77 protein-coding genes (1 of these 77 cut by a window edge) are annotated in these 88,373 nt (G+C 71.1%); 44 read left to right on the top strand and 33 right to left on the bottom strand.

The genetic code is table 11. The features are described 5' to 3' along the window. From G4D86_RS40705 to G4D86_RS40630, 16 genes are all read left to right on the top strand, one after another. Positions 1-1,283: Tox-REase-5 domain-containing protein (locus tag G4D86_RS40705; RefSeq protein ID WP_163999689.1), on the top strand; the 1,283-nt coding region annotated here is incomplete at its 5' end. 17 nt (positions 1,284-1,300) lie between these two features. Beyond that, the gene (locus G4D86_RS40700) at positions 1,301-2,026 is read left to right on the top strand and encodes an immunity 52 family protein (RefSeq protein WP_163999688.1); all 726 of its coding nucleotides are present in this window, start codon (positions 1,301-1,303) and stop codon (positions 2,024-2,026) included. A gap of 377 nt (positions 2,027-2,403) precedes the next feature. Next, complete coding sequence (locus tag G4D86_RS54005; protein WP_163999745.1) at positions 2,404-3,738, top strand: Tox-REase-5 domain-containing protein; 1,335 nt, start codon at positions 2,404-2,406, stop codon at positions 3,736-3,738. Positions 3,739-3,750: 12 nt separating this feature from the next. Then, on the top strand, positions 3,751-4,467 hold the full coding sequence (locus G4D86_RS40690; RefSeq protein WP_163999687.1) for an Imm52 family immunity protein: 717 nt from the start codon (positions 3,751-3,753) through the stop codon (positions 4,465-4,467). 178 nt (positions 4,468-4,645) lie between these two features. Next, positions 4,646-5,308 carry a carboxypeptidase-like regulatory domain-containing protein gene (locus G4D86_RS40685; protein ID WP_240360755.1) on the top strand — a complete coding sequence of 221 codons (663 nt, stop codon included), beginning with the start codon at positions 4,646-4,648 and terminating at the stop codon, positions 5,306-5,308. A 1-nt stretch (position 5,309) separates the two neighbouring features. Further along, positions 5,310-6,488, top strand: coding sequence for a phage tail sheath family protein (locus tag G4D86_RS40680; protein WP_163999686.1), 1,179 nt, complete (start codon positions 5,310-5,312; stop codon positions 6,486-6,488). Continuing rightward, positions 6,481-6,969, top strand: coding sequence for a phage tail protein (locus tag G4D86_RS40675; RefSeq protein ID WP_163999685.1), 489 nt, complete (start codon positions 6,481-6,483; stop codon positions 6,967-6,969). The genes G4D86_RS40680 and G4D86_RS40675 overlap by 8 nt, the downstream gene beginning before the upstream one ends. Further along, the gene (locus G4D86_RS40670) at positions 6,962-8,203 is read left to right on the top strand and encodes a hypothetical protein (protein ID WP_163999684.1); all 1,242 of its coding nucleotides are present in this window, start codon (positions 6,962-6,964) and stop codon (positions 8,201-8,203) included. Before G4D86_RS40675 ends, G4D86_RS40670 begins: the two co-directional genes overlap by 8 nt. Further along, positions 8,203-8,946, top strand: coding sequence for a CIS tube protein (locus G4D86_RS40665; protein WP_163999683.1), 744 nt, complete (start codon positions 8,203-8,205; stop codon positions 8,944-8,946). Before G4D86_RS40670 ends, G4D86_RS40665 begins: the two co-directional genes overlap by 1 nt. Before the next feature lie 5 nt (positions 8,947-8,951). Further along, on the top strand, positions 8,952-10,460 hold the full coding sequence (locus tag G4D86_RS40660; protein WP_163999682.1) for a phage baseplate assembly protein V: 1,509 nt from the start codon (positions 8,952-8,954) through the stop codon (positions 10,458-10,460). Beyond that, the gene (locus G4D86_RS40655; RefSeq protein ID WP_163999681.1) at positions 10,460-10,801 is read left to right on the top strand and encodes a hypothetical protein; all 342 of its coding nucleotides are present in this window, start codon (positions 10,460-10,462) and stop codon (positions 10,799-10,801) included. Before G4D86_RS40660 ends, G4D86_RS40655 begins: the two co-directional genes overlap by 1 nt. Continuing rightward, positions 10,798-11,226 (top strand): GPW/gp25 family protein, encoded by a 429-nt coding sequence (locus G4D86_RS40650; RefSeq protein WP_163999680.1) that lies wholly within the window; start codon positions 10,798-10,800, stop codon positions 11,224-11,226. Before G4D86_RS40655 ends, G4D86_RS40650 begins: the two co-directional genes overlap by 4 nt. Next, complete coding sequence (locus G4D86_RS40645) at positions 11,223-13,814, top strand: putative baseplate assembly protein (RefSeq protein WP_163999679.1); 2,592 nt, start codon at positions 11,223-11,225, stop codon at positions 13,812-13,814. Before G4D86_RS40650 ends, G4D86_RS40645 begins: the two co-directional genes overlap by 4 nt. Next, a complete protein-coding gene (locus G4D86_RS40640; protein ID WP_163999678.1) occupies positions 13,801-14,316 on the top strand; it encodes a phage tail protein in 516 nt (171 codons plus the stop codon). The genes G4D86_RS40645 and G4D86_RS40640 overlap by 14 nt, the downstream gene beginning before the upstream one ends. Next, a complete protein-coding gene (locus tag G4D86_RS40635) occupies positions 14,316-15,416 on the top strand; it encodes a hypothetical protein (RefSeq protein ID WP_163999677.1) in 1,101 nt (366 codons plus the stop codon). Before G4D86_RS40640 ends, G4D86_RS40635 begins: the two co-directional genes overlap by 1 nt. 9 nt (positions 15,417-15,425) lie before the next feature. Continuing rightward, on the top strand, positions 15,426-15,941 hold the full coding sequence (locus tag G4D86_RS40630) for a hypothetical protein (RefSeq protein ID WP_163999676.1): 516 nt from the start codon (positions 15,426-15,428) through the stop codon (positions 15,939-15,941). 21 nt (positions 15,942-15,962) lie between these two features. Here G4D86_RS40630 and G4D86_RS40625 read toward each other — a convergent pair whose 3' ends face one another. The 4 genes from G4D86_RS40625 to G4D86_RS40610 all read right to left on the bottom strand — a co-directional run bounded on the left by G4D86_RS40625 (position 15,963) and on the right by G4D86_RS40610 (position 19,523). Next, positions 15,963-16,442 (bottom strand): SpoIIAA family protein, encoded by a 480-nt coding sequence (locus G4D86_RS40625; RefSeq protein ID WP_163999675.1) that lies wholly within the window; start codon positions 16,440-16,442, stop codon positions 15,963-15,965. 101 nt (positions 16,443-16,543) lie between these two features. Next, a complete protein-coding gene (locus G4D86_RS40620) occupies positions 16,544-16,723 on the bottom strand; it encodes a hypothetical protein (protein WP_163999674.1) in 180 nt (59 codons plus the stop codon). A 227-nt stretch (positions 16,724-16,950) separates the two neighbouring features. Next, positions 16,951-18,582: a cell wall anchor protein gene (locus tag G4D86_RS40615; protein WP_163999673.1), complete on the bottom strand. Its 1,632-nt coding sequence runs from the start codon at positions 18,580-18,582 to the stop codon at positions 16,951-16,953. A gap of 110 nt (positions 18,583-18,692) precedes the next feature. Then, a complete protein-coding gene (locus G4D86_RS40610; protein WP_163999672.1) occupies positions 18,693-19,523 on the bottom strand; it encodes a hypothetical protein in 831 nt (276 codons plus the stop codon). Positions 19,524-19,673: 150 nt separating this feature from the next. Here G4D86_RS40610 and G4D86_RS40605 point away from each other — a divergent pair, with 150 nt between their 5' ends. Together G4D86_RS40605 and G4D86_RS40600 are read left to right on the top strand one after the other, a co-directional pair. Beyond that, the gene (locus tag G4D86_RS40605) at positions 19,674-21,020 is read left to right on the top strand and encodes a hypothetical protein (protein ID WP_163999671.1); all 1,347 of its coding nucleotides are present in this window, start codon (positions 19,674-19,676) and stop codon (positions 21,018-21,020) included. Positions 21,021-21,035: 15 nt separating this feature from the next. Further along, positions 21,036-22,352, top strand: coding sequence for a hypothetical protein (locus G4D86_RS40600; protein WP_163999670.1), 1,317 nt, complete (start codon positions 21,036-21,038; stop codon positions 22,350-22,352). Here the strand turns inward: G4D86_RS40600 and G4D86_RS40595 are convergent. Next, positions 22,349-24,145, bottom strand: coding sequence for a hypothetical protein (locus G4D86_RS40595; protein ID WP_163999669.1), 1,797 nt, complete (start codon positions 24,143-24,145; stop codon positions 22,349-22,351). The genes G4D86_RS40600 and G4D86_RS40595 overlap by 4 nt on opposite strands. A gap of 44 nt (positions 24,146-24,189) precedes the next feature. Beyond that, complete coding sequence (locus G4D86_RS40590; RefSeq protein WP_163999668.1) at positions 24,190-24,546, bottom strand: hypothetical protein; 357 nt, start codon at positions 24,544-24,546, stop codon at positions 24,190-24,192. Positions 24,547-24,726: 180 nt separating this feature from the next. Here G4D86_RS40590 and G4D86_RS40585 point away from each other — a divergent pair, with 180 nt between their 5' ends. Further along, positions 24,727-26,133 carry an FAD-binding oxidoreductase gene (locus G4D86_RS40585; RefSeq protein WP_163999667.1) on the top strand — a complete coding sequence of 469 codons (1,407 nt, stop codon included), beginning with the start codon at positions 24,727-24,729 and terminating at the stop codon, positions 26,131-26,133. Between the two features lie 13 nt (positions 26,134-26,146). On the opposite strand, the gene serA is transcribed toward G4D86_RS40585, so the two are convergent. Next, on the bottom strand, positions 26,147-27,397 hold the full coding sequence (serA, locus tag G4D86_RS40580) for a phosphoglycerate dehydrogenase (RefSeq protein ID WP_163999666.1): 1,251 nt from the start codon (positions 27,395-27,397) through the stop codon (positions 26,147-26,149). An 11-nt stretch (positions 27,398-27,408) separates the two neighbouring features. Further along, positions 27,409-29,070: a sensor histidine kinase gene (locus tag G4D86_RS40575; protein ID WP_163999665.1), complete on the bottom strand. Its 1,662-nt coding sequence runs from the start codon at positions 29,068-29,070 to the stop codon at positions 27,409-27,411. A gap of 30 nt (positions 29,071-29,100) precedes the next feature. On the opposite strand from G4D86_RS40575, the gene G4D86_RS40570 reads away from it, so the two are divergent. Continuing rightward, a complete protein-coding gene (locus G4D86_RS40570) occupies positions 29,101-31,377 on the top strand; it encodes a hybrid sensor histidine kinase/response regulator (protein WP_338050640.1) in 2,277 nt (758 codons plus the stop codon). Positions 31,378-31,506: 129 nt separating this feature from the next. On the opposite strand, the gene G4D86_RS40565 is transcribed toward G4D86_RS40570, so the two are convergent. From G4D86_RS40565 to G4D86_RS40550, 4 genes are all read right to left on the bottom strand, one after another. Then, entirely contained in the window at positions 31,507-32,502 is a 996-nt protein-coding gene (locus G4D86_RS40565) for a hypothetical protein (protein ID WP_163999663.1), read from the bottom strand. 582 nt (positions 32,503-33,084) lie between these two features. Next, entirely contained in the window at positions 33,085-34,311 is a 1,227-nt protein-coding gene (locus G4D86_RS40560) for a sensor histidine kinase (RefSeq protein ID WP_163999662.1), read from the bottom strand. A 342-nt stretch (positions 34,312-34,653) separates the two neighbouring features. Continuing rightward, entirely contained in the window at positions 34,654-36,291 is a 1,638-nt protein-coding gene (locus G4D86_RS40555) for a trypsin-like serine peptidase (RefSeq protein WP_163999661.1), read from the bottom strand. 98 nt (positions 36,292-36,389) lie between these two features. Next, positions 36,390-36,767: a SpoIIAA family protein gene (locus G4D86_RS40550; RefSeq protein ID WP_163999660.1), complete on the bottom strand. Its 378-nt coding sequence runs from the start codon at positions 36,765-36,767 to the stop codon at positions 36,390-36,392. 215 nt (positions 36,768-36,982) lie between these two features. Here G4D86_RS40550 and G4D86_RS40545 point away from each other — a divergent pair, with 215 nt between their 5' ends. Next, positions 36,983-37,285: a hypothetical protein gene (locus G4D86_RS40545; RefSeq protein ID WP_163999659.1), complete on the top strand. Its 303-nt coding sequence runs from the start codon at positions 36,983-36,985 to the stop codon at positions 37,283-37,285. 202 nt (positions 37,286-37,487) lie between these two features. Continuing rightward, a complete protein-coding gene (locus tag G4D86_RS40540) occupies positions 37,488-39,377 on the top strand; it encodes a TonB family protein (protein ID WP_163999658.1) in 1,890 nt (629 codons plus the stop codon). 14 nt (positions 39,378-39,391) lie between these two features. Here the strand turns inward: G4D86_RS40540 and G4D86_RS40535 are convergent, their stop codons facing one another. After that, positions 39,392-41,344 (bottom strand): S9 family peptidase, encoded by a 1,953-nt coding sequence (locus G4D86_RS40535; protein WP_163999657.1) that lies wholly within the window; start codon positions 41,342-41,344, stop codon positions 39,392-39,394. A 31-nt stretch (positions 41,345-41,375) separates the two neighbouring features. Continuing rightward, on the bottom strand, positions 41,376-43,295 hold the full coding sequence (locus G4D86_RS40530) for a S9 family peptidase (RefSeq protein ID WP_163999656.1): 1,920 nt from the start codon (positions 43,293-43,295) through the stop codon (positions 41,376-41,378). 250 nt (positions 43,296-43,545) lie between these two features. Here G4D86_RS40530 and G4D86_RS40525 point away from each other — a divergent pair, with 250 nt between their 5' ends. Continuing rightward, on the top strand, positions 43,546-44,058 hold the full coding sequence (locus G4D86_RS40525) for a GspE/PulE/PilB domain-containing protein (protein ID WP_163999655.1): 513 nt from the start codon (positions 43,546-43,548) through the stop codon (positions 44,056-44,058). 127 nt (positions 44,059-44,185) lie between these two features. Continuing rightward, entirely contained in the window at positions 44,186-45,211 is a 1,026-nt protein-coding gene (locus tag G4D86_RS40520) for a class I SAM-dependent methyltransferase (RefSeq protein WP_240360753.1), read from the top strand. A gap of 21 nt (positions 45,212-45,232) precedes the next feature. On the opposite strand, the gene G4D86_RS40515 is transcribed toward G4D86_RS40520, so the two are convergent. Beyond that, positions 45,233-50,197 carry a GAF domain-containing sensor histidine kinase gene (locus G4D86_RS40515; RefSeq protein ID WP_163999654.1) on the bottom strand — a complete coding sequence of 1,655 codons (4,965 nt, stop codon included), beginning with the start codon at positions 50,195-50,197 and terminating at the stop codon, positions 45,233-45,235. A gap of 220 nt (positions 50,198-50,417) precedes the next feature. After that, a complete protein-coding gene (locus G4D86_RS40510) occupies positions 50,418-51,329 on the bottom strand; it encodes a LysR family transcriptional regulator (RefSeq protein ID WP_275899206.1) in 912 nt (303 codons plus the stop codon). 139 nt (positions 51,330-51,468) lie between these two features. Here G4D86_RS40510 and G4D86_RS40505 point away from each other — a divergent pair, with 139 nt between their 5' ends. From G4D86_RS40505 to chrA, 7 genes are all read left to right on the top strand, one after another. Beyond that, a complete protein-coding gene (locus tag G4D86_RS40505) occupies positions 51,469-51,987 on the top strand; it encodes a hypothetical protein (protein WP_163999653.1) in 519 nt (172 codons plus the stop codon). Position 51,988: 1 nt separating this feature from the next. Then, positions 51,989-53,086 carry a saccharopine dehydrogenase family protein gene (locus G4D86_RS40500; RefSeq protein WP_163999652.1) on the top strand — a complete coding sequence of 366 codons (1,098 nt, stop codon included), beginning with the start codon at positions 51,989-51,991 and terminating at the stop codon, positions 53,084-53,086. A gap of 172 nt (positions 53,087-53,258) precedes the next feature. Next, entirely contained in the window at positions 53,259-53,843 is a 585-nt protein-coding gene (locus tag G4D86_RS40495) for a hypothetical protein (protein ID WP_163999651.1), read from the top strand. 144 nt (positions 53,844-53,987) lie between these two features. Beyond that, positions 53,988-54,968, top strand: a complete 981-nt coding sequence (locus tag G4D86_RS40490) for a fumarylacetoacetate hydrolase family protein (protein WP_163999650.1) — start codon at positions 53,988-53,990, stop codon at positions 54,966-54,968. After that, positions 54,965-55,624 (top strand): maleylacetoacetate isomerase, encoded by a 660-nt coding sequence (gene maiA / locus G4D86_RS40485; protein ID WP_163999649.1) that lies wholly within the window; start codon positions 54,965-54,967, stop codon positions 55,622-55,624. The genes G4D86_RS40490 and maiA overlap by 4 nt, the downstream gene beginning before the upstream one ends. Before the next feature lie 29 nt (positions 55,625-55,653). Continuing rightward, positions 55,654-56,817, top strand: a complete 1,164-nt coding sequence (hppD, locus tag G4D86_RS40480) for a 4-hydroxyphenylpyruvate dioxygenase (protein WP_163999648.1) — start codon at positions 55,654-55,656, stop codon at positions 56,815-56,817. Positions 56,818-56,870: 53 nt separating this feature from the next. Continuing rightward, positions 56,871-58,118 (top strand): chromate efflux transporter, encoded by a 1,248-nt coding sequence (gene chrA, locus G4D86_RS40475; protein ID WP_163999647.1) that lies wholly within the window; start codon positions 56,871-56,873, stop codon positions 58,116-58,118. Position 58,119: 1 nt separating this feature from the next. Here the strand turns inward: chrA and G4D86_RS40470 are convergent, their stop codons facing one another. Continuing rightward, positions 58,120-58,932: a hypothetical protein gene (locus tag G4D86_RS40470; RefSeq protein WP_163999646.1), complete on the bottom strand. Its 813-nt coding sequence runs from the start codon at positions 58,930-58,932 to the stop codon at positions 58,120-58,122. A 76-nt stretch (positions 58,933-59,008) separates the two neighbouring features. Continuing rightward, positions 59,009-60,082, bottom strand: a complete 1,074-nt coding sequence (gene ygfZ / locus G4D86_RS40465; protein ID WP_163999645.1) for a CAF17-like 4Fe-4S cluster assembly/insertion protein YgfZ — start codon at positions 60,080-60,082, stop codon at positions 59,009-59,011. A 38-nt stretch (positions 60,083-60,120) separates the two neighbouring features. On the opposite strand from ygfZ, the gene G4D86_RS40460 reads away from it, so the two are divergent. Genes G4D86_RS40460 through G4D86_RS40450 form a run of 3 tightly spaced genes read left to right on the top strand, consistent with a single transcriptional unit; the run spans position 60,121 to position 62,248 of the window. Beyond that, a complete protein-coding gene (locus tag G4D86_RS40460; protein WP_163999644.1) occupies positions 60,121-60,447 on the top strand; it encodes a cupin domain-containing protein in 327 nt (108 codons plus the stop codon). Beyond that, entirely contained in the window at positions 60,444-61,838 is a 1,395-nt protein-coding gene (locus G4D86_RS40455) for a vitamin K epoxide reductase/DsbA family protein (protein WP_163999643.1), read from the top strand. The genes G4D86_RS40460 and G4D86_RS40455 overlap by 4 nt, the downstream gene beginning before the upstream one ends. Positions 61,839-61,858: 20 nt before the next feature. Then, a complete protein-coding gene (locus tag G4D86_RS40450; RefSeq protein WP_163999642.1) occupies positions 61,859-62,248 on the top strand; it encodes a translation initiation factor in 390 nt (129 codons plus the stop codon). A 64-nt stretch (positions 62,249-62,312) separates the two neighbouring features. Here G4D86_RS40450 and G4D86_RS40445 read toward each other — a convergent pair whose 3' ends face one another. Both G4D86_RS40445 and G4D86_RS40440 read right to left on the bottom strand, forming a co-directional pair. Next, entirely contained in the window at positions 62,313-63,317 is a 1,005-nt protein-coding gene (locus tag G4D86_RS40445; protein WP_163999641.1) for an isocitrate dehydrogenase (NAD(+)), read from the bottom strand. A gap of 152 nt (positions 63,318-63,469) precedes the next feature. After that, positions 63,470-64,252 (bottom strand): DUF2270 domain-containing protein, encoded by a 783-nt coding sequence (locus tag G4D86_RS40440; RefSeq protein WP_163999640.1) that lies wholly within the window; start codon positions 64,250-64,252, stop codon positions 63,470-63,472. 119 nt (positions 64,253-64,371) lie between these two features. Here G4D86_RS40440 and G4D86_RS40435 point away from each other — a divergent pair, with 119 nt between their 5' ends. Together G4D86_RS40435 and G4D86_RS40430 are read left to right on the top strand one after the other, a co-directional pair. Then, on the top strand, positions 64,372-66,444 hold the full coding sequence (locus tag G4D86_RS40435; protein WP_420821885.1) for a response regulator: 2,073 nt from the start codon (positions 64,372-64,374) through the stop codon (positions 66,442-66,444). Positions 66,445-66,471: 27 nt separating this feature from the next. Continuing rightward, complete coding sequence (locus tag G4D86_RS40430) at positions 66,472-68,292, top strand: GNAT family N-acetyltransferase (RefSeq protein ID WP_163999638.1); 1,821 nt, start codon at positions 66,472-66,474, stop codon at positions 68,290-68,292. 107 nt (positions 68,293-68,399) lie between these two features. On the opposite strand, the gene G4D86_RS40425 is transcribed toward G4D86_RS40430, so the two are convergent. Further along, the gene (locus G4D86_RS40425) at positions 68,400-69,227 is read right to left on the bottom strand and encodes an NIPSNAP family protein (RefSeq protein ID WP_240360752.1); all 828 of its coding nucleotides are present in this window, start codon (positions 69,225-69,227) and stop codon (positions 68,400-68,402) included. Between the two features lie 78 nt (positions 69,228-69,305). Between G4D86_RS40425 and pdxR the strand changes: the two genes are divergently transcribed. Continuing rightward, positions 69,306-70,784, top strand: coding sequence for a MocR-like pyridoxine biosynthesis transcription factor PdxR (gene pdxR, locus G4D86_RS40420; RefSeq protein ID WP_163999637.1), 1,479 nt, complete (start codon positions 69,306-69,308; stop codon positions 70,782-70,784). A gap of 53 nt (positions 70,785-70,837) precedes the next feature. Further along, positions 70,838-72,097: a tetratricopeptide repeat protein gene (locus G4D86_RS40415; RefSeq protein ID WP_205520209.1), complete on the top strand. Its 1,260-nt coding sequence runs from the start codon at positions 70,838-70,840 to the stop codon at positions 72,095-72,097. A 9-nt stretch (positions 72,098-72,106) separates the two neighbouring features. Here G4D86_RS40415 and G4D86_RS40410 read toward each other — a convergent pair whose 3' ends face one another. Further along, positions 72,107-72,721 carry a DUF4230 domain-containing protein gene (locus G4D86_RS40410; protein WP_163999636.1) on the bottom strand — a complete coding sequence of 205 codons (615 nt, stop codon included), beginning with the start codon at positions 72,719-72,721 and terminating at the stop codon, positions 72,107-72,109. A gap of 54 nt (positions 72,722-72,775) precedes the next feature. Here G4D86_RS40410 and G4D86_RS40405 point away from each other — a divergent pair, with 54 nt between their 5' ends. Beyond that, positions 72,776-73,408, top strand: coding sequence for a 2OG-Fe(II) oxygenase (locus tag G4D86_RS40405; protein ID WP_240360751.1), 633 nt, complete (start codon positions 72,776-72,778; stop codon positions 73,406-73,408). Here the strand turns inward: G4D86_RS40405 and G4D86_RS40400 are convergent, their stop codons facing one another. Continuing rightward, positions 73,409-73,966 carry a helix-turn-helix domain-containing protein gene (locus G4D86_RS40400; RefSeq protein ID WP_163999635.1) on the bottom strand — a complete coding sequence of 186 codons (558 nt, stop codon included), beginning with the start codon at positions 73,964-73,966 and terminating at the stop codon, positions 73,409-73,411. A gap of 85 nt (positions 73,967-74,051) precedes the next feature. On the opposite strand from G4D86_RS40400, the gene G4D86_RS40395 reads away from it, so the two are divergent. Continuing rightward, positions 74,052-74,780, top strand: coding sequence for an SDR family NAD(P)-dependent oxidoreductase (locus tag G4D86_RS40395; protein ID WP_163999634.1), 729 nt, complete (start codon positions 74,052-74,054; stop codon positions 74,778-74,780). Next, on the top strand, positions 74,777-75,802 hold the full coding sequence (locus G4D86_RS40390) for an S-adenosylmethionine:tRNA ribosyltransferase-isomerase (protein ID WP_163999633.1): 1,026 nt from the start codon (positions 74,777-74,779) through the stop codon (positions 75,800-75,802). Before G4D86_RS40395 ends, G4D86_RS40390 begins: the two co-directional genes overlap by 4 nt. Positions 75,803-75,840: 38 nt before the next feature. On the opposite strand, the gene G4D86_RS40385 is transcribed toward G4D86_RS40390, so the two are convergent. The 6 genes from G4D86_RS40385 to G4D86_RS40360 form a co-directional block, all read right to left on the bottom strand. Further along, positions 75,841-77,061 carry a zinc-dependent alcohol dehydrogenase gene (locus G4D86_RS40385; RefSeq protein WP_163999632.1) on the bottom strand — a complete coding sequence of 407 codons (1,221 nt, stop codon included), beginning with the start codon at positions 77,059-77,061 and terminating at the stop codon, positions 75,841-75,843. A 154-nt stretch (positions 77,062-77,215) separates the two neighbouring features. Next, positions 77,216-78,730 carry a Ppx/GppA phosphatase family protein gene (locus G4D86_RS40380; RefSeq protein ID WP_163999631.1) on the bottom strand — a complete coding sequence of 505 codons (1,515 nt, stop codon included), beginning with the start codon at positions 78,728-78,730 and terminating at the stop codon, positions 77,216-77,218. A 91-nt stretch (positions 78,731-78,821) separates the two neighbouring features. Then, the gene (locus G4D86_RS40375) at positions 78,822-79,733 is read right to left on the bottom strand and encodes a DUF3396 domain-containing protein (protein WP_163999630.1); all 912 of its coding nucleotides are present in this window, start codon (positions 79,731-79,733) and stop codon (positions 78,822-78,824) included. After that, positions 79,730-80,368: a hypothetical protein gene (locus G4D86_RS40370; protein ID WP_240360750.1), complete on the bottom strand. Its 639-nt coding sequence runs from the start codon at positions 80,366-80,368 to the stop codon at positions 79,730-79,732. The genes G4D86_RS40375 and G4D86_RS40370 overlap by 4 nt, the downstream gene beginning before the upstream one ends. Before the next feature lie 246 nt (positions 80,369-80,614). After that, positions 80,615-81,745: a phospholipase D-like domain-containing protein gene (locus G4D86_RS40365; protein ID WP_163999628.1), complete on the bottom strand. Its 1,131-nt coding sequence runs from the start codon at positions 81,743-81,745 to the stop codon at positions 80,615-80,617. 81 nt (positions 81,746-81,826) lie between these two features. Beyond that, positions 81,827-82,039, bottom strand: coding sequence for a hypothetical protein (locus tag G4D86_RS40360; RefSeq protein ID WP_163999627.1), 213 nt, complete (start codon positions 82,037-82,039; stop codon positions 81,827-81,829). A 196-nt stretch (positions 82,040-82,235) separates the two neighbouring features. Here G4D86_RS40360 and G4D86_RS40355 point away from each other — a divergent pair, with 196 nt between their 5' ends. Both G4D86_RS40355 and G4D86_RS40350 read left to right on the top strand, forming a co-directional pair. Then, positions 82,236-83,249: a serine/threonine-protein kinase gene (locus G4D86_RS40355; RefSeq protein ID WP_240360765.1), complete on the top strand. Its 1,014-nt coding sequence runs from the start codon at positions 82,236-82,238 to the stop codon at positions 83,247-83,249. Positions 83,250-83,269: 20 nt separating this feature from the next. Continuing rightward, entirely contained in the window at positions 83,270-83,473 is a 204-nt protein-coding gene (locus tag G4D86_RS40350; protein WP_163999625.1) for a hypothetical protein, read from the top strand. Positions 83,474-83,489: 16 nt separating this feature from the next. Here the strand turns inward: G4D86_RS40350 and queF are convergent, their stop codons facing one another. Beyond that, positions 83,490-83,852: a preQ(1) synthase gene (gene queF, locus G4D86_RS40345; protein ID WP_163999736.1), complete on the bottom strand. Its 363-nt coding sequence runs from the start codon at positions 83,850-83,852 to the stop codon at positions 83,490-83,492. 195 nt (positions 83,853-84,047) lie between these two features. Between queF and G4D86_RS40340 the strand changes: the two genes are divergently transcribed. Continuing rightward, positions 84,048-85,958 (top strand): ATP-binding response regulator, encoded by a 1,911-nt coding sequence (locus G4D86_RS40340; RefSeq protein WP_163999624.1) that lies wholly within the window; start codon positions 84,048-84,050, stop codon positions 85,956-85,958. Here G4D86_RS40340 and G4D86_RS40335 read toward each other — a convergent pair. The 3 genes from G4D86_RS40335 to G4D86_RS40325 form a co-directional block, all read right to left on the bottom strand. Next, the gene (locus G4D86_RS40335; protein WP_163999623.1) at positions 85,942-86,691 is read right to left on the bottom strand and encodes a carbohydrate deacetylase; all 750 of its coding nucleotides are present in this window, start codon (positions 86,689-86,691) and stop codon (positions 85,942-85,944) included. The two genes, G4D86_RS40340 and G4D86_RS40335, sit on opposite strands and share 17 nt — an antisense overlap. After that, entirely contained in the window at positions 86,688-87,698 is a 1,011-nt protein-coding gene (locus tag G4D86_RS40330; protein ID WP_163999622.1) for an extracellular catalytic domain type 1 short-chain-length polyhydroxyalkanoate depolymerase, read from the bottom strand. Before G4D86_RS40330 ends, G4D86_RS40335 begins: the two co-directional genes overlap by 4 nt. Before the next feature lie 505 nt (positions 87,699-88,203). Beyond that, positions 88,204-88,373, bottom strand: partial view of a DUF6339 family protein gene (locus G4D86_RS40325; RefSeq protein WP_163999621.1) — the end only. Its footprint extends 613 nt past the window's final position; 170 of the gene's 783 nt are visible here — the last part of the coding sequence; its start codon lies beyond the right edge, outside the window; the stop codon is at positions 88,204-88,206.

Below are 88,373 nucleotides of genomic sequence, written 5' to 3'. Positions count from 1 at the left end.
TGGATGCCTTCGAGCAGTTGCTGGTGGCTGCCGGGCTGGACTCCGCGAATGCGCTGCCTCCTCGCGGTGAGGGCCTGACTCCGGACGGGGCGGCGCGACTGCTGGCGGTACTGCTAACGCGGCCTGTGACGCTGGACGCCTTTCCGCCAAGGCTTGCCGCGAGCCACCTGCTGCGTGAGGTGCTGGCGAGCGGAGAGGTGTCCCGGGAGGAGCTGCTGCGAAGGGTGGAGCGGTTCGCCAACGTGGCCGTGCTGCGGCCGGATGGCTGCCTGGCCTGGGTTCGCAGTGGCCGTACCCAGCAGCGCGTGGAGCCGGTGCAGTGGAATGACGGTTGCTTCCGCGCGGGCCCGTTCGAGCTGGGCCGCTTCTACTCTGGGAAGGGTGGGGCGTTCCGCGTTCTCGACGACCGGTTGAAGGACGCGGGCGGAGGTGCGCTGGCCGAGGTGTATGACGACGCCGACTACCTGGGGCGCTCGCTGGATGGCGCGGAGGAGGCATTCGTCGAGCTGGTTGCCACGTTGGGACAGTTGCTGACGTATCCGACGGACAGTGTCGTGGGGCTACGGAGCCTGCCGGCGGGGCTCGCGGCCCTGGTGGCTTCGTCACCGGAGTACCTGGAGCGCTTCCGACACATGACGCGGGGCGAGCAGGTGAAGGCGCTGTCCAAGCTGACCACCAACCTCATCGCGACGTGGGGCGCGGCTTCCGGAGCGACACGCATGGTGACAGGCGCACTGCGCGGCGCGGAGGCCACCGTGCCGGTGCTGTCGCTGTCCGCCGAGGGCGCGCTGGTGATGGAGCGGGTCTCTTTGCCGGTGGGCCAGGCGGCCACGGTCCTGGGCGGTGGGCCCGGCGCGGCCATCATCCTTCAGCGGGCGCGTACTGGGAGCCGAGCGTCGCCTCCTGCCGAGGGGCCAGGGCGGTGGGAGACCGCGAACGAGAGCATGAGCCAGGCCTCGCGCGAGTATCAGGCCCAGGTCACCGGAGCCCCCGAAGGGCTGGCCTACAATGTCCGGGGCGTGAAGTTCGATGGTTATGCGAATGGCGTGCTGTTGGAGACCAAGGGGCCGGGTTACGCAAAGTTCCTCAAGAATGGGAGCTTCAGGTCATGGTTCCGAGGTGCGGACGGAATGCTTCAGCAGGCGGAACGCCAGTTCAAGGCAGCCATGGGCGCGTCCATCGAGTGGCACTTCGCGGAGCGTGAGGTCGCTGACGCGGTCAGAGCGATGCTTCGCGAGAGCGAGCTCGGCGACATCAAGGTGGTTTTCACGCCAGTCCGATGACAGGGGTCATCCGAAGCATGATTGAGACGTACTACGCAGGCACGTACTGGCCCGGCCGGGTCGAAACACTCGAGTCTTATGCTCAGCGCGCCGCGCACTTCTTTCGCTCGCTTGCCGCCGCTGACGAGACCTTTACCCGGTGGCTCGAAAAGGCGGACTCCCGTTCGGCGGCGCTCAAGCTGGGTTTCACTCCCGACGCCGAAACGTTGCTGGGCCTGTTCAAGAAGAAGATGTACCGGCGCGATGAGGCCGGCATCGCCTTCTCCGCCTGGAATGGCGCGCCGGATGGTTCCAGCAGTGGGGTCAGGCTCGCTTGTGGCTCTGCCTCCCCGCTCCTGGGAGACCTCTGCACCCTGAGCCTTCCCACGGAGGGCGCTTCCCGGGAGCGTGTTCTGTCGGCCGCCATGCTCACGCAGGTCCTGCGAGCCATGGCCCTGGCCTGGGAGCCGGCGTGGGGCATTGCCACGTCCCAGGTTCACAGGGACGAAGTCTTGAAGCGCTCCAAGGCGGGGACCTTTGTCGGCTGGGTCATGTACTTCGCACACAGCCGGGGGACGTTGCCGCCGTTGCCCGACCCTGTTCGCATGGAGCCCGTGGGCGACAAGGGCACACTGGTCATCCTCACTCCCGAGCGCTTCACTGCCAGCAACCCGAAGCATGTCGAGCTGGCGGCGCATGTTCAGGACCTGCTGGAGCAGGCGGGATTGCTCGGGCCGCTGAGTCCGTTAGCGGCACCTGTGTGAAGGCCCCACCTCAGCGCGGCGGTGCGGAGTCAATATCAACACGCTCTACGAGACGCAGGACCCATGCGAGGAGTCGCTCACCCAGGGCAGGTCGGGACGTGCGACGACACTCCGGTTGAATGCCTGCTTCGACAGCGAGGCGATGAAGCCAGGGGGCTTCATCTTCCGGAACGGCGCATTCACGAAGCAGCGCCGAGGCCGCCACCGGGCCTGCTACGTTCGCCAGGACGAAGCACGGAGGCTTCATGATGCGGTGTGGATGGAGCCTGTTGGTGGCGTGCGCTGTCGCGGGCTGTGCCTCGGTCCCCACGACGCCTGATGCCGATGGGGTTCTTCGGTATGGGGCCGGTACGCGCCAGCGAGGCAGTTTGGTGGCGATGGCGAACTCGGTGGGCCCGGCCAGGCTCGCTGCCGTGAATCTGGATGCCTTCGAGCAGTTGCTGGTGGCTGCCGGGCTGGACTCCGCGAATGCGCTGCCTCCTCGCGGTGAGGGCCTGACTCCGGACGGGGCGGCGCGACTGCTGGCGGTACTGCTAACGCGGCCTGTGACGCTGGACGCCTTTCCGCCAAGGCTTGCCGCGAGCCACCTGCTGCGTGAGGTGCTGGCGAGCGGAGAGGTGTCCCGGGAGGAGCTGCTGCGAAGGGTGGAGCGGTTCGCCAACGTGGCCGTGCTGCGGCCGGATGGCTGCCTGGCCTGGGTTCGCAGTGGCCGTACCCAGCAGCGCGTGGAGCCGGTGCAGTGGAATGACGGTTGCTTCCGCGCGGGCCCGTTCGAGCTGGGCCGCTTCTACTCTGGGAAGGGTGGGGCGTTCCGCGTTCTCGACGACCGGTTGAAGGACGCGGGCGGAGGTGCGCTGGCCGAGGTGTATGACGACGCCGACTACCTGGGGCGCTCGCTGGATGGCGCGGAGGAGGCATTCGTCGAGCTGGTTGCCGCGTTGGGACAGTTGCTGACGTATCCGACGGACAGTGTCGTGGGGCTACGGAGCCTGCCGGCGGGGCTCGCGGCCCTGGTGGCTTCGTCACCGGAGTACCTGGCGCGCTTCCGGCACATGACGCGGGGCGAGCAGGTGAAGGCGCTGTCCAAGCTGACCACCAACCTCATCGCGACGTGGGGCGCTGCTTCCGGAGTGACACGCACCCTGACGGGAGCACTGCGCGGCGCGGAGGCCACCGTGCCGGTGCTGTCGCTGTCCGCCGAGGGCGCGCTGGTGATGGAGCGAATCTCTTTGCCGGTGGGACAGGCGGCCACGGTGCTGGGAGGCGGGCCCGGCGCGGCCATCATCCTTCAGCAGACCAACATGGGGGGCGGAGGCGGGACTGCATCTTCTGGGGGCCCCGGAGAATGGAAGGCCGCCAAGGAATACATGAAGGAGCCGGCACGTGAGTACCAGGCTCAAGTTTCACAGGCGCCCAAGGGGCAGGTCTATGTCATCGACGACGTGGATTTCGATGGGTTCAAGAATGGCGTCTTGCTGGAGGCCAAAGGGCCCGGTTACTCAGAGTTCATCCCCAATGCCGCGGAAAATGGAGGGTGGTTTCAGGGGTTCCGGGAGATTGTGAATCAAGCCAGAAGGCAGAGCCGAGCTGCACGCGGTACACCCCTGCAGTGGCATTTCGCCGAGAGAGAGGTCGCGGATTTCGTGCGAGCGCTCTTCAGGAAAGAGGGCCTGGGCGCAATCAAGGTCGTGCACACCCCGCCGGCTCCGTAGGGACTGAGTGAGATGGTCGAGAACTATTATGTTGGAGCGTATTGGCCCGGGCGCCCTGAACCATTGGAGGAGTACGCTCGGCGCGCCTCCGTCTTCATGAGGCACCTGGCTGCGCTGGACCCAACCCTTGTCCGATGGTTCGAGCAGGCAAACTCCAGGGATGCGGCGCTCCGGAGTCAATTCACGACGGACACGGAGACGCTGCTGGGGCTCTTCAACAAGCAAAAGTACCGAAGAGGTGGGGGGGACGTGTCCTTTGCTGCCTGGAACGGCGAGTCCGAGTCCAGCAGCGTTGTCAGCGTCTCTTGCGGCTCTCCTTCACCTTATGTCGTCGATTGCTGCATCCTGACGCCTCCCATGCGGGGGCCGATTGCAGAACGACTCCTTTCCGCATCGATGGTTGCCCAGGTATTGCGTGCCATGGCCCTTGCGTGGGAGCCCGAGTGGAGCGTTGCCACATCCGAGGTTCATCGCGACATGGTGTCGGAAGACGCGGCGGTAGGCACATTCGTGGGATGGGGCATGTACTTCTCGAGAGAGCGGGGGAGCGTGCCTCCATTGCCCGCTCCTGTTCGTATCGAGCCTGTTGAGGATCTGGGCACACTGGTCATCCTCACCCCCGAGCGCTTCACAGCCAGCAACCCGGCGCATGTCGCACTCGCGGCACATGTTCAGGGCCTGCTGGCGCAATCGGGACTGCTGGAGCCGCTTCAGCCCTTGCCTGGGTGAACCCACCCACGCCTCCCTGTTGAAGTCCCGACGTCCCTCGACCCCGCGGGTCACTACCTGCGCCCTGGTGGCGGGTGACACCTTGCCCTCCCGGAAATCACGGGCGGCGAGGCGCTGCCCGTGAGCTCCGGCCCAGGACCCTGGGGGGGACCGGATGATCGACGAAGTCGATCAACGCATGAAAGCGTGGGTGGGCCGCATCGCCGGTGACGTCCCCGTGTTCCTCGGGGTGCCGGACCGTGAGTCCCTCGAGCGCGGCGTGTGCCTGTACCTGCTCGAGCTGGGCCCCGCCCCGCCCGCGCGCGGCGGCGGCCGTCCGCCCCTGCAAATCTCCGTCTGCTACCTCGTCACCGCCGGCGGCGAGTCCCCCGAGAGCGCCCATCGCCTCCTCGGCGAGCTCGTCTTCGCCGCCATGGAGGAGTCCGACTTCGACGTGGAGCTCACCCCCGTCCCCACCACCGTGTGGGCCGGCCTCCGCGCCGCGCCGCGCCCTGGCTTCCGCCTGCGCGTCCCCGTGCGCCGCGAGCGCCCGCAGCCTGTCGTGCACCGCGTGCGCTTCCCCGTCGTCACCACGGCCGTCCCGGCCGAGGCGCTGCTCGGCTGCGTGGTGGGCCCCGGCGACATACCCATTCCGGGCGCGCTGGTGGAGCTGCCGTCGCTGAAGCTCACCACGCGCACCGACGCGAAGGGCTGCTTTCGTTTTCCCCGCGTGCCGCCAGTGGCCACGCTGGGGCGGCTGGAGGTGCGGGCGAAGGGGGAGGTGCTCGCGCTGGGACCGGAGGCGCTCGCCGCCGAGCCACAGCCGCTGCTCATCCGCCTGCCGCTGCTGAAGGAGGAGTGACGTGCCGAACTACCTGACACCCGGCGTCTACGTGGAGGAGGTCCCCAGCGGGTCCCGCTCCATCCAGGGCGTGGGGACCACCACCGCCGCCTTCATCGGCCGCGCACCCGCCGCGGACGCCCGCTTCCAGCAGGCCGTCGCCGTGAATGGCTGGGCCCAGTTCGTGAAGGAGTTCGCCCCACCCGGCACACCGAGCACGCCGCTCGCGCGCGCCGTGTACGGCTACTTCGCCAACGGCGGCCGGCGCTGCTTCATCGTCAACATCGGCGATAGCGAGAGCCTGGTGGGCGACGCGCGCCGTCGCCAGGGCGTGGCCTTGCTGGAGGAAATCAGCGAGGTGTCCATGGTCGCCGCCCCAGGCTTCGCCACCGCCCCCGCCTGGGACGCGCTGCTCACCCACTGCGAGAAGATGCGAGACCGCTTCGCCATCCTCGACGCACCCGAGGATGTGGACGACGTGGGACGCCTCACCAAGGTGGCCACCGGCGACGCGGGCGGCGGTCTCCGCCCCCGCACGTCAGACCAGGGCTACGGCGCCTTCTACTACCCGTGGTTCTCCACGCCCGACCCGCTGGGCGACGGCAAGACGCTCGTGAATGTGCCGCCGTCCGGCCACATGGCGGGCATCTACGCGCGCACGGACATCACCCGCGGCGTTCACAAGGCTCCGGCCAACGAAGTCGTACGTGGGGCCCTGCGGCTGGTGCGCGACGTGACGCCGGAGGAGCAGGGCGAGCTCAACCAGGTGGGCGTCAACTGCATCCGCTACTTCCCGCGCGGCGGCATCCGCGTGTGGGGCGCGCGCACGGTGGCGGGTGACGACAGCGAGTGGCGCTACATCAACGTGCGCCGGCTCTTCAACTTCGTGGAGGAGTCCATCGCCCTGGGCACCAACTGGTCGGTGTTCGAGCCGAACGACTCCAAGCTGTGGAAGTCCCTCGCGCGCGACGCGCACGCCTTCCTGCTGCGGCTGTGGCGGGACGGGGCGCTGATGGGGCGCACCCCGGAGGAGGCCTTCTTCGTGCAGTGCGACGAGCAGACGAACACGAAGGAGACCATCGACGCCGGGCAGCTCTTCGCGGTCATCGGCCTGGCGCCGGTGAAGCCCGCGGAGTTCATCGTCTTCCGAATCGGCCAGCACGCGGGCGGCGCGGAAGTGGAGGAGGTGACCCATGGCTGAGGCCAAGGCTCCCGAGGAGGCGCCGCCGGAGCAACCCGCGGGCGCACAGCCCGGTGGGCAGCTGGAGATGTTCCGGGGTTACAACTTCAACCTGCTCATCGACGGCATCAACGCGGGGCACTTCCTGTTCTGCTCCGAGCTGCAGGTGAAGGTGGCCGCGCTGCGCTACCGCGAGGCCGGCGCCGGGCCGGTGGTGCGGCGGCTGCCGGGCCCCGTCTCCCACGCGGACGTGACGCTGCGCTGCGGCTTCACCCAGTCGCCGGAGCTGTGGACCTGGTTCCTCGCGTCGATGAGCGGCCTGCCACAACGCAAGAACGTCTCCATCCTCATGCTCGACGTCGACGGGGTGACCGAGCGGCTGCGCTGGAACCTCAACGAGTGCTGGCCGTCGGAGTGGAAGGTGCACCCGCTGGATGCGCTCGGCCAGGAGATTGCCATCGCGTCGCTCACGATGGTCTACGAGTCGCTCACCCGTGGCTGAGATGCCCCAGACACCCTGGCGCGCCGCCTGGGTGCGCGCCGTGGCCCGGCGGATGAAGGCGTGGGCGGAGGCCGTGCTCGCCGAGGAGCCGGCTCCCGCCGCGACGGCTCCGCGTCCGGAGTCTCCGGAGCCTCGGGAGTCCGCCGTGGCGGGCCCGCGAGGCACGGACGGCGCCGCGCCTCCCGCGCCCTCGGCGATGGCGCCGGAGCCCACGTTCGAGGACCTGGAGGCGCGCTGGCTCCGCGACCTCGAGGCGCGCCGGAGCGTCCCGCTCGGGGACTGGGTGGCTCGCGTGCGCCGGGGCGCGCCGCGGTTTCTGGACGACGTGCAGCGCGACGGGCTCGTGCCTGCTCCGCCTCGTGGAGCCATCCGGCCAACTGTCACGGCGCACGGGCCACCGCCTCCCGCGTGGACGGCGCCGAATGCGCTTCCTCCCGCTCCGCCGCCCGCGCCTCCGCCCGACTTCCAGGCGGAGGCCGGAGAGGCGCACGCACGCCGCGAGTCCCCTCCAGCCATCCACGCCTCCAGCGCTTCGAGGCCGTCACCCCCGCCCGCGGTTCCGTTCTGGACGGCGGCGCCACCGCCCCGGCCGGAAGCCGAAGTCGCCCGGAGCGCGCCGGCCACTCCCCCGCGCCCCGAGCCGCGCGCCGCCTTCCGCGCGCCGTCGCCTCCAGAGCACCCTCCCGTCGGCGCCGAGCCCTGGCCCGTCCCCGCGCCCCGCGCGCCTCCTTCGCCCGAGGCCGCCGCTCCGGTCCGGCGCTCTCCCTGGGATGACCTCCCGCCCTTCGCGAGCGAGGGGCGCGCCATGCGGAAGCCCACGCGCGTGCCGCCTCCCATGTCTCCACCCGCCGAGGAGGAACCGCTCGCGCCCACGGGACACGTGAAGGTGCTGCCGAGGCCGGCCCCTCCCCGGGTGCACGCTCCCTGGGCGGAAGAGGACTCCGCTCCCCGCTTCGCGCCTCGCGAGCCTGCGCGCAATCAGGTGTCCTCCCCGGTGGACGAAGGCGCCTGGGACGGTGGCCATTCCCCCCTCACGTGGAGACCCCGCCTGGTGGAGGCGCCTCCGCCCACGGAAGCAGCGCTCTCCGCCATGCACGACGAGCCCGCAGCGGGCCCCGCGAGTCCCTGGCCCGAGCTGCCTCCCGCCCCGGTTCCGGAGAGCACGGAGACGGTGGTGGAGCTGCGGCAGTGGGAGCGGCGCCGTCGGCTGGACCGTGAACAGCGAGGCGAGTGATGGAGCGCGTGGCCTTCCTCATCGAGCCCGGCGGCGAGCGCATCGGGTGTCTCCTCAACCCGGAGACGCTCGTCATCCGTCGCGTGGCCGGCCTGCAGCCGAGGCGCGCGCTGGGCGGCTCGCTGCCGTGGGGCGGACCCGGGGACGACCCGCTCCTCTTCACCGGCGGAGGAAGCACGGAGCTGACGCTGGACCTGCTCTTCGATGTCTCGCTCTCCGACTCCACGCTCCAGACGGAGGACGTGCGCGAGCTGACCGAGCCGCTGTGGCGACTGGCGGAGAACGGCTTGCGAGAGGACGGCAGCATGCGGCCGTCGCTGGCGCGGCTCGTCTGGGGCAAGTGGCTCAACTACCTCGGCGTGGTGGCCGCGGTGGCCGAGCGCCTGGAGCAGTTCACCTCCACGGGCGCGCCCCGCCGCTCGTGGCTGCGCATGCGCCTGTTGCGCGTGGAGGACGAGACGGGCCCGCAGGAGCCCGTGCTCGCGAGCGAGCCGCCCGACGCGGACGCGGTGGCGGCGGCGCTGGGGCCGGAGGACTACGAGGCGCACACGGTGCTCGGCGCGAGCGAGGAGGAGGGCGCGCCCGGCGGGCAGCGCCTGGATGAAATCGCCTACCAGCGCTACGGCGACCCGTCACTGTGGCGGCTCGTCGCCGGGCTCAACGGCGTGGCGGACCCCAACAACCTTCCGGCGGGCCAGGTGCTGCGACTGCCCACCGCCGAGGCGCTCCGGAGGGTGATGTGAGCCGCATGCGCGGACTGCCAGAGCTGCGCATCGAGGCCGGAGGCTCGCCCCTCACGGTGGCGGACCTGCGCAGCCTCTCCTCCGTGCGCGTGCAGCAGCGACTGGCGGCGCCCGCGCAGTGCGAGCTGACCTTCACGGACCCGCGCGGCACCCTGGCCTCGTCGGGACTTCCTCCGGGGACTTCCTTGCGCGTGGCGGCCGGCGCGGGCACGGAAGCCCTCTTCATCGGCGAGGTGACGGCCGTCGAATTCGTCCACGCCACGGGCGGCGCGCGTGAGGTGCGGGTGCGCGGCTATGACGTGCTCCACCGCTTGCGCAAGCGCCAGCCGGTGCGCGCGCACGTGCAGGTGACGCTGGAGGACCTGGCGCGCGAGCTGGCGTCGGGGCTGGGGCTCTCCGTCGACGCGGCGGCGCCTGGGCCGCTGTGGCGTCACCTCATCCAGCACGGCCAGTCCGACCTGGACTTCCTCGTGGAGCGCGCGGACCGCTGCGGCCTCTACCCCGTGCTGCATGGGGACACGCTGAAGCTGGTGACGCTGGAGGGCGAGGGCACGCCGGTGCCGCTGCTCCTGGGCGAGACGCTGCTGGAGGCCACCGTCGAGATGAACGGTGACGGCTCCTGCCGCGAGGTGTCCGCGGAGGGCTGGGACGCCCTGCGCGCGGAGTCACACGCCGGCCACGCGGAGTCGCCGCGCGTGGGGCGCCGCGTGGACGCGGAGGTGTCCCCCGGCAGCGTGGGCGGCGAGGACCGGCGCTCGCTGGTGGACGAGGCGGCGGAGGGCATCCCCCATGTCGACGCCGCGGCCCAGGCGGAGTTGGACCACCGCGCCGCCCGCGAGGTGGTGCTCACCGCCGCTGCGGAGGGCGATGCGCGGCTGCGGCCGGGCGCGCGGGTGGAGGTGAGCGGGGTGGCCGCCGCCGTGGCGGGCCGCTACGTGCTCACCGCCGTCACCCACCGCGTGGACGCGCGCCACGGCTTCATCTCCGAGCTGTCCTCCATGCCTCCGCCCCGGCGCGCGCGGGCCCGGGCCTCGGCGGTGACGCTGGGCGTGGTCAGCCGCGTGGACGACCCGGACGGCAAGGGCCGCGTGCGCGCCACGCTGCCGGCCTATGGCGGCGTGGAGACGGACTGGATGCAGGTGCTCGCGGCGGGCGGCGGCTCCGGCAAGGGGCTGATGCTGCTGCCGGACGTGGGCGACACGGTGCTGCTCGCGCTGGGCGGCGAGGACCCGGCGCGGGGCGTGGTGGTGGGCGGCCTGTACGGCGGCGGCGGGTATCCGGACGCGGGCGTGGAGGGCGGCGCGGTGCGGCGCTACACGCTGCTGACGGCGGGCGGGCACAAGCTGCGGCTGGACGACGAGGGCCGCACGCTGCGCCTGGAGGACACCACGGGCAGCTACCTGGAGCTGACGCCGAAGGGTGTGCGCCTGCACTCGGAGGTGTCGCTCGACATCGAAGCGCCCGGCCAGGACGTGGTCATCCGTGGGCGCTCCATCGACTTCCGGAGAGGGTAATGCGGGTCCTGACGGTGGATGCGCTGGTGGTGTGTGCCCATGAGCTGGGACGGGTGGGGCTCGTCCACTCGCAGTCCTTCGTGACGGTGGAGGGCCGGCCCGTGCTCGTGCGCGCGGACCCGGAGGGACGTCCCATTGGCGGGTGTCCCAACATCGGCCCCACCATCAAGCCCTGCACCTCCACGCTCGCGGTGCAGAAGGGCTACTCCCCGTTCGTGACGATTGACGGGAAGCCCGTGTGCCTGGACTCGCTGACGGGGCTGACGGACGGCACCCCGCCCGGCATGGTGAAGTACAAGGTCAACGCCCCCGGGCAGACGCTGGTGACGGAGGCCGGATGAGCGCACCCCGCTACCGCACCTGGCGCTTCGCGCATCCCGACTTCGAGATGGCGGAGCTGTCCGGCCTGCGCATTTCCCCCACCGGAAGGGCGGAGATGGTGGAGGAGCACGCCTCCATCCGCCAGGCCGTGCTGCTGCTGCTCACCACCACGCCCGGCGAGCGCGTCATGCGCCCGGACTACGGCTGCGAGCTGCACCGGTTGCTGTTCGCCAGCAATGACGACACCACCGCCGGACTCGCCATCCACTACGTGCGCCGCGCGCTGGAGCGCTGGGAGCCGCGAATCGTGGTGCTCCACCTGGACGCCACGCGCAGCCCGGACGAGCCGCACCGGCTGGACATCTCCCTGGAGTACCGCGTGCGCGCCACCGGACGCACCGAGCGGCTCGCCTATCCCTTCTCACTCACGGGAGGCCCGACATGACCTCGCTCCCGTCGCCGCGCCTGGATGACCGGAGCTTCGCCCAGCTCGTGGAGCAGGCGCGCGCCCGCGTCCAGGCGTCGTGCCCGGACTGGACGGACCTCTCCCCGCATGACCCGGGCATGGTGCTGGTGGAGGTGTTCGCGCACCTCACGGAGACCATGCTCTACCGTTTCAACCGGCTGCCGGAGAAGGCGTACGTGGAGTTCCTGCGCCTGCTGGGCGTGCGCCTCCAGCCGCCCGCCGCCGCGTCGGTGCGCCTGCGCTTCTCGCTGGCGCGCCCGGCCGAGCGGCCCGTGGAAGTCCCGCGCAACACCCCCGTCACCCTGGCCCGGGCGGGCGCGGGCGCGGAGCCCGTCGTCTTCCACACCGCGGACTCGGTGACGATTCCGGTGGGGAGCACGGAGGTGGAGGTGCTCGCCTACCACTGCGAGCAGGTGGACGCAGAGGTGGCGGGGCAGGGCACCGGCCAGCCGGGCCTCACCGTGCAGGCGAAGCGGCCGCCGATTGTCGCGCCCACCGGTGACTCCCTGGACCTGGTGGTGGGCGTGGAGGCGTCACCCGGAGAGCTGGACTCACGCGCCCCGGCCCGCCGCCATGACGGCCGCACCTACCGCATCTGGCGCGAGGCGGAGAACTTCGCCGCGCTGGCGCCGGACGAGCCCGCCTACGTCGTGGACCGGATGACGGGCACGATTACCTTCGCCCCGTCCGCGCGGCTGGCGAACGAGGCCGGCGAGCTGGGCGCGCCGCGCGCGCTGGCCGGGACTCCGCGCGATGGGAGCAAAATCCTCCTCTGGTATCGGCGCGGCGGAGGCGACCGGGGCAACGTGCCTGCTGGCACGCTGGAGCTGCTCAAGGTGCCCATTCCGGGCGTGAAGGTGACGAACCCCAGCCCGGCAACCGGCGGCAGGCCCGCGGAGACGCTGGACAACGCGCTGCTGCGCGGACCGCAGGAGCTGCACTCGCTGCGGCGGGCCGTGACGGCGGGCGACTTCGAGCTGCTGGCGCTGCGCAGCTCCGGCGCGGTGGCGCGCGCGAAGGCCGTCACCCTGGCGCAGTTGTGGGCCCATGCGCCCGCGGGCACGGTGGAGGTGCTGCTGGTGCCCCACCTGCCGCCGGACGTGCAGGGCACGGCGGGCGAAGGCATCACCGAGGCCACCCTGCGCGTGCACGAGACGGAGGAGGCGCGCGCCCGCATCCTCGCGGAGCTGGACGTGCGCCGGCCGCTGGGCACCGCGTGCCACGTGGAGTGGGCGCGCTACAAGATGGTGCGCGTGCAGGCGCGCGTGGTGGCGCACCGCGAGGAGGACGCCGCGGCGCTGCGCACGCGCCTCATCGAGCGGCTGCACCGCACCCTCACTCCGCTGCCCTCGCCGCTGCAGCCGGAGGGCTGGCGCTTCGGTCAGGCGCTGCGGGCCTCGCACGTGTACGACGCGTTGCTGGCCGAGCCGGGCGTCAGCTACCTGGACAAGGTCCGCCTCATGGTGGACGAGGTGCCGCGCGAGGTGCGCACCCTCGCCGCGGATACCTTCCAGCCGGGCACCTTCTACGCGGGCGGCGGCGAGACGCTGTTCCGCACCGTGAATGACGCGGACGGCTGGGAGAAGGCGGGCCTGTTCCCCGGCGAGGACGTGGACGCGGTGGAGGCGCACCCGCAGCGCGCGGGCTACGTGGCCGTGTCCGCGCGGCTGGCGAGCGACGCGAAGCGCTCGCGCATCCACGTCTCCTTCGACTGCGGCGAGACGTGGGAGTCCGCCACGCACACGCTGGACGCGGTGGAGGACATGGCGTGGGCGGAGCGGGACGGGGTGCCCGTGCTGCTGCTCGCCACGCGCGTGGGCCTCTTCGAGCTGATGGTCCGCCCGGGCGCCACGCCGATTCAGGTGCTGGTGGACCCGGCGAGTCAGGACCTGGGCTTCTTCGCGGTGGCGGCCACCACGGACGCGCGCGGCGCCGTCAACGTGGCGGTGGCGGCCATGGGCACGCGCGGCGTCTTCCTCTCCGCCGGAGGCGGGCGCAGCGGCACCTTCCGCCCCATTGGCCCGCGCGGCGCGGACGTGCGCGTGCTGGAGGTGCAGAAGGACGGGCCGCGCTCCTTCCTCTGGGCGGGGCTTGCCGCCGCCAGCGGCGCGGACCCGGGCAAGGGCTGCCTGTGCTGGGAGCTCATGGGCTCCGCGGACCCGCCGGACGGGTGGCGGCCCTTCGACAAGGGGTGGGACGGCGGCAGCTGTCTCGCGCTCGCCTTCAGCGGCTCCACCGTGTACGCGGGCAGCCACCGTGTGGGCGTGCTGTGGCTGGACGCCAGCCGCCCGGGCGCGACGTGGAAGCGGCCCGAGGTGGGCAGCGGCCTCCCGCTGCGTGAGGCCGAGCGCCTCTTCCAGCCCGTGTACGCGCTGGCCACGTCACCGAAGGGCGCGCCGCTGTTGGCCGGAGGCCCGGACGGCGTCTTCCGCAGGCCCTCGGGCAGCGAGCGCTACGAGCCCGTCTCCACGCGCGAGTTCACCGAGAAGGTGACGCTGCCGCCCACCTGGCTCCTCTGCTCCGGCGCCCACGTGCTGGAGGTGGTGACGGACAATGCGGAGCCCTGAGATTGAGCGCCTGCTGCCGGGCGTCTTCCAGCGCACCGTGCAGCCCGAGTCCCCCCTGGCCGCGCTGCTGGAGGTGATGGAGGCGCTGCACGCGCCCAGCGAGGAGGTGCTGTCCCACCTGGAGGCACACTTCGACCCGCGCCGGGCGCCGGACCGCTTCGTGCCCTTCCTGGCCCGCTGGGTGGGCATGGATTTGCCGGTGACGACGGGCCTGGGCCGGCTGCGCGAATTGGTGGCCGCGGCGGTGGAGATTTCACGGTGGCGCGGCACGGCGCGCGGCCTGCTCCTGTTCCTGACCACCGCCACCGGGCGCACGGACTTCGCGGTGGACGAGCAGGTGCCCGGGCCGGACGGCCGGCCGCGTCCCTTCCACGTGCGGGTGCGGGCGCCCGCGGAAGTCGCGGCCCACCGGCTGCTGCTGGAGCGAATCATCGAGCGGGAGAAGCCCGCCTACGTCACCTACGAGCTGCACTTCGAGCAGCCGCCCAAAGGAGCAGGTTGATGCCACGCGCCTTCGACATCACCGCCGTGACGGACTCCATCCGTCTGAACGCGGCGGGACAGGGGGAGGTGGCCTTCACGGTCTCCAACGCGCTGCGCGCCGCCGTGCGTGCCCGGGCCTCCGTGGTGCCCGGCCCCGGCGCGAAGGCCGAGTGGTTCACCATCGACGGCGAAGCGGAGCGGGACTTCCCTCCGGATGGCACGCAGCAGCTCACCGTGAAGGTCCGCGTGCCGCCGGGCACGCCGCCGGGCCGGCTCACCTTCCACGTGCTGGTGGTGGACGTCCTCAACCCGGACGAGAGCTACGCGGAGGGGCCCTCCACCGGCTTCGAGGTGGTGGCCGCGCCGGTGCCGAAGAAGCCCTTCCCGTGGATATGGGTGGCCCTGGCGGCGGGCATCGTCCTCATCCTCGGGACGGTGATTGGCATCATCGCCTCGAGCGGGGGCGCGCCGGAGCTGAAGGAGCCGTGCCCGGAAGGGGAGTGTGACAAGGGCCTGGCCTGCACGGGCCAGGACGGCGGCGTATGCCTGCTGGCGGCGGGGCAGCCGTGCGACGGCGGCGCCATCTGCTACACCGGCTTCTGCAACCGCGGCAGCGTGTGCGAGCTGCCGCTGGGTGAGGCGTGCACGAGCGAGGCGAGCTGCAAGGGTCCATTGAATTGCACCCAGGTGCTCGGCAACCGCATCTGCCTGCTCAAGCCGGACGCGCCCTGCGAGCGGGACAGCGACTGCTCCAGCTTCTTCTGCCGGCCGGACAACAAGTGCAACCGGGACGACGGGCGCTGCGACAGCAACGCGGAGTGCCGGACGCCGTCCACGTGCAGCCCCACCAAGCTCTGCCAGCTCCCCGACGGGCAGCAGTGCACGCGCAACGAGACGTGCCTGTCTGGCTTCTGCTCGGGCACCTGCCAGCCCGCGCCCGCTGGCTCTCTGTGTCCCGCCGGCTGCCCGCCCTTCTCCGCGTGCAGCTTCGGAAGGTGCGTCCCGGTGGCGGGGCAGACCATCAACCAGGATGTCCTGATGGGCGCGCCGAAGACGCGCGAGAGCATCCAACTGCAGCAACGGCAACAGCAGCAGCTTCAGCAGAACTTCCCTCAGTAGCCACGTGCCATGCCCGAGCTGAAGCCCATCCATGCCGTGCTCATCCTCGCCATCATCGCGATTGTCGCGCTGTACGTGCTCGGCGTGGGGTTGGGCGCGACGAGCGACTCGCCGCGCGCGGTGGACCCGTCGGAAGTGGCGGGGCGGATGAAGGAGCGCTTCCTGAAGCCCCGCCCGGTGACGGCGGAGGACCTGGCCACCGCGTGCCCCTTCGAGGACGGCGCGCTGGCCGTGACTCGCGCGGCGACGTGCACCGTGGACGTGAAGGAGTCGGACACACGCTCCCGCTCGATAGAGCTGGTGCCCCGCTTGCCGTCCATCCTCAAGGTGGAGTGGGTGCCGCGCGGCAAGCCGTCGGTGCCGGCGACCTTCGACACGCTCGACGAGGCGAAGGAGCTGGATGTGACGAAGGAGGGCGCGGACCTGAAGGTGACGTGTCTCTTCCCCGCGCCACCGCTTCCCTTCTGCGAGCTGCGCCTGCTTCCTTCGGCAGCCTCGCGCGCGGATGCAGGGCGCCCGCAGTGAGCCCCGAGGGGCCCGCGACGCTCAGGGCAGCAGCGCCTGGGCGATGTCCATCAGGCGCCGTACCTGCTCGTCGGTCATCTTCAGGTGCCAGGCCGCGGCCTGCAGGTCTTCCGGAGGAAAGGCGCGCATCGCCCGCGGGGTGAACCAGTTGAAGAGGGTGACGATGCCGCGCACCATGGCGGAGCGGGTGAGGACGGCCGTGGGCGGAATGACGGCGCCCAGCGCTCCCCGATTGAGCGCCTGCTGGCGCTGGGTGGCGTTCGGACCGGGCCCATCCGCCAGCACGAACTGCGCCCTCAGGGTGGGCAGGTACCGGGAGATGAGGTCGCAGTAGCGCACCCACTCCTCCTGCGCCGGAGGCTGCGCGTCGTGCGCAATCACCAGCACGTCGTCCACCATGGCCACGCCCAGGGTGCGGCCCTTGAACACGTCCCGCACGTCCGGTGAGTCGAGCTTCCCCTGCGCCGCCGCGAGACCCGCCTGTCCAGAAACTCCGCTCATACCGGGATGCTCGCCCGCGAGCGGCGCGCGCCGCAACCCTCCGAGCCCCCGAGGCACCCCCGCGCGAGGTCGGGAGTGCCCCACGTCACGGGCAGTGACTTTCAATACATCGACTGGCAGAGCGACCTGGTGGCGGGGCTGGTGTCCCATTCACTCACGGTGCAGCTCTGGCCATGGTTGACGCCCCGGACAGAGCCGCCGTCGGACAGCCGGACGAAGTCTCCCGGGGCGAGCCGGTAGCAGAGGGACTTCTGGTTGGCGCGAGCCACCTGGACGGGCATCAGGGTACGTGCCCGGCTTGCAGGTCGCGTCTTCGACGACGAACGCGAGCTGCCCGACGAGCGGCGCCTCGCTCCAGGCCGTCGTCTCCTCCGCGGGTGGCGGAAGGGGGAACGTGCCAGCCCTGGCACGCGCGCGGAGTCCCTCGGCGGACGGGCCTGTCAGGACCCCTGGAAGAGTTGTCGGGCGTCCCCGTCATGAGACTCGGGGGCGCCACTCCTCGGGACGGCTACTGCCGGACGACGCGCTTGAGCTTGAAGGGCGAGGGGCTCTCGCTCATCGTGAAATAGCTCGCGCCGTTGGCCTCGTACTCGATGGCCTCGCCCTGGCCCTCCACGGTGTCCGTCAGCGTCACCGGCGCGGCGGCGAAGGCCGCCTCGAAGCCGCTGCCCGCGGGCGCGCGGAACTCATAGACGACGCGGTACGTGCGCAGCAGGAAGCGGTCGGCGCAGGGGTGGATGGCGCCCGCCGTCGCGTAGGAGAAGTTCGGGTCCGTCGTGGTGGGCAGCTGGAGGTTGGACACGAAGACGAGCGTGGACATGGTGCCCGGCGCGGGCAGCGGCTGGGGGAACTTGTAGACCTTGCTCGCTCCCGTGCTCGACTTGGTGATGACGTAGATGTCGCCGGTGGTGGGATGGACCATGATGGTCTCTGCGTCCTTCGGCGTGTCCGGGTACTGGAAGGGGAACTTCTCCGCCGTCAGGCTGCCGCTCGTCTGGCCGGCGCCGATGTTGGGCTCGGGAATCCGGTACACGGCGAAGGTGGACGGAGGCGTGGGGAAGTTCGCGCTCGCCCGGCCGATGTCTCCCATGTAGATGCACTGGCCGGCGGGGCAGGGGCCGGTGGCAACGTCCTCCCAGTCGGCCGGCGTCACGTCGGCGACGCTGAAGGTGCCCAGCGTGCTCGCGTTGGCGGTGCTGATGGCGACCACGGCGGTGGTGTCCTCGTTGTGCACGTAGAGCACGCCCGGCGTGAGGCGGCTGGCGGCGAGGCCCGACGGCTCGACGATGGCGGTGGCCGCCACGGTGCCCACCGTCGTGTACGTGCTGGCGTACGTGTCACCCACGGTGCACGTGGGCGCGCCCGCCGGCCGCAGCGCGACGACCTGCGCGATGTTCGTCTCGGCGTACGGAGAGCTGCCGTTGAACGCCGACTGCGCGCCCGCGGCGCCCAGCGCCAGGTACGCCGCGTCGAAGAGGAGCCCCGTGGACGAGGAGACGAGGCACGTGTCGAACGCCTCGGTGAAGCCCGTGGGCGGGACGATGGGGCTCGCCGGGCAGGCCGCGCCGATCCAGATTTGAGAGCCGAACCACACCGCCAGGCCATTGGCCGAGGTGGTGGTGATGGCGGGGGTGATGAAGCTGGCGGTGAGCCCGTTCTTCTGGCCGCTCTGCGTGTCGATGGGATTGGCGGTGTCGACGCCGGAGAACGCGGAGAGGCTGCCGGCCATGTAGCTCGCGAGGTCGATGGTGAAGCTGTAGCTCGCGGGCTCGGCGGCACCGGCGACCTTGTAGAGGACCCAGGCCTTGATTTGAGACGCGCTCTGGTCCGAGCGCAGCACCGTCCAGCCCGTGGGCGGCGTCAGCACGGCGGCGACGTTGTTGCGGTTGATGATGCGCGCGAGCAGCACGTCTCCCTGCACCGTCCCGGCCGGCTTGTTGATGGCGAGCGAGGTGATGCTCTTCCCGCTGGCGGTGGCGCTGCTCCGGTAGCCGATGGTCGTCAGCGCCTGGGCCTGGGACGGGGAGCCGGACTCGATGGGTGCCTCCTGCGTCTCCACCGGCCCGCAGCCCAGCAGGGCGAGGAGCGGGAGCGCGCAGGCAAGACGTGTGGCGTTCAGCCTGAAGACCTTCAATGTCATCACAATCTCCGAGGGGTCTGCCCGGCGCATTCGCTGAGCATTGCGTCTGTGTTACATCAGCAATGCGTCGATGTATATGTATGGATGGCAGGCGCCCTGGAGGCCGTGTCTCACGCCGTGGCCATGCGCTTGAGGCGCAGCACCTTGACGATGGACACCAGCGCGCCCACCAGCAGCAGCACGGCCCAGATGAGCCCGAGGATGGCGACGATGATGGCGCCCACCGCGTCGGTGATGCTCACCAGGATGCCGGGCACGAGGCCGTGGAGGAAGGACACCACGGCGTTGGCCAGCAGCGAGGTGAGGTAGAGCAGCACCAGCCCCTTGTTCTGCAGGAAGCGCTGGTGCGCCAGCACCAGGCACACGCCCGCCACCAGCTTGAAGGTCATCAGCAGCCCCAGCGTGCCCGCCGCGCCGCCCCGGTTGAAGAAGCCCCACACCGCCAGATACGCGAGCGTGCCGAAGGGCACGGCGCACAGCAGGCTCACCATGGTGATGAGCAGGGCAATGGCCGCGATGAGCAGGCCAATCCCCGAGAGCAGCGCCACCACCGCGCCAATCAGCGTGGCCAGTCCCTGCACGCGCCCGTGGACGCGCTCGGGGATGATGAGGCTGGCCCCCATCAGCGCGAGGGTGAGCAGCAACAGCCCGTCCACCAGCGCGAGGTAGGGGATGCCCATTCCAGGCGTGGGCGGGTTCTCCTTTTGCGTGCGGAGCACGTCGTCCGGGTTCACGCCCTCGCCCTCGCACACGGACTTGTGGAGAGGCAGGCACTCCTCGGGAAGGGCGGCGGGCACAGGCGCGCACGGCTTCGTGCCCCGCAGCGCCGAGCAGTCCGGCGGCGCCTTCGGCAGCAGCACGGGAGAGCCCACCTCCACGAGCACCGAGAGCGCCAGCAGCACCAGCGCGGCGATGAAGAATGGTTTGCGCAAGCCACCCATGCGGCGTCCCCCCGGCCGGCGCGTTGCAGTCGCGCGCGGGGAGGATAGGCATGGCGCCAGCCGGCTCCCCGGCGGGGCGGGACGGAGTGTCCGGCGTCGCACCGGGTCTCCTCCCGGAGGGCCGTGCGCTGCCGGTATGCTGCGGAAGCAATGTCCGAACGCGCACGAGCCAGCAGGGAGGTCCGGGCGGAGCTCCTCGCCACGGACGAGGACACGCGCCGCAAGCTGGAGGGGCGCGTCGAGCTGCTGGAGGCCGGCCTCCAGCGCTACCGGTGGCTCGATGACGCGCTGAATGGCGGCGACTGGGAGGACTGGCTGCGGGCGCAGCCGGCGCTCATCCAGGAGGTGCTGGAGCGGGACGCGGCGTGTCTGGAAGCGGTGGAGCGCGTGGGGAAGCGCGCGGAGGTGGAGGGCTGGCGTGAGGACACGCCGGTGCTCGGGCTCGCCCGCGAGGTGACGGCGAGCCGGGCGCGGCTGGAGACACGGGTGCGCAAGCGACTGGGCTCGGTGAAGACCGTGCGCGGCCCGCTCTCGCTGGAGGAGGCGCTGCGCCGGCTGGAGTCCATCGTCCGCGTCCCGGTGTCCCTGGTGCGCGAGCCGGGGGAGTCCTTCTCGCTGGCGTGCGGAACGCTGGATGCGTGGAAGCAGAACCTGACGGCCGTGACCTACCTGCTGTCGCTGGTGGGCATCATGGGCCTTGCCCTGCTCACGTTGGTTCGGTGGTCGTCGGTGAACGGCCTGGCGTGGCTGCTGTGCCCGGCACCGTTCCTGTTGACCGGGGGAGCCATCCTGGCCTTCCGCCGGCTGCGCCCGGGCGTCCTCTGGCTCACGCCCCGGCGCCTGGTGTGGGCGCCCTCCCGGAGCCAGCCCGTGGAGCTGCGCCTGGACTCCATCCCGGAAGGGGGCGTCGAGCTGACGTGGGACGGTCTCCGGGTGGAGGGCGGCCGGCTGATGCACCTGCGCGGGCTCGGAGAGATTCCCACGAAGAAGCTGCGGCTGTGGCTGGAGCTGCTGGTTCGGCGGCCGGAGCTGCGGGAGCGGACCGCGCTCGTGGAGCGGCCGGTGGACGTGGTCTGCTTTCCGGCCCTCCTCCGCCGCAACAAGATGTGGGAGCCCGGACAGGCGGTGCTGCTGCGGCGCATGCTCTTCTTCCTCCCCGGGGAGGACGCCAGCACGACCCTGGTGCGGGCAGCGACGGGGCGGACGCTGGACTTCCACGCCGAGCCGTCATGGGTGCTGGAGCTGCTTCGCTGGCAGCCCGAGTCCGACCTCGACGCGTACCTCCTCCGGGCGGTGAAGGCGAGCCGTGGCGTCGCCTGGCCCTCGGACCTCGCCCGCCACTCCCGGGGCGTCCCGCTGGAGCAGGAACTCCACTTCACCTACGGGGACGAGGTGCTCGCGGGCCGGGCACCGGGAAGGGACCTGGCGGCCATCGAGCGCATCCTCGAGTCCTGGGGCGGACCCGAGACGGTTTCTCCGCCCAGGCGCGGCGCTTAAGCTCCCCGCCCGCACATGGCTGAACGCACCCGCACCGGCGGCGCCACAGGAGAGGGACTCTCCACCGAGGACATCCACCGCCGCCTGGAGGGACGGGCGGAAGTCCTCGAGGCCGCCCGCGCGCGTCAGGCCACGCTGGAGTCGGTGCTGGGCGCGCGGCGGTGGAGGCACCAGCTCCGCGCCCGGCCGGAGCTGATTCCGGAGTGGCTGAAGCACGCGCCCGCCGTCACCGAGGCGCTGGAGCGCACGCGCCGCCGCGCGGAGCTGGAGGGCTGGCCCGAAGACACGCCGGTGCTGGTGGCCGCGCGCGAGCTGGTGGACGGCGGGAAGCGGCTGTCGGCGCTGGCGCGAAGCCGGCTGGCCGCGCTTGCGCCCGTGTCCGGGGCTGCGTCGCTCCAGGAGGACCTGTCGCGGCTGGACGCGCTGGTGCGCAAGAAGGCGGCGCTCACGCTGGAGCCGGGGGAGGTGCTCGTCTTCGAGGGCCAGCAGAAGTGGCAGGCCTCGCCCCATATCTCTCCGCTGGTGACGGTGCTGCTGCTCGGCACCGGGACGCTCGTGGTCTCCGCCATCCTGGTGGACAAGCTCATCGGCATGGGCGGCGGGGTGGCCGTGCTGCTGATGATGGCCGCCGTCGTGCCGTGGATGGTGGTGGCGATGCGCTCCGGGCGGGCGTGGCTGACCAGCGAGCGGCTGTTGTGGCAGCCGGTGCTCGGAGAGGCGGTGTCCGTGCCGCTGGCATCCATTCCCTCGGGCGGCGTCCACGTGGACCCGGAGCTGCTCAACGTCCGCGTGGAGGGGGAGCGCCGGGCCCACGTGCGCCACCTCCAGGACGCTCACCAGCTCGGCGTGCTCGTGGAGTTGCACCGCCAGCCTCCGCTGCGCGGCGTGGCACGGGCCGGGGTGCGACTGGCGGACGTGGCCATCTACCCCGCCGAGCTTCGCGGCGAGGCCACCGGGCCACGGAAGGGCCATGCCGTGCTGCGGCCGGACGGCGTGTCCTTCATCCCCGAGGGCGCCGGGCGGGCGGCGCTGCGCGCGGTGACGGGGAGCGCGGCGGACCTGCCGGTGGAGACGGAGTGGGTGCTGGAGCAGCTGCGCTGGCTCCCGGACACGGAGTTCGACGCGTACATGGCGCGCGTGGTGAAGGACACGGGCGGCCAGCGCTGGTCGGCCTGGGACGCGAGCTACCGCCCGGGAGCGCCCGTCTGGAAGGAGGTTCGCATCACCCGGGGCCCCGCGGTGCTGACGGGCGGGGTGGACTGGTCCCGGCAGGGCGTCACCGAGCGCATCCTCCGCTCGTGGCCCCGGCCCACCCCGGGTGAGTCCGTCTAGGGCGACAGGATGAGCTCCACGAGCAGGTCCTCGTCCTCATCCTCCTGGACGGCCGCATCCGCGTCGTCCACGTCGTACCCCTTGAACGAGAAGCCCGCCGGCAGGGACTGGCCGAGGCACGAGATGCTTCGCGGCGGCGTGCCCACGCCGTCCGCGTCCTCGTCCCGGTAGACGACGGCCCACCGGAAGAGGTCCGGCGCCGTGTCGTCGCAGTCATTGCCCGTGGCCTGCGTGAAGTAGGGCGCGGGCAGGGCGGCGCCCACGCACTGCTGTCCCTTCTCGGGCGTGGTGTGGCCGTCCGCGTCCCGGTCCACGTGGAAGTAGGTGCGCGTCTGCCAGCGTGCGCCGTCCTCGGCGGCGCAGTCCGTCCCGGTGGTGGACCAGGGCGCGCGCACGGTGCCGTCCGTGCACAGCATCGTCGCGGGGCCCGCGCCCACACCGTCCGCGTCCGTGTCCGCCCAGGCCTGCAGGCGCAGGTACACGGTGAGGTCCGCGTCGTCGCAGTCGAAGCCATTGGACGCGGTGAGGTAGCCGGGCGGAAGCGCGGCGCCCGAGCACAACAGGCCCGACTCCGGCACGGTGTAGCTGTCGCCGTCCACGTCCCGGTGCAGATAGGACAGCAGCTGCCACACGGTGGCGTCCGTGGACGCGCAGTCGGTGTCCACGAAGGAGTAGCCCCCGGGCCGCTGGGGACCGGCGCACAGCGTCTCCTGCGCCCCCGAGCCCACGCCGTCTCCGTCGGTGTCCGGGTACAGGCTCCAGCTCACCCGGACGTCGCGATTCCCATCGTCGCAGTCGTGGCCGAGCGGCCACTCATGGTGGCCCTCCGGCAGCGTCCCGGCGGTGCACAGCACGCCGCTCTCCGGCACCGTGGCCCCGTCGCCGTCGTGGTCGCGGTGCGAATAGGAATGCCACTGCCAGACGGTGCGGTCCTCGGGGGCACAGTCCTCTCCCTGCGCCGCGTAGCCCGGGTCCAGCGTGGCGCCCATGCACCGCAACGCATGCGCCCCGACGCCGAAGCCGTCCCCGTCCGTGTCCACGTACGTGTCCCGCAGGGCCCAACGCGTGCGGTCCGTGTCGTCACAGTCGAGGCCGCTCTCCAGGGTGGTGTAGCCAATGGGCAGCAGCGCGGCGCACAGCGTGCCCGACTCGGGCACGGTGGCACCGTCCCCATCCCTGTCCCGGTACAGGTAGGGGAGCGGCACCGAGCGCGTGGAGTCGTCGGGCGCGCAGTCGCCGTCGAGCGCTGCGTAGCCCGGCGGAGGATGCGAGCCCAGGCAGTAGGACACACCCGCTCCGCTGCCGACGCCGTCCCTGTCCGCGTCGAGCCAGCTCTGGGTCGACTGCTGGAAGCGGGGCGCGGCGTCATCGCAGTCCGGAGGGCCAGGCGCTTCGTGGTAACCCGACAGGGAGTTGCCCACACACGCTGTCACCGGCCCCGCCCCCGTCGCGCCGTCGTCGTCCAGGTCGGGGTAGAGGCCCTCCACCCGTCTCCACCGGGTGAAGTCCGCGTCGTCGCAGTCGCCCGCTCCCGCGGCCCAGCCGTCGGGCAGCGTCCCATCGGTGCACAGCGTCTCCTGGGGCCCCGTGCCCACGCCGTCTCCGTCCGTGTCGCGGTATGCCGGCAGCGGCTGCCAGAACCGCGCGGAGCCGCCGGCGCAGTCCTCGGCATCCGACACGCCGTCACCGTCCGAGTCCGGTCCACGGCCCTCCGCGCCGCGGCCGGAGCACGCGGACTGGAGTCCCATCAGGACCAGCGCGAGGGCCAGCCATGTGCTTCGCATCGTACCCATGAGAGGACTCCGTCATCCCGGCCCGACGAGGGGCCGGGGAGCGGCTAGCGGCGCGTCAGCTGGCAGGTGGAGGCCATCCAGGTCTCGGGCGCCTGCACCATCGTGAAGAGGTAGAGGCCCGGCTTGCTCATCGAGAGCAGCGCCATCCGGTCGCACCGCGAGAACTGCGCGCCCGCCGTGCTGACGGTGCCGCGGAAGACGAAGGTCCGCGGGGCGCTCTCGCCCTGGAGGATGCCGGTGACCTCGACCCGGTTGTCGTCGACGATGAGGTAGCTGTCCACCGTCTCGAAGACGTAGGGCTTGTCCGACTGCGGCCTCTCCGCCGCTGCGAAGGCGGAAGGCGCCAGCCCCAGGGAAACGGCCAGCAGCGCGGCGAAACGGAGGGAGCGGTTCTTCAACATCGCGGAATTCCTCGTGGGGGACGGTGGCGAAGCCGGTGCCTGGAGGCGCCGCCTCGTATACGGAGCGAGCAGACTTTCCTGACCATTTCCAGGCGCTTTCGGCGTCCTCCCGACGCAAGCCGCCGCCTGGGGCCATGCTGTGCCTTGTCACGGCGCGGCCCCTGCAATACGCCTGGAGGCATGTCCTCCTCCGTGCTCCCCGCCGACTTCCTCCGCGCCATCGCCGAGGGCTTCCCCCCGGATTTCCTCACCCGGGAGCCGGGCGAGTTGCAGGAGTTCGGCCGCGACTGGACGCGCGTCTACACGCCGGCCCCCAGCGCGGTGGCCCTGCCTCGCAGCACGGACGAGGTGGCCCGGTTGCTGGCGCTGTGCCACCAGCACCACGTGGCGGTGGTGCCCTCCGGAGGCCGCACGGGCCTGGCGGGCGGCGCGGTGGCGGCCAAGGGCGAGGTGGTGCTGTCGCTCCAGCGCATGGCCCGCATGGGGCCGGTGGACCTGCTCGGCAACACGGTGCGCGTGCAGGCGGGCGCGGTGACGGAGGCCGTGCACCACCACTGCGCCGGGCACGGCCTCACCTGGCCGGTGGACTTCGCCTCCAAGGGCTCCAGCACCGTGGGCGGCAACATCGCCACCAACGCGGGCGGGGTGAAGGTCATCAAGTACGGCCTCACCCGCCAGTGGGTGCTGGGCCTTCAAGTCGTGACGGCCCAGGGCCAGGTGCTGGAGCTCAACGGCGCGCTGGAGAAGAACAACACCGGCACCGACTTGCGGCAGCTCTTCATCGGCAGCGAGGGCACCCTGGGCGTCATCACCGAGGCCACCCTCAAGCTCACGCAGCTCCCCGGGAAGCTGGACGTGTTCCTCTTCGCCGTGCCGGACGTGGCCGCCGTGCTGCGGCTGTTCCGCGACGCGCGCCAGCAGACGGCCTTCGGCATCTCCGCCTACGAGTTCTTCACCGACAAGTGCCTGGCGCGCCTGCAGCGCCACCGCAAGCTGCGCTCACCCTTCGACGCGTCCAGCGGCTGCTATGTGCTGCTGGAGGCGGAGCCCCGCGACGCGGCGGCAGTGGAGGCGTGGCTGGGCTCGCTGTTCGAGCGCGGGCTGGTGACGGACGGCACCCAGGCCCAGGGCGCGTCCCAGGCGGCGGAGTTGTGGGCGCTGCGCGAGGGCATCAGCGAGAGCCTGTCGGCCACCGGCATGCCGCACAAGAACGACATCTCCCTGCCCGTGGCGGGGCTGGAGGGCTTCTGCGCGGAGCTGGAGTCCGTCTTCGCCGCGCGCTACCCGGGCTGGGAAATCTGCCTCTTCGGCCACATCGGCGATGGCAACCTGCACGTCAACATCATGAAGCCGGACGACATGGAGAAGGCCGAGTTCCTCGCCCGCACCAAGCAGGCGGACCCCACTATGTTCGAGCTGGTGAAGAAGCACGGCGGCAGCATCTCCGCCGAGCATGGCATCGGCCTGTTGAAGAAGGACTACCTCGGCTACTCGCGCTCCCCGGCGGAGCTGGAATTGCTGCGCGCGCTCAAGCGGGCGCTGGACCCCCAGGGCATCCTCAACCCCGGGAAGGTCATCGACGCGTGAGGCGCACCGGACGTCAGGACACGATGCGCGTCTTGATGTCCGTCTGCAGGCCGGCGATGGCGTCGCAGACGGGCTGCGACACGTCCTGGTCCAGGTCCATGACGAGGTAGCCGATGTTGGCGTCCGTGCTGAGCACCTGCGCGTGGATGTTGGCGTTGAGGTCCGAGACGATGCGGTTGATGTCGCGGAGCACGCCGGGGATGTTGCGGTGCACGTTGAGGATGCGGTGCGTGCCGGGGATGAGCGGCGCCTCGACGTTGGGGAAGTTCACCGCGCCCGTCGTCGCGCCCGCCCGGTAGAACTTGAGCAGGCTGGTGGCCACCTCCTTGCCGATGGCCGCCTGCGCTTCTTCCGTGGAGCCGCCGATGTGCGGCGTGAGCACCACGTTGGGCAGCCCCTGCAGCTCGGTGACGAAGCCGTCCGAGTTGCTCTCCGGCTCCTCCGGGTAGACGTCCACCGCGGCGCCGCCCAGGTGCTTGGAGCGCAGCGCCCGCGCCAGCGCGGGGATGTCCACCACCGTGCCGCGGCTGGCGTTGATGAGGCACGCGCCCTTCTTCATCCGCGCGAGCCGCTCCGCGCCCATCATCATGTGCGTGGACGCCAGCGCCGGCACGTGCAGGGTGACGAAGTCCGACACCGCCAGCAGCTCGTCCAGCGTGGTCGCCGACTGCGCGTTGCCCAGCGGCAGCTTCGTCATCACGTCGTAGTACAGCACCCGCATGCCCAAGGACTCGGCCAGCACGCCCAGCTGCGAGCCGATGTGGCCATAGCCGATGATGCCCAGCGTCTTGCCGCGCACCTCGCGGCTGCCGGTGGCCACCTTGCGCCACTGGCCGGCGTGCACCTCGCGGCTGCGGTCGAAGAGCTGGCGCGTCAGCACCACGACTTCCGCCAGCACCATCTCCGCCACGCTGCGCGTGTTGCTGAACGGGGCGTTGAACACGGGGATGCCGTGCGTGTTGGCCGCCGTCAGCTCCACCTGGTTGGTGCCGATGCAGAAGGCGCCAATGGCCAGCAACTCCTCCGCGTGCACCAGCGCGGAGGCCGGCACCGTCGTCTTGCTGCGGATGCCCAGGAGGTGCACGCCCCTCAGGCGCTCCGCCAGCTCCTCCGGCTTGAGGGCGGAGGAGGTCCGCTCCACCTGGAAGCCCTCGGCGGCCAGCATCTCCTCCGCGGACGGGTGGATGTTCTCCAGCAGCAGGGCGCGGAAGGGGCCCGTGTTGCTGATGGGACGCGTGGGCGAGGGGAACCGGGCAGTGTTCATGGCGCTTTGCGTTAGACCTCGGCCCCGGAGCTGTCAAGCGTGGGGTGAGCGAGCCGCCGCCCGGGTGGCAGCGGGAGCGTGAAAGTGAATGTGCTGCCGGCGCCGGGGACGCTCTCCACCCACAGCCGGCCGCCGTGGGCCTCCACCAGCCCCCGGGCGATGTAGAGGCCCAGGCCGCTGCCCCGGTGCGCGGTGCCCCGGGCCTGCCAGTAGCGCACGAAGAGGCGGGGCTGCTCGTGCTCGGGGATGCCCGGGCCGGTGTCCCGCACGGCCACGCGCACCTCGCCCGCCTCGGAGCGGGCCTCCACCGTCACCGTGCCACCCGCGGGGGTGAACTTCACCGCGTTGCCCAGCAGGTTGGCCAGCACCTGGAGGATGCGCTCGCGGTCGCACAGCGCCATCAGCCCCGGGGCCAGGTGCTGCTCCAGCCGGAGCCCCGCGCGCGTGGCCTGGGGCTCAACCAGGGCGAGCGCCTCGCCGAGGAGCTCGCCCACCGGCTCCGGCCGGGGCTTCACCGCCAGCGGCTGGCCCGCGTCCAGGCGGGCCGCGTCCAGAAGCTCGGTGATGAGGCCGAGCATGTGCACCGCGGCCCGGTCCATGGCGGCCACCCGGCCCGCCAGCCCCTCGCCGCCGGGCAGCCGCAAAAGCTTCTGCTGGAGCACCGCGGCGCTCAGCCGCACCGTGGCCAGCGGGTTCTTCAAGTCGTGCGAGACGATGGCCAGCACATCCTCCCGCTCGCGCGCCGCGGCCTCGGCGGCCCGGGCCAGCCGCGCGTTCTCCACCGCCAGCCGGCGCTGCTGCGCCGCCTCCTCGCCCGCCTGCCTCCACGCGCGGACCTGCTCCTGGTGCAGGCGGTTGCTCTCTCCCGCCGCCCGCCACACCACCGTGGTCAGGGCCAGCATCATCGCCATCGCGAAGAGGGGCCACGCCAGCCGCGCTTCCACGAAGCCCCGCCGCGCGCCCAGGTCCACCAACACGCCCACCACCAGCGGCAGCAGGCCCGCGAAGAGCAGCCGGCGCGCCATGACGCCGCCCGCCGCCACCGACGTCACCGTCGCCACGGGCCCCTGGTCCGGACGGAGGAAGAGGATGCCCAGCGCCAGCAGCAGCTGCGCCGCCGCGTTGTGCGGGGCGGCGCCGATGTTGCCGCCGCCCAGGCGGTAGATGCGGTGCTCCGCGAAGGCGTAGCCCAGCAACACCGTCAGGGGCATGAGCATGGCGGCCAGCGCGAGGAGCTGGGAGCGGGCCGTGCCCCACCGGCCCCTGCGGTCCACGGTGAGCAGCGACAGCCCGAGCAGCGTCAGCGCCGACGCCGTGTGGGGCGACATGCGGCGACCGGACAGCATGCCGGACAGCTCCACGCCCACCGGGCGCCAGACGTACGACACGAGCGTGAAGAGGCCCGCCGCCGTCACCAGCGCCGCGGCGATTCCCGCCAGCCAGTGGCGGGTGGGGCTTCCCCTCAGCAGCCACGTGGTGGCCACCGCCGCGAGCATCAGGCATGTCGCGGAGGCGGGCACCATGGGGGGCACGCCGGGGGGCGAGAGCACGTCCTCGCCCTGGAGCACCCAGCCCGCGAGCACCACCGTGCAGAGGGGCATCACCAGCGCCACGGCGACTCGAGGCAGCCTTCCCGCCCTGCGCCAGAGACGCAGCTGTCGTGTTTCGTCCACGCCCGCCCCCTGGCTTCGGCCCTTCAACCTATGAATCACCCTGGCGGGCCGCCCGGACGGGGGAGCGGGCCCTGTCCGGGCTGGTGCCCCACGCCTGGCTGGAGGCTCTCCGGGCGTGGGGATGGGCGCTCGCCGCCAGCCGGGGACCGCGCCATCCCGACACGTTTCCTGTTATGTCGAGCCGCGTGCCGAACGCAGGAGGGCTCGCCCACCCGCTCCCAGCATGGAGCGCCCTGCGTCCCGCCTCTCGAACTCGACTGCCTACCCGGCTTATGGGGTAGCCTCGGCCCTCACCGGGGATGGCCGGAACGCCGTCCCTGCGCTGGCCCCCTTTCGTCCCTCCCCTTGAGCGCGCCCATGCCCGGCCCAGGACCCGAGGCTGCTCCCCCTCGCGCGGTGGGTTCCTCGCGGGTGTGGGTGGTCGACGACAGCCCCATGCAACTGGAGCGAGCCCGCCAGCTCCTCACGAAGCGCTACGCGGTCGAGAGCTTCCGCGACGCGGAGGAGATGCTGGAGCGGCTCGCCGATGGGCCGCCGCCCGACGCGCTGCTGCTGGACTGGGAGCTGCCGGGCGTCTCCGGCCTGGACGCGTGCCGCTACGTGCGCGACCTCTACGATGACGTCACGCTCCCCATCCTGATGGTGTCCTCTCGCGGAGCCCACGCGGACTTCACGGAGGGGCTCCAGGCGGGGGCCAGCGACTACGTCGCCAAGCCGTACGACGACGCGGAGCTGCTCGCCCGGGTGGCCAGCCTCCTGCGCATCCGCGAGCAGGGCCAGCGGCTGCGCGAGCGCGAGGCGTACCTGGCCACGACGCTCTCCAGCATCGGCGATGCCGTCATCACCACGGACCGGGCCGGGCTCATCACCTTCCTCAACCCCGTGGCCGCTCGCGTCACCGGCTGGAGTGACGCCGACGCCCGACAGCGGCCTGTGACGGAGGTCGTCCGCCTCATCGACGCCTCGTCCCGGACCCCCATGGAGAACCCCGTCAGCCGGGCACTTGCGCTCGGCACCAGCCAGGGGCCCGCCACCCCGACGTTGCTCATCCGCAAGGACGGCTCGGAAGTTCCCATCGATGACAGCGCGGCCCCCATCCGCGCTGGAGCGAGCGAACTCGTCGGCGCCGTGCTCGTCTTCCGTGACGTCACCGAGCAGAACCAGGCACGACTGCACAGAGAGCGCCTCGCGGCCCAGGTCCGCGCCAGCGAGGCGGAGCTGCGCGTCCTGCTCGACGCCATCCCCGTCCTCGTGTCGTTCGTCACCGTGGACGAGCGCTACGGCCGGGTCAACAAGTCGTACGAGGACTGGTTCGGGATATCGCAAGACGACCTGCGCGGCCGGAAGCTCCGGGACGTCATCGGGGAGGCGGCGTATGCCGTGCTCGGCCCCTACGTGAAGCGGGGGCTGAGTGGAGAGAGCTTCTCGTTCGAGCAGCACGATGTGCCCTACCGTCTGGGTGGCACCCGTGACGTGAAGATGACCTTCATCGCGCAACAGGAGCCGGGCAAGCCGGTGCAGGGCTACGTCGCACTCCTCCAGGACATCACGCTCCAGCGGGCGCTGGAGAAGGAGCGCGAGCGATACATCCAGCAGCAGCAGCGGCAAGCGGAGGTCGAGCAGCAGCTCATCGGCATCGTGAGCCACGACCTGCGCAACCCCCTGAGCGCCATCCTGCTGGGGGCCGCCCGGCTGAATCAGCGAGACGACCTGGATGCGAGCGCCCGCAGGGTGACGGCGCGCATCGAGTCGTCCGCCGCACGGACGGTGCGAATGGTGAACGACCTGCTGGACTTCACCCAGGCACGGCTCGGCGGCGGCATCCGAATCGCGCGCGCCCCCACGGACCTCCACGCGCTCAGCCGGGTCGTGGCGGACGAGGTGGAAGCGGCCCATCCTTCCGTCAGGCTGGAGGTCCGGGCGAGCGGCAACGGACAGGGCCTGTGGGACGCGGACCGTCTCTCCCAGGTCATCCAGAACCTGGTGACGAACGCCGTGAAGTACGGCGAGCCCGGGAGGCCCGTCCAGGTCTCCACCGAGGGTGACGGCGGGCAGGTGACGCTCCGCGTGCACAACGAGGGCACGCCCATCCCGCACGAGCAGCTCCCGACGCTCTTCCAGCCCCTCCAGCGGGGCAGCGACGCTGCGGACCGGACGGGCCGCAGCGTGGGGCTCGGCCTCTTCATCGTGAGGTCGATTGTCGAGGCGCACCAGGGCCACATCGAGGTGGAGTCTGCTCCCGGGCAGGGCACCACCTTCGTCGTGAGCCTGCCGCGGCAGCCGGTGGAGCGTTTGGAGTCTCACTGACTCGCGGCGCCACTTTCCGTAGGCGTAGGCGCACGGCGCTGGGTACAGATGGACGTGCCCCTGACACGCTGAGGGTGTCAGGGGTACGTCTCGATGCAGGTGCTGTCTGTCGTCAGCACTGGCGTTGGTCTACCCACCCGTCATGCGCCGGAAAAGGCCGCCCAGTCCCTGCGTCTTGTTGCTCGGCCCGCCCTGGCTCGGAGCGACGGGCACGGGAGTGCTGGGGCCGCGCTCCTCGGGGCCCTGGGCCTTCACCACGGGAGCGACGACCGCCGGGTACTCCTTCGCGGCGGGGACATTCGGAATGTGGGGGGCGTCATTCCCCGCGCCCTGCAGCTGCGCCGCCGGGCTGGCCGGGACGGCGATGTTGTCGTTGTGAGCCATGTCCTGGGCTGGCGCCGCGGTAGGCGCCGCAGGGGTGGGGGCGTCGTTGCGCTCCGCACCGCGTGCTTCGGGCGCAATGAGGGCATGGGTGGGCTCGTCCACCAATGCCGCGGCCAGCCGCTTCATCTCCTTCTCCGGGATGTCTCGCAGGGTGATGAAGAGCTCGCCCAGGTGGTTGCGCGCGTCCACCCGGATGCTGAGCCGGTCGGTGAAGTGCCGCTGGAGGTTGTCGCGGTAGTGCTGCACGCGGGCCGCGTCGGCTTCCGGCAGCGACTGGGGCGGCGCTCGCTTGTGCCTCATCGCGCTCTGCAAGTCCTCCACGGAGCAGTCCGCGAAGGGCTTGGACTGCACCACTCCATCCTTCTGTGGCACCGCGATGGGCAGGTCGCCCGGGTCGCTCTGCTCCACCGTGAGGCCTTCCAGCTTCGCGTACGCCAGGAGCGTATAGAGGTTGCGCATGCCGTACTTCACCGCCACGTCCTCGGTGAAGGAGCGGGCTACCGCGCCGTTCAGCGACAGCACGGCCTGGCTGACCACCTTGACGCGCTGCTTGAAGAAGTCCTGTGCATCCTTGAAGCCGCCCTTCTGCGCCAGCTCGCTGTCGATGACGTAGTTGTAGAGCCGGCCAATCTGATGGCCGTTCCGGTGGCCCTTCTCGATGAGCGTCAGGATGCGCTTGTGCACCTGCTCCAGCGTCAGGTCAGGCGAGCGCGCGGGGGTGTTGCCGTTGAGGTGTTCCATGGGTGCTTTCTCTGATGTGCCGCGTGATTGCGACGCAGCAGGCGAGAGCAGGCACCGGGCCAGCGCTGAAAGCCCGTGATTGAGGATGTTTACGCGTCATGCCGGGCAGCGCTGCGTCCAGCAGCGCGTCGTGTCATCTCATTCGCGAGACGGTTGGCCGCCGTTCTGCATCTTCGAGCGTGGCGGCTGTGCCCAGGCGCTCTACTTCTGCACGTGCAGAAGTGAGGGGTCCGGCGAGGTGGCTCTGGGGCTCTACTTCTGCACGTGCAGAAGTGAGGAGCCTGGCGAGGTGGCTCCGGGGGCGTACTTCTGCACGTGCAGAAGTGAGGAGCCTGGCGAGGTGGCTCCGGGGCTTACTTCTGCACGTGCAGAAGTGAGGGGTCCGGCGAGGTGGCTCCGGGGGCGTACTTCTGCACGTGCAGAAGTGAGGAGCCTGGCGAGGTGGCTCCGGGGCTTACTTCTGCACGTGCAGAAGTGAGGGGTCCGGCGAGGTGGCTCCGGGGCCCTGCTTCTGCACGTGCAGAAGTAGGGGCTCCCAAGGAGGGCGCGGCGGGCACTCGCGAGGTGGCTCGCCGTGCCCCTTCAGGCCATGGGCAGGGTGAACAGGAACGTGGTGCCCCTGCCGACCTCGCTCACCACCCGGAGCGAGCCGCCGTGCGCCTCGACGATGCCGCGGGTGATGGAGAGTCCCAGCCCCACGCCGCTGCCGGGCACGCGCGCGGGCGGCCGCTGGACGCGGTCGAACAGGACGGGCAATACGTCCGGGGCGATGCCCGTGCCGGTGTCCGACACGCTCAGTTCCACCTGGCTCTCCCGGATGGTGGCCGCGAGCTGGATGAGGCCTCCCGCCGGCGTGTAGCGCACGGCGTTGCCGACCAGGTTGGAGAACACCTGGTGGATGCGGTCCGGGTCGCACCGCACGGCGATGTCCCGCTCGGGCGGCCTCAGCTCCAGGCCGATGCCGCGCTCGTGCGCCAGCGGCCCCAGCTCCGCGGCCTGCTCCATCAGCGTCGTAATCGCCAGCGGCACGGGCGCCAGCCGGAAGGAGCCGGCTTCGATGGCCGCGAAGTCCAGCAGGTCATGGATGAGTCGGTCCATGCGCAGCGCCGAGCGGTTGAGGGTGTCCAGGTGGTTGCGCGCGCGCCCGTTGAGTGGGGCCAGCAGCGGGGCCAGCAGCGACGTCGTCATGGTGATGACGCCCAGCGGGTTGCGCAAATCGTGGGACACCATGGCCAGCAATTCCTTGCGCAGCCGCGTCTCGGCCTCCGCGGCCTGTCGCGCGGCGCGCTCCGCCGCATAGAGCCGCCCGTTCTCCACGGCGACCGCGGCGGAGTCCGCCAGCGCCTGCAGGAGCGCCACCTGCCGCGTTCCGGGCGCGGTGCGCTCCGCCCAGTACGCGCCAATGGAGCCAATGGGCTCCGCGCGGCGGATGGGCACCATGGCCAGGCTCTTCACGAAGGTGGAGCGGTACGCGTCGGAGGGGATGCGCTCGTCGGCGTAGATGTCCTCGATGATGGCCGGCGTGCGGTGGAGCATCACCCAGCCGGAGATGCACGCGTGGATGGGGAAGCGGCGGCCCTTCCACAGCGGGGTGATGGCCTCTTCGTCCGCGTAGTGGACGAAGTCCCCCTCGCGCAGCACGAAGGTGACACCGTCCGCGCCACTCAGCTGGCGGGCGGCACGACGCACCAGCGCCATGATGTCGTCGAGCTCCCGGAGATGGGCGAGCTCACGGACGACCTCCAGCAGTACGAGCGCGTCGTCATGCGACAACTCCTCGAACGGAAGCGGGTCCTGGAACCTACGCAAGGAGCTCCTCCTCGGTCGGATGGACTCAGCCAACATGGCCGGGAGGCGATACGTTCATTCGCTCGGCGCAGTGGGGCGAGGCCCCAGCAGTCGGTCGCGGGCTTGTTTGCATGCCCGGCATATAGGGAGCGTCCCGCGGGGTCGCAACCCCGGGCGAGGGTGTCCGACGTTGACCATCCAACAGGCCCAGGAGGGACCCAAGGCACCCCTCGGCACGCGGTCGTTCGGGGGGCGCGGACACCCCCCTCTCGAAGCCCCGGAGGCGGACGTGAGAACGGCGGGAGCCCAGGGTCCGAAGACCGGCCTCCCGCCGTCAGGTGAGCCCGCGGTGGGTGTCCCCGGCTACTGGACTGTCCAGGCCACGGTGCCGCCGCAGCTCGTGCTGCCGTAGCAGCCGGCGCGCAGCTGGTACGTGCCGCCCGCACCCGTGGGCACGGTGTACGTGGCGTACGACAGGGAGCCGCAGGCGTCGTCGTTGACCACCACCTGCTGGCCGGCGGCGTTGTACAGGCGCAGGTACGTGTCCCCGGTGCCGGAGGCGCCCGCGACGGTGCAGGTGCCGAAGGCGATGCTCTGGCCGGCGGTGAGGGGGATGTCGCGGTTGGTGGTGTTCTGCTGGGCGCTGTTGGTGTTGGTGGCGTTGAACGTGAGCGAGCCGCCGGCCGGCGGGGTGCCCGTCTGGAGCGTCCACGCCACCGTGCCTCCGCAGCTGCCGGTGGAGTAGCAGCCCGCGCGGATTTCGTAGTTGCCGGCGGTGACGGCGGTGAACGTCAGGCTGGAGCCGCGCCCTCCGCAGGCGTCGTCGTTGGAGCTCACCTCGGTGGTGGCCGGCCCGTACAGGCGCAGGTACGTGTCCCCGGTGAAGCTGGAGCCCGTCACGCCGCAGGTGCCCACGGTGATTTTCTGCCCCGCGGTGAGGGCCACCACCTTGTTGGTGGTGCCGACGGTGGCGCCGTTGGTGTTGCTGGCCGTGTACGTGAAGCTGTTGCCCGCCGGGGGCGGCGTGCTGGAGCACAGCCGGGTGCTGGTGGACGCCGCGCAGAAGGCGTCGATGGCGGGCCGCACGTAGGTGATGTCCTCGCCGCCGCAGCCCGTCTCCGAGCACACGTTGACGATGTAGCAGCTGCCGTTGGAGACGTAGTCCGTGTCGCCGCGCACCAGGATGCCGGCCACCGTGTAGCCGCCGTTCTCGTAGACGCCCGAGCCGGAGTTGCCGCCGAAGGTGTCCGTGCTGGCGACGAAGTAGTCCAGCGTGGCCTCGCGCGCGTCGCGCACCGAGCCGCCCGAGTCAATCTTGAAGGGGATGCCGCTGCCCGAGCCAATCACCGTCACGCTGGTGCCCACCGGCAGCGCGCTGTTGCCCGCGCGGATGGGGGCCGGCGTGAAGCGCGGGGTGGCCGCGCGGTCCAGCCGGAGGATGGCGTAGTCCAGATTGCGCCCGTTCACCGTGGCCTGCTGCCTCGCGACGATGGCCTGGCAGGAGAAGATGTCCGCCGTCGTCACCGTCTGCATGGCGTTGGCGGCCGTGCGGTAGAAGTTGAAGACGAAGCGCGTGTTGCTGCACGACGAAGCGCTGGTGACGCAGTGGCCCGCGGTGAGCACGAGGTTGTCGTCGATGAGCGTGCCCGAGCAGAACGCCGGCGTCAGGTCCGTCAGGAAGCGCTCGGTGCTGCACAGGTTGTAGGCGCTCTTCAGCGTGGGCGCGTTGAAGGTGACGTTGTTGGGGTTGGTCGCGTTGAAGTCCGCCGGGTTCATCAGCGCCACGGTGGCCTGCTGGGCGCGGTCGCGCAGGGTGGCGTCCGAGTGCGCGTACACGTCCGTGCGGTTGTCGGTGCCGTAGACGACGGGCTGCTTCCCCGTGCCCGTGGGCGCGCCAGCGGCCGGCTCGGCCCCCGGAGTCGGCCCGCAGGCCGCGACGGAGAGGGTGCACAACAGCGCGCCGAGCAGCTTCCTGCGGGCGTCGGTCCAGGGGAGGTACATGGGACGACTACTCCTACGAGCGGGGAGAGAAGACGCCTGTCCGGGGGCAGGCGAGCCCACTATAGGTGAAAAGTTGGAGTGCCGTCAGAAAGCCGGGCTCAGTCGGCCTCGGGGTCCTTCAGCCACGCCAGCGCCTCGCCGCGCGTCTCGAAGGTGCGCGTGGGGATGGTGAGCATGGCCCGCTTCGTCATGCGCCAGGCCTGGAGGCCGGAGGGCGGGTCGATGACCACGCGCGCCGAGCGATTCATGCCCTTCAGCTGGGCGTAGGCGTTGAGGCTGGCCATGGCGCTGACCACCTCACCGGGCATCACCCGCAGCTGCGACTGGTCCACCAGCGCGGACCACTCCCCGTCGAAGGAGGCCATGGCCTTCTTCACCTCGGCCAGGTACTCGGCCAGGTCCTCCGCGGTGACTTGCGGGGGATAGACGACCTCGAGGATGCGGTCCTGCGCGTGGACAGTGATCTGGAAGGGCATATGCGGTGACGGCTCCGGACGGGCGCGCCATCCTAGCCGCAGCCGGTGACAAACCGATACCTGACGGCGCGCCACCCTCCCTGGAGGGTGGGTCGCCTGCCCTGTCCGGGAGTACGGGGAATGTCAGATCCGGGTGGTACCTACGTCCTTCCGGCTGCCCCGGTACCGCCGCGCCGAGGGGGCGTGGCGGCGGAGGTGCCCGGTAAGGGGGTCTCATGAACACGAAGCTCTACGTCCTGGGTGCGGTGCTGGGTGCCGCGCCGGGGCTGCCGCCGGAGGCGCTGTCGGCCCCGGTGGCTCCACCGCAGGAGTCGCGTCCCGACTCGCGCGGGGCTTCGCGCAAGAGCCGCGGAGGCCGCGCGACGGGCGCGACGACGCGCAACGCGAGCGACGCGGAGGTGCCGCGTCACCCGTGCGAGCTCATCACCATCATGCAGGTGCCCTGCGACGCGTCGAAGGCCACCTGCGAGTACACGTACTGGAAGTGCCCGGAGGTCGTGAGTCCGCTCCGGTCCTGATCCACGAATGAGCGCGCGGGCGGCCGGTTCCGCCCGCGCCACGAAGTGACTGGCGCGGTGGGCGGGCCCCTGAAGCGGAGGGGCCGGTCCACCGCGCCGGTGTTTTTTCCGGGAGCCATGTTGCGCGGTTTTGGCGGCGCCGTGACGGCCCCTCGACGGTGCCGTGACGGCCATGTGCGACGGTGCCCTCGAGGTCATCGCCATGCAGACAGACTCGCGTGCATCTTCCAGCGTCATCGTGGACCCTTCCGCCGATGTGTTGATCGGCCAGGTGCTGCACGGCCGCTTCAAGGTGCTGGAGCCGCTGGGCGCCGGCGGCATGGGGCGGGTGTACCGGGCGCTGCAGCTCCCGCTGGAGCGCGTGGTGGCGCTCAAGGTGCTGAGCCCCGCCTTCTCCACGGCGCTGGACCCGGACTTCCAGCGCCGCTTCCTCCTGGAGGCGAGCGTCACCGCGAAGCTGCGCCACCCCAACACCGTCACCGTCATCGACTACGGCAAGACGGACGACGGCACGTTCTACATCGCCATGGAGCTGCTGGAGGGCCGCACGCTGGCGGAGCACCTCGCCTCCGGCCCGCTGCCCTGGGCGCGCGCGGTGGACATCGCGCAGGGCATCTGCCGCTCGCTGCGCGAGGCGCACCGGCTGGGCGTGGTGCACAGAGACCTCAAGCCCGCCAACGTCATGCTGGTGGCGGAGGAGGGCGGCCGGGAGCGCGAGCACGTGAAGGTGCTGGACTTCGGCCTGGTGAAGTCCTTCGTCGCGCGGGAGGGCCGCCTGGACGTGCCGGAAATCACCCAGGGCGGCACCTTCCTCGGCTCGCCCACGTACCTGGCGCCGGAGCAGGCGCGCAACGTGGCGGACGCGAGGAGCGACATCTACTCGCTGGGCGTGCTGCTCTTCCACGCGCTGGTGGGACGGCCTCCCTTCGTGTCGACGGACACGCTGGAACTCATCTTCGCGCACCACAAGGAGGCGCCCCCGTCCTTGCGCGCGCTGCGCCCGGACCTGGCCATCCCCGAGGCGGTGGAGGCCGTGGTGCGCCGCTGTCTGGAGAAGCTCCCCGAGCAGCGCTACGCCACGATGGACGAGGTGCTGGACGCGCTGCACGGAGCCTCCGGACAGGCGGGGAGTGGCCCTGTCAGCTCTCCGCACGCCGCGCTGTCCACCGCGCCCCACGCTCAGCAGCAGGGCACCATGGTGCTGGACATCAGCGTGGACGAGGACGCCGTGCGCCGGCCTCGCCGTGCCGTGCCGTGGGTGGGCGCGGGCCTGGTGGCGCTGCTGGGCCTCGGGGCGGGCGTGTACCTGCTGGGCGCGCGCGGTGCTCCCGCCCCGGTGGCGCCCGGGGTGCCGGTGGCCGCCGCGCCCGTAACCCCCGCGCCCGTGCCCGTCGCGCCGGCCGCCGCCGGGGCGCCCCGTGCTCCCGTGCGCTTCCGCGTCTCCAGCGAGCCAGTGGGAGCGCGTGTCTTCTGGAGGGGACAGGAGCGCGGCGTGACGCCGCTGCTCCTGGAGGTGTCCCCCGGGGCGGATGGCGTGGCCACCGTGGAGCTGACCTTCGTGCTGGAGGGTTACGCGACGGACCGCGTGGTGGCGGGCGGCTCGGGAGAGGTGCACTTCACCCAGCGGCTGCAGCGCCAGCGTGGAGGAGGAAGCCGGCCCGCCGTGGCCGTGGCGGCCTCCCCCGCGGCCGCGCCCGGCGACGGGGCCCTGAGCGCGCCGGAGCTGCTGAGCGCCCCGACGCTCCTGGAGGCGCCCGCTCCGGTGGCGCGGCCCGCCGCCGTGGTGCCGGCGCGGCCCTCGGGGCCCATCAACCTTCCGGAGGACGCGAAGCCACCGGTGGAGCTGGCCTCCAACGTGCCGCCCGAGTTCCCCCAGTCCGCACGCGCCGCCGGACGGGAGGGACAGGTCATCCTCAAGGTCGTCGTCACCGAGACGGGCCAGGTGCGCGACGTCGGCGTCCTCCGGGGTGAGGAGCCCTTCGTCTCCGCGGCGGTGCGCGCGGTGGGCACCTGGCGCTACCAGCCGGCCCTGCTGGAGGGCCGGCCCATCGCCGTCTACCGCGTGGTGAAGGTGCCCTTCCGCCTGCGCTGAAGGGCCACCCGTGCTCAGTTCGTCGCGCTGGCCTGCTTGAGGTACTGGTCCAGGAAGGCGCGCGTGCGCGAGTAGGCCTCGATTTCGTTCTTCTTCTTGGTGAAGCCGTGGCCCTCGTCGGGGAAGACGACGTACTCGACGGGGACCTTGTTCTTCTTCACGGCCTGGACGATTTCGTCCGACTCCACCTTCAGCACGCGCGGGTCATTGGCGCCCTGGATGACGAGCAGCGGCTTGCGAATCTTGTCCGCGTGGAAGAGGGGCGACGCGGCGCGGAGCATCTCCTCCTGCGTCTCCGGGTTGCCCATCTCCTGGTAGAGCGCCTCGCGGAAGGACTCCCAGTAGGGCGGCACGTTCTTCAGCGTGCGCAGCCAGTTGGACACGCCGAAGATGTCCACGCCCACGTTGAAGCTGTCCGGGTGGAAGGCCAGCGCCGCCAGCGTCATGTAGCCGCCGTAGCTGCCGCCGATGATGCCGATGCGCGAGGCGTCCACGTACGGCAGGCTGGCGAGGTACTTCTTCGCCTCCAGGCAGTCCTGGAGCGGCTCCTTGCCGTGCTTCTGGTCGTCCGCCGTGAAGAACGTCTTGCCGTACCCGGAGCTGCCGCGGTTGTTGATGCCCAGCACCACGTAGCCGTGGTTGACGATGTACTGCATGAAGGGGTTGTAGCCCTTGCGCGTCTGCCCACCCGGGCCGCCGTGCACCCAGACGAGCGCGGGCAGCTTGTTCTCCGGCGTGGCCTGGTGCGGCTTGTAGAGGATGTTTGGAATCTCCAGCCCGTCGAAGGACTTGAAGCGCACCACCTGCGAGTCCACCAGGTCCTTCGGGTCGATTTCGGGGTTGAGCGAGTCCGTCAGCCGCGTGAGCTTCTTCGTGCCGAAGTCGTAGACGTACAGGTCCGTGGGCGCGCGGTCGCCCTTCACGAAGAAGGTCATGCGCTTCTCGCTGCGGGCCACCACCACGCCGGTGAGGTCGCCCTCGGGCAGCGGGGGCAGGGCGAGCGGCTTGCCCGCCTTCACGTCGTGGATGCGGATGACGGTGCGGGCGTCCTCGTTGATGCCGGTGACGCGCCACGCGCCGTTGCGCGAGAAGGCCGTATACATGACGTCCCAGTCCGCCTTCTCCACCTCCTCCAGCTTCCCGGTGGCCAGCACGTAGCGCACCACGCGGGTGAACTCGGAGCCCTCGTCGGTGAGCAGGTACAGCGCGGAGGAGTCCGGCGCGAAGGTGGCCGTCTTCCAGGCCGCGCTGCCCTTGTGCGGCGTCAGGTGCTTCAGCTCCTTCGTGGCGACGTTGTAGAGGTGGACGTCGGTGTCGGCCGTGGTGCGGGACTTGTCGAGCGCCACCCACTTCTCGTCCGGGGACACGTCGCCCACGTCGTAGCCGCCGTCGTTCTGGAAGAGCAGGGTGCGCGCGTACGTCTTCGCGTCGTGGCGGTACAGGTCCATGAAGCGCTCATCGCGCTCGTTGCTGTAGACGTAGAAGCCGGACTCGTCATGGCTCCACGCGAGGAAGCCGGCGCGGTGCTTGTCGCCCGGCGTCAGGTCCTTCTCCTTGCCGTCCGGCGTGCGGACGTAGAGGTGCGTCAGCTCATTGCCGCCCTGGTCCCTCTCGAAGAGGATGCGCTCGTCCTTCGGGAAGTAGCCCACGGCCCAGGTGCTCTCCGTCGTGGAGCGCGTGAGCTGCGTGGGCTTGCCGCCCGCCACCGGCACGGAGAAGACGTTGTAGATGCCCGTCTGGTTGGACGAGAAGAGCACCCGCTTCTCGTCCGGGGAGAAGGACGCGCCCCGCACATTGGTCGTCTTCATGAACTGCTCGACGGTGTACTGCTTCGACGGGCGCGCGGTGGGCTTCGCGACGGGCGCCTTCGCGGGGGCGGCGGGCGGCGTCTGCGGCGCGGCCAGCGCCAGGGTGGGAACGAGCGCCGCGGCGGCGAGCGCTCGGGACAGGTTGGACCAGGGTGACATGGGAATCTCCGGGAGGAGGTGGGGGGACGGCTCAGTTCGCCGGCCGAGCCGTCGCGGGGGGCTGCTTGAGGTACGTGTCCAGGAAGGTGCGGATGCGGGTGGAGCTCTCCAGCTCGCTCTTCTTGCTGCTGAAGCCATGGCCCTCGTCCGGGAGGACCAGGTAGTCGACGGGGACGTTGTTCTTCTTCACGGCTGAGACCATCTGGTCCGACTGCGCCTTGAGTACCTTCGGGTCATTGGCGCCCTGGATGACGAGCAGCGGCTTGCGAATCTTGTACGCATGGGTGAGGGGAGAGATTGCACGCAGCTGCTCCGCGTCCTTCTCCGGGTCACCCAGCTCCTGGTACATCGCCTGGCGGAAGGACTCCCAGTACGGGGGGATGTTCTTCAGCATGCTCACCCAGTCGGACGGGCCGAAGGCGTCCACGCCCACGTCGAAGGTGTCCGGGTGGAAGGCCAGCGCGGCCAGCGCCATGTAGCCGCCGTAGCTGGCGCCCAGGACGCCCACGCGGGCGCCGTCCACGTACGGCAGGCCGGTGAGGTACTTCTTCGCCTCCACGACGTCGCGGAGCGGCTCCTTGCCGTGCTTCCGGTCATCCGCCGTGACGAAGGTCTTGCCGTAGCCGGAGCTGCCTCGGTTGTTGGGCGCGAACACCACGTAGCCCGCGTTGACGAGATACTGGATGAAGCTGATGTAGCCCCGGTACGCCTGGTCGCCGGGGCCGCCGTGGACCCAGACGACCGCGGGCAGCTTGTGCTCCGGCGTGGCCTGGAGCGGCTTGTAGAGGATGCCCGGAATCTCCAGCCCGTCGAAGGACGCGTAGCGGACCACCTCGGCGACCACGAGGTCGTTCGCGTCGATGGAAGGGCTGAGCGTGTCCGTCAGCCGCCGGGTCTTCTTCGTGCCGAAGTCATGGACGTAGAGGTTGTTGGGGGCGCGGTCATCCGTCAGCTGGAAGGCCATGCGCTTGCCACTCCGGGCCAGCTCCACGTCGGAGATGCTGCCCTCGGGAAGCTTCAGGGCCACCGGCCTGCCCGCCTTCACGTCGTGGACCCGGAGCAGGGCGCGGCCGTGCTCGTTGATGCCGGTGACGCGCCAGGCGCCGTCGCGCGAGAAGGCCGTGGACGTGATGTCCCAGTCCGCCTTCTCCACCTCTTCCCGCTTCCCGGTGGCCAGCACGTAGCGCACCACGCGGGTGAACTCGGAGCCCTCGTTGGTGAGCAGGTACAGCGCGGAGGAGTCCGGCGCGAAGGTGGCCGTCTTCCAGCTGGCGTCGCCCTGGTGCGGGGTGAGGTGCTTCACCTCCTGGGTGCCGAAGTCATACAGGTGCACGTCGCTGTCGGAGAGGGAGCGGGACTTCTCCAGGGAGAGTCGCTTGCCGTCCGGGGACACCTTGCCCAGGTCGAAGCCGCCGTCGTTCTGGAAGACGAGGGTGGACGCGTACATCTTCGCGTCGTGGCGGTACAGGTCCATGAAGCGCTCGTCGCGCGCGTTGCTGGAGACGTAGAAGGCGGAGCCGTCCTGGCTCCAGCCCTGGAAGCCGGCGCGCACCTTGTCGCCGGGGGTGATGTCCTGCTCCTTGCCGTCCGGCGTGCGGACGTAGAGGTGGGTCAGCCCGTTGCCCGCCTGGTCTCGCGTGAAGAGGACGCGCTCGTCCTTCGGGAAGTAGCCCACGGCGAAGGTGGCGTCCGTGGTGGAGCGGGTGAGCTGCGTCGGCTTGCCGCCCGCCACCGGCACGGAGAAGACGTTGAACACGCCCGTCTGGTTGGACGTGAAGAGCACCCGCTTCTCGTCGGGGGAGAAGGACGCGCCGAACACGTCCGTCGTCTCCATGAACTGCTCGATGGTGTACTGCTTCGACGGACGCGTGACGGGCGGCGCTGCCCATACCAGGGTGGGGAACAGCGCCAGGAGGGTGAGTGCGCGGGACACGGCCTGCCAGGACGGCATGAGCTCTCCAGAAGGTGGGGCCAGGAAGGGCCGCGAATCTGGCGCAACGGCTCACGCAAGGCGAGGTTCTCGACACTCCCCGTCACGCGGGAATGGCCGGGCTGTCATTCCGAAAGCCTGACGGTGGAAAAGGTTTCACCCGCGCTGTGAAGGCCCGGTGCAACCGTGCGGAAGCACTGGGCCACTGTGTGGCACGGCGTACGCAGTTCCCACTCCTCGAAGCATGCCGTGGGGGTGGGTCGTGCGGCGCATGCGGTTGGGGGAGCTGCTACTTCACCTGGGACTGGTGACGCGGGAGCAATTGGACGCGGCGCTGGCGTACCACTCGCGGTGGCACTGCCGGCTGGGCGAGGCGCTGGTGCACCTGCGGCTGCTCACGCCGGAGCAGGTGCAGCGAGCGCTGTCCAGCCAGCTCAGGGTGCCCTTCGTCCGGGGCGAGCAGATGGAGAAGGTGCCGGCCGCGGTGGTGAGGAGCGTCCCGGCGGGCGTGCTGACGCGGCTGAGGGTGTGCCCGCTGCGCGTGGAACGCCAGGGCTCGCGCGGCATCCTGTATGTGGCCACCGACCAGCCAGAGAACCTGCCTGCCCTGGACGAGCTGTCCTTCATCACGAATTTCACCGTACGCCCGGTGCTCGCCCTGCCGGACGACATCGAGCGGACGCTGCGCCACCATGGCCTGTTTGGCGCGCGGGGCATCGTCCCCCTCGAGCTGGCGCCCGACGACGGGCCCGCCCTGGAAATCACTCGGGGAGGTGAGCTCTAGCCCCAACCTGCCTGCCTTCCTGGAGTGAGCCACCAGGGCCGCGCCCGTCCGGTCGCCTGAAATGCGGGGCGGGCGAGGGCCGTCTCTTGGGGAAGTGAAAGCCATCCCCTTCCGCGTTGTGTTGGCGATGCACGATTCCCAGACCACTCCCACCAGCACCGCCCCGAACCTGCTCCCTGTCCAGCGCAACCAGCTGGTCGTCCCGGTGCCCGAGGATTCGTTCCGGGAAGCCTTCGAGGAGGCGAGGGAGTGGCTCGACAACGTCCACGAGCGGATGCTGGGGGGCCCGGACGAGGTGCTGCGGCAGAACATGCACTCGCTGCACCTGGGCCTCATCACCCTGCGGCGGCGGTGGAGCCCGGAGCAGTGGCGGCGCTTCTGCAAGGAGACGGCGAAGAAGCACCCGCTGCGGCCCTTCCTGCACCAGTGCCCCTTCACGCGCCGCGCGTTCGAGCGCCCCCGCGGGTACGCCGGGGACGCGGTCCTCATCGACTACCTCTACATGGACCGGGCCGCGGACGAGCTGCACGCGGGGCGTGAAATCTACAAGTACATGCACCAGCAACCCAGCTCGCTCAGCGTCCGCGAGCGGAAGCTGCTGCTGGCGCGGGCCATCGACGAGACGGCCGAGCGCGTCCCCGGCGGCGCGCGCATCCTCTCCGTGGCGTGCGGCCACCTGCGCGAGGCGGAGTCCTCGCGCGCGGTGGCCGAGCACCGCGTGGGCGAGCTCATCGCCTTCGACCAGGACCCGCTGAGCCTGGCGGAGATTTCCCACCACAACCCGCTCGACGTGGTGAAGCCGGTGTGCGGCTCGGTGCGCGCGCTGCTGTCCGGCAAGACGAAGTTCCAGGACATGGACTTCGTCTACTCGGCGGGCCTCTACGACTACCTCTCGGACGCGGTGGCCACGCGCCTCACCGGGCTCCTGTTCGGCATGCTGCGCTCGGGCGGGCGGATGCTGGTGGCCAACTTCGCCATGTACCCGCCGGAGACGGGCTACATGGAGGCCTTCATGGACTGGTGGCTCATCTACCGCGACGAGGACGGCATGCGCGCGCTGCTGGGCGAGGTGCCCCTGGACCAGCTCGCCTCCGTGCGCCTGTACCGGGACAGCCAGGACAATGTCATCTACCTGGAGCTGACGCGGCGCTGACGCGCGCGCGGCACGCGGATTTCAGTGCACCGGCCCCGAGCGGGGCAGGGTGACGGTGAAGGTGGAGCCCTGGCCCGGGGTGCTCTCCACGTCGATGGTGCCGCCCAGGGCCTGGACGATTTCGCGCACAATCCACAGGCCCAGGCCGAAGCCGCCGTAGTGGCGCACGGACACCGCGCGCTCGAAGCGCTCGAAGATGCGCTCGCGGTCCTCCTCGGCGATTCCGATGCCGAAGTCGCTCACCTTCAGCCGGATGACGCCGTCGCTCTCCTCCAGGTCGATGTCGATGGGCTTGCCCGCGCCATACTTCATGGCGTTGGCCAGCAGGTTGCCCACCACCTGCTCCAGCCGCATGGCGTCCCAGCGGCCCACCATGGCGGGCGCGGAGGTGTGCAGGCGCGCGGGGCACTCGGCACGGGTGAGCGCCTCGCGGCTGCGCTCGAGCTGGCCCTTCACCAGGGCCACCAGGTCCACGTCCTCCAGCTTGATGTGGAGCTGGCCCTGGGCGATGCGGGAGATGTCCAGCAAGTCATTCACCAGCCGCCCCAGCCGCTGCGTCTGCGAGTAGGCGGACTCCAGCTTGGCGCCGAGCTTCTCCGGAGCCAGCGGCTTCTGCGTGCCCGCGCGCACCTGGGACTGGAGCCCCTGGATGTGGAGCTGCAGGGAGGTGAGCGGCGTCTTCAGCTCGTGCGCGGCGATGGAGAGGAAGTCGTCGCGCCGGCGAACCGCCTCCTGCTCGGCGCGGTACAGGCGGCCCTGCTCCTCGGAGAGGGCGGCGATGCGGGCGAAGTTCTCCGCGTTCTCCAGGGCGGCGCCCGCCAGCACGGTGACGAACTCCGCCAGCCGCTCCTCGTCCTCGCCGAACAGCGCGCCCACCTGCCGGTGGCTCGCCACCACGCAGGCCACCGTCTTGCCGCGCACCTGGATGGGCGCGCACAGGAGCGAGCGCACCCCGAGCAGCTCCATGCTCTCGCTCACCCCGCCGGGCAGCCCCTGGCCCATGACGGCGATGCGGCCCGTCTCCAGCGTGCGGGCCAGCGCGGTGCGGCTGACGCCCTGGGCCTGCAGTTCCTCGTCGGGCAGGAGGACCTGCGGGTCCAGCACCACGCAGTGCTCGGCGCGCAAGAGCTCCAGCATGGACTGGCGCACGGCCTCGATGACGGCCTCGCGCGACAGGGCCGAGGCCAGGCGACGGCCTGCCTCCAGCACGCGCGGGAAGCGGTCCACCAGCGACAGCGTGCCCACGCCGCCGTTGTCGCGCTCGGCCTCGGGGGTGACGCCCTCCCCCAGGGCCTCCAGCTCGCGGGTGGCCTCCGCCACGTCCTCCACGGCGCCGGGCCAGTCCAGCGCCCGCCCCAGCTCGCCGCGCGCCTTGAGTGTCAGCGCGCGCTCCTCGCGCATCTCCTGGGCCTCGGCCACGCGCAGGGACTGCTCCAGGAAGCGGCGCGCGCGCCGGGGGTGGCCGCGCATGGCGGCCAGCAGGCCCCGCTCGCGCAGCGCGTGGGGGAGGTTGTTGTGGTACGTGCGGGCCGTCTGGTGGGCGCGCTTCGCCACCGCGTCCGCGCGCTCCAGCAGCGCGTCGCGGCGGGCGGGGTGCAGGCAGGAGGTGCCCTCGGCGAGCTGGCGCAGCGCGGTGGCTAGCCAGGGGGCAATCGGGGCCACGTACTCCTGCCGCAGGTGGGCTTCATCGACGAGCCGCTCGGCGCGCTCCAGCACCTCCACCGCGCCCGCGGCGTCGCCCAGGCGCAACAGGCGGATGGCCTCGGCCTGGAGGACGCCCGCGTAGCTCTGCGGGTCCGGCTGGTCCGGGTTGGTCAGCTCGCCCTCCAGGAGCGAGCCGGGGATGCGGCCTCCAGCGGCCTTGGCCCAGGCCTCCAGGCCCAGCCGCTGCGCGTAGCGGTCTCCCAGCGCCGTCGCCGCCGCGTGCAGCCGCTGGCTGGTCTCCAGCGCCTCCTTGAGGCGGCCCAGCCGGTAGAGGGACATCGCAATCTGGAAGGTGGCGTTGTTCACCTCCCAGGGGTCGCCGGTGCGCTCCAGCAGGCGCACCGCCTCGCGGCACTTCTCGATGCAATCGCGGAAGCGCGACGAGGCGTAGAAGGCCAGCCCGTAGAAGTGCAGCGACTGGCCCTGGCCCCACACGTCGCCCTGCTGCCGGCGCAGCGCGAGCGACTTCTCCGCGTATGCGTACGCGCGGCTGAACCAGGGCAGCGTGGTGAGCGCGGGCGAGTGCGCCGAGTACGCCTGCGCCAGCTCCGGCGTGGGCGGGTAGCGCTCGGCGAGATTCAAGTCACGCAGGTGCGCCCACAGCACGGCCATGCGCCCGCGCCGGTACCAGTAGCCGTAGGCGAGGCGGCTGTAGAGCTGGATGGCCAGCATGTCGTTCTCGCCCTGCTCCAGCGGGCGGCGCGCGAGGAACGCGCGCGGGGCCACGGTGTGGCCCGCCTGCGACAGGATTTCCCACAGCGAGCTGGCGCCGGTGAGCAGGCCGCGCGGAGGCACCCAGCGCCCCAGCAGCTTGAGGCTCTGCTCCAGATACGTGTTGGCCTGGCCGAAGTCTCCCCGCTTGAAGGCCAGCTCCCCCAGCTGGCCGAGGATGCGCGCCTGCTCCTGCCTGTCATGGGCGAGCGACTGGGCGCGCTCGAGCTGCTGCCGCGACTCCTCGTAGCGGCCGCGCAGCATGAGGACGTTGCCCAGGCCGGCGGAGATGCGGAAGCGGGTGCCCGCGTCGGCGCCGGGCGCGCCGCGCTCGGCGATGCGGTAGTTCAGCTCCGCCGTCTCCAGGGCGAAGCGCTGGCGGGCCTGCTCGGCGGCGGCCAGCGCGTAGGGCAGCGCCTGCTGGTACTCGCCCGCGGCGTCGAAGTGGTACGCCAGCTCGAAGGAGTCCTGCGGGACGCTCTTCGCCGCGGCCCGCGCCGCCAGCCGGTGCAGCTCCCGGCGCTCCTGCGGCGTGAGCATGTCCAGCAGCACCTCGCGCAGCTTGTCGTGCACGAAGGTGTAGCGAGAGCCGTCCGCCCACAGCATGTGCCGGCGCCGGGGCTCGTCCAGCGCGCGCACCACGTCCGCGGGGGTGTTGCCGGCCAGTGCCGCCATGCGCCCCAGGTCGAAGGCCTTGCCCAGGATGGCGCCCACGGACATGAGGCGCAGCGCGTCCGGGGGCAGCAGGCGCAGGCGCCGCACGAGGAAGGTGGCGGCCTGGCGCGAGGAGCGCGCGTGCGCCATGGCCTCCGCCTGCACCTGCCAGCCGTCCGGGCCGGGCACCAGCACGCCGTCCTCGACGAGGCCGTGCAGCACGGCGCTGGCCATGAAGGGGTTGCCTTCGGACAGGCGCGTGACGAGGTCGGTGGCCTCGTGCGGGAGCGCGCCGGCCATGGACTCCGCCAGCCGCGTCACGTCCGCGGGGCCGAAGGCGGACAATCTCAGATGCGCGGTGGGGGCCAGCCGCCGCAGCACGTGCGTGGAGGAGATGTCCTCGCTGCGAAAGGAGACGACGACGAGCACCCGGCCTCGGGCCTGGCGGCGCGCGAGCGACCAGCCCTCCAGCGCGCGCAGCGTCAGCTCATCCGCCCACTGGCAGTCGTCCAGTATCACCACCGCGGGCTCGTCCTCGGTGCCCAGCGCGCCCAGCAGCGCGGTGAGGGCCCAGATGCTGCGGCTCTCACCCAGCGACTCCGGCCCCAGGCCCTGGGCCGTGCTCTGGGGCATGGGGCAGAGCGCGGGCTCCAACTGCGGCAGCACCGTGCACAGCCCGGCCTCCTGGCCCGCCAGCCGCTCGCGCAAGAGCTGCGCCAGGGCGGGCCGCTCCTTCATGGCGGTGGCGATTCCCGAGGCCACGCCGGCGAAGAGCTGGAAGGGGCGCTGCGCGGCCTGGTCCAGCGCCTGGCCCTGGAGCACCCAAGCGCGGTGCTGCAGGGCGCGCGCGGAGAACTCCTCCAGCAGGCGGCTCTTGCCGCCGCCGGACTCACCCTCGACCACGACGAGCCGGCCCGGGTCCGTGCGAGTGCGCTCCAATTCGCGCTCCAGCGTCGCCACCTCCTCGTGGCGGCCGACGAAGGAGGGCTCGGTGAGGCTGCGGCGCTGGTCGTGCGCGCCGGTGATGAGCTCCGGCTCCGCTTGCCCGTGCGCGAGCGCCTCCTCGATGTCGCGCAGGTCCGCCAGCGCGGACTCGGCGGACTGGTAGCGGTCCGGCGGGTCCGTCTGGAGGAGGCGCGAGATGAGCTCCTCCAGCGCGCGCGGCACCTCCACGCCCACCGCGCGCAGCCGGGGCCGCGTCGCCAGGTGCTGGCGCAGGACTTCGCCCACGGAGGTGCCGTCGAAGGCGGGACGGCCGGAGAGCGCCTCGAAGAGGACGATGCCCACCGAGTACAGGTCCGACGTGGCCTCCACCGGCCGGTTGAGCAGCCCCGCCTGCTCCGGCGACAGGTAGCGCGCGGTGCCCACGGGTAGGTCCCGTAGGGACGGGTCCAGTCGCTCGCTGCGGGACAGGCCGAAGTCCACCAGGACGGCGTGGGAGAGGGGCTCGCCGGAGACGAGGATGTTGGAGGGCTTCACGTCGCGGTGGAGGACGCCGTGGCGGTGGGCCTCGGCCAGCGCGGTGAGGACGCAGCGGCCCAGGATGAGCGCCTCCGGCACGGAGAGGGGCCCCTCGGACAGGTGCTCCTCCAGTGTCTCGCCCTCCAGCCAGGGCGTCACGAGGTAGAGCAACTCGCCGGAGGTGCCCAGGTGGCGCACGGGGATGATGGTGGAAGAGGCCAGGCGGGAGAGGACGGACGCCTCGTGCTCCAGCCGATGCCGGGCCGCGGGGGCGAGCGCGACGGTGGAGGTCAGCTTGACGACCACGCGCTCGCCGGTCCGCAAGTCATCACCCACCCACGTGGAGATGCCGCGGCCGGTCTTCAGGCGTTGAACCAGCTCGAAGCGGTTCCCCAGACGCCTGCCTGGCTGCGGCTCTCCGGGAGCGGCGCCGGCATATTGGAAGCCCTCAGCCATTCAGTGCCCTCGCCCCCAAACGAATCGCTCCCTGCGATACGGTCGGCCGTGCGTCCCTCCAACAACCTTGGGTGCCGGAATGGACGGTGCCAAGGGGGAGGCAGGCGCACGCCCTCCATGCACCGCCTTGGACATCAACAGTCGTACACGCTTCGCTTCCCACCGGCTCGGCTGGCCAGGTGAAGGTGGCTCGGAGCCCGGGTGAGGGGACGGTGGCTCGCTATGTCTGGCTGCCCTGGGCCGAGGGTGCCCTGGAGTCGGGGAAGAGTGTCTTCACGAAGTCGAGGAACACGCGGACCCGGGAGGGCAGGTGTCGGTTGGGAGGATGGAGCGCGTGGATGGGGCGCTCCTCGCAGGCGTGCGCGTCGAGCACCGTGACGAGCGCGCCCGTGGCCAGCTCGCGCGCCACCATGAAGTCCATCAGCCAGGCGATGCCGAGCCCCATCACCGCGGCATCTCGCAGCGTGGCGCCCTGGCTGACGTGGAAGGCGCCGCGCGGCACGAAGCGGGCGTCCTTGAAGCGCCACTCCCCCGTCACGCCCTGGCGTAGGAAGCCCAGGCACTGGTGCAGGGCCAGGTCCGCGGGAGTCGCCGGTGTGCCGTGGCGCTGCAGGTAGGCGGGGGAGGCCACGGCCATCAGCCGCGCCACCGCCAGCTTGCGCGCCACCAGCCGCGAGTCCGTCAGTTGTCCCATGCGGATGAGCACGTCGGCGCCCTCGGTGATGGGGTCCACCACCTCGTCGCGCAGTGTCAGGTGTAGCTCGACGCCCGGGTACGCCTCGAAGAAGCGGGGCAGGGCCGGGGTGAGCACGAGCTGTCCGATGACCTGGGGCGTCTCCACGCGCAGCAGGCCCGTGGGCCGGCTCCGGGAGCGGGCGAGCGACTCCTTCGCCTCGCCCAGCTCCGCGAGGATGCGCTGGCAGCGGGCGTAGAAGTCTCGACCGTCCTCGGTGAGCCGGAGCGCCCGTGTCGTCCGCTGGAAGAGGCGCACGCCCAGCTCCTCCTCCAGCCGGGCGATGCGCCGGCTCACCGCGGAGGCGGTGATGTTGAGCCTGCGTGCCGCGCGCGTGAAGTCGCCAACCTCCACGGTGCGGACGAAGGCATCGATGTTGGCGAGCGAGTGCATGGACATGCGGGCACGGGATTGATGCGAGGGACGCACGGATGATGTGCCGGAGCCTCGCTCGCACTCAACCGGAGCGCGCGGCACATCCCTCCTCGTGAGTCACGAGGCCCACCGACGGGCCCGTGCACCTGAGGAGGAATGCGTGATGGATACAGTGAAACCGTCGATGTTCCGGGGCGCCGCGGGCCGCTCCGCCGTGGCCTCGCTCGCCGTGCTGCTGCTGACGAGCGTGCACCATGCCTATGGCGCCTTCATCTACCGCACGCCGTGGCGGCTGCACATGGTGGGCGTGGCCGCCGTCACCGCCGCCGTCCTCCTGGGGACGCTCGCCGTGCTGCGCGCGAGGCGCGGAGGATGGGGGGCGTTCGCCCTCTTCGCCCTGACGACGCTCGCGGTGCCTGTCGGGATGATTGGCGTGTTCGAGGGCTTCTACAACCACGTCCTCAAGAACATCTTCTACTTCGGGGGCGCATCTGGGGCCCTGTTGCAGCAGCTCTTCCCGCCGCCGACCTACGAGCTGCCGAACGACTTCTTCTTCGAGCTGACCGGCGTGCTCCAGGTCGTCCCTGCGGTGCTCGCGTTCCGCGCGCTCCTCCACGCCTTCCGTGAGTGGCGACAGGGCGGCGAACAACGGGTGGGCAGCTCCGTTCCGGAGGTGCCGTGACATGCCTTCGCGCAAAGGCCGCATCATCGTCATTGGAGGCTATGGACAGGTCGGCCAGGCGGTGGCCCGGGCGCTGGCTCCTACCTTCCCCGGCCGCGTGGTGGTCGCGGGGCGGAGCCAATCCCGGGCCGAGTCCTTCGCCGCCATGTTGGGCCATGGTGCGAGGGGCCTCCGCTTCGACGTGGACGCGGAGGACGCGGGGGCGCTGCTCGCACAGGCCGCCACGGTGGTGATGTGTCTGGACCCGAGGGGAACGGGCTTCGTCGAGCGCTGCCTCCAGGCCGGGGTGGACTACGTGGATGTGACGGCGAAGCAGGAGTCGCTGGACGCCTTCGAGCGGCTTGACGCGGTGGCGCGCGCCGCGGGTAGCACCGCCGTGCTCAGCGTGGGCGTGGCGCCGGGGATGACGAACCTGCTGGGCGCCTGGGCCGTGTCGGGAATGGAGACTGTGGAGCGACTGGACCTCTTCGTGCTGACGGGTGCGGCCGACGTGCACGGCGCGGCGGCGCTGGAGTGGACGCTGGACAACCTGGCGGTGGACTTCGACGTCTACCGCGACGGCCGTCTCCACCGCGTCCACGGCTTCCGGGAGCGCACCGACGTCCGCTTCCCGGACGAGGCGCGGGCGCGTGGCGCGTGGCGGCTCAACTTCCCCGACCAGCGCACCGTGGCCCGCACGCTGTCGCTCCCCACTGTGTCGACGTGGCTGCGCTTCGAGCCGCCACTGCTCACCTCGCTGGTCGCGCTCGCAGTCCGCCTCGGCGCGGCACGATGGCTGCGCGTCCCTCGCGTGCGTGCTGCGCTCATCGGGCTCGCGAACCGTGTCCAGGCCGGGTCGGAGGTCTGCGCCGTCCTCGCCCGGGCGGAGGGCCTGCTCCCCGGGGGACGGCGCGGGGTGCGGGAGGCCGCGTTCAAAGGCCGACAGGAGGCGGTGCTCACGGGCGAGGTGGCGGCCGAGGTGGCCCGCGAGCTGCTCACCGGACACCGGCCCGGTGGAGTCCTCCACCTGGAGCGCTACACAGAACCCGAGGGCCTGTTGCGGCGCATCGCGGAGCGGTCTCCCGGGGCCCGTCTCTGGGCACCTTCAGAGGCGGGGTGAAGGGGACCTCGGGGCGCGTCCACCGAGTGAACCCTGGGCGGGAAGGGGGCGGCGACTTCGAGCGAGCGAGCATGCTACGAGGGCGCGGGGGCCAACGGCGCGGCGGGGCCTCAGCCCGGAGTCGGCCGCGCTTCCCACCCATCTCCCGGGCGACACCACGAGGACACACCCCATGAAGTTCCTGACCACGCTCGCTGCGGCGCTCGCGCTCGCGCTGCTGCTGAACTCCCCCCAGGCCGAGGCCTCCGACTATCCGCCGGACTACCCGGTCTGCAACGTGAATGACTCGAAGGTGACGGGGCCGTTCGAGGTCATCCGTCACACGTCGAAGCTGCCGGGCCGCTTCGCGACGCTGACGGTGTCCTACCGGGGCTACCTGCGCACGAAGTACCGGGATGACCAGATCAGCATCTTCGTGAAGCTCAACAACCAGTACACGACGCTGCGGGCCAGCGCGGGCACGAATGCCGACGCGTACATCTACCTGAACGCGGGCCCGCGCAACTGCACCAAGTGCATGCGCTACATGAACACGCCGCTGTGCAACGCGCACTTCGCCGCGGGCGGACAGGAGGGCGTGTGGGTGTGCGAGCAGCCCTCCGCCGTCGAGAACAGCATCTTCCTGTACGGCTGGGACCAGTACGGCAACGAGAACGCGTGGGACCTCTACGTGGCCGCCACGGCCAACGGCGAGTGGGACAGCAACACGGGCGCGAACTTCTACGCCCGCCTGCCGGCGCGGACGTCCTGCTGGTAATCCCTTAGGACGTCCTGCTGGTAATCCCTTAGATGGTGTGTCGGGCGAATCGTCACGCTTGACACCCCCGGCCCCCCGGCGGAAAAGCCGGGCCACAGATGGCGGCTCCGCCGTTCCCCCCATGGGCCGCCGGGGAGCCCGGGATTGAAGCTCGCGACGCTCAAGGACGGAACCCGTGACGGCCGGCTCATCGTCGTCAAGCGGGACAACACGGCCTACGCGCTGGCCACCAACGTGGCCCTGACGCTGCAAGCCGCGCTGGACGACTGGGACACGAAGGAGCCGCAGCTGCGCGCGCTGGCCGCGCAGCTCGAGGCGGGCACGGTGCAGAGCCGCCCGCTCGACGTGCGCGCCCTCCACGCCCCGCTGCCCCGCGCCTACGAGTGGATTGACGGCAGCGCCTACCTCAACCACGTCCTGCTGGTGCGCAAGGCCCGCAACGCCGAGCCGCCGCCCACGCTGAAGACGGACCCGCTCGTCTACCAGGGCGGCTCCGGTGACTTCCTCGCGCCCACCGCCGACATCCCCCTGGCCGACGAGGCGTGGGGCCTGGACTTCGAGGGCGAGGTCTGCGCCATCCTCGGCGACACGCCCCAGGGCACGAAGGCCGCCGACGCGGAGAAGCACGTCAAGCTGCTGCTGCTGGCCAACGACGTCTCCCTGCGAAACCTCATCCCCGACGAGCTGGCCAAGGGCTTCGGCTTCTTCCAGAGCAAGCCCGCCACCGCCTTCAGCCCCTTCGCGGTGACGCCGGACGAGTTGGGCGCCGCCTGGCATGACGGCCGCATCCACCTGCGCCTGCAGTCCGTGCTCAACGGCGTGCAGGTGGGCGACACGGACGCCGGCCCGGAGATGCACTTCTCCTTCTTCGACCTCATCCAGCACCTGTGCAAGACGCGCAGCTACACCGCCGGCACCCTCCTCGGCAGCGGCACCGTGTCCAACGCGGACCGCGCGCGCGGCATCTCCTGCCTCGCCGAGCGCCGCATGATTGAGACGATTGAAGAGGGCAAGCCGAAGACGCCCTTCATGAAGCCGGGCGACACCATCGACCTCGAGATGCTGGATGCGGAAGGCAACAGCGTCTTCGGCCGCATCTCCCAGACGGTGCGGAAGGTGCCATGAAGAGCCTGCGCCTCCACAGCTACTGGCGCTCGTCCGCGTCGTGGCGCGTGCGCCTCGGCCTGGCCCTCAAGGGGCTGAAGTACGAGTACGTGCCGGTGAACATCTTGAAGGACGGCGGGCAGCAGCACTCGGAGGCCTACCGGGCGCTCAACCCCATGCGCACCGTGCCCACGCTGGAGTGGACCGAGGACGACGGCACCGCGCGCCGGCTGTCCCAGTCGCTCCCCATCCTGGAGTACGTGGAAGCGCGGCACCCCGCGCCTTCCTTCTTCCCGAAGGACCTCTACCTCCAGGCCCGGGCCCGCATGCTGGCGGAGATGGTGAACTCCGGGATTCAGCCCTTGCAGAACCTGGGCGTGCTGCAACGCATCAAGGGCGAGCTGCACGCCGACGACAAGGCCTGGGCCGCCCATTGGAATGCGCGGGGCCTGGAAGCGTTGGAAGCGGCGGTGAAGCCCACGGCGGGCCGTTACTGTGTGGGGGACGAGGTGTCGCTGGCGGACATCTGCCTCGTGCCCCAACTCTATGGGGCCCGGCGTTTCGCGGTAGACCTGACGCCGTACCCCACGCTGCTTCGCATCGAAGCGGCATGTAACGAGCTTGCCGCCTTCCAGGCGGCCCACCCGGACCGGCAGCCCGACGCGGCACCGGCCTGACACCCGCGGCACCGTGAAGGAGTCACGACATGGCCAGACCTGAATCCCTGGGCATCAAGACGCTGGAGAGCGTCCACTGGTACGTGCATGACCTGGAGCGGAGCCGCACCTTCTACACGAAGGGGTTGGACTTCTCGGAGCTGGGCGTGTCGTCGCCGGAGCTGGACACGAAGGGCCGGCAGAAGTCGGCGGTGTTCCAGGCAGGCGACGTCGTCCTGATGGTGAGCCAGCCGGTGGGCGAGGGGAGCCGCGCCGCCCGCTGGCTGCGCAAGCACCCGGACGGCGTGGGCACGCTCAACTTCGAGGTGGAGGACGCGGAGAAGGCCTTCCGCCTGCTGGACCAGCGGGGGGCCACCTTCATCACCGACATCCTGCGCTTCACGGACGCGCGGGGCGGGAAGCTGGCGATGTTCTCCATCACCACGCCCTTCGGTGACACCACCTTCCGCTTCGTCCAGCGCGACGGCTACAGCGACCTGTATCCGGGTTACATCCGCCACGCGACGCCCCAGGGCGGGAAGAACAAGTACGGCTTCGGCCGCATCGACCACGTCACGTCCAACTTCCAGACGATGCGCCCCATGCTCCTGTGGATGGAGCACGTCATGGGCTTCGAGAAGTTCTGGCACATCGAGTTCCACACCGAGGACGTGGCGGCGAAGGAGAAGCGCGCGCACGGCAGCGGCCTGAAGTCCGAGGTGGTGTGGGACCCGAGGAGCGGCGTGAAGTTCGCCAACAACGAGCCCTACCGGCCCTTCTTCAAGTCCTCGCAAATCAACATCTTCAACGAGGACCACCGGGGCGACGGCGTGCAGCACCTGGCGCTCACCGTGAAGGACATCCTCACCGCGGTGAAGGACATGCGGCAGGCCGCGGGCATCGAGTTCATGCCCACGCCGGGCACGTACTACGACGCGCTGCCCGAGCGCATCCAGAAGCTGGGCATCAAGAAGATTGATGAGGACATCAAGACGCTGAGGGACCTCGAAATCCTCATCGACGGGGACAAGGAGCACAGCTACCTGCTCCAGATTTTCATGAAGGACGCGGCCAGCCTCTACAAGGAGCCGTCGGCGGGTCCGTTCTTCTACGAAATCATCCAGCGCAAGGGTGACCAGGGCTTCGGCGGCGGCAACTTCCGGGCGCTGTTCGAGAGCATCGAGCGCCAGCAGCAGACCGAGGGACGCATCTAGCGTCGCCGCGTCGTTGCACGCCACGCGGGCCCGTGCCGGGTAGGGTACGGGCCATGGCGTCCCCGAAGTCCTCCCAGCCCGAGCCCACCGCGTTGAAGGAGCTGGCGCTCCTGTTCCTCCGGCTGGGCACCACCGCCTTCGGCGGCCCCGCGGCCCACATCGCGATGATGGAGGACGAGGTGGTGCGGCGCCGCCAGTGGCTCACTCGCGACGAGTTCGTGGACCTGCTCGGCGCCGCCAACCTCATCCCCGGCCCCAACTCCACCGAGCTGGCCATCCACATCGGCCACCGCCGTGGGGGCTGGCCCGGGCTGGTGGTGGCGGGTGTCTGCTTCATCCTCCCGGCCTTCCTCATCGTCGGCACCATCGCCTGGGCGTACGCGCGCTTCGGCAGCCTGCCCCGCGTGGACGCGCTGCTCTACGGCGTGAAGGCCGTCATCATCGCCGTGGTGCTCCAGGCGCTGTGGGGCCTGCTGCGAAGCGTGGTGAAGACGCGGCTCGCCGCCGGGGTGGGCGTGGCCTCCGTGACGGCGGCCTTCCTGGGCGTGGACGAGCTGCTCCTGCTGCTATTGGCCGGGCTCGCCGTGCTGCTGTGGCGCGCGGGCGAGCGGAGTCGGCGGAGGCCGCCCGGGCCGCCCCTGGCGCCGGAGCAGGTGCCTGCACGGGCGGCGACGCGTGAGGCCCCTCCGGCGTCGCCCGGCGGAGGAGGCTCCACCACGGCAGCCCTGCTTCCCCTCTGGCCCGTCCCGGTGACGGGCGCCCTCGCCACGGCGGTGCCCTTCTCCCTGTCCGGCCTCTTCCTCTTCTTCCTCAAGGTGGGCTCGGTGCTGTACGGCAGCGGCTACGTGCTGCTGGCCTTCCTGCGCTCGGACCTGGTGGAGCGGTACGGCTGGCTCACGGAGGCGCAGCTCTTGGACGCGGTGGCGGTGGGGCAGGTGACGCCCGGGCCCGTCTTCACCACGGCGACCTTCATCGGCTACGTGCTGGGCGGTGCGTCCGGCGCGGTGCTGGCCACGGTGGGCATCTTCCTGCCCGCCTTTGTCTTCGTCGCACTCAGCGGACCGCTGGTGCCGCGCCTGCGCCGCTCATGGGTGGCGGGGGCCTTCCTGGACGGCGTCAACGTGGCGTCGCTGGCGCTGATGGCCGTGGTGACGTGGCAGCTCGGACGCGCGGCGCTGGTGGACGCGTGGACGGTGGGGCTCGCCACCGTGTCCGCGGTGCTGCTCATCCGCTTCCGCGTCAACTCCGCGTGGCTGGTGCTGGGCGGAGGCGCGGTGGGGATGCTGCTGGGCGCGCGCTGAGTCACCGCGCGGACGCGGCGCGCTTCCTCCGGGCGGCGGAGATGGCCAGCCCGAGCACCGCCAGCGGGACGCCGATGACCACCGGCCACAGCCACAGCGGCTCGCCGCCGTGCACCACCGCGCGGAACTCGCGTCCGTCGGCGGGCGCGTCCACCAGCTCCGCCAGGGGCACCTTCCACTCCACGGTGTCCTTCTTCTCGTTCACCGTGCCGTTCGTCTCGCCGATGCCCGGCCCGTGGACGCGCACGGTGACGTGGTTGTTCGCGAAGAGGGCCTTCGCCATCCCCTTCGCGATTTCCTTCGCCGCCAGCTCGGCCGGGTCCTCGCGGTCCTTCACGGGGGCCGCCGCCTTGTCCGGGGCGAAGCGCTGGGTGAAGACGTAGTCGCCACCGTCGCGCTCGATTCGGAAGTCCCAGTGGCCCGGGCTGCCCTTGCGCTCGCGGGCCGCGTCGTCCGCGAGCTGCCGGTACAGCTCCGGCAGCTTCGTCGCGTCCCTCACCGTCAAGTCGTGCACGAGGTGGACCTTGTCGCCCTCCTCGTAGGTCCGCTGCTCCAGCTTCTCGACGTTGGGGTCCTTGCCCACCTTCTCGCGGGCGGCCTCCTGCTCCTCGCGGACCTGGTCCAGGAGGCTCTTGCCGCCCCGCGTCTCGCCGAGCGCCATCAGCCCCTTGGGAATGGCGAGGTCCAGCACCACGCGCGCGGAGCCGTCCGGGTTGATCCACACCTCCTGCACGAGGTCGAAGCAGCCGGTGAGCGTGAGCAGCACCAGCGTGGCGAGCAGCCACGGCGGGCGGGGCGTGGAGCGCGGGGCCATGAAGTCCGTTCCGTTCTCGCCGGCACGGCCCGGCGACCGCGTCCTACTGTGCCCGAAGGGACGCGCCCCGCGCCACTCAGGCCGGGGTGAAGGGCAGGGCGGCCACCTTCGCGGTGGCGGGGCCTCCCGCCAGCGTCAGCTCCGTGCCCGGCTCCAGCGAGTCGCGGTGCACGTAGCCCAGCGCCACATGCTGCCCCTTCACCGGCGAGCGCACCACGCTGGTGAGCCAGCCCACCTTCTTCTCCCCGCGCCGCAGCTCCGTGCCCGGCGCCACGTCCGCGTCACCCAGCAACAGGCCCGTCAGCTTCCGGTTCATGTGTCCGCGGAAGGTGGCGCGGGCGATGACCTCCTGCCCGATGTAGCAACCCTTGTTGTAGGAGATGGCGCTCGCGAGGTTCGCCTCCAGGGGAATGGTGGTGTCCACCATGTCCTGCCCGTACCGGGGCACCCCGGCCTCCACGCGCAGCAGCTCCAGCACCTCGAAGCCCAGCGGCTTCAGTCCGTGCGCGGCGCCGGCCTCCGTCAGGGCCCGCCACACCGGCTCCAGTCCGGCGCGCGGCACCCACACGTCCACGCCATGGGGCTCCACCGCCGAGTTGCCCACCAGGACGACGTCCTGCCCGGCGAGCGAGGCGGTCCGGGTGGCATGGTGGGCGAGCACCTCGAAGGGGCCGCCCAGGGCGGCGGCCAGCACCCCGGCCGAGCGGGGGCCGAGCAGCCGGAGGAGGCCATGCTCCCCCGTCGCCTCGTGCAGCTCGGCGTCCTCGGAGATGAGGTATTTGTCCAGGAACTCCCGGACCTTGGTGCCGGTGCCGGGCTCCAGCTCCAGCAGCAGGTCCGCCTCCCGCTTGAGGATGCGGGCGTCCGCCACCATGGCCCCCTTGGCGTTCACCATGGCGGCGTAGGCCGCCGAGCCCACGGGCAGGTTCTTCACCTCCTGGGTCACCATGCCGTGGAGGAAGGAGGCGCGGTCCTCCCCCGTTATCCGGAGGATTTCGCGGTAGGAGGCGTCGTGGAGGGCGACGGCCTCGTGTGCCGCCCGGTACTCTCCCTCCCCGTCTCCATACCCGGCCACGGCCTCACGGCCGCCCACGTCCATGAAGCGGGCGCCCGTCGCCTCGTGAAGAAAATGCAGAGACAGCGGTTCCATGTCCGTCGCTATATAGAGGCGAAGGAGCGAATGCCACGATGGATGTGAAGCACCTGTCCACCTTCCAGGGTTTCTCCCCGGAGAAGCTCCAGAAGCACAACCTCTTCCAGTCCGAGCGCTTCTTCCTCGACGTGTACTGCGTCGCGCCCGGCCAGGCCCAGAAGCCGCACCGCCATGCCACCTCCGACAAGGTGTACGTCGTCCTGGAGGGGCGCTGCCGCTTCCGCGTCGGCGCCGAGGAGGAAGTGCACGGCCCTGGCGCCTCCATCTTCGCCCCCGCGGGCTCCGAGCACGGCGTCGTCAATGACGGCCCGGAACCCGCCCGACTCCTCGTCCTGATGACCCCGCCCCCGGAGCACGCATGAGCCCGAAGTCCTCTTCCAAGGCCCCCCCTCCCACGGCTCCCGTCCGCGGCGCACTGGCATTGCTGGTGCTGGGCCTCGCCGAGAGCGGGCTCGCCATCTTCCAGTGGATGCAGCTGCTCACCCTGCGCGGGGGCGGCGCCACCGTGTGCGGCCTCTCCGAGACGGTGAACTGCGAGACGGTGTGGAACTCGCCCTTCGCCAGCCGCGTCCACGAGGTGCTCGGCATCCCCGTCGCCGGCCTGGGCGTGTTGTGGGGCCTCGTCGCGGTGGGCCTGTCCGCGCTGTACCTCGCGTGGGCCCGCGCGGGCCGCTCCGTGCGTCCCGCCGCCAACGGCCTGAGGTTGGTGGCGCTGGCGGGCGCGGTGTCCGTGCTCGTCTTCGGCCTGGCCAGCTTCAGTACGGGCGCGGTGTGCCCGACGTGCCTGGGCACCTACGTGTTGGTGCTGGCCTTCGCGGGCGTGGCCTGGCGCGGACTGCCCGGCCCGGTGGCGCCGGCCTCCGGCGAGTGGGGCTCCACGCTGCAGTGGACGGTGGGCATCACCATCGCGGCCTTCCTCGCGCTGCTGCTCCCCGGGCGCGCCACGCCGAAGGCCTCCGACAACATCAGCGCGCTGCTGCCGCCGCCGCCCGTCAGCAGCCAGGGCAGTGAGAGCTCGGGACAGGCCAGCAAGCCGCCCGCGTCGCTGGAGGAGTTCCTCGGCAGCCTGAGCGCGGACCAGAAGCAGTTCATCGCGGACGGGCTCGCGCAGTACCGCGCCAGCTCGCCGTTGCCCGCCGTGGCCCCCGCGCGCAAGCTCTACGGGCCGCCGGACGCGCCGGTGAAGATTGTCGAGTGGACGGACAGCAAGTGCCCCCACTGCAAGGCGCTGGTGGAGGAATTGTCCGTGCTGAAGAAGCGCGTGCCCGAGGGGACGATGTCGCTGGAGGCCCGCCAGTTCCCGCTGGACGGCGCGTGCAACCCGGCCATTCCGCGCCGCGGCCCGGATGCGCCCAGCGTGCGCTGCACCGCGGCCCGGGCGCAAATCTGCCTGGAGGGCGCGTCGGACTACTGGGAGCTGCGCGAGAAGCTCTTCGCCGCGCAGGCCTTCCTCGACACGGAGCGCGTGCTGGAGATTGCCTCCTCCGGCTCGGTGTCGCGCATGCAGCTGGACGCGTGCATGTCGAGCCCGGCCACCGCGGCGAAGCTCCAGGAGGACTCCACCTACGCGATGAAGCACCACATCAGCGGCACGCCGCTGGTGGTGGTCAACGGCCGCCAGGCGCCGCCGTCCGCGCCGCTGCTCTACGCGCTGGTGATGGCGGGCGGCAACCCGAGCGCCCCCGCCTTCAACGTGCTGCCGCCGCCGCGCCCCATGCCGGCCGGGGGCGACCACGCGGGCCACAACCACTGACGGGACGCGAGAGCCACGCCATGGGCAAGCGCGACAAGAAGGCCGAGGCGCCCGCCGCCCCGGCAGCCCCGTTCAACAACCCGTTCGCCGCGCTGTCCTCCAAGCGCGAGGAGCTGCCCCAGGCGCCCGCCGCGCCCGTGCGGCCTCCGCCCGCGAAGCCCGAGCCGAAGGGCCCCGCGCGCGCCGTGGTGCGCATGGAGCGCAAGGGCCGTGGCGGCAAGGAAGTCACGGTGGTGGAGCACCTGGAATTGCCCGCGCCCCAGCGCGAGGTGTGGCTCAAGGCGCTGAAGAACTCGCTGGGCTGCGGGGGCGTGGTGGAGGATGACGCCCTCGTGCTCCAGGGCGACCAGCGCGAGCGGCTGCCGGCACTGCTGGAGGCGCGCGGCGTGCGCAAGGTGACGGTGGGCTGAAAACGCAGCGGGCCCGGGCCGCTCGAAGCGCCCCGGGCCCGTATGCGCTACTTCACCGTGCCGGCTACAGCGCGGCGATGATGGCGTCGGTGAACTCGCGGGTGGTGGCGCCGCCACCGAGGTCGCCGGTGCGCACGGTGCCGCCGCTGTAGACCTTGTGGATGGCGCTCTCCATGCGGCGAGCCTCCTCGCGCATGTCGAGCCAGTCCAGCATCATCACCGACGACATCATCAGCGCGGTGGGGTTGGCGATGCCCTTGCCCGCGATGTCCGGGGCGGTGCCGTGCACGGCCTCGAAGACGGCGGTGCGCTCACCGATGTTGGCGCCGGGCACCACGCCCAGGCCGCCCACCAGGCCCGCGCACAGGTCGCTGACGATGTCGCCGTAGAGGTTCTCCGTCACCAGCATGTCGAAGCGCGTCGGGTCCTTGACGAGCTGCATGCAGAGGTTGTCGACGATGACCTCCTCGTACGTGACTTCGGGGTACTCGCGGCCCACCTTGCGGCAGCAGTCCAGGAAGAGGCCGTCCGACAGCTTCATGATGTTGGCCTTGTGGACGGCCGACACCTTCTTGCGCCCGTGCCGCTTGGCATACTCGAAGGCGAAGCGGGCAATGCGGGTGGACGCCTTCTCGGTGATGATCTTGAGGGACTCCACCACGCCCGGGACGATGATGTGCTCCAGGCCGGCGTAGAGGTCCTCGGTGTTCTCGCGCACCACGATGAGGTCCACGTTCTCGTAGCGCGTCTTCACGCTGGGCACGCTCTTCACGGGCCGCAGCGACGAGTACAGGTCCAGCCGCTTGCGCAGGCCGACGTTGGCCGAGGGCAGGCCGCCGCCCACCACGGTGCCGGTGGGGCCCTTGAGCGCGACGCCGCTGCGCAGCACCGCCTCCACCGTCTCGTGGGGAAGGTTGGTGCCGTACTTGGCCACCACCTCGGTGCCGGCGTCCTTGTGCTCGAACTCCAGAGGCACCTTGAGCGCCTCGAGGACGCGCACGGTGGCCGCCATCACCTCGGGGCCAATGCCATCGCCATTGATGATTGTGACAGTACGGGTGTTCGCCATGGGTGCGGATTCACAGCACAAAACCCCAGGGCCCGAAAGGACGAAAACCGCCCCGTTTCAGCGGGGGGCATGGCGGCCATGAGTCCGGAAGGCCCGGGCGCGGGCTGCCCGCTCCCTCTCCGGGCGGGAGGGCCTCCGTCCGGTGCCACCGCTCAGTGCTCGGAGGTGGACGTCGGGCGCGGCACCGGGGCGCGGCGGCGGGTGGGCGCGCGGCGCTTGTGGATGGCGTAGGGCCGGTAGAAGGACTCCCAGAGGGCGGCGCGGCGGCCCCGGGGGCGTGTGCGCAATTCGCCCATGGGGGCGCGGATGAAGAAGGAGGAGATGAACAGGTAGGTGGCGGCGACGGTGAGGAAGACCAGGAAGGCCATCACCACGGGGCCGGGGAGCCAGGCCACGTGGGCGCGGTAAAGGAACTCGGCGAAGTCCTTCGGCGGCTTGGGGTGGCTGTAGACCTTCACGAACCACGTGGCCATCAGGACCATCAGGATGGGCCCATAGGCGCGGTTGAGCCGCGTGGAGATGGCGGAGAAGAGCGACAGCTGGATTTGCGGGCGGGACATCTCCACCGCCAACTCGCGCATCGCGTCCGGGTCCAACGGCTCGCGCCGGAGCATGGGCGCCCACCAACCGTCTTCCAGCAGACGGACGCGGCGGTTCCACAAGTCGTAGTACCGGTAGCGCCGCGCCTCGATGAGGAGGAACGACACCACCATCCAGATGCCCACGAGGAAGGTGACGTGCGAGCTCTGCGGCGTGGCGAAGCCGAAGGAGATGACGGCCGCCGTCGTGGTGAGCGCCCAGTTGGTGGTGGTGTCCAGGCGCGTGCGCCACGTGTCGGAGCGGCTCAGCTCGCCACGGAAGAGCTGTGCCATGGCCTGCTGCGACAGCCAGGGTGGCTCCATCAAGTCGTTCTTGTTGCGCTCGGTGCCTGCCATCCGTCCCTGCAAGGTGGGCCGCCTGGTAACCAGATGCAACGCGGGAGCGGGGCGGCGAGCAACCAGGCAGGCGCAGGGTGGCCATGGCGGGCGGGCGTGCACACCTTCCCGTCTTGAAAGTGTCCGCCGTCAATCCCATCCAGGCCCTCTCCGACCTGCTCCAGGAAGAGCGCGAGCGCGTGGCGCGCCTCTGGGCAAAGCGCCTGCGCGCCGAAACGTATGAAGTGGACATCCCGGGGCGGGATTTGCGCGCCCCGCTGCGCCAGCTGCTGGACGAGCTGGCCCGGCTGCTCAGGGACCGCGGGGATGATGCGGTGCGCCTGTGGCCGGAGGTGGTGCGCTCGCACGGCGCCTATCGCTACAGCCAGAACTTCGAGCCCGAGGACCTGACGCGCGAGTTCAAGTCCCTGGAAGAGGTGTTGCTGTACGTCTACGGGCGGCGCAACGGGGACTCCATCGAGCCGGAGGTGGCGGAGCTCATCGCCGAGCTGGTGTGGGAGGCGCACGCGGCGGCGCAGGCGTCCTACGCGCGGGTGCTGAAGACGGAGGAGGTGCGCTTCCGCGAGGCGGCGGTGATGGAGTCGGTGCTCAACCAGGTGGACGTGGGCATCCTCCTCGCGGAGGTGGACGGCACGGTGTCGTTCGTCACGCCGCCGGTGAGCCGGCTGATGGGGCTGCCCATGCGCGCGGTGCTGGGCGCCCGCGCGTCGAACACGCTCAGTCCGGTGCTGTCGCAGGTGAACGCGCGCCACCTGACGGGTGAGCCGTTCAAGGTGACGGACATGCCCTTCCTGCGCGCGCTCAAGGAGAAGGGGCCGGTGCGCGGGGTGATGATGGTGGTGGAGCGCCCCAGCGGCGGCGAGGCCACGCTGGAGCTGAGCGCCACGCCCGTCTGGGAGGAGGAGGGCGAGCTGGCCGGCGCCATCCAGACCTTCACCGACCGAAGCGAGGCGGTGAACAAGACGAAGGCGCTGCAGAGCGCGCACGGCGAGCTGCGCCGCCTGCAGGGACGCCTGTTGCAGCGCACCCGCCAGCAGGCGCTGGGGCAATTGGCCAGCGGCGCGGCGCACGCGCTCAACAACTTCCTCAACGTGCTGCGGCTGCGAATCACGCTGTTGCAGCGTGAGTTCAAGGCCGAGCACCTGGAGGCGCTCGACAAGACGGTGGGTCAGATTGGCGAGCTGGTGGCGCGGCTGCAGGAGTTCAACGTGCAGCGCACCCAGGAGCAGCCCACCGACGTGCCGGTGGACCAGACGGTGCGCGAGGCGCTGGAGCTGGCGCGCGGCGAGCTGGAGCAGCGCGAGCACCCCGTCCATGTGGACCTGGACCTGGGCGGCCCGGGGCAGGTGCGGGCGGACGCGGGCTTCTTCCGCGAGCTCATCGTCAACCTGCTGCTCTCCGCGAGAGACCGCATGGAGAACGGCGGCCGGCTGCGCGTCACCACCCGCGCGAATGGCGAGCCGTGGCTCACGCTGCGCATCGAGGACGAGGGCCCGCCCTACGCGGTGGAGGAGCTGACGCAGCTGTTCGACCCGCTGCGGAGGGACACCGGGGCGCCGCAGCTGTCGCTGTACCTGGCGGTGGCGCGCGCGCAGGTACAGCGCTGGGGTGGCGAGCTGACGGCGGAGAACAGCACGACGGGGCAGGGCGCGGCCTTCGTGGTGCGGCTGCCGCGCGTGCATGAGGCGGCGGCGCAGGCGCCCCGCCCGGAGGCCTCGCGCGCGGAGGTGACGCGGCCGGAGGCGCCCCGGCGCTTCCAGAAGACGCGCCGCGTGCTGGTGGTGGACGACGACTTGGACAACGCGCGGATGATGGCGGAGGTGCTGGGCGAGGAGGGCTACGAGGTGCAGGTGGCCCACAGCCCGGAGGTGGCGCTGGGGATGTGGGACCGCCGCCGCTTCGACGCCGCGCTGCTGGACGCCGTCATGCCGGAGATGAGCGGGTGGGAGCTGGCGCGCGAGCTGCGGCAGCGCTCACCGCAGACGCTGCTCGCCATCGTCACCGGCATGGACGTGCGCGGGCAGAACCGCGCCAACCTGGCGCTGGTGGACGCGGTGTTCCGCAAGCCCATCGACGTGGGCGCGCTGGACGACTTCCTCGGGCAGTCCGAGCACGGCGAGGGCGAGGGCGGGTCGGCCGGAGACGCGGGCCCGGCAGCGCCGGATGTGGGGCCCTCGGGGTTGCAGCATTGAGCGTGTAGCATCAGGCGCTCCAAGCCCATGATTCTCTACGACGAGAGCACCCTCTCCCGAGTCCCCTGGCCTGACACCTCGGAGGGGCGCTTCGCGCGCGACTTCCTGGGCCCGCTCCTGCGGCAGGGCAGCACCGCCTTCGTGTCGGACCGGACGACGCTGCGGCTCGTCGGCCTGGACGGGCTGCTCATTCCCGTGGCCGTCAACGACGCGGAGTATGACAACTCGCCGCTGTTCTCCGTCTTCGCCCGCTACGTCAGCACGCAGCTCGCCATGATGGATGCGCGCAAGTGGGGCGGCGCATCCGGGTGGGCCGTCCGTCGCGTGCTCCAGAGTCTGGGGCTCTTGCTCAAGTCGGCGCGCATCGACCGGTGTGTCTACGTGGACCACTGGCTGGTGCTGCGCAACCTGGGCGCCCGGCTGTCTTCGGAGCAGGTGCGGCGGCTCACGGACTTCCTGGCTGAGCGCTTCCCCGGGCACGCCATCGTCTTCTCGTCGGTGAACCCGGCCACGCACGCGCCCCTGCTCAACCACCTGCGGGACGGGGGCTACGACTTCGTCTATGCCTTCCACACCCGCATGCTCCTGCCCTTCCGGGACGAGGTGAGCCGGCAGGTGCGGGAGAACCGCCGCCGGGACGCGCGGCTGCTGGAGGCGGCCGGCTACCGGCTCGTGGACGGCGCCGACGTGCCGGACTGCGCGCCCCGGTTGCTGGAGCTGTACCGCTCCCTGAACGAGGAGAAGTACTCGACGAGCATGCAGCTGTCCGTCGCCTTCTTCGAGTCCGCCCTGCGCGACGGGACGCTGCGCTTCCGCCTGGCGGTGAAGGACGGCCGCATCGACGGGTTCTATGCCTTCATCGTGAGCGACGACGTCGTTTTCTCGCCCCTGTTCGGGTACGACGTGAGCCTTCCCCAGGAGCTCGGCCTCTACCGGGGGCTCGTGTACCACCTCATGCAGGAGGCGCTGGACCACGGGCTGACGATTGAGCTGGGCGCGGGCGCCGACGGGTTCAAGAGCCTGCGCGGCGACAGGCCGGTGCCCCGCTTCACCGCCGTCTACACCCGCCACCTGCCCGCGTGGCGGCGCACGGGGTGGCGGCTCTTGCAGCGCTTCGCCAACAAGGCGCTGATGCCGTCGTCCCGGTCCTATCTGCGCACCATCGACGGTGACGCCGTGTTGGGCTTCGACGCAATGCCCGAGGTCTTCACGACGCCCACCGGCGCGAGCCCGAGCGAGGCGGCGGAGGCGCTGCGTCAGGAGCTGGCCTCGCTGGAGCGGGCGCTGGAGGCGGCGTCCGTGCTGGAGGGCGAAGCCCTGGCCCGGGCCGTCACCCCGCTGTCGGCGAAGCTGCACAACTGGCCCCAGCCCACCCGGAGGGTGCTGGAGCTGCGTGGGCGGCTGGAAGCGCTGGAGCTGCGCCAGCGGCGCGAGGCCACTGCCCGGGCCCAGGCGTCAGGGGCCTCCGCCGCCGAGGAGGCTCGCCAGCTGCTCGAAGGCGGGGTGCGGCTGGGAGACACCGTCCTGGTGTCCCGGCACCTGGGAGAGGCCCCCGCTCAGCACCTGCGAGCCCTGGTGGACTGCCTGAGGGCGCATGATGGCTGTGCCGCCGCGGTGCTGACCGCTACGCGCGGCGAGAAGGTGGTGCTCGTCACCGCGGTGACGCAGGCACTGCTCCAGCGCGGTGTGGACGCGGGTCAGCTCATGGCGCACGTCGCTCCCGCGGTGGACGGCAAGGGCGGTGGCGCGCCGGAGGTGGCCTGGGGCGGTGGGTCGCGCGCCGCCGGCATCGACGCCGCGCTCGAGGCGGCGCGGCGCTACCTGGATGCACGCCTGCAAGGGCCGTGAAGCGCCACGGCGCGAACGAGCCTCGCAGCCGGTCAGTTGCGACGGAGGCCGCGACGACGCTCAGCCCCTTCACGAGGTGCGAGTCGCGGTAGCCGGGGCGTCGCGCTTCACACCCGCAGGCGTGAGCGAGCACCGGGCGACAGCCGGAGCACCTCGGGCGCGGACTTGAGGCGGCGCTTCAGCTCTGGCTCGACGCGCGCGCTCCACGCCGGCGAGGCCGTGAGCCGTGACAGGCGCTCCTGGAGGGCCTCGGCGCCGGGCGCGCCGGAGAACCAGATGAAGACGTGCTCACCCTCCCGGACGGGCAGCGCGGTGAAGGTGTTGGGGCTGTCGTCCGTCTGGAAGTACGCCGAGACGGGCAGGCCGGCCTCGGCCAGCGCGGGCTTCAGCTCCTGCTCGAAGAAGCGGACGAAGTCCTCATCCACCGGCGCGTCGAATGCGTACACCGTGGCCAGGACGACGCTCGGGGGGATGGCGGTGGCACCTTTCGGGGGACGCTCGGCCAGGGGGTGGCCGAAGCCGGAGCCGGGGCGGGAGGGCTTGAGCAGCAGCACGTTGGAGGAGTCCAGCATGGTGCCGTTCGCCGTCTCGCGGTTCGCCTTCCAGATGGGGCCGCCGTAGAAGGCGGTGAGCCCCTGGTGCCGCGAGGCCATGTCGGAGAAGCCGCGGAGCCAGACGAAGCGGTCCGGCCGGTCGAGGTCTCTGAACTCCCCCGGAATGGCCATGCCGACGGCCTCCTGGCCTTCGATGAACTCGCGCTCGAAGAGGTCCACCAACGTGTCCCGCTGGCCGGGCTTCAGGGTGTACTGGCGGAGCTCGACAATCGCGCAGCAGGAGTCGTGGGGCATGGAGGGCGCGTCCGTGGTGGGCCGTGAGCCCGCGCAGGCCAGCGAGAGCAGCAGGAGGGCGGGTGTGAAGACTTGAGGCCGTGGCATGGGCGCAATGTCCACGCTGGAGTGGCCATCCTCAATGACCGCTTTGGCCGGCTACCGTATGGCCATTATCCTGGGCGCATGAAGCGAGCTCCGTCGGGCATCGTCCCCATCATCGCGGTGGACCGCCGCTCGTCCGTGCCGCTGTACCGGCAGCTCTACGACGGCTATCGCGAGGCCATCGTCGACCGGCGGCTGCGCGCGGGGGAGCGGCTGCCCTCGACGCGGAGCCTGGCCACGGAGCTGGGAATCTCCCGCATCCCCATCCTGGGCGCCTTCGAGCAGCTCCTCGCCGAGGGCTACTTCGAGAGCCGCGTGGGGGCGGGGACCTTCGTCGCCCGCTCGCTCCCCGACGAGGCGCCACCGGCCGATGCCCACGCCCCGGTGCGAGGCACGCCGGGCCGGCGCGTCCTCTCCCAGGGGAGCGCGGTCCTCGGAGAGCGGCTCACGCCCGAGCCCTGGCACGGAGGCTGGGGCGCGTTTCGCGTGAGCCAGCCCGCGGTGGACCACTTCCCGTTCCAGGTCTGGTCGGCGCTGCTCGCGCGACACTCGCGCAACCCCACCCGGAGCCTGCTGACCTACGGCGACCCCATGGGGTACCGGCCGTTTCGCGAGGCGCTCGCCGCGTACCTGCGCACGTCGCGCGCGGTGCGGTGCGAGGCGGACCACATCATGGTGGTGAGCGGCTCGCAGCAGGCGCTGGAGCTGTCGGCCCGCGTGCTGCTGGACGCGCGCAGCCCCGTCTGGATGGAGGAGCCGGGCTACCCCGGGGCGAAGGACGTGCTGACGATGGCAGGGGCTCGCATGGTGCCCGTGCCCGTGGACGAGGAAGGGCTGGACGTGAGCGCGGGCATCGAGCGCTGCGCGAATGCGCGGGCCGCATACGTCACGCCTTCGCACCAGTATCCGCTCGGGGTGACGCTGAGCGCGTCGCGCCGGCTGCAGCTCCTGGACTGGGCGCAGCGCAGCGGCGCTTGGATTCTGGAGGACGACTACGACAGCGAGTACCGCTACGAGAGCCTCCCCGTGTCCGCGCTGCAGGGGCTGGATAGGGATGCGCGCGTCATCTACATCGGGACCTTCAGCAAGGTGCTCTTCCCGGCGCTGCGGGTGGGCTACATGGTGCTCCCGCCAGACCTCGTGCCGCGCTTCGCGCGCGTGCGGGACGCGATGGACATCTTCCCGCCCACGCTCTTCCAGGCGGCGCTGACGGACTTCCTCACCGAGGGCCACTTCGCGCGTCACCTGCGGAAGATGCGGCAGCTCTATCGCGAGCGGCGCACGGTGCTCGTGGAGTCGCTCACCCGGGAGCTGGGCGACACGGTGGAGGTCCTCGGAGCGCAGGCGGGCATGCACCTGGTGGCGGCCCTGCCGAAGCGCTTCAAGGACCGGCAGCTTTCCGAGCGCGCCGCGAAGGAGGGCATCTGGGCCATGCCGCTGTCGTCCTGCTACCTGGAGAAGGCCTCCCGTCCGGGGCTCGTGCTGGGCTACGGCGGCACGGACGCCGGACGGATTCCGGAAGCGGTGCGACGGCTCCGGAAGGCCATTCGGGCGAGCTGACGACCCTGTTCCAGGAGTTGGGCCCGACTGGGCGCGGCACTAGAGTCGCGCGGGTGAGCGCCCCTCAAGAACTGGAGCGCGTCCGCCGGAAGGTGGAGGCGGGCGAGAGTCTCAGCGACGCGGAGCTGGACCTGCTGCGCGCGGAGGCACGCAGCACTCCCGGCCCCACGCCGAGGCTCGCGGTGGCCCATGCGCTCATCAACGCGGGCGCCGAGCGCGAGGCCCTGCCGCTGCTGGAGTCCCTGCGGCGCGACTTCCCCCGGGACGTACCCGTGCGCCTGGGGCTGGCCCGGGCGCTGCTGGGCCTGGAGCGCCACGGCGACGCGGAAGCACTGCTGCGCGAGGTGCAGGCCCAGGAGCCGAGTGACCCGGAAGTCCTCAAGGTGCTCGCGGTGCTCGGGCTGCGGCGCGGTGAGGCCGACAAGGCCCGCGCGTATGTGAAGGAGGCGATCGAGCGAGACCCCTTCGACGCCGAGGCCCGGCTGCTGAAGGAGGAACTGGAGACCGCCGACCTGCCGGCTCCGCCTATGCCCCAGGAGCAGGTGCTGCGCCCGGAGTTCACCACGGCGCTGGCCGCCGCGCTGGGCCGGGCCCGGGTGACCTTCCGGCGGCAGGGGAAGGACCTGCTGGTGAAGCTCGCCTCGGGTGGGGTGGGGCGCGTGGACGTGGGCTCGCTGTACGCGGCATGGCGTGAGTCGCCGGGCCCGGAGGACCTCACCGCGCACGTGGACGCGCTGGCGGCACGGCTGGGAGGCCTCTCCTCGGGCCTGAGCGCGGAGGGCGCCGCGCTGGAGTCCCGGCTGCGCCCGGTGTTGCGGCCGGCGGACTTCGCCGCGCGGGCGGTGGGCGCGCTGCACCGGCCGGGCCCCGCGGGCCTGGAGGTCTTCTACGTGCTGGAGGACACCGACTTCGTGCGCTACCTGCCGGAGTCCGCGCTGGCCCTCGTGGGACTCACGGCCGAGGCGGTGGACGCGGCGGCCTGGCGAAACCTGGAGGCGAGCCCCGCGCCGGTGCGGCCCGTCCTCATCGACCAGGGAGAGGTGCGGCTCGCCGAGGCCTTCTCCGGACTGTGGGCCGTCGTCGCGGGGGATGGCCACGACGGAGCACGCCTGCTCACCGCGTCGCAGCGAGAGCGGCTGGCCCGCGAGGCAGGTGAAGAACCGCTGCGGGTGTCGCTGGGCCGGAGGGAGCTGGCGCTCGTCTGCCGCGAGTCGGACGCTGCCGCGCGGGAGGCCCTGGAGCGACTGGTGCCGTCTCCTGATGGGATTCCCGGCGTCTTCACCCTCACCGCCGAGGGACTCTCCGCCGCGTGAGGCGCCGACTCAGCCGGCGGTGGCCGTGGGCAGGTTCTCCACGAAGAGCACCTCGCGGTAGCCCAGCGTGAGCAGCAGCGCGCGCAGGGAGCGCTCCGCGGAGTCCCGGGCGCGCTGACGCAGACGTGAATCGGCGCGCACCTCCTGCTCGAAGGCCACGCGCGCCTTCTCCAGGAGCTGCGCTGTCTGCGCGCTGTCCAGGTTGGAGTCGATGACCTCCGTCTCGCCGGGGCGCAGCTCCACCTTCACCTCCAGCGGAGGCAGCACCACGTAGACGCGCGTGCCGGCCACCTGGAGGTGGGACGAATCGAAGCGCTGGAAGTCGAAGCCCAGCCGCGCGTCCGCGAAGACGATGGCGCGGCCGTGCTGATTGCGAATCGTGTACGCGGCCCAGCTCAGCACGTCCTTCCACAGCGCGTCGGTGGTCTCGGGCTGGGGCGTGAAGGCCACCTTCTTGTAGAGGGACACGTCCAGCGTCTCCAGCCGGGCCACGTCGCGCATCTGCTGCACGACGGACGGCGTGTCCGGCAGGGAGGTGGGCGGCGAGCGGAGGAGCAGCCAGGCGCCCACCGCGCCGAGCGTGGCACCCAGGAGGATGGTGAGGACTCGCGAGAGGTGCGCCATGGGGACAGTGTACCTCCTTCCCTGGAGGGGACGTCTGGGGCACGGTGTGTGCGCGTGAGCGCCGTGTCGCGTGGAGGAAGCCGGGTGGAGCTGACGGACGACGAGGTCGAAGCGCTGGGGACGCGCGGATATTTCATCCGGCCCGCGTTCCTGGGCGAGGCACGGGCGCACGCGGCGCGGGACGAGGCCCTGGCCCGCGCGGACTCCTGCGGCCTGCGGCCCGCGGCCATCCGGCGCGGCGCGGACCGCACGCGCGACACGGCCGTGCGCGGAGACCTCATCGACTGGGTGTTGCCGGAGCCGGGCACGCCGCTCGGCGTGCTGTGGGAGTCCTTCCGAGAGCTGGGCGAGGCCCTGTCCGCCAGTGCGTACCTGGGGCTCGGGCGCTTCGACTTGCAGCTCGCCTGCTACCCGGGCGGCGGGGCCCACTACGCGCGCCACCGCGACGCGTTCCCCGGACAGTCCAACCGGCGGGCCACGGCCATCTGGTACGCCAACGCGGGCTGGACGCCGGCACACGGTGGCGTGCTGCGCCTGTACCCGGAGGACTCGGCGCCCGTGGACGTGGAGCCCTCCCTGGACCGGCTGGTGGTGTTCCTGAGCGAGCGCATCGAGCACGAGGTGCTGCCCGCCTTCGCCCCGCGCCTCGCCCTCACCGCCTGGTACTACGGGCGCGACGCGGGCTGATCACACCGCGGGCGCCAGCAGGACGACGGAGTAGCCCACGGCCGTCTTCGTCCCCGGATTTTCATACGAGTGCTTCTGGTCGCCCCGGAAGACGACGACGTCGCCGGGCTGGAGGTGGAAGCGCTCGCCGCTGGCGATGAGCAGCAGCTCGCCGGACTCGCAGGCGAGGTACTCGCGGGTGCCGGGGGTGTGGGGCACGCCGGTGATGCGCACCTGGGGCGGCAGCTCCATCCGGTCGAACTCCATGCCGGGCAGCGGGTCGGGCAGCAGCTTGCGGAGCATGCCCGCGCCGCGCATGCGCACGGGGAGGCTGGCGCGAGGGTAGTGCCGGGCGCTCGCCCGGGGCTTCGCGATGAGCTCCTCCAGGGACACCTGCAATGCGCTCGCGACCCGGTGCAGCACGGTCAGCGTGGGGTTGGCGGCTCCTGACTCGAGATTCGCCCAGGTGGCCCGGGGCACGCCCGCCAGCTTCGCGAGCTGCGCCTGCGTGGCGCCGCGCGTCTCGCGGAGCGTCCGGATGTTGCGTGCCAGCCTGTCCGGCAGGTTCTCGTCGTTCATGGATTGGCAATCTGCCAAGGCATTGGCCGCCGCACCAATCCTTTGGCAGGAGCCGTGTATCCCTCCAGGCATGGAGGACATACGCATGAAGCTGGTCGGAAAGGCCGTACTGGTGACGGGGGCGAGCCGGGGGCTGGGCCAGGCGCTGATGGCGGCGTTCGCCCGCCGGGGTGCCCGGGTGGTGGGCGTGGCGCGCCACGCCGGAGAGATGGAGGCCGCCGCCGCGGCCCTGCGCGCGGAGGACCTGGAGGTTCACGCGCTCGCGTACGACATGGGGGACAAGGAGGCGATTCACCCGCTGGTGGGCGCGGCCACCGCGCTGGTGGGGCCCATCGACGTGCTGGTGCACAACGCGAGCACGCTGGGCCCCACGCCGCTGCCGCTGCTGCTGGACACCGCGTGCGAGGACTTGCAGCGCGTGCTGGAGGTCAACGTGGTGGGCCCCTTCCGCCTCACCAAGGCGGTGGCGGGCAGCATGGTGGTGCGGGGGCAGGGGCTGGTGCTGAACCTCACCTCGGACGCTGCGGTGTCCGCCTACCCGCGCTGGGGCGCGTACAGCGTGTCGAAGGTGGCGCTGGAGCACCTGGGCCGCATCTGGGCCGCGGAACTGGAAGGCACCGGCGTGGGCTTCCTCAACGTGGACCCGGGGGAGATGGACACGCGGATGTACCGCGACGCGGTGCCGGACGCGGACTACTCGAAGCTCGCCCGGCCGGAGTCGGTGGCGGCGCGCATCGTCACGCTGGTGGAAAAGCGGGCGGAGTCGCTGCCCTCGGGCACCCGCCTGGAGGCGGCGAAGCTGGAGGCCGCATGAAGCCCGCGCGCTGGCCCAACGAGCGTCCAGAGACGGGACGCCTGCTGCACGTGGAGCCCCGCGCGGGCCGCTTCTCCGACGCCCACGTGGCGGACCTGCCGTCGCTGCTGCGTGCGGGAGACCTGCTGGTGCTCAACGACGCCGCCACGCTGCCCGCCTCCCTGTCCGGACGCACCGAGTCGGGAGAGCGCATCGAATTGCGGCTGCTGTCGCGAGAGCCGGACGGCACCTGGACGGCGGTGCTCTTCGGCGCGGGTGACTGGCGCAAGCGCACCGAGGACCGGCCGCCCCCGCCGGTGCTGCCGGTGGGCACGCGCTTCGTGGCGGGCGGGCTGAACACGCGGGTGGTGGAGGTGCTGCCCCCCTCACCGAGGCTCTTGCGGGTGGCCTTCGCGGAAGAAGGCGCGGCGCTGTGGGCGGCCCTGTACCGGGGCGGGCGGCCGGTGCAGTACGCGTACACCGGGGGACCGCTGGCGCTGTGGCACGTGCAGACGGTGTATGGCGCGCGGCCATGGGCCATGGAGGCCCCGTCCGCGGGCCTGCCCCTCACGGGGAGCCTGCTGCTGGCGCTGCGCCGGCGCGGCGTGCACCTGGCGACCCTGACCCACGCCGCCGGCCTGTCCTCCACGGGAGACGACGTGCTGGACGCGGCGCTGCCCCGGCCCGAGCGCTCGGACATCCCCGCCGCCACGGTGGAGGCGGTGGAGCGCACCCGGGCCCAGGGAGGACGCGTGGTGGCGGTGGGCACCACCGTGGTGCGGGCCCTGGAGGGCCGCGCGGCGCAGCACGGTGGGAAGCTGGTGGCGGGCGAAGGCACGACGGACCTGCTGCTGGGCCCCGGCTACGTCCCGCGCGTGGTGCACGGGCTGCTCACCGGCGTGCACGAGCCGGGGAGCAGCCACCATGCGCTGCTCCAGTCCTTCGCGCCGCTGCCGCTGCTCAAGGACGCGGCCGCCCACGCGGAGGCGAGCGGCTACCTGGGGCACGAGTTCGGCGACTCGTGTCTCCTGCTGGATGCGTGAGGGCCCCAAGGCTCCGAGGCTTGGAGCCTCGGAGGCCGTCACTGAATCTGCGACGGCTCCAGCTCCACCTTCACCCAGCCCGGCTTGCGCAGGTCGAAGTTGCGGTAGGCGTCGATGGCGCTGCCCATGGGCTCCACGTGGGACAGGATGGACGTGGGGTCCACGACGCCGGTGCGCACCAGCTCCAGCAGCTTGGGGATGTACTTGCGGTGGTTGCAGTTGCCCATCCTCAGCGTGAGGTTCTTGTTCATCGCCATGCCGATGGGGAACGTGCGCACCTGCTGCGGGTAGACGCCGATGATGGACAGCGTGCCCGCCTTCGCCAGCGCGTCCACCGCCCACAGCAGCGCCTGCGCGGGCGCATCGCCCGGCACCCAGTTGTTGCCGTCCGGGTTCGTCTTGGGAGCGGCCTCCTTCACCTCGCGCTTGAATTCGGCCTTCTCGGCCTTGGCGGCCTTCTCCGCCGGGCCGTGGTGGGCGTGCATGGAGTCCACGCCCACCGCGTCGATGGCGCGGTCCACGCCGATGCCGTTGGTGAGGCGCTTGAGCGTCTCGACGGGGTCCTCCTGGTCGAAGTTGATGACCTCGGCGCCCTGCGTGCGGGCCAGGTCCAGGCGGTCCTCGTGGCAGTCGATGGCGAAGACGCGGCCGGCGCCCATCAGCTTCGCGCTGGCGATGGCGAACAGGCCCACCGGCCCGCAGCCGAACACCGCCACGGTGTCGCCGTTCTTGATTTCCGCCAGCTCCGCCCCGAAGTAGCCGGTGGGGAAGATGTCGGAGACGAGGATGGCCTGCTCGTCGGTGACACCCTCGGGCACCCTCACCATGCCCACGTGCGCGAAGGGCACGCGCACCTTCTCCGCCTGCATGCCGTGGAAGGGCCCCGTCGTCGCCGGGCCGCCGAAGAAGGCGGTGCCCGCGGCGGGGCCGTTGGGGTTGGCGTCGTTGCACTGCGCGTAGTAGCCGGCGCGGCAGTACGAGCAGTTGCCGCAGGCGATGGTGGAGCAGATGACGACGCGGTCGCCGACGTTGAAGTTGCGCACGTCGTCGCCGAGCGACTCGACATAGCCCACGCCCTCGTGGCCGAGGATGGTGCCCGGCTTCATGCCCGGCATGGTGCCGCGAATCATGTGGAGGTCCGTGCCACAGATGGCGCTCGCGCTCAGCCGGACGACGGCGTCCGTCGGCTTCTCGATGTTCGGCTCCTCCACCTCGTCGAGCCGGATGTCCCCAATCCCATGGAAAACGACAGCCTTCATCGCGCGCGCTCCTGCCCCTCGTGGGGCCCTGGTCCCAAGGCGGACGGGCCCAGCGAGAGGGCGGACCCGTGCGCCTTGGAGGCTGGGCATCGCCCGGGGTGGGGGCAAAGCGAGCGCCGCCTCCTCTTCCGGACAGCGGCCGGACGGGCGAGCGCTACCGCGAGCCGGCGTGGTGGACGTGGAACGACAGCCGCTTGCCGAAGACGCGGCGGAAGTTCACCACCTCGTGCTCCACGTTCCACAGCTCCAGGTCCACGGGCTGGCGCGTGTGCAGGTGCAGCGCGACGCCGTCCTTGCCGTTCGTCACCTTGAAGTCCTTGATGGGCTGGTGGTGGCTCAAGTCCAGCGAGTTGGCCACGCGCAGCAGGGTGGCCAGCTTGCGCACGGTGCGGGCCTCGGTCGGGTTGAGGCCCACCATGCCGGAGTGGGCCAGCTCCGGCGGGCTGCGCCGGTGGTAGCGGGCGATGCGGGCCACCAGCTCGCGCTCTCGGTCTGCGAGCCCGGGGATGTCCGCGTTCCGGATGAGATAGTACGTGTGCTTGTGGTGGCGCTCGTAGCTGACGGCGTGGCCGACGTCGTGCAGCAGCGCGGCGACCTCCAGGTAGGGGCGCACGGACAGCGGGAGCTGGTGGAGGGCGGCGAGCCCGTCGAAGAGGGAGAGGGAGAGGCGGGAGACCTGGCGCGCGTGCTTCTCGTCGAAGAAGAAGCGCTGGCCCATGACGATGGCGGCGTCGGCGAGGCTGTGGTCCTCGCGCTCCTCGTCCTGGCGGTAGAGCAGGTCCACGAGGATGCCGTCGCGCAGGCCGCGGTTGACGACGCTGACGGACTCCACGCCCAGGTGCCGGACCACGGCCTCGAGGATGACGGCGCCGGAGACGATGATGTCCGCGCGCTTGGGGTCGAAGCGCTTGCGCCGGCGTTCGGGGGGCATGTCCGCGAGCGTGTCCACGGCCTGGGTGAGCTGGCGCACGGTGGCGTTGCCGCTGCTCTCGCTGGAGGCGAAGGCCACCACGGCGTTGATGGTGCCGGACGAGCCGAGCGCCACGCGGGGCAGGTTGGGCAGCTGCTCGGGGAGCGTCTTGCGCAGGGCCTCGTAGACGAAGCTGCGCATGAGGCGCAGCTGCTTGGCCGTCACGGTGCCGGAGGCCTCGAAGACCTCGGTGAGGCGCACGGAGCCGAGCGAGAGGCTCCAGAGGTTGTCGGGCTTCTCGCCCACGGCGGTGGCGACCTCGGTGCTGCCGCCGCCGATGTCGATGAGGAGGGAGCGGGTGCCGGGGGGCTTGCGGTGGAGGACGCCGAGGCAGATGAGGCGGGCCTCCTCCTTGCCGCTGACGACCTCGAGGGTGAGGCCGGCCTCCTCGCGGACGCGGCGGACGATGTCGCTGCTGTTGCGGGCCTCGCGCAGGGCGCTGGTGGCGACGGCGCGCACCTGGGCCTTGTGGCGGCGGCAGAGGGCGGCGTAGCGGCGCAGGGTGGACAGGAGCCGCTCGGCGGTCTCCTCCGGCATGGCGCCGGTGGCGAAGACGCCCTCGCCGGGGCGGATGGGGTCTCGCTCCTGGTGCAGCGTCTCGAGCGAGCCGTCGGCATCCGGGCGGGCCAGCTCCAGGCGCACGGCATTGGTGCCCACGTCGATGGCGGCGAGGACGGGCTGAAGGGTGGGAGTGGGCATGGCGTGCCGCCGAGTGTAGGGCGCGACGGCACGTGGACGCAGCGGGAACCGCACGCAAGCGTCGTGTGACGGCCGTGTGGCGAGCAGGGCTTCAGTCGAGGAAGCGGCGCTCCCAGCGGCGGGCCTCGTCCGGGTCCAGACGAAGGAAGCTTCGGGCATCGCCAAAGAGGGTCCACGGCTCCAGGACGCGGGCCAGCTCGCGGTAGGCGGGCAGGTCCTTGCCCTGCTCGGTGTCGCCGGCTTCGGGCCAGAGGCCCAGGGTGACGACGGCCCGGTCGCCCTCCATCTCCTGCACGGTGGTTCCAGGCGTCTTGAGCCTGGAGCGCAGGCCGGCGGCGCCACCCAATTCACCGAGCACGGGCTGGCCCAGGAAGGTGAGCCAGGAGGGGCCGTGGACCTGGGTGCCAATGTTCGAGGTGGTCAAGCTCGGATGGAGCACATCCATGCCGGGATGGCGGAAGCAGTATCTATGGACCTCTCGCGCCACGCCCAACAGGTCCATTTCGCAGTTGAAGGCGAGTCCCGCGTTGCCTGAGTCGAAGGGCAGGGGGGCGGCAACTCCCAGTATCAGCTCGCGGACCCATTGCGGCCCACGCTCTTCCAGGAGCTCCGTGGGCAACCAATAGGAAACGAAGCAGACCTCCGTGGGATCGGAGCGAAGGGACGGATCGCCGAGTTCTCGCCCTCGATAGTCGAAGCGGTAGCGCTCCTCCCCGCCGGCTGCATCGACCAGATGAATGTTCGCGTAGATCGGCTTCAAGATGGCTTGGCGGATGTGCCTCCATCCACCTTCATCGAGCGGCTGCCACTCTCCGTTCGAGTCTGCGTACGCATCAAGTGCCGAGGGGCCGAGAGCCTGAAGGTAATATTCGAGTGAGCGCATGACACCTGGAGCGATTTCGGAGTGCAGGCGCTTCATGAAGAAGCAAAGGCTCAGACCATCACGAACAAGCATGTATCCGCTCTGCGCTCGTAGCCGAATCCTCGGGAAATGTTCGTTCATCGGATGACCCCAAGCCTGGGTTGAATGCGCACCGGTGATGCAGTCAGCTCCAATTCCTTCAGGTACGCCTTCTCCTGGGTGCGACCGAAATGAGGCGGCCCTGGAGGATAGTCAGTCCACGGAACAATGCGTGTGATGTCCGCGCAAGGAAACTTGAAGTCATAGGCGGTCAATGCGCGGCGAGGGTCGCCCGTGTGGATGACGATGTCGGGCACGAGAGAGCTCTTCAGCTCACTCAAGGGGCCGTCCGTGAGCAGTGACTGCTCCTTTTCGCGGCTCGTCAGGCTCCACTTCCCGGTAGTGGGGTCGTAGAGGTAGCGCGGCTCCAGGCTGAAGCCCCCGGGGCGGAGCTTCGCGAGCTTCGGCTGTGCGCATTCGAGCGCCACCTTGTGCATCTCCGTGCCGAGCTTCATGGCCAGGGTCACAGGTCGGCCCTTCGCGTCCCTCTCCACCTCGGCTCTGCACTGCTCGGCAGTGGGAACCCTCCCGCTGAACTGCTCCAGCAGTACCTTGGATCGCGCCAGGTCCGCGCACTCCTCAAGAGCCTTTTCAAGAGGGCCCCGCTGCTCTTCGAACAGCCGCAGCACCTCGGCAGCCACGGCAGCGGCCGTGGCCACCACCTTCGCGGCCTTCATCCCTGGAGTGACCGCCTCTTTCCCTGTCGCGGCGGCACACGCGGTCGGACTCTGCCGGCATCCCGCCGAAGCCGAGTCCAGACGGTACCCCTCCGCCTGTCCCCGCCGCTCCTGCGTCCCCGCGCACCCGACGAGCACGCCACAGACCACCACCAGCCACAGTCGCATGTCCCCTCCGCAAGGAGCGGGGACTCTACGAACCGGACCCGTCCCTCCAGAATGAGGGGAACCCGCAACCGCGCACTGCTACCGCTTCCGCCGCCGGCCAATGAAGCTCGCGAACCGCTCGGCGAACCGCGCCACCGCCAGCCCCACCACATCCAGCAACCACTGCTGCAACGGCGACCGTCCGCACTGCTCCAGCAGCACGCGCCGGGACACCGCCATGTGCTTCTCCAGCCACAGCGACGCCTGCGCCGACACGCGCGGCTCCGCCACCTCCACCAGCGTCTCCAGATTCACCAGCGACAACGGGTCCAGATTGAAGCTGCCCACCAGCAGCTTCTCCCCATCCACCACCGCCGCCTTCGCGTGCAGCGTGGACGCCGTCCATTCGTAGATGCCCACGCCCGCGCGCAGGAACTCGCGGTACAGCCGCATCGTCGCCGCCCGGGCAAACACGACATCGCTGCGCCCGGCCAGCAGCAGGGACACCTTCACCCCCCGCCGCGCCGCCTGCTTCAGCGCCCGTACGAAGCGCATGTCCGGAAGGAAGTACGCGTGCGCCAGCACCACCTCGCGCTGGGCCCCATCAATCGCGGACAGGTACCGCTTGCGCAGCCGGTGCCCACCACCCAGGCCCGACAGGAACAGGCTCACCGGCCCCGACACCAGCGCGGACGCGCCCGCGTGCAGCTTCGCGCCCAGCTGCCGGCAGATGTCCCCGCGCAGCTCCACCGCCAGGTCCGCCCACCCCGGCTCGTCACCGTGCGCCGCATACGCATCCCCGATGTTGATGCCACCCAGGAACGCCACCGCGTCATCCACGAGGAGAATCTTCCGGTGGTTGCGCCACGAGCGGCCGGTGCACAGCGAGGTGAGCGGGTTGTACACGCGCACCTTCGCGCCCGCGGCCTTCAGCGTCTCGGTGAGGTGGCTGCTGGCCTTGATGCTGCCCCAGCCGTCCACCACCACCTTCACCGTCACACCCCGCCGCGCCGCCGCCACCAGCGCGTCGAGGAAGCGCGCACCCACACCCTCGCGCTCGAAGGTGTAGACCTCCAGGTGCACCCGCTGCTTCGCGGAGGCGATGGCCTCCAGCATCCGCGGGTACGCCTCCGTCCCGCCATCCAGCAGGGTGATGCGCTCCGCCGCCTCCTCCCGGACGGAAGGCAGGGGAGGAACGGTCAGCGGGGGCAGGGTGGCTTCGGTGCGCATGGACGCCCTCACCCTACCGCTCCCGGAGCGGAAGCGGGACAGCCCCCGGGTGACACGGGGGCCGTCTCACACGCGACCGACTCAGTCGTCGTGCTTGCGAGCGCCCTTGCCCTTGCCCTTGTGACGGCACTGGTCGCCATCCCAGTACTGGCTCGGGTGGCACTGCTTGCTGTTGGACTTGGACTTATTCGACTTGGACGGAGAGGACTGCGCCTCCTTGAGGCCGCGGTGGTAGATGCAACCCTGAAGGGCGAAGAGGGCGAGGACGGGGACGAGGAATCGAAGGTTCTTCATGGGGGGCACGCAGGGTAGCGGACTCCACCGTGGAGTCATCCCCCCTTGGACTCGCCTGCCCGGTGGGTGGCCACACGGCCCATCGACGGTGCGCGTAGGGTCCGCTACCCTCCGCGCCGTGCCCCCCGCAGAAAAAGCCACACGTCATCGGAAGATTGGCGCCTACCGCGTGCTCGGAGAGCTGGGCCGCGGCGGCATGGCCGTCGTGTATCGCGGCCTGCACGAGATGCTGCAGCGCGAGGTCGCCATCAAGGAGCTGCTCCCGTCGGGACAGCGCGACAAGGAGACGCTGTCGCGCTTCCGTCGCGAGTCGCTCGCGCTGGCCGCCTTCCGCCACCAGAACATCGTCACGCTCTACGACCTGGTGGAGAAGGCCGACAGCCTCTTCATGATTCTGGAGCTGGTGGACGGGCCCACCCTCCACACGCTCATCCGCGAGGGGCCGCTGCCGCCCGACGTCACCGGCGTCATCGCCGCGCGCATCGCCAGCGCGCTGGACCACGCGCACTTCCGCCACATCATCCACCGCGACCTCAAGCCGGCCAACGTCATGCTCACCAAGGCCGGTGAGGTGAAGTTGATGGACTTCGGCATCGCCAAGGACGTGGGCCTGGAGGCGCTCACCCAGCAGGGCATGGCCGTGGGCACGCCCTCGTACATGTCACCGGAGCAGGTGACGGGCGCGCCGCTCGACGGGCGCACCGACATCTTCTCGCTCGGCGTGCTCCTCTACGAGGCCCTCTCCGGCGCCCGGCCCTTCCACGGCAAGACGGCCGGCGAGGTCTTCGCGAAGATTCGCGACGGCAAGTACACGCCGCTCTCCAAGGTGGCGCCCAACGTGCCCGCCCCGCTGGCCCGCATCATCCAGCGCGCCATGGAGGTGAAGCCGGAGGACCGCTTCCCGGACGCCGCCGCCATGCGCCGCGAGCTGGACGTGTTCCTCGCGCAGGAGGTGCAGATCTCCCACGCGGCGCTGCTCGTGGCCTTCCTCCGCCACCGCAACAAGCTCACCGAGACGGAGGCCCAGCAGCTCCTGCGCCCGCAGGAGCTGGACGCCGCGGTGGAGGTGTTCGACATGCCCCGCTCCGGCTCCGGTGGCAGCCTCAAGTGGGTGCTGGCCGCCGCCGCCGCGGTCGTCACGGCCGCGGGCGCGGGGCTCTACCTCAGCCAGTCGCAGTGGGCCCCGTTGATAGAGCAGCTCTTCCGCTGAAAAAAGGCAGGAGGCATCCCATGGGACGCATCGTCACCTTCGTGTTGGGCATGAGCATCGTCGCCGCGGGGGTCTGGTACGCCCTGTACCGCCCCGCGCGCATGGACCCCGAAGCGGCCGCCGCGCGCGGACTGGACACCGCGCGCAAGGCCGCTGACCGGATTGAAGGGGACATGCAGAAGCGGGCCGACGACCTGCTCCAGCAGCCGCAGGAGCAGCAGTAGCCCGCGGGCGGCGGCTTCAGCCCTTCTTCTTCTCGTGCGTGACGGTGACGATGGTGCCGATGCCGCCGCGCACGAAGAAGTCGCCCACCACGGTGAGCTTGCGCGGCTGGATGGCCTTGATGATGTCGTCCGCGATGGTGTTGGTGACCTTCTCGTGGAAGGCCCCCTCGTTCCGGTACGCCCACATGTAGAGCTTGAGGCTCTTGAGCTCCACGCAGAGCTGGTCGGGCACGTACGTAATCTTGAAGCGGGCGAAGTCCGGCTGGCCCGTCAGGGGGCACAGACAGGTGAACTCCGGACAGTCGAAGGCAATCTCGTAGTCGCGATCGGCTGCGGGGTTGGGGAAGGTCTGGATGTCCTTGGTCGGCTGCGAGGGCATGACGATGTCGTCTACCACACCGACGCCGAGTGTCATCCGTCGCGTGGATGTCGCCTTGCCGGCTGCCCCGGGGGGCATCTGTCGGCCCCCCAACGTGCCCGGCGTCCACCAGCGGGGAATCCGGGGGGTGGGCCGGTTGCCAGCCAGGGGAGGGGCTCATAATCCCCAGTGGGTCTCTCCCCCCGCCCTGAGCACATGCCGCTTCCTTCCGACGTCGAAGATGCCTTTTCGTGCCTTCCGCTCGCATTGATTCGCGTCGGGCCGGACCTGCGCGTCCAGTGGTGTGAGGACGGCTTTTCCCACAAGACGGGCGTGGAGCTGCGCGCGGGGGGCGACCTGCTGGACGCACTCGAGCGCGGCCGCAGCCTGGACGCGGTGGAGCGCGCCATCCGCGAGGGCCGGGCCCATACCGGCCACGTCATCACCCGCGCGCTCCGGCAGGTGCGCGTGCAGGTGCGGCCCGCGAAGGCGGGCGAGCAGCCGGGCGCCTGGCTCGTCGTCGAGCCCTCCGGCGTGGACGACGAGGGCGCCTTCTCCCAGGCGGTGCAGGAGATTGCCCGCGCGGTGGGGGAGACCTTCGAGGTGGACAGCGTCTGCGCGGCGGCCGTGGTGGCGCTGGTGCGCTGCGCGCAGGTGCGGCGCGCCGAAGTCTTCCTCTGCGAGGAGGGCAAGGAGTTGCGCCGGGCCGCCGTGTCGGACCTGGCGGGCGCGGACTCGCCGGAGGACACCTTCGACGTGGAGGAGGACCCGTTCCGGCAGGCGCTGGCCTCGCGCCAGCCGCAGCTCGGAATCCAGCGCGGCTACGGGGATGCCATGGGCTCCATCTTCGCCGCGGTGCCGCTGTGCGCGCCGCGCCGCACGGTGGGCCTGCTGCTGCTCTACAAGGAGCAGGGCACGTCCTTCTCCGTGCGCGAGCTGGAGCTGTGGAGCGCGGCGGCGAACCAGCTCGCGGTGGCGGTGGAGAACGCGCGCCTGTTGCGTGAGGCGAAGGCGGCGCTCCAGGTGCGCGAGGAGTTCATGTCCATCGCCAGCCACGAGCTGAAGACGCCGCTCACCCCGCTGAAGCTGAGCCTGTACACCATGGAGAAGCGCATCTCCGCGGGGCAGCCGGTGGAGCTGGGCTCGGTGCTCAAGTCCAAGCGGCAGGTGGACCGGCTGGCGGGGCTGGTGGATGACCTGCTGGACGCGTCGCGGCTGGACGCCGGGAAGCTGGCGCTCAACCTGGCGCCGCTGGAGGTGGGGCAGTTGGTGGCGGAGGTGGTGGACCACTTCCGCGCCGCCTTCGAGCGGCCCTTCACCGTCGAGGTGCCGCGCGAGCGCGTCTGGGTGCAGGGCGACAGGGACAGGCTGGAGCAGGTGCTCGTCAACCTGCTGGAGAACGCGCACAAGTACAGCGCCGCGGGCGAGCCCATCTCCATCTCCGTGGAGCGGGCGCACGGCGAGGCGCGCATCCACGTGCAGGACCACGGCATCGGCATTCCGGGCGCGGACCAGTCGCAGGTGTTCCAGCGCTTCTACCGTGCGCGCAACGTGTCGCACCGCAACTTCGGCGGGCTGGGGCTGGGCCTCTTCATCAGCCACTCCATTGCCAAGCTGCACCGGGGCGCGCTCTCGCTGTCCAGCTCGGAGGGCCACGGCAGCACCTTCACGGTGAGCCTGCCGCGCATGTCGTCGCAAGAGGTGAAGCGGCTGCCGCGCCGGGTGCTGCTGCTGGACGAGGACCGCGCGCAGGAGTCGGTGGCGGAGCGCGTGCTGCTGGCGGAGGGCTATGAGGTGCTCACCGCGCGCGACGGCGCGGAGGCGCTGCGCCGGGCCACGCACCTGCCGGTGGACCTCATCGTCCTGTCCACCAGCGCCACGCACGGGCAGGCGGGCGTCTTCCTGGAGACCTTCGCCACGCTGCCCCGCGCGCGGCCCGTGCCCATTCTGCTGGCCGGCGACGAGCGGCCCTGGTGGGCACAGGAGGGCACCTCGCTGTGCACCCGCCCGTACCTCCCCGACGAACTGGTGGCGCGGGTGCGCAACGTGCTGATGGTGGAGCGGCGCCGGCCCGGTGAGCTGGCCACGCCCGAGGCACCGCTCGCGGGGCTCAGCCCCCGGGTGTGAGGACGCGGAAGTCCGCCGGGACGACGCCGGCCTTCGCCAGCACCTCGCGGGCCTTCGGGTGGAGGAACGTCTCCAGCTCCACCTCGCGCTGGGCGGCGTAGCCGCTCTTCAGCGTCTCCGGCCGGTAGCCCGGATGGCACATCAGCTCGATGACGCCGTCCGCGGGCAGCGAGGCCAGGTGCTGCTCGAAGCGCTCCAGCGTCCAGTACGCGTCCGTGCCCGCGTCTCCGATGAAGTGCGCGTTGGTGGCCACGCCGTGGGACTCCAGCGCGCGCCGCATGCCCGGGTCGATGGAGCGCACCGGCAGGCCCGAAGCGCGGGCGGCGCGGGCCAGGCCCTCCAGCACGTGCGGGTGGCGGTGCAGGTGCTTGTGCACGTCCACGTGGGTGGCGGGCCGGCCGAGCAGCCCCGCGAGCCGCGCGAGCTGCGCGAAGACCTCCGCCTCCACCACGTCCGGCGGCAGGGAGGCGGCGCGGGCCTCCACGAAGCCGCCGTCCTCGCCGAGCAGCGCGCGGGGGAAGCCGCTCCACACGGGCGTGCCCCGGGCGAGGTTGAGGTGCAGGCCGATGGACAGCCCCCGGGCCTCGCGCGCGGCGGCCTCGGAGAAGGGCGTGTTCACCATGAAGGTGGCCGAGGAGACGACGCCCTCGCGCATGGAGCGGAGGATGCCTCGGGTGACGGCCGGGTCGTAGCCCAGGTCGTCGGCGTTGATGATGAGGGCGCGGGCGCTCATGGACGGGCTCTTTCCTTGAAGAAGCGCCACGCCTCACGCGTGGCGTCCAGGTTCAGCGTGCCGTTGTTGAAGGTGGGGTATCCCGGCCACGCGTGCTTGCCTCCCTGCACGGTGCACAGCGAGGCGGTGGCGCTCTGGGGCGTGCACCCGGTGTACGCGGTACAGGTGCTGTCGCCCTGCTGGTACGTCTGCACGGCGGTATCGCCACAGCCGTTGCGCTTCGCCCAGCGCCGCACGGTCTCCTCGGCGCCGGGGTAGACCTCCCCATAGCGGCCGAGGTTGTTGCCGCCCGCGTAGTGGATGAGGTCGTCGTCGGTGCCGTGGAAGTGCAGCACCGGCACCGGGCGCGACGGCGTGCAGGGGCTGACGTTCTCCGGGCCGGACACGGGGGCGACGGCGGCGAAGCGGTTGGCGCGCTCGCAGGCCAGCCGGTAGGTGAAGTAGCCGCCGTTGGAGAAGCCCATGGCGTAGGTGCGGTGCGGGTCCACGCACACGCGCGCATCCAGGTCCGCCAGCAGCGCGTCCACGAAGCCCACGTCGTCCACGACGCCCCGGGCAGGGAAGCAGCACCCGCCGGCATTCCAGCTCCGGGGCGAGTCCTGGGTGCCGGTACCGCTGATTTCCGCGGGGCTGAGCGCGCGCGGGTACACGGCGACGAAGCCCTCCGTGTCGGCCAGCGTGGACAGGCCCGTCAAGGTCTCCATCTTGAGCTCGTTGGAGCCGAAGCCGTGGAAGGCCAGCACGGCGGGCGCGGGCCGGGTGGCGTCGTAGCCGGGCGGGACGTGGACGCGGTAGGTGCGCGTGCGGCCCTCGTGCTTCACCGTCCACGCGTAGGTGCCGGGCCCCACGGTGAGGCCGGTGCAGGCGGTGCGCTCGGAGACGGGCGGTTCCGGGGAAGCGCTGGCGGCCGGAGCGTCCCGGTGGGTGTCATGCGGCTGGGACGAGGCGCACGCGGCGGCGCCGAGGAGCAGGGCGGTGAGCGCGAGCGTGAGGCGGGGGTGGTGCATGGCGGGGAGGGTAATGGGACCGACGCGTCGGAGGCGCGGCGGACAGCGCAATTCTATTGCGCGCGCTGCGTTAGGATCGCTGCGTATCGCTTGGCGAAATGCCGGGGCCGTGCGGAGGCCTGCACGTATCGCTTGGCGAAATGAACTGGGCCACGTCATCCTACGCGAAGCGCGGCGGGACGGAGGCGTCCCTTGCTGCCCTGTGCTGCACCAGCCCCATGGTTTAATACTCGACCTGTGTTCAGCGGGAGGCTCCCTCAGGGTTGCTTCTTGGTATCGGTAATGGGGGCTTCACCGGCCGCAGCTTGGTCATCCCATCCTTGGGGTGGCGGCTGATAGCGCCCTGGCCTTCTGAACCAGCGGTCCTCCTATCTCGGGCTGTTTCGAAACCGTAGGAGAGGCGCCGCTGCGCATGGGCCCACCGCGTGCCGACTGCATGCTTTGCAGCCGCTCAAATTTGTGAGACTCGAATTTGGGAGCCGTGCCGCCGTCGCAGGTGCTCCATTCAGATTCCCCCAGAATTCTCAACCTCCAACGCTGCGAGCGACTCCATGAACTCGATGAGTTCACCGATGGGGAGGAGGTCAAGTTCACGGTATCGACAGGCTAGGTTGACCTCCTTCGCCAACCATTTGACGAGAGGAGTGGGCTTGCGGCGCGAACGAAGGCGGTAAA

The sequence above is a fragment of the Pyxidicoccus caerfyrddinensis genome, assembly GCF_010894405.1.
GTDB lineage: Bacteria > Myxococcota > Myxococcia > Myxococcales > Myxococcaceae > Myxococcus > Myxococcus caerfyrddinensis.
Note: the sequence above shows the minus strand (reverse complement) of the source record. Positions and strands in the feature narration are given on the sequence as shown.

What these genes read in the sequence shown, in the direction of transcription:
- G4D86_RS40700 (WP_163999688.1), top strand. Translation starts at nt 1,301, where the DNA reads ATGATTGAGACGTACTACGCAGGCACGTACTGGCCCGGCCGGGTCGAA.
- G4D86_RS54005 (WP_163999745.1), top strand. Translation starts at nt 2,404, where the DNA reads ATGGCGAACTCGGTGGGCCCGGCCAGGCTCGCTGCCGTGAATCTGGAT.
- G4D86_RS40690 (WP_163999687.1), top strand. Translation starts at nt 3,751, where the DNA reads ATGGTCGAGAACTATTATGTTGGAGCGTATTGGCCCGGGCGCCCTGAA.
- G4D86_RS40685 (WP_240360755.1), top strand. Translation starts at nt 4,646, where the DNA reads ATGAAAGCGTGGGTGGGCCGCATCGCCGGTGACGTCCCCGTGTTCCTC.
- G4D86_RS40675 (WP_163999685.1), top strand. Translation starts at nt 6,481, where the DNA reads ATGGCTGAGGCCAAGGCTCCCGAGGAGGCGCCGCCGGAGCAACCCGCG.
- G4D86_RS40665 (WP_163999683.1), top strand. Translation starts at nt 8,203, where the DNA reads ATGGAGCGCGTGGCCTTCCTCATCGAGCCCGGCGGCGAGCGCATCGGG.
- G4D86_RS40660 (WP_163999682.1), top strand. Translation starts at nt 8,952, where the DNA reads ATGCGCGGACTGCCAGAGCTGCGCATCGAGGCCGGAGGCTCGCCCCTC.
- G4D86_RS40655 (WP_163999681.1), top strand. Translation starts at nt 10,460, where the DNA reads ATGCGGGTCCTGACGGTGGATGCGCTGGTGGTGTGTGCCCATGAGCTG.
- G4D86_RS40650 (WP_163999680.1), top strand. Translation starts at nt 10,798, where the DNA reads ATGAGCGCACCCCGCTACCGCACCTGGCGCTTCGCGCATCCCGACTTC.
- G4D86_RS40645 (WP_163999679.1), top strand. Translation starts at nt 11,223, where the DNA reads ATGACCTCGCTCCCGTCGCCGCGCCTGGATGACCGGAGCTTCGCCCAG.
- G4D86_RS40640 (WP_163999678.1), top strand. Translation starts at nt 13,801, where the DNA reads ATGCGGAGCCCTGAGATTGAGCGCCTGCTGCCGGGCGTCTTCCAGCGC.
- G4D86_RS40635 (WP_163999677.1), top strand. Translation starts at nt 14,316, where the DNA reads ATGCCACGCGCCTTCGACATCACCGCCGTGACGGACTCCATCCGTCTG.
- G4D86_RS40630 (WP_163999676.1), top strand. Translation starts at nt 15,426, where the DNA reads ATGCCCGAGCTGAAGCCCATCCATGCCGTGCTCATCCTCGCCATCATC.
- G4D86_RS40625 (WP_163999675.1), bottom strand. Translation starts at nt 16,442, where the DNA reads ATGAGCGGAGTTTCTGGACAGGCGGGTCTCGCGGCGGCGCAGGGGAAG.
- G4D86_RS40620 (WP_163999674.1), bottom strand. Translation starts at nt 16,723, where the DNA reads ATGCCCGTCCAGGTGGCTCGCGCCAACCAGAAGTCCCTCTGCTACCGG.
- G4D86_RS40615 (WP_163999673.1), bottom strand. Translation starts at nt 18,582, where the DNA reads ATGACATTGAAGGTCTTCAGGCTGAACGCCACACGTCTTGCCTGCGCG.
- G4D86_RS40610 (WP_163999672.1), bottom strand. Translation starts at nt 19,523, where the DNA reads ATGGGTGGCTTGCGCAAACCATTCTTCATCGCCGCGCTGGTGCTGCTG.
- G4D86_RS40605 (WP_163999671.1), top strand. Translation starts at nt 19,674, where the DNA reads ATGTCCGAACGCGCACGAGCCAGCAGGGAGGTCCGGGCGGAGCTCCTC.
- G4D86_RS40600 (WP_163999670.1), top strand. Translation starts at nt 21,036, where the DNA reads ATGGCTGAACGCACCCGCACCGGCGGCGCCACAGGAGAGGGACTCTCC.
- G4D86_RS40595 (WP_163999669.1), bottom strand. Translation starts at nt 24,145, where the DNA reads ATGGGTACGATGCGAAGCACATGGCTGGCCCTCGCGCTGGTCCTGATG.
- G4D86_RS40590 (WP_163999668.1), bottom strand. Translation starts at nt 24,546, where the DNA reads ATGTTGAAGAACCGCTCCCTCCGTTTCGCCGCGCTGCTGGCCGTTTCC.
- G4D86_RS40585 (WP_163999667.1), top strand. Translation starts at nt 24,727, where the DNA reads ATGTCCTCCTCCGTGCTCCCCGCCGACTTCCTCCGCGCCATCGCCGAG.
- serA (WP_163999666.1), bottom strand. Translation starts at nt 27,397, where the DNA reads ATGAACACTGCCCGGTTCCCCTCGCCCACGCGTCCCATCAGCAACACG.
- G4D86_RS40570 (WP_338050640.1), top strand. Translation starts at nt 29,101, where the DNA reads ATGAATCACCCTGGCGGGCCGCCCGGACGGGGGAGCGGGCCCTGTCCG.
- G4D86_RS40565 (WP_163999663.1), bottom strand. Translation starts at nt 32,502, where the DNA reads ATGGAACACCTCAACGGCAACACCCCCGCGCGCTCGCCTGACCTGACG.
- G4D86_RS40555 (WP_163999661.1), bottom strand. Translation starts at nt 36,291, where the DNA reads ATGTACCTCCCCTGGACCGACGCCCGCAGGAAGCTGCTCGGCGCGCTG.
- G4D86_RS40550 (WP_163999660.1), bottom strand. Translation starts at nt 36,767, where the DNA reads ATGCCCTTCCAGATCACTGTCCACGCGCAGGACCGCATCCTCGAGGTC.
- G4D86_RS40545 (WP_163999659.1), top strand. Translation starts at nt 36,983, where the DNA reads ATGAACACGAAGCTCTACGTCCTGGGTGCGGTGCTGGGTGCCGCGCCG.
- G4D86_RS40540 (WP_163999658.1), top strand. Translation starts at nt 37,488, where the DNA reads ATGCAGACAGACTCGCGTGCATCTTCCAGCGTCATCGTGGACCCTTCC.
- G4D86_RS40535 (WP_163999657.1), bottom strand. Translation starts at nt 41,344, where the DNA reads ATGTCACCCTGGTCCAACCTGTCCCGAGCGCTCGCCGCCGCGGCGCTC.
- G4D86_RS40530 (WP_163999656.1), bottom strand. Translation starts at nt 43,295, where the DNA reads ATGCCGTCCTGGCAGGCCGTGTCCCGCGCACTCACCCTCCTGGCGCTG.
- G4D86_RS40525 (WP_163999655.1), top strand. Translation starts at nt 43,546, where the DNA reads ATGCGGTTGGGGGAGCTGCTACTTCACCTGGGACTGGTGACGCGGGAG.
- G4D86_RS40520 (WP_240360753.1), top strand. Translation starts at nt 44,186, where the DNA reads ATGCACGATTCCCAGACCACTCCCACCAGCACCGCCCCGAACCTGCTC.
- G4D86_RS40515 (WP_163999654.1), bottom strand. Translation starts at nt 50,197, where the DNA reads ATGGCTGAGGGCTTCCAATATGCCGGCGCCGCTCCCGGAGAGCCGCAG.
- G4D86_RS40510 (WP_275899206.1), bottom strand. Translation starts at nt 51,329, where the DNA reads ATGTCCATGCACTCGCTCGCCAACATCGATGCCTTCGTCCGCACCGTG.
- G4D86_RS40505 (WP_163999653.1), top strand. Translation starts at nt 51,469, where the DNA reads ATGGATACAGTGAAACCGTCGATGTTCCGGGGCGCCGCGGGCCGCTCC.
- G4D86_RS40500 (WP_163999652.1), top strand. Translation starts at nt 51,989, where the DNA reads ATGCCTTCGCGCAAAGGCCGCATCATCGTCATTGGAGGCTATGGACAG.
- G4D86_RS40495 (WP_163999651.1), top strand. Translation starts at nt 53,259, where the DNA reads ATGAAGTTCCTGACCACGCTCGCTGCGGCGCTCGCGCTCGCGCTGCTG.
- maiA (WP_163999649.1), top strand. Translation starts at nt 54,965, where the DNA reads ATGAAGAGCCTGCGCCTCCACAGCTACTGGCGCTCGTCCGCGTCGTGG.
- hppD (WP_163999648.1), top strand. Translation starts at nt 55,654, where the DNA reads ATGGCCAGACCTGAATCCCTGGGCATCAAGACGCTGGAGAGCGTCCAC.
- chrA (WP_163999647.1), top strand. Translation starts at nt 56,871, where the DNA reads ATGGCGTCCCCGAAGTCCTCCCAGCCCGAGCCCACCGCGTTGAAGGAG.
- G4D86_RS40470 (WP_163999646.1), bottom strand. Translation starts at nt 58,932, where the DNA reads ATGGCCCCGCGCTCCACGCCCCGCCCGCCGTGGCTGCTCGCCACGCTG.
- ygfZ (WP_163999645.1), bottom strand. Translation starts at nt 60,082, where the DNA reads ATGGAACCGCTGTCTCTGCATTTTCTTCACGAGGCGACGGGCGCCCGC.
- G4D86_RS40460 (WP_163999644.1), top strand. Translation starts at nt 60,121, where the DNA reads ATGGATGTGAAGCACCTGTCCACCTTCCAGGGTTTCTCCCCGGAGAAG.
- G4D86_RS40455 (WP_163999643.1), top strand. Translation starts at nt 60,444, where the DNA reads ATGAGCCCGAAGTCCTCTTCCAAGGCCCCCCCTCCCACGGCTCCCGTC.
- G4D86_RS40450 (WP_163999642.1), top strand. Translation starts at nt 61,859, where the DNA reads ATGGGCAAGCGCGACAAGAAGGCCGAGGCGCCCGCCGCCCCGGCAGCC.
- G4D86_RS40445 (WP_163999641.1), bottom strand. Translation starts at nt 63,317, where the DNA reads ATGGCGAACACCCGTACTGTCACAATCATCAATGGCGATGGCATTGGC.
- G4D86_RS40440 (WP_163999640.1), bottom strand. Translation starts at nt 64,252, where the DNA reads ATGGCAGGCACCGAGCGCAACAAGAACGACTTGATGGAGCCACCCTGG.
- G4D86_RS40430 (WP_163999638.1), top strand. Translation starts at nt 66,472, where the DNA reads ATGATTCTCTACGACGAGAGCACCCTCTCCCGAGTCCCCTGGCCTGAC.
- G4D86_RS40425 (WP_240360752.1), bottom strand. Translation starts at nt 69,227, where the DNA reads ATGCCACGGCCTCAAGTCTTCACACCCGCCCTCCTGCTGCTCTCGCTG.
- pdxR (WP_163999637.1), top strand. Translation starts at nt 69,306, where the DNA reads ATGAAGCGAGCTCCGTCGGGCATCGTCCCCATCATCGCGGTGGACCGC.
- G4D86_RS40410 (WP_163999636.1), bottom strand. Translation starts at nt 72,721, where the DNA reads ATGGCGCACCTCTCGCGAGTCCTCACCATCCTCCTGGGTGCCACGCTC.
- G4D86_RS40400 (WP_163999635.1), bottom strand. Translation starts at nt 73,966, where the DNA reads ATGAACGACGAGAACCTGCCGGACAGGCTGGCACGCAACATCCGGACG.
- G4D86_RS40395 (WP_163999634.1), top strand. Translation starts at nt 74,052, where the DNA reads ATGAAGCTGGTCGGAAAGGCCGTACTGGTGACGGGGGCGAGCCGGGGG.
- G4D86_RS40390 (WP_163999633.1), top strand. Translation starts at nt 74,777, where the DNA reads ATGAAGCCCGCGCGCTGGCCCAACGAGCGTCCAGAGACGGGACGCCTG.
- G4D86_RS40385 (WP_163999632.1), bottom strand. Translation starts at nt 77,061, where the DNA reads ATGAAGGCTGTCGTTTTCCATGGGATTGGGGACATCCGGCTCGACGAG.
- G4D86_RS40380 (WP_163999631.1), bottom strand. Translation starts at nt 78,730, where the DNA reads ATGCCCACTCCCACCCTTCAGCCCGTCCTCGCCGCCATCGACGTGGGC.
- G4D86_RS40375 (WP_163999630.1), bottom strand. Translation starts at nt 79,733, where the DNA reads ATGAACGAACATTTCCCGAGGATTCGGCTACGAGCGCAGAGCGGATAC.
- G4D86_RS40370 (WP_240360750.1), bottom strand. Translation starts at nt 80,368, where the DNA reads ATGAAGGCCGCGAAGGTGGTGGCCACGGCCGCTGCCGTGGCTGCCGAG.
- G4D86_RS40365 (WP_163999628.1), bottom strand. Translation starts at nt 81,745, where the DNA reads ATGCGCACCGAAGCCACCCTGCCCCCGCTGACCGTTCCTCCCCTGCCT.
- G4D86_RS40360 (WP_163999627.1), bottom strand. Translation starts at nt 82,039, where the DNA reads ATGAAGAACCTTCGATTCCTCGTCCCCGTCCTCGCCCTCTTCGCCCTT.
- G4D86_RS40355 (WP_240360765.1), top strand. Translation starts at nt 82,236, where the DNA reads ATGGCCGTCGTGTATCGCGGCCTGCACGAGATGCTGCAGCGCGAGGTC.
- G4D86_RS40350 (WP_163999625.1), top strand. Translation starts at nt 83,270, where the DNA reads ATGGGACGCATCGTCACCTTCGTGTTGGGCATGAGCATCGTCGCCGCG.
- queF (WP_163999736.1), bottom strand. Translation starts at nt 83,852, where the DNA reads ATGCCCTCGCAGCCGACCAAGGACATCCAGACCTTCCCCAACCCCGCA.
- G4D86_RS40340 (WP_163999624.1), top strand. Translation starts at nt 84,048, where the DNA reads ATGCCGCTTCCTTCCGACGTCGAAGATGCCTTTTCGTGCCTTCCGCTC.
- G4D86_RS40335 (WP_163999623.1), bottom strand. Translation starts at nt 86,691, where the DNA reads ATGAGCGCCCGCGCCCTCATCATCAACGCCGACGACCTGGGCTACGAC.
- G4D86_RS40330 (WP_163999622.1), bottom strand. Translation starts at nt 87,698, where the DNA reads ATGCACCACCCCCGCCTCACGCTCGCGCTCACCGCCCTGCTCCTCGGC.